Annotated in this window: 96 protein-coding genes and 8 pseudogenes (2 of these 104 only partly in view); 33 read left to right on the top strand and 71 right to left on the bottom strand. The window is 70.3% G+C overall.

All coding sequences use genetic code 11. The features are described from left to right. On the top strand, positions 1-1,653 hold the 3' portion of the coding sequence (locus tag JIX56_RS44525) for an N-acetylmuramoyl-L-alanine amidase (protein WP_257549714.1). Its footprint begins 324 nt before the window's first position; the window shows 1,653 of its 1,977 coding nt (coding positions 325-1,977); its start codon lies beyond the left edge, outside the window; it ends in the stop codon at positions 1,651-1,653. 123 nt (positions 1,654-1,776) lie between these two features. Here the strand turns inward: JIX56_RS44525 and JIX56_RS44520 are convergent, their stop codons facing one another. After that, positions 1,777-2,274, bottom strand: a complete 498-nt coding sequence (locus JIX56_RS44520; RefSeq protein ID WP_257549712.1) for a hypothetical protein — start codon at positions 2,272-2,274, stop codon at positions 1,777-1,779. A 252-nt stretch (positions 2,275-2,526) separates the two neighbouring features. Continuing rightward, entirely contained in the window at positions 2,527-3,168 is a 642-nt protein-coding gene (locus JIX56_RS44515; protein WP_257549711.1) for a CGNR zinc finger domain-containing protein, read from the bottom strand. Between the two features lie 178 nt (positions 3,169-3,346). Here JIX56_RS44515 and JIX56_RS44510 point away from each other — a divergent pair, with 178 nt between their 5' ends. Further along, the gene (locus JIX56_RS44510) at positions 3,347-4,267 is read left to right on the top strand and encodes a transglutaminase-like domain-containing protein (RefSeq protein ID WP_257549709.1); all 921 of its coding nucleotides are present in this window, start codon (positions 3,347-3,349) and stop codon (positions 4,265-4,267) included. 79 nt (positions 4,268-4,346) lie between these two features. On the opposite strand, the gene JIX56_RS44505 is transcribed toward JIX56_RS44510, so the two are convergent. From JIX56_RS44505 to JIX56_RS44485, 5 genes are all read right to left on the bottom strand, one after another. Then, positions 4,347-4,592 carry a DUF397 domain-containing protein gene (locus JIX56_RS44505; RefSeq protein ID WP_257549707.1) on the bottom strand — a complete coding sequence of 82 codons (246 nt, stop codon included), beginning with the start codon at positions 4,590-4,592 and terminating at the stop codon, positions 4,347-4,349. Between the two features lie 82 nt (positions 4,593-4,674). After that, complete coding sequence (locus JIX56_RS44500) at positions 4,675-5,841, bottom strand: thiolase domain-containing protein (RefSeq protein WP_257549705.1); 1,167 nt, start codon at positions 5,839-5,841, stop codon at positions 4,675-4,677. Beyond that, the gene (locus JIX56_RS44495) at positions 5,838-6,887 is read right to left on the bottom strand and encodes a thiolase domain-containing protein (RefSeq protein ID WP_257549703.1); all 1,050 of its coding nucleotides are present in this window, start codon (positions 6,885-6,887) and stop codon (positions 5,838-5,840) included. Before JIX56_RS44495 ends, JIX56_RS44500 begins: the two co-directional genes overlap by 4 nt. Then, a complete protein-coding gene (locus JIX56_RS44490) occupies positions 6,884-7,825 on the bottom strand; it encodes a Zn-ribbon domain-containing OB-fold protein (protein ID WP_257549701.1) in 942 nt (313 codons plus the stop codon). Before JIX56_RS44490 ends, JIX56_RS44495 begins: the two co-directional genes overlap by 4 nt. Positions 7,826-7,941: 116 nt before the next feature. Beyond that, positions 7,942-8,742 (bottom strand): crotonase/enoyl-CoA hydratase family protein, encoded by an 801-nt coding sequence (locus JIX56_RS44485; RefSeq protein WP_257549699.1) that lies wholly within the window; start codon positions 8,740-8,742, stop codon positions 7,942-7,944. Positions 8,743-8,918: 176 nt separating this feature from the next. Between JIX56_RS44485 and JIX56_RS44480 the strand changes: the two genes are divergently transcribed. Then, positions 8,919-10,538, top strand: a complete 1,620-nt coding sequence (locus JIX56_RS44480; protein WP_257549697.1) for an acyl-CoA synthetase — start codon at positions 8,919-8,921, stop codon at positions 10,536-10,538. A 46-nt stretch (positions 10,539-10,584) separates the two neighbouring features. On the opposite strand, the gene JIX56_RS44475 is transcribed toward JIX56_RS44480, so the two are convergent. Further along, positions 10,585-11,424, bottom strand: coding sequence for an alpha/beta fold hydrolase (locus JIX56_RS44475; RefSeq protein ID WP_257549695.1), 840 nt, complete (start codon positions 11,422-11,424; stop codon positions 10,585-10,587). A gap of 62 nt (positions 11,425-11,486) precedes the next feature. After that, positions 11,487-12,986, bottom strand: coding sequence for an acyl-CoA synthetase (locus JIX56_RS44470; RefSeq protein ID WP_257549693.1), 1,500 nt, complete (start codon positions 12,984-12,986; stop codon positions 11,487-11,489). 243 nt (positions 12,987-13,229) lie between these two features. On the opposite strand from JIX56_RS44470, the gene JIX56_RS44465 reads away from it, so the two are divergent. Together JIX56_RS44465 and JIX56_RS44460 are read left to right on the top strand one after the other, a co-directional pair. Continuing rightward, positions 13,230-15,644: a penicillin acylase family protein gene (locus JIX56_RS44465; protein WP_257549691.1), complete on the top strand. Its 2,415-nt coding sequence runs from the start codon at positions 13,230-13,232 to the stop codon at positions 15,642-15,644. A gap of 78 nt (positions 15,645-15,722) precedes the next feature. Next, positions 15,723-16,541: an SAM-dependent methyltransferase gene (locus tag JIX56_RS44460; RefSeq protein ID WP_257549689.1), complete on the top strand. Its 819-nt coding sequence runs from the start codon at positions 15,723-15,725 to the stop codon at positions 16,539-16,541. A gap of 51 nt (positions 16,542-16,592) precedes the next feature. Here the strand turns inward: JIX56_RS44460 and JIX56_RS44455 are convergent, their stop codons facing one another. Both JIX56_RS44455 and JIX56_RS44450 read right to left on the bottom strand, forming a co-directional pair. Beyond that, positions 16,593-18,188: an acyl-CoA synthetase gene (locus JIX56_RS44455; protein WP_306819916.1), complete on the bottom strand. Its 1,596-nt coding sequence runs from the start codon at positions 18,186-18,188 to the stop codon at positions 16,593-16,595. Further along, entirely contained in the window at positions 18,185-19,297 is a 1,113-nt protein-coding gene (locus JIX56_RS44450; protein WP_257549687.1) for an NAD(P)H-dependent flavin oxidoreductase, read from the bottom strand. The genes JIX56_RS44455 and JIX56_RS44450 overlap by 4 nt, the downstream gene beginning before the upstream one ends. 183 nt (positions 19,298-19,480) lie before the next feature. On the opposite strand from JIX56_RS44450, the pseudogene JIX56_RS44445 reads away from it, so the two are divergent. Then, positions 19,481-20,158: pseudogene (locus JIX56_RS44445) on the top strand (serine hydrolase domain-containing protein); the annotation flags it as partial. A 12-nt stretch (positions 20,159-20,170) separates the two neighbouring features. Here JIX56_RS44445 and JIX56_RS44440 read toward each other — a convergent pair. From JIX56_RS44440 to JIX56_RS44425, 4 genes and pseudogenes are all read right to left on the bottom strand, one after another. Then, positions 20,171-21,790 carry a phytoene desaturase family protein gene (locus JIX56_RS44440; protein WP_257549685.1) on the bottom strand — a complete coding sequence of 540 codons (1,620 nt, stop codon included), beginning with the start codon at positions 21,788-21,790 and terminating at the stop codon, positions 20,171-20,173. 253 nt (positions 21,791-22,043) lie between these two features. Next, a complete protein-coding gene (locus tag JIX56_RS44435) occupies positions 22,044-24,332 on the bottom strand; it encodes a serine/threonine-protein kinase (protein ID WP_257549683.1) in 2,289 nt (762 codons plus the stop codon). Between the two features lie 63 nt (positions 24,333-24,395). After that, positions 24,396-25,277, bottom strand: a complete 882-nt coding sequence (locus tag JIX56_RS44430; protein WP_257549681.1) for an oxygenase MpaB family protein — start codon at positions 25,275-25,277, stop codon at positions 24,396-24,398. A 365-nt stretch (positions 25,278-25,642) separates the two neighbouring features. Next, positions 25,643-25,792, bottom strand: a pseudogene (locus tag JIX56_RS44425) (TetR/AcrR family transcriptional regulator); the annotation flags it as partial. A gap of 343 nt (positions 25,793-26,135) precedes the next feature. Here JIX56_RS44425 and JIX56_RS44420 point away from each other — a divergent pair. The 5 genes and pseudogenes from JIX56_RS44420 to JIX56_RS44400 all read left to right on the top strand — a co-directional run. Continuing rightward, positions 26,136-27,650 carry a terminase large subunit domain-containing protein gene (locus JIX56_RS44420; RefSeq protein WP_257549679.1) on the top strand — a complete coding sequence of 505 codons (1,515 nt, stop codon included), beginning with the start codon at positions 26,136-26,138 and terminating at the stop codon, positions 27,648-27,650. 323 nt (positions 27,651-27,973) lie between these two features. Further along, entirely contained in the window at positions 27,974-28,936 is a 963-nt protein-coding gene (locus tag JIX56_RS44415) for an IS481 family transposase (RefSeq protein ID WP_257549677.1), read from the top strand. Between the two features lie 121 nt (positions 28,937-29,057). After that, positions 29,058-29,867 (top strand): alpha/beta fold hydrolase, encoded by an 810-nt coding sequence (locus JIX56_RS44410; RefSeq protein WP_257551476.1) that lies wholly within the window; start codon positions 29,058-29,060, stop codon positions 29,865-29,867. Between the two features lie 33 nt (positions 29,868-29,900). Next, on the top strand, positions 29,901-30,782 hold the full coding sequence (locus JIX56_RS44405) for a helix-turn-helix domain-containing protein (protein WP_257549675.1): 882 nt from the start codon (positions 29,901-29,903) through the stop codon (positions 30,780-30,782). A 310-nt stretch (positions 30,783-31,092) separates the two neighbouring features. After that, a pseudogene (locus tag JIX56_RS44400) lies at positions 31,093-31,191 on the top strand (transposase); the annotation flags it as partial. Here the strand turns inward: JIX56_RS44400 and JIX56_RS44395 are convergent. After that, complete coding sequence (locus tag JIX56_RS44395) at positions 31,176-33,281, bottom strand: SpoIIE family protein phosphatase (protein WP_257549673.1); 2,106 nt, start codon at positions 33,279-33,281, stop codon at positions 31,176-31,178. The pseudogene JIX56_RS44400 and the gene JIX56_RS44395 overlap by 16 nt on opposite strands. 338 nt (positions 33,282-33,619) lie before the next feature. On the opposite strand from JIX56_RS44395, the gene JIX56_RS44390 reads away from it, so the two are divergent. After that, complete coding sequence (locus JIX56_RS44390; protein WP_257549671.1) at positions 33,620-35,245, top strand: RICIN domain-containing protein; 1,626 nt, start codon at positions 33,620-33,622, stop codon at positions 35,243-35,245. Positions 35,246-35,293: 48 nt separating this feature from the next. On the opposite strand, the gene JIX56_RS44385 is transcribed toward JIX56_RS44390, so the two are convergent. From JIX56_RS44385 to JIX56_RS44375, 3 genes are all read right to left on the bottom strand, one after another. Further along, positions 35,294-35,971 (bottom strand): DUF5701 family protein, encoded by a 678-nt coding sequence (locus tag JIX56_RS44385; protein WP_257549669.1) that lies wholly within the window; start codon positions 35,969-35,971, stop codon positions 35,294-35,296. Between the two features lie 437 nt (positions 35,972-36,408). Further along, complete coding sequence (locus JIX56_RS44380) at positions 36,409-37,722, bottom strand: RICIN domain-containing protein (protein WP_257551474.1); 1,314 nt, start codon at positions 37,720-37,722, stop codon at positions 36,409-36,411. A gap of 100 nt (positions 37,723-37,822) precedes the next feature. After that, positions 37,823-39,253 (bottom strand): endo-1,4-beta-xylanase, encoded by a 1,431-nt coding sequence (locus JIX56_RS44375; RefSeq protein WP_257549668.1) that lies wholly within the window; start codon positions 39,251-39,253, stop codon positions 37,823-37,825. 901 nt (positions 39,254-40,154) lie between these two features. On the opposite strand from JIX56_RS44375, the gene JIX56_RS44370 reads away from it, so the two are divergent. Further along, on the top strand, positions 40,155-41,633 hold the full coding sequence (locus tag JIX56_RS44370) for a non-reducing end alpha-L-arabinofuranosidase family hydrolase (protein WP_257549666.1): 1,479 nt from the start codon (positions 40,155-40,157) through the stop codon (positions 41,631-41,633). Positions 41,634-41,789: 156 nt separating this feature from the next. On the opposite strand, the pseudogene JIX56_RS44365 reads toward JIX56_RS44370, so the two are convergent. After that, a pseudogene (locus JIX56_RS44365) lies at positions 41,790-41,903 on the bottom strand (IS5/IS1182 family transposase); the annotation flags it as partial. Here JIX56_RS44365 and JIX56_RS44360 point away from each other — a divergent pair. After that, complete coding sequence (locus tag JIX56_RS44360; RefSeq protein WP_257549664.1) at positions 41,859-42,296, top strand: ABATE domain-containing protein; 438 nt, start codon at positions 41,859-41,861, stop codon at positions 42,294-42,296. The pseudogene JIX56_RS44365 and the gene JIX56_RS44360 overlap by 45 nt on opposite strands. A 16-nt stretch (positions 42,297-42,312) precedes the next feature. Here the strand turns inward: JIX56_RS44360 and JIX56_RS44355 are convergent, their stop codons facing one another. From JIX56_RS44355 to JIX56_RS44340, 4 genes are all read right to left on the bottom strand, one after another. Then, entirely contained in the window at positions 42,313-42,822 is a 510-nt protein-coding gene (locus JIX56_RS44355) for a winged helix-turn-helix transcriptional regulator (RefSeq protein WP_257549662.1), read from the bottom strand. Positions 42,823-43,410: 588 nt separating this feature from the next. Next, positions 43,411-44,277, bottom strand: a complete 867-nt coding sequence (locus JIX56_RS44350) for an alpha/beta fold hydrolase (RefSeq protein WP_257549660.1) — start codon at positions 44,275-44,277, stop codon at positions 43,411-43,413. Positions 44,278-44,697: 420 nt separating this feature from the next. After that, positions 44,698-45,288 carry a TetR/AcrR family transcriptional regulator gene (locus tag JIX56_RS44345; RefSeq protein WP_257549658.1) on the bottom strand — a complete coding sequence of 197 codons (591 nt, stop codon included), beginning with the start codon at positions 45,286-45,288 and terminating at the stop codon, positions 44,698-44,700. Positions 45,289-45,593: 305 nt separating this feature from the next. Next, entirely contained in the window at positions 45,594-46,061 is a 468-nt protein-coding gene (locus tag JIX56_RS44340; RefSeq protein ID WP_257549656.1) for a winged helix-turn-helix transcriptional regulator, read from the bottom strand. Between the two features lie 104 nt (positions 46,062-46,165). Between JIX56_RS44340 and JIX56_RS44335 the strand changes: the two genes are divergently transcribed. After that, positions 46,166-46,666, top strand: a complete 501-nt coding sequence (locus JIX56_RS44335) for a PaaI family thioesterase (protein WP_257549655.1) — start codon at positions 46,166-46,168, stop codon at positions 46,664-46,666. A 184-nt stretch (positions 46,667-46,850) separates the two neighbouring features. Here JIX56_RS44335 and JIX56_RS44330 read toward each other — a convergent pair whose 3' ends face one another. Both JIX56_RS44330 and JIX56_RS44325 read right to left on the bottom strand, forming a co-directional pair. Then, positions 46,851-47,912, bottom strand: coding sequence for an alkene reductase (locus JIX56_RS44330; protein WP_257549654.1), 1,062 nt, complete (start codon positions 47,910-47,912; stop codon positions 46,851-46,853). Between the two features lie 386 nt (positions 47,913-48,298). Next, the gene (locus tag JIX56_RS44325; RefSeq protein ID WP_257549653.1) at positions 48,299-48,610 is read right to left on the bottom strand and encodes a hypothetical protein; all 312 of its coding nucleotides are present in this window, start codon (positions 48,608-48,610) and stop codon (positions 48,299-48,301) included. Positions 48,611-49,423: 813 nt separating this feature from the next. Between JIX56_RS44325 and JIX56_RS44320 the strand changes: the two genes are divergently transcribed. Both JIX56_RS44320 and JIX56_RS44315 read left to right on the top strand, forming a co-directional pair. Beyond that, entirely contained in the window at positions 49,424-50,437 is a 1,014-nt protein-coding gene (locus JIX56_RS44320; RefSeq protein WP_257549652.1) for an NADP-dependent oxidoreductase, read from the top strand. Positions 50,438-50,760: 323 nt separating this feature from the next. Continuing rightward, positions 50,761-52,650, top strand: coding sequence for a propionyl-CoA synthetase (locus tag JIX56_RS44315; RefSeq protein ID WP_257549651.1), 1,890 nt, complete (start codon positions 50,761-50,763; stop codon positions 52,648-52,650). 249 nt (positions 52,651-52,899) lie between these two features. Here JIX56_RS44315 and JIX56_RS44310 read toward each other — a convergent pair whose 3' ends face one another. Both JIX56_RS44310 and JIX56_RS44305 read right to left on the bottom strand, forming a co-directional pair. Beyond that, entirely contained in the window at positions 52,900-53,196 is a 297-nt protein-coding gene (locus JIX56_RS44310; protein WP_257551472.1) for a fibronectin type III-like domain-contianing protein, read from the bottom strand. 129 nt (positions 53,197-53,325) lie between these two features. After that, a pseudogene (locus JIX56_RS44305) lies at positions 53,326-53,745 on the bottom strand (glycoside hydrolase family 3 protein); the annotation flags it as partial. A 26-nt stretch (positions 53,746-53,771) separates the two neighbouring features. On the opposite strand from JIX56_RS44305, the gene JIX56_RS44300 reads away from it, so the two are divergent. Together JIX56_RS44300 and JIX56_RS44295 are read left to right on the top strand one after the other, a co-directional pair. After that, positions 53,772-53,924 (top strand): hypothetical protein, encoded by a 153-nt coding sequence (locus tag JIX56_RS44300; protein WP_257549650.1) that lies wholly within the window; start codon positions 53,772-53,774, stop codon positions 53,922-53,924. A 6-nt stretch (positions 53,925-53,930) separates the two neighbouring features. Then, the gene (locus JIX56_RS44295; RefSeq protein WP_257549648.1) at positions 53,931-54,299 is read left to right on the top strand and encodes a hypothetical protein; all 369 of its coding nucleotides are present in this window, start codon (positions 53,931-53,933) and stop codon (positions 54,297-54,299) included. Positions 54,300-54,738: 439 nt separating this feature from the next. Here JIX56_RS44295 and JIX56_RS44290 read toward each other — a convergent pair whose 3' ends face one another. The 9 genes from JIX56_RS44290 to JIX56_RS44250 all read right to left on the bottom strand — a co-directional run bounded on the left by JIX56_RS44290 (position 54,739) and on the right by JIX56_RS44250 (position 66,012). Next, a complete protein-coding gene (locus JIX56_RS44290) occupies positions 54,739-56,370 on the bottom strand; it encodes a beta-N-acetylhexosaminidase (RefSeq protein WP_257549646.1) in 1,632 nt (543 codons plus the stop codon). A 499-nt stretch (positions 56,371-56,869) separates the two neighbouring features. After that, a complete protein-coding gene (locus JIX56_RS44285; RefSeq protein ID WP_257549645.1) occupies positions 56,870-58,402 on the bottom strand; it encodes an amidohydrolase in 1,533 nt (510 codons plus the stop codon). Further along, positions 58,399-58,914 carry an FMN-binding negative transcriptional regulator gene (locus tag JIX56_RS44280; RefSeq protein WP_257549643.1) on the bottom strand — a complete coding sequence of 172 codons (516 nt, stop codon included), beginning with the start codon at positions 58,912-58,914 and terminating at the stop codon, positions 58,399-58,401. Before JIX56_RS44280 ends, JIX56_RS44285 begins: the two co-directional genes overlap by 4 nt. Positions 58,915-59,088: 174 nt before the next feature. Continuing rightward, positions 59,089-60,084: an ABC transporter ATP-binding protein gene (locus JIX56_RS44275; protein ID WP_257549640.1), complete on the bottom strand. Its 996-nt coding sequence runs from the start codon at positions 60,082-60,084 to the stop codon at positions 59,089-59,091. Further along, entirely contained in the window at positions 60,077-61,108 is a 1,032-nt protein-coding gene (locus JIX56_RS44270; RefSeq protein ID WP_443031996.1) for an ABC transporter ATP-binding protein, read from the bottom strand. The genes JIX56_RS44275 and JIX56_RS44270 overlap by 8 nt, the downstream gene beginning before the upstream one ends. Beyond that, positions 61,105-62,004 (bottom strand): ABC transporter permease, encoded by a 900-nt coding sequence (locus tag JIX56_RS44265; RefSeq protein WP_257549639.1) that lies wholly within the window; start codon positions 62,002-62,004, stop codon positions 61,105-61,107. The genes JIX56_RS44270 and JIX56_RS44265 overlap by 4 nt, the downstream gene beginning before the upstream one ends. After that, entirely contained in the window at positions 61,997-62,920 is a 924-nt protein-coding gene (locus tag JIX56_RS44260) for an ABC transporter permease (RefSeq protein WP_257549637.1), read from the bottom strand. The genes JIX56_RS44265 and JIX56_RS44260 overlap by 8 nt, the downstream gene beginning before the upstream one ends. After that, on the bottom strand, positions 62,917-64,356 hold the full coding sequence (locus tag JIX56_RS44255; protein ID WP_257549635.1) for a M14 family zinc carboxypeptidase: 1,440 nt from the start codon (positions 64,354-64,356) through the stop codon (positions 62,917-62,919). Before JIX56_RS44255 ends, JIX56_RS44260 begins: the two co-directional genes overlap by 4 nt. Before the next feature lie 60 nt (positions 64,357-64,416). Continuing rightward, positions 64,417-66,012, bottom strand: coding sequence for a peptide ABC transporter substrate-binding protein (locus tag JIX56_RS44250; RefSeq protein ID WP_257549633.1), 1,596 nt, complete (start codon positions 66,010-66,012; stop codon positions 64,417-64,419). A gap of 149 nt (positions 66,013-66,161) precedes the next feature. On the opposite strand from JIX56_RS44250, the pseudogene JIX56_RS48240 reads away from it, so the two are divergent. Further along, positions 66,162-66,470 (top strand): annotated as a pseudogene (locus JIX56_RS48240) (GbsR/MarR family transcriptional regulator); the annotation flags it as partial. A 165-nt stretch (positions 66,471-66,635) separates the two neighbouring features. Further along, positions 66,636-67,056 (top strand): annotated as a pseudogene (locus tag JIX56_RS48235) (transposase); the annotation flags it as partial. A 134-nt stretch (positions 67,057-67,190) separates the two neighbouring features. Here the strand turns inward: JIX56_RS48235 and JIX56_RS44240 are convergent. Next, positions 67,191-68,426, bottom strand: a complete 1,236-nt coding sequence (locus JIX56_RS44240) for an IS701 family transposase (protein WP_257551469.1) — start codon at positions 68,424-68,426, stop codon at positions 67,191-67,193. A gap of 546 nt (positions 68,427-68,972) precedes the next feature. Between JIX56_RS44240 and JIX56_RS44235 the strand changes: the two genes are divergently transcribed. The 3 genes from JIX56_RS44235 to JIX56_RS48230 all read left to right on the top strand — a co-directional run bounded on the left by JIX56_RS44235 (position 68,973) and on the right by JIX56_RS48230 (position 70,913). After that, entirely contained in the window at positions 68,973-69,872 is a 900-nt protein-coding gene (locus tag JIX56_RS44235; protein ID WP_257549629.1) for a GNAT family N-acetyltransferase, read from the top strand. Positions 69,873-70,425: 553 nt separating this feature from the next. After that, a complete protein-coding gene (locus JIX56_RS44230) occupies positions 70,426-70,686 on the top strand; it encodes an ABATE domain-containing protein (protein WP_257549627.1) in 261 nt (86 codons plus the stop codon). 20 nt (positions 70,687-70,706) lie between these two features. Then, the gene (locus JIX56_RS48230; protein ID WP_443031995.1) at positions 70,707-70,913 is read left to right on the top strand and encodes a CGNR zinc finger domain-containing protein; all 207 of its coding nucleotides are present in this window, start codon (positions 70,707-70,709) and stop codon (positions 70,911-70,913) included. A gap of 276 nt (positions 70,914-71,189) precedes the next feature. On the opposite strand, the gene JIX56_RS44225 is transcribed toward JIX56_RS48230, so the two are convergent. From JIX56_RS44225 to JIX56_RS44195, 7 genes are all read right to left on the bottom strand, one after another. Beyond that, on the bottom strand, positions 71,190-71,345 hold the full coding sequence (locus JIX56_RS44225) for a hypothetical protein (RefSeq protein WP_257549625.1): 156 nt from the start codon (positions 71,343-71,345) through the stop codon (positions 71,190-71,192). A 10-nt stretch (positions 71,346-71,355) separates the two neighbouring features. Then, positions 71,356-72,552, bottom strand: a complete 1,197-nt coding sequence (locus JIX56_RS44220) for a glycoside hydrolase family 64 protein (RefSeq protein ID WP_443032087.1) — start codon at positions 72,550-72,552, stop codon at positions 71,356-71,358. Between the two features lie 16 nt (positions 72,553-72,568). Continuing rightward, positions 72,569-72,865: a hypothetical protein gene (locus tag JIX56_RS44215; protein ID WP_257549623.1), complete on the bottom strand. Its 297-nt coding sequence runs from the start codon at positions 72,863-72,865 to the stop codon at positions 72,569-72,571. 15 nt (positions 72,866-72,880) lie between these two features. Next, positions 72,881-74,284, bottom strand: coding sequence for a glycoside hydrolase family 76 protein (locus tag JIX56_RS44210; RefSeq protein ID WP_257549622.1), 1,404 nt, complete (start codon positions 74,282-74,284; stop codon positions 72,881-72,883). 258 nt (positions 74,285-74,542) lie between these two features. Further along, complete coding sequence (locus JIX56_RS44205; protein ID WP_257549620.1) at positions 74,543-74,746, bottom strand: hypothetical protein; 204 nt, start codon at positions 74,744-74,746, stop codon at positions 74,543-74,545. Next, on the bottom strand, positions 74,721-76,037 hold the full coding sequence (locus tag JIX56_RS44200) for an ATP-binding cassette domain-containing protein (protein WP_257549618.1): 1,317 nt from the start codon (positions 76,035-76,037) through the stop codon (positions 74,721-74,723). The genes JIX56_RS44205 and JIX56_RS44200 overlap by 26 nt, the downstream gene beginning before the upstream one ends. Positions 76,038-76,408: 371 nt before the next feature. Then, the gene (locus JIX56_RS44195; protein WP_257549616.1) at positions 76,409-77,443 is read right to left on the bottom strand and encodes a LacI family DNA-binding transcriptional regulator; all 1,035 of its coding nucleotides are present in this window, start codon (positions 77,441-77,443) and stop codon (positions 76,409-76,411) included. Positions 77,444-77,624: 181 nt separating this feature from the next. Between JIX56_RS44195 and JIX56_RS44190 the strand changes: the two genes are divergently transcribed. The 4 genes and pseudogenes from JIX56_RS44190 (at position 77,625) to JIX56_RS44175 (ending at position 81,302) form a co-directional block, all read left to right on the top strand. Continuing rightward, positions 77,625-78,407 (top strand): TIM barrel protein, encoded by a 783-nt coding sequence (locus JIX56_RS44190; RefSeq protein WP_257549614.1) that lies wholly within the window; start codon positions 77,625-77,627, stop codon positions 78,405-78,407. A 170-nt stretch (positions 78,408-78,577) separates the two neighbouring features. Beyond that, positions 78,578-79,047, top strand: a pseudogene (locus tag JIX56_RS44185) (substrate-binding domain-containing protein); the annotation flags it as partial. A 198-nt stretch (positions 79,048-79,245) separates the two neighbouring features. Further along, positions 79,246-80,265, top strand: a complete 1,020-nt coding sequence (locus tag JIX56_RS44180) for a Gfo/Idh/MocA family protein (protein WP_257549612.1) — start codon at positions 79,246-79,248, stop codon at positions 80,263-80,265. 74 nt (positions 80,266-80,339) lie between these two features. Continuing rightward, complete coding sequence (locus JIX56_RS44175) at positions 80,340-81,302, top strand: sugar phosphate isomerase/epimerase family protein (protein WP_257549610.1); 963 nt, start codon at positions 80,340-80,342, stop codon at positions 81,300-81,302. A 475-nt stretch (positions 81,303-81,777) separates the two neighbouring features. Here JIX56_RS44175 and JIX56_RS44170 read toward each other — a convergent pair whose 3' ends face one another. Both JIX56_RS44170 and JIX56_RS44165 read right to left on the bottom strand, forming a co-directional pair. Next, on the bottom strand, positions 81,778-82,956 hold the full coding sequence (locus tag JIX56_RS44170; protein ID WP_257549608.1) for an acyl-CoA dehydrogenase family protein: 1,179 nt from the start codon (positions 82,954-82,956) through the stop codon (positions 81,778-81,780). Positions 82,957-83,093: 137 nt separating this feature from the next. Next, complete coding sequence (locus tag JIX56_RS44165; protein WP_257549606.1) at positions 83,094-83,495, bottom strand: ferredoxin; 402 nt, start codon at positions 83,493-83,495, stop codon at positions 83,094-83,096. Between the two features lie 140 nt (positions 83,496-83,635). Here JIX56_RS44165 and JIX56_RS44160 point away from each other — a divergent pair, with 140 nt between their 5' ends. Then, positions 83,636-83,998, top strand: a complete 363-nt coding sequence (locus JIX56_RS44160) for a DUF6479 family protein (RefSeq protein WP_257549604.1) — start codon at positions 83,636-83,638, stop codon at positions 83,996-83,998. 93 nt (positions 83,999-84,091) lie between these two features. Here JIX56_RS44160 and JIX56_RS44155 read toward each other — a convergent pair whose 3' ends face one another. The 6 genes from JIX56_RS44155 to JIX56_RS44130 all read right to left on the bottom strand — a co-directional run bounded on the left by JIX56_RS44155 (position 84,092) and on the right by JIX56_RS44130 (position 91,830). Beyond that, entirely contained in the window at positions 84,092-85,282 is a 1,191-nt protein-coding gene (locus JIX56_RS44155) for a 4-hydroxybenzoate 3-monooxygenase (protein WP_257549602.1), read from the bottom strand. A gap of 188 nt (positions 85,283-85,470) precedes the next feature. Next, positions 85,471-86,661 carry a type III PLP-dependent enzyme gene (locus JIX56_RS44150; protein ID WP_257549600.1) on the bottom strand — a complete coding sequence of 397 codons (1,191 nt, stop codon included), beginning with the start codon at positions 86,659-86,661 and terminating at the stop codon, positions 85,471-85,473. A 32-nt stretch (positions 86,662-86,693) separates the two neighbouring features. Continuing rightward, the gene (locus tag JIX56_RS44145) at positions 86,694-88,421 is read right to left on the bottom strand and encodes an IucA/IucC family protein (RefSeq protein ID WP_257549599.1); all 1,728 of its coding nucleotides are present in this window, start codon (positions 88,419-88,421) and stop codon (positions 86,694-86,696) included. A 151-nt stretch (positions 88,422-88,572) separates the two neighbouring features. After that, positions 88,573-90,300, bottom strand: coding sequence for an IucA/IucC family protein (locus JIX56_RS44140; protein ID WP_257551465.1), 1,728 nt, complete (start codon positions 90,298-90,300; stop codon positions 88,573-88,575). An 83-nt stretch (positions 90,301-90,383) separates the two neighbouring features. Beyond that, positions 90,384-91,583 (bottom strand): ATP-grasp domain-containing protein, encoded by a 1,200-nt coding sequence (locus JIX56_RS44135; protein WP_257549597.1) that lies wholly within the window; start codon positions 91,581-91,583, stop codon positions 90,384-90,386. A gap of 100 nt (positions 91,584-91,683) precedes the next feature. Next, the gene (locus JIX56_RS44130) at positions 91,684-91,830 is read right to left on the bottom strand and encodes a hypothetical protein (protein WP_306819915.1); all 147 of its coding nucleotides are present in this window, start codon (positions 91,828-91,830) and stop codon (positions 91,684-91,686) included. A 274-nt stretch (positions 91,831-92,104) separates the two neighbouring features. On the opposite strand from JIX56_RS44130, the gene JIX56_RS44125 reads away from it, so the two are divergent. Together JIX56_RS44125 and JIX56_RS44120 are read left to right on the top strand one after the other, a co-directional pair. Continuing rightward, complete coding sequence (locus JIX56_RS44125) at positions 92,105-92,995, top strand: (2Fe-2S)-binding protein (RefSeq protein WP_257549595.1); 891 nt, start codon at positions 92,105-92,107, stop codon at positions 92,993-92,995. Positions 92,996-93,237: 242 nt separating this feature from the next. Continuing rightward, positions 93,238-95,343, top strand: a complete 2,106-nt coding sequence (locus JIX56_RS44120; RefSeq protein WP_257549593.1) for a family 43 glycosylhydrolase — start codon at positions 93,238-93,240, stop codon at positions 95,341-95,343. Here the strand turns inward: JIX56_RS44120 and JIX56_RS44115 are convergent. Genes JIX56_RS44115 through JIX56_RS44105 form a run of 3 tightly spaced genes read right to left on the bottom strand, consistent with a single transcriptional unit; the run spans position 95,318 to position 97,032 of the window. Next, on the bottom strand, positions 95,318-96,277 hold the full coding sequence (locus JIX56_RS44115) for an endonuclease/exonuclease/phosphatase family protein (RefSeq protein ID WP_257549591.1): 960 nt from the start codon (positions 96,275-96,277) through the stop codon (positions 95,318-95,320). The genes JIX56_RS44120 and JIX56_RS44115 overlap by 26 nt on opposite strands. Before the next feature lie 41 nt (positions 96,278-96,318). Further along, positions 96,319-96,663 carry a LysR family transcriptional regulator gene (locus JIX56_RS44110; RefSeq protein ID WP_257549589.1) on the bottom strand — a complete coding sequence of 115 codons (345 nt, stop codon included), beginning with the start codon at positions 96,661-96,663 and terminating at the stop codon, positions 96,319-96,321. A 9-nt stretch (positions 96,664-96,672) separates the two neighbouring features. Next, the gene (locus JIX56_RS44105; protein ID WP_257549587.1) at positions 96,673-97,032 is read right to left on the bottom strand and encodes an ArsR/SmtB family transcription factor; all 360 of its coding nucleotides are present in this window, start codon (positions 97,030-97,032) and stop codon (positions 96,673-96,675) included. A 210-nt stretch (positions 97,033-97,242) separates the two neighbouring features. Here JIX56_RS44105 and JIX56_RS44100 point away from each other — a divergent pair, with 210 nt between their 5' ends. Further along, positions 97,243-98,571, top strand: a complete 1,329-nt coding sequence (locus tag JIX56_RS44100) for an MFS transporter (RefSeq protein WP_257549585.1) — start codon at positions 97,243-97,245, stop codon at positions 98,569-98,571. Positions 98,572-98,599: 28 nt separating this feature from the next. Here JIX56_RS44100 and JIX56_RS44095 read toward each other — a convergent pair whose 3' ends face one another. The 13 genes from JIX56_RS44095 to urtA form a co-directional block, all read right to left on the bottom strand. Then, on the bottom strand, positions 98,600-99,574 hold the full coding sequence (locus tag JIX56_RS44095; RefSeq protein ID WP_257549583.1) for a sugar phosphate isomerase/epimerase family protein: 975 nt from the start codon (positions 99,572-99,574) through the stop codon (positions 98,600-98,602). Next, the gene (locus tag JIX56_RS44090; protein WP_257549581.1) at positions 99,571-100,182 is read right to left on the bottom strand and encodes a nucleoside deaminase; all 612 of its coding nucleotides are present in this window, start codon (positions 100,180-100,182) and stop codon (positions 99,571-99,573) included. Before JIX56_RS44090 ends, JIX56_RS44095 begins: the two co-directional genes overlap by 4 nt. 64 nt (positions 100,183-100,246) lie before the next feature. Beyond that, positions 100,247-101,773, bottom strand: a complete 1,527-nt coding sequence (locus JIX56_RS44085; RefSeq protein ID WP_257549579.1) for a GMC oxidoreductase — start codon at positions 101,771-101,773, stop codon at positions 100,247-100,249. A 78-nt stretch (positions 101,774-101,851) separates the two neighbouring features. Next, entirely contained in the window at positions 101,852-102,982 is a 1,131-nt protein-coding gene (locus JIX56_RS44080; RefSeq protein WP_257549578.1) for an ROK family transcriptional regulator, read from the bottom strand. 8 nt (positions 102,983-102,990) lie between these two features. Further along, positions 102,991-104,361, bottom strand: coding sequence for a carboxylesterase family protein (locus tag JIX56_RS44075; protein WP_257549576.1), 1,371 nt, complete (start codon positions 104,359-104,361; stop codon positions 102,991-102,993). A gap of 41 nt (positions 104,362-104,402) precedes the next feature. Beyond that, positions 104,403-105,284, bottom strand: a complete 882-nt coding sequence (locus tag JIX56_RS44070; RefSeq protein ID WP_257549574.1) for a carbohydrate ABC transporter permease — start codon at positions 105,282-105,284, stop codon at positions 104,403-104,405. After that, positions 105,281-106,186, bottom strand: coding sequence for a carbohydrate ABC transporter permease (locus JIX56_RS44065; protein WP_257549573.1), 906 nt, complete (start codon positions 106,184-106,186; stop codon positions 105,281-105,283). The genes JIX56_RS44070 and JIX56_RS44065 overlap by 4 nt, the downstream gene beginning before the upstream one ends. A 7-nt stretch (positions 106,187-106,193) precedes the next feature. Next, on the bottom strand, positions 106,194-107,495 hold the full coding sequence (locus tag JIX56_RS44060; RefSeq protein WP_257549572.1) for an extracellular solute-binding protein: 1,302 nt from the start codon (positions 107,493-107,495) through the stop codon (positions 106,194-106,196). 249 nt (positions 107,496-107,744) lie between these two features. Beyond that, positions 107,745-108,437, bottom strand: coding sequence for an urea ABC transporter ATP-binding subunit UrtE (gene urtE / locus JIX56_RS44055; protein ID WP_257549571.1), 693 nt, complete (start codon positions 108,435-108,437; stop codon positions 107,745-107,747). A 5-nt stretch (positions 108,438-108,442) separates the two neighbouring features. Next, positions 108,443-109,234, bottom strand: a complete 792-nt coding sequence (gene urtD / locus JIX56_RS44050) for an urea ABC transporter ATP-binding protein UrtD (RefSeq protein WP_257549570.1) — start codon at positions 109,232-109,234, stop codon at positions 108,443-108,445. Continuing rightward, positions 109,231-110,397: an urea ABC transporter permease subunit UrtC gene (gene urtC, locus JIX56_RS44045; RefSeq protein ID WP_257549569.1), complete on the bottom strand. Its 1,167-nt coding sequence runs from the start codon at positions 110,395-110,397 to the stop codon at positions 109,231-109,233. The genes urtD and urtC overlap by 4 nt, the downstream gene beginning before the upstream one ends. Next, positions 110,394-111,278, bottom strand: a complete 885-nt coding sequence (gene urtB / locus JIX56_RS44040) for an urea ABC transporter permease subunit UrtB (protein ID WP_257549568.1) — start codon at positions 111,276-111,278, stop codon at positions 110,394-110,396. The genes urtC and urtB overlap by 4 nt, the downstream gene beginning before the upstream one ends. 172 nt (positions 111,279-111,450) lie before the next feature. Continuing rightward, positions 111,451-112,701 (bottom strand): urea ABC transporter substrate-binding protein, encoded by a 1,251-nt coding sequence (gene urtA / locus JIX56_RS44035; RefSeq protein WP_257549567.1) that lies wholly within the window; start codon positions 112,699-112,701, stop codon positions 111,451-111,453. A 200-nt stretch (positions 112,702-112,901) separates the two neighbouring features. On the opposite strand from urtA, the gene JIX56_RS44030 reads away from it, so the two are divergent. Next, positions 112,902-113,393, top strand: a complete 492-nt coding sequence (locus tag JIX56_RS44030; RefSeq protein ID WP_257549566.1) for a MarR family winged helix-turn-helix transcriptional regulator — start codon at positions 112,902-112,904, stop codon at positions 113,391-113,393. On the opposite strand, the gene JIX56_RS44025 is transcribed toward JIX56_RS44030, so the two are convergent. Continuing rightward, positions 113,350-114,468: a substrate-binding domain-containing protein gene (locus tag JIX56_RS44025; protein ID WP_257549565.1), complete on the bottom strand. Its 1,119-nt coding sequence runs from the start codon at positions 114,466-114,468 to the stop codon at positions 113,350-113,352. The two genes, JIX56_RS44030 and JIX56_RS44025, sit on opposite strands and share 44 nt — an antisense overlap. 161 nt (positions 114,469-114,629) lie before the next feature. After that, on the bottom strand, positions 114,630-115,100 hold the 3' portion of the coding sequence (locus JIX56_RS44020; RefSeq protein WP_443031993.1) for a DUF1775 domain-containing protein. Its footprint extends 300 nt past the window's final position; the window shows 471 of its 771 coding nt (coding positions 301-771); the start codon falls outside the window, past its right edge; it ends in the stop codon at positions 114,630-114,632.

The following is a 115,100-nucleotide window of genomic DNA, read 5'->3' as shown; positions in this document are numbered from 1 at the left end:
CACAGCGAGGGCACGGAGGACGCGCGCGGCGACGACTCCCGGGCACCGCTGGTGTCCGAGGCGGATCTGCCCCCGGCCTCCGAACTACCGCCGAGGCTGCGGACGTTGACGAAGGCGGCCGAGCTGACCGGTCTGCCCGCGGAGGCGCTGCGCACGGACGCCGACGCCAATGTGGCGGGTGGGGCCGCGCTGCTCGCCGCCGCGCAGCGGGAGCTCGGCGCGGAGCCGAGTGCCGATCCGGCGGACTGGTACGGGGCGGTGGCACGCTTCTCGGGTGCTGAGGACCGGGCGACGGCGGCGGCGTACGCGAACGAGGTGTTCGCGGTGATCCGCGACGGCGCCGGGCGCGTCACGGACGCCGGTCAGCGGGTGGCGCTCGCCGCCGAGCCCGGCCTGCGCCCCGGCACCGGGCAGTTGTCCCGGGCCGGGCTCCGCGCGGCAGCCGTGGACGGCACGGAGTGTCCGAAGACGGTGTCCTGCGAGTGGATCCCGGCGCCGTACGAGGAGTTCGGCGACAACGACTACGGCAACCACGACCTGGCCGACCGGCCGACGTCGCAGAGCATCCGGTACATCGTCGTGCACGACACCGAGGCCACCTGGGACACCACGCTGAAGCTGGTCCAGGACCCGACCTATGTGTCGTGGCACTATTCGCTGCGCTCCACGGACGGGCACATCGCCCAGCACGTCAAGAACAAGGACGTGGGCTGGCACGCCGGCAACTGGTACGTCAACGCCAAGTCGATCGGTCTGGAGCACGAGGGGTTCCTGGCCTCGCCGGACGCCTGGTACACGGAGGCGATGTACCGCACGTCGGCGCGGCTGGTGAAGTACCTCGCCGACAAGTACCGGATCCCGCTGGACCGCCGGCACATCCTGGGCCACGACACCGTGCCCGGCCCGACGACGGCGACGATCCCGGGAATGCACACCGATCCGGGCCCGTACTGGGACTGGCGGCACTACTTCGAACTGCTGGGCAAGCCGTTCGGTCCGACGTCCGGCGCCAACAGCGCCCTGGTGACCATTCTCCCGGACTACTCCGACAACCGGCCCGAGTTCACCGGCTGCGTGAGCGGGGGCGAGCCCTGCCCGGTGCACGGCTCCAGCGCCGTACGCCTCTACAGCGAGCCCGATGTGACCTCGCCCCTGATCAAGGACATCGGCCTGCGGCCGGGCGGCGGCGACTCGACGATCGATGTGAACGACCTCGGTTCGCGGGTCTCCACCGGCCAGCAGTACGCGGTCGCCGGACGGCAGGGCGACTGGACGGCGATCTGGTATCTGGGGCAGAAGGCCTGGTTCCGGAACCCGCAGGGGCAGCCGACGGCGGTCGGCGCGACCGGTCTGGTCGTCACGCCCAGGCAGGGCCTGGCCGAGATCCCGGTGTACGGCCGCGCCTACCCGGAGCGGGAGGCGTACCCGGCGGGCGTGCCCGTCCAGGCGGTGTCCCCGCTGCCGTACAAGCTCCTCAAGGGCCAGAAGTACGCCGCCGGGGACCGGGGGCCGGGCGAGTACTACTACGCCGTCGGCTTCGACACGAGCGGACACAAGGTCGTGGTCGGAGAGGACCTGTACTACGAGATCCAGTTCGGTCACCGGGTGGCGTTCGTGCGGGCGGCGGATGTGCGGGTGCTGCCGGCCGCGTGAGGACGAGGCCGTCTGATGACGAGATCTCCTGAGGTCGGGGCCTTCTGAGGTCGGGGCGTTCTGAGGGCACGAAGAAGGGCCGGGTGTGAGCCCGGCCCTTCTCTCTTGGTCCCCTGTGTGCTCTCAGCCCTGCTGGAACAGCTCCGCCGGGAGTGGCTTGAGCAGGGCGTACAGGTCGTCGGTGATGGGGCGGTCCCAGGCGGCGATGGTCACCAGGACGTTGTCGCTGCGGTCGAACTGGACGCAGGAGATCCGGGACTCGGAGAGCTTGAGGCGGCGGACGATCAGCAGGTTGTCGCCCTGCATCACCGGCATGTCCTCGGAGCCGACGACCGTGATGTCCTCCTCGTTCTCCAGCGCGACCAGCAGCTGGGCCACCTCGAAGGGGATCTCGCCGTCGGCGATCTCGCGCGCCGGGGAGCCCTCCGGGAGGTTGCCGATGATCATCGCGGGGCCGCGGCCGCCGTAGAGGTCGTAGCGCAGGAAGACGCCCTGGCAGCTGCCGTCGGGGGCGGGCAGCAGGCCGGCGCCGAGATTGCCCGGCCAGTCGCCCGGGTCCATGGCCAGTACGTCGAAGTCGGGACCGGCAGGGGTGGCGCTGCGGCGGCGGAGGAAGGACATGCCGCCATGGTACGTGCCCGGAGGTGCTCGGTGGCGGGTGGGCGAGACTATTGCGGGGGCCGATCCGGGGTCCGGTGCGGTCATCCGTTCGGAGGCTGTTCGCCCAGCGCCGGGCCGGTCCGGCAGGGCCCGTGGGTCGCCCTGCCGCTGCTGGTGGTGAGCGGGGTTCCGCGCGGCCGTTCCGGGCTCGCGCCGCCTTCTGCGGGCATCACGGCGTATGCCCGGCGCGGGTCGGCGGGGCCGGTTCGGCGGTTACCGACCGGCCTGCCGGGCTGACGGTCGCGTGGACGGCTGGCCGGCGGTCTTCTTGTGCCGCTCGTGGTGGCGGGCGACGCGGGCGCGGTTGCCGCAGGACGGCTTGCACCACTCCTGGCGCGGGTGCTCCTTGAGGAAGTAGCGCACGCATCGTGGCGCGTGGCAGGCGCGCAGTCGCTGCCGCTCGGGGCTCGTGAGGAAGGCGAGGGCGGCGCGGGCGAGCGCGGCGGTGAGCGGGTCGTCGCCGGTGGCGGGCTCGTGGCGTACGACGGGTTCGGCGCCGGGGCTCCAGGAGAGCACCGGGACGGTCGGGGTCAGGGCGGCGGCGGCGTTGAGGCGCGCCAGCGCCTCGGGGACGGACGGCAGCCGGGCGGCGTCCGCCGGGCTGGGCTCGCCGGGGCTGACGGCGCGGGCGAACAGGGCCCGGACAGCGGAACGGAGATCGCGTACGGCGGTGAGCGCGGCCTCGTCGGCGGTGAAGCCGGGGGCGGTCGGCAGGGCGTCCGCGTGTGCCCGGACCCAGGTGGTGAGGCCAGTGGGTTCGGTCAGGTCATCGGCGACACCGCCGCTGCCGTCGTGGCGGACGGTCAGGGCCAGGTCCAGGGCGAGCCGCGCGTCCGCGCTGATCGAGTACTCCATGAGGCTAATGATAGGCGAGCAGTCATCCATTAAATCGAGCCGGGCGGAATTCGAGAGGGAAATTCCGAGCAGTCGGGCCCCTGCGGGAATTCTGGACAATTGCGGGGGAATTTTGGCACGGTGAGGCGAAGCGGCCCGCAAATCGAACGTGTGGCCGATTCATTCTGGGGGTTCAGTCATGCCACCCGCACACCTCGCACCGGACGTCGCCGCCTTCTACGCCACGCAGAGCGCGTTCACCGACCCGGGCGATCTCGCTCCGCGCTACACCGACCTGCCACGTGATCCGGCTCAACTCGCCCGTGTGGCACGGGATCTGATGATCCATCGGGGCGAGGGTGAGACATTCCGCTACGCCACCCCACAGGACCGGCTGCACAACGACGCCGAGACGCGCTACCTCGACGACATCCTGCGGATCGTCGTCGGGCGAAACGACGCGCCGCTGTCACGGCGCCGGGAGCCCGAGGACCGTTTCGTCGGCGTGTGCCGCGACTTCTCGCTGCTGCACTGCTCGCTCCTGCGCCACATCGGCGTGCCCGCCCGGCTGCGGTCGGGCTTCGCCACCTATTTCGGCGACAACGGATTCCACTGCGACCACGTGGTCACCGAGTACTGGGACCCGGCACGCGGCTGGCTGTTCGCCGACGCTCAGCTGACGGAACCGTTGATCGTCGACACCTGGAAGATCGACTTCGATCCGATGGACGTGCCGCGCGACCGTTTCCTCGTCGCGGGCAAGGCGTGGCAGGCCATCCGGGCCGGTGAGGCGGACCCCGGGACGTTCGGCCTCCACCCGCCGCAGGAGGGGCCGCTGAACGGCGAGTGGTTCGTGGCGGGCAACGTCCGGCTCGACCTCGCGGACCTGAACAAGGTCGAGACGCTCCTGTGGGACATCTGGGGGACGGAGACCGAGGCCGGCCAGGAACTCGTGGACCCGGTCCGCGAGCTGTACGACGAGGTCGCGCCGGTGGCGGGTGACGAGGTGAACTTCGCCGCGGCGCGCGCGTTGTTCACGGGCCACGAGGGACTGCGGACACCGAGGACCGTCCTGTCGCTGGCGCCGTACAACGGTCCACGCGAGGTCACCCTCCGCTGACTGGCCGGCCCCCGAGCACTTCTCCTCTCCCTGTCGGTGGGCGGCCCCGGCCGCCCACCGACTGAAACCGTGCGGCCGCTCAGGTCAGGTCGAACTCGCCCTCGCGAGCCCCCGATACGAAGGCGCCCCACTCGGCGGGGGTGAAGATCAGCGAGGGGCTCTCGGGGCTGCCGCTGTTGCGCATGGCGATGAAACCCTCGACAAAGGCGATCTGGACATCTCCCCGCCCCTGGCTGCTGGACCGCCAGTCCGCCTTGCTGAGGTCCAGTTCCGCCGGCTTGTGCCAGCCGTCGAGCGATCGCTGCTCCATGGTGCTCTCGGCCACGTCCGTGCTCCTCCCGGTTCGTCGTCCGCCCGCCAGACTAGCGATCGACCACCACCGCCGACAGGCCACGTGAGGGGGAGGTTCAGGAGGTGGGCGGCTGGGCGCCGACGAGCCACATCGAGAAGAACTGCGATCCGCCGCCGTAGGCGTGCCCGAGCACCCGGCGGGCGCCCTCCACCTGGTGTTCTCCCGCCAGCCCCCGCACCTGGAGCGCCGCCTCCGCGAAACGGATCATGCCGGAGGCGCCGATGGGATTGGTGGACAGCACCCCGCCGGACATATCGACCGGAAGATCCCCGTCCAGCTCGGTGACGCCGGACTCGGTGAGCTTCCAGCCCTCTCCCTCGTCGGCGAAACCGAGGTTCTCCAGCCACATCGGCTCGTACCAGGAGAACGGCACGTACATCTCCACCGCGTCGATCTCCCGGCGCGGGTCCGCGATGCCCGCCTGCCGGTACACGTCGGCCGCGCAGTCCCGCCCCGCACGCGGCGACACGCTGTCCTTGCCCGCGAACAGCGTCGGCTCGCTGCGCATCGCGCCCCCGTGCATCCAGGCGGCGGGGCGGGGCGCCCGGGCGGCCCCCACACGGTCGGTGAGGACCATCGCGACGGCTCCGTCGGAGGACGGGCAGGTCTCCGAGTAGCGGATCGGGTCCCACAGCATGGGCGAGGCCTGGACCTTCTCCAGCGTGATGTCGTGCTCGTGGAGGTGCGCGTAGGGGTTCTTGAGCGCGTTGCGGCGGTTCTTGTACGCCACCAGGGACCCTACGGTGTCGGGGGCGCCGCTGCGCCGCATGTACGCCCGCACGTGCGGGGCGAAGAAGCCGCCGGCGCCGGCCAGCAGCGGCTGCTGGAACGGGATCGGCAGGGACAGGCCCCACATGGCGTTCGACTCGGACTGCTTCTCGAAGGCGAGCGTCAGTACGGTCCCGTGGACGCGTGCGGCGACCAGACTCGCGGCGACCAGCGCGGTCGATCCGCCCACCGAGCCCGCCGTGTGCACCCGCATCATCGGCTTGCCGACCGCGCCGAGCGCGTCGGCGAGATACAGCTCGGGCATCATGACGCCCTCGAAGAAGTCGGGCGCCTTGCCGATGACGACGGCCTCGATGTCCGCCCACGTCAACTCGGCGTCGTCGAGGGCCCGTCGGGCGGCTTCACGCACCAGCCCGGCGATGGACACATCCCGGCGCGCCGCCACATGCTTGGTCTGGCCGACCCCTACGACGGCCACGGGCTCCTTGCTCATCGCGGATCCCCTTCGAGTACGGCGACCAGGTTCTGTTGCAGACAGGGGCCGGAAGTGGCGTGCGCCAGCGCCCGGTCGGACTCCCCCCGGTGGATACGGGCGGCGGCCTCACCGATCCGGATGAGCCCGGCGGCCATGACCGGGTGGGCGGCCGGGGCCCCGCCCGACGGGTTGACGCGCACGCTGTCGTCGAGCTCCAGCACCTCGCGCAGGATGACCTCCTGGGAGCTGAAAGGGGCGTGCAACTCGACGGTGTCCACGGGCCGTTCGAAGGCTCCGGCCCGCTCGGCGGCGAGGCGGGTGGACGGCGAGTCGGTCAGATCGCGTACGCCGATGCCGTGGGCCTCGATGCGGTGGTCGATCCCCCGGATCCAGGCGGGCCGCTCGCACAGGTCCCGGGCCCGCTCCCCCGCCGCGAGGACCACGGCGGCGGCCCCGTCGCCGATGGGCGGACAGTCCCCGGTGCGCAGGGGCCGTACGAGGTACTCCCCCTGCGGCACGGAACCCCTCAGCTGGGCATGGGAGTTGGTGGCGGCCTCCGTGCGGCTGCGCGCCCCGATCGCCGCCAGCGCCGGCTCGTCCGTGGCGCCCGCGTCGATGAGCGCCTGGGCCTGGAGGGCGGCGAGGGCGACGGAGTCGGGCCAGAGCGGCGCCACGTAGTACGGGTCGAGCTGACGGGTCAGCACGTCACGCACGGACCCGGGCGAGGACTTGCCGTACGCGTAGACGAGCGCGGTGTCCGCGTCCCCCGTCTGAAGCTTCACCCAGGCCTCGTACAGGGCCCACGCCCCGTCCATTTCGACGTGCGACTCGGAGATCGGCGGCCAGGCGCCCACGCCGTCGAGGGCGAGGGTGAAGGAGAAGGCGCGGCCGGCGAGGTAGTCGCTGGAGCCGGAGCAGGTGAAGCCGATGTCGGACGTCTTCAGCCCCGTCCGCTCCAGGACCTGGTGCAGCACCGGCATGAGCATCTCCACCTCGGAGAACTCGTCGGTGGTGCGCCGGTGGTCGGTCTGGGCGAAGGCGACGACGGCGATCTCCCGGTTCACAGCAGCTCCTTGAACGTGTCGTACTCGGCGTCCGGCTCGCCGGTGGGCCGGTAGTGATCGGGATAGCGAGCGCCTTCCGTCCACACGGGTTCGACGCGCAGGCCGATCCGCACCTGGTCGTAGGGGATGCCCGCGATACGGCCGTGCAGGGCGAGGTCGGCGCCGTCGAGGGCGATGTGGGCGTATACGTAAGGCACCTCTATGTCGAGATTCTTCGCCTTGATGTTGACGATGCAGAACGTGGTCACCGTGCCGCCCGGCCCGACCTCCACCTGCTCGGCCGTGGCCACCCCGCAGGTGGGGCAGGCGCCCCTCGGCGGTACGTACACCTTGCGGCAGGACGGGCAGCGCTCGCCCACGTTGCGGCGCTCGGCGAGGGCATTGATGTAGCCGGTCTGGGCGCGGCCGGGCGAGTAGGTGTAGTCGAGGCGGGCGGGGGCGACGATCCCGGTGACGGGGTCGGCGAACTCGCCGCTGTGGCCCGCCGGTTCCACCGGATCGCCGTCGTACGGCTCGAAGCAGGCGATGTCCGTAATGGCGCCGGAGCGTTCCTCGGCCCAGCGGACGCGGACGCGCATACCGGTGCGTACGGCGTCGGGGCCGGGCGCGTCGAGGGCGTGGAGCAGAGCCGTGTCGGCGCCGTCGAGGCGTACCAGAACCCAGGCGAAGGGGGCGCCCAGCGGCTGGCCGCGGCGCGGCTCGTGGTTCCAGGCCCAGGTGGTGACGGTGCCGGTGGGGGCGACCTCGACCAGGTCGCGGATCTCCTCGGCGGTGACGGGGTCGTACTCGACGGGCGGCACAAGGACCCGCCCGTCACCGGCACGCACACCGAGAACGACACGTTCGCGCAGCCCGGTGAGGAAGGCGCTCTGGACGGGACCGAGGGAGCGGGTGAAGGGAAACTCAACGGTGAGGGGTGCTTTGAGGATTGTGGACATCGGAGCTCGACTCCTTCAGAAGAGGGGCACAGGCGCGCCCCTCAAGGGGCGCGGGGAACTGCGCGACCAGCCACGAACCACCCGCAGCCGAAACACGACCGCCCCCAGCGAAACGCCTACGCCCGCTTGTAAACAGGGGCCCGCTTCTCGGCGAAGGCACGAGCCCCCTCCTTCGCGTCATCCGTGTCGAAGATCGGCCACCCCCGCTTCAGCTCGGCGGCCAGCCCCTCCGCTTCGGTCATCTCGGCCGTCTCGTACACGGACGCCTTCACCGCCTCCACGGCCAGCGGCCCACACGCGTTGATCTGCTCGGCGATCTCCAGGGCCTTGGCCAGGGCCGTGCCGTCGGGCACGACGTGCCCGATCAGCCCCACACCGGCGGCCTCGCGCGCGGTGTACGACCGCCCGGTGAGCAGCATCTCCAACGCGTGAGTGCGTGGAATCTGGCGCTGGAGGCGGACCGTGGATCCGCCGATCGGGAAGAGACCACGCCGCACCTCGAAAAGGCCGAACGTCGCCGACTCCCCCGCGACCCGGATGTCGGTGCCCTGGAGGATCTCAGTTCCCCCGGCCACGCAGTGGCCCTCAACCGCGGCGATCACCGGTTTGCGCGGCCGGTGGTGGCGGAGCATCGCCTTCCAGTGCAGATCGGGGTCGGCCTTGAGCCGGTCCCGGTACTGCTGCCCTTCCATGCCCTTGCCCGCGAGGGCCTTGAGGTCCATCCCGGCGCAGAAGGCACCGCCCGCTCCCGTGATGACGATCGAGCGGACCTCGTCGTCCTGGTCGGCCTCGACCCAGCCGTCGTAGAGGCCGACGAGCATCGGCAGCGAGAGCGCGTTCTTGGCCTCGGGCCTGTTGAGCGTGAGCACCAGTGTGGCGTCTTCGCGCCGCACGGTCAGGTGTTCCGTACCACCCATCGCGGTCCTCTCTCTCCGTCCCGCCTTCGGAACGAGAACAGGTTGCAGGAGGCGCCGAAGCACTTCAAGGGTTTTCTGACAGGTAGTCAGATTTATTGTGCGCGGACCCTTCACAGTTGTGCCGCCCTTTGCTCTGATGACCGGCAGCCGGTGGGAGCGAGGTCAGGAGGAGCGCGGTGGAGTACAACCTTGCCGACCTGTTCGAGTCGGTCGTCGACGTGGTCCCCGACCGGGCGGCGCTCGCGTACCTGGACATCCCGGGGACGGGTGCGGAGCGTCGGCTGACCTACGCGGAGCTGGACGCGGCGGCGAACCGCATCGGACACCATCTGCTCGACAGTGGGATAGAACCTGGTGAGCACGTGGGGCTGCACCTCTACAACGGCGTCGAGTACCTGCAGACCGCCCTCGGGTGTCTCAAGGCGCGGATCGTGCCGGTCAATGTCAACTACCGCTATGTGGAAGAGGAGTTGGTCTACCTCTACCGGGACGCGGATCTGGTGGGTCTGGTCTTCGACGCGGAGTTCACCGGGCGGGTGGCGAAGGCGCGGCCGCGAACGGAGAAGCTGCGGCATCTGGTGCGGGTGGGGACCCCCGCGCCGGACGCGCCCGCGCTCGAGGTCGTCGAGTTCGCCGAGGCGGAGGCTTCCGCGTCCGCCGGGCGCGGTTTCCCCGCGCGCTCGGGTGACGACCAGTTCATCATCTACACCGGCGGTACGACGGGCATGCCCAAGGGAGTGATGTGGCGTCAGGAGGACCTCTTCTTCTCGGGGTTGGGCGGCGGTGCGCCGACCGGGGAGCCGGTGAAGGCGCCGGAGGAGCTGGCCGAGCGGGTCGCGGCCGGCGGTGACGGGATCACGTTCTTCCCGACCGCCCCGCTGATGCACGGCACGTCCACGCTCACGGCGTTCATCGGGTTCAACTTCGGCCAACGGGTCGTGATCCACCGCAAGTTCGTGCCGGAGGAGGCTCTGCGGACGATCGAGAAGGAGAAGGTCACCAGTGTGTCGCTGGTCGGCGACGCGATGCTGCGGCCGCTCATCGACGCGCTGAACGGCCCGATGAAGGGCACGGACTGCTCGTCCCTGTTCAGCGTGTCGTCCTCCGGCGCGATCATGTCGGAGACGGTCCGGCGGCAGTTCCAGGCGTTGGTGCCGAACGCGATGCTGCTGAACAACTTCGGCTCGTCGGAGTCCGGCTTCAACGGCACGGCGACGGAGGGCTCGGGCGCGGGCGACGGTTTCCGTATCCGCGTCCACTCCCGTACGCAGGTCGTGGATCCGGCGACGTACGAGCCCGTCCCTGTTGGTGTGCCGGGCCGGGTCGCCCAGCGCGGCCATGTCCCCCTCGGCTACTACAACGACCCGAAGAAGACCGCCGAGACCTTCTTCGAGCGGGACGGCGAGCGCTGGGTGCTCCTCGGCGACATGGCGACCGTCGACGAGGAGGGCGTCGTCACGGTCCTCGGCCGGGGTTCGCAGTGCATCAACACCGGCGGCGAGAAGGTGTACCCGGAGGAGGTCGAGCAGGCCCTCAAGGCCCACCCCGACGTGTACGACGCGCTGGTCGCCGGGGTGCCGGACGCCCGCTGGGGCAACCATGTCGCGGCCGTGGTGCAACTGCGCGCGGGCGCGGACCGGCCGTCCCTGGAGGACATCCAGACCCACTGCCGTACCCGCCTGGCCGGCTACAAGATCCCCCGCCGGCTGGTGCTCACCGACACCATCCAGCGCTCCCCCAGCGGCAAGGCGGACTACCGGTGGGCACGGTCGGTGGCCGCGGCCGCGGACGCGTGAGCCCGACCGGGCCCGCGGACGCGTGAGCCCTCACGGGAAAGCCTCGTCAGTGCCCGTCGAGGAAGGCCGTGACACGTCGTACGAACCACTCCGGGTCGTCGAGCCACGGGAAGTGGCCGCCGCCGGGCTGGACCGTGAACCGCGCGTCGGGGAAGAGGCCGGCCGTGCGGCGGGCGAGGGCGGGGGTCGGGCCGCTGTCGAGTTCGGCCGCGTAAACCAGGACCGGGGCGGACAGTTCGGCGAGTGCGGCCCGGGTGGCGGGCGGGTCGTAGGCGCCGGCGGAGCCGTAGACGGCGGCTGCCTCGTCGTTGGTCTGCTGTTCCTCGGCGGCCATGTGGGCGCGGGTGGTGTCGTCCCAGCGGCCGTAGAAGAAGGGCATCATGTCGTCGTCGAAGGGGCCCTGACCGGTCCACGCCGCCTCGAAGGCCGGGTACGCCTCGGCGAACCACGGTTCGTCCTTCCGGAGGCGGGCGGCGGCGAGGCGGTCCTCCACAGTCACCGGCAGGCCCACCGCCCAGGGGGTGGCGGCGATCAGCGCCAGGCGGGACACCCGCTCGGGGTGGCGGGCCGCGTAGAGCATGGCGAGGTTGCCGCCGGCCGAGTGGGCGAGCAGGTCCAGGCGCTCCATCCCCAGGTGGGCGCGGAGTGCCTCCACGTCGTCGACCTGCCGGTCGCAGCGGTACGTCGACGGGTCGGCCGGCACCGCGGAGTCACCCGTGCCGCGCAGGTCCAGCAGGACCAGGCGGCGGTGGGCGGTGAGCCCGCCCAGGTCGCCCAGGTAGGCGGAGGCGCGCATGGCTCCGCCGGGGAGGACGATCAGCGGGGCGCCCTCGCCGCGCAGGTGGTAGGCGAGTTCGGTTCCGTCGGGGGCGGTGAAGGTCGGCATGACGTCGATCCTCTGATCGGGCGTCGTCCGGCGCAACGCGATTCGCTCCGGCGAGGACAGGGTCAGGCCTGCGCGAAACGGTCCCGCAGCTCCCGCTTGAGGATCTTTCCGCTCGCGTTGCGCGGCAGCTCGTCCACGAAGAGAACCTTCTTCGGCGCCTTGAAGTGGGGGAGCTTCTCGCAGGCGTGGGCGATGAGTTCGTCCTCCGTGGCTTCTCCCCGGCGTACGACGACTGCCGTGACGGCCTCGATCCAGTGGTCGTCGGGCAGGCCGATCACCGCGACCTCGGCGACCTGGTCGTGGGTGTAGAGCGCGTCCTCGACCTGGCGTGAGGCGATGAGGACGCCTCCGGAGTTGATGACGTCCTTCACCCGGTCGACGACGGTGAAGAACCCGTCGGCGTCGCGCACGGCGAGGTCCCCGGAGTGGAACCAGCCGTCGCGGAAGGCCTCGGCGGTCTCCTCCGGCTTCTCCCAGTAGCCCTCGCAGAGTTGCGGTGACTGGTAGACGATCTCGCCGGGAGTGCCGTCGGGCACATCCTTGCCCTCCTCGTCGACGACCCTGGCCTCGACGAACATGACGGGGCGTCCGCAGGAGTCCATGCGGCCCTTGTGCTCGTACGGGCCGAGGACCATGGACAGGGGGCCGATCTCGCTCTGCCCGAAGCAGTTGTGGAAGGCCAGCTTGGGCAGGCGCTCCTTGAGCCGTTCGAGGACGGGCACCGGCATGATCGACGCCCCGTAGTAGGCCTTGCGGAGGCCGCTGAGGTCGCGGGTCTCGAAGTCGGGGCGGCCCGCGAGGGCGATCCACACCGTGGGCGGGGCGAAGAGGCTGTCGGCGCGGCCCTCCTCCACGAGGTCGAGGATCCGGTCGCCGTCGGGTGCGTCGAGGATGGTGTTCGTGGCGCCGACCGCGAGGTACGGCACCAGGAAGACGTGCATCTGCGCGGAGTGGTAGAGCGGCAGGGAGTGCACGGGCAGGTCGCCCGCCTGGAGGTCGAGGGCGGTGATCGCGCTGAGGTATGCGTGGACCAGGGCGCGGTGCGTCATCATCGCGCCCTTGGGCAGCGCGGTGGTGCCGGAGGTGTAGAGGAGCTGGGCGAGGTCCTCGGCGCGGGGTTCCTCACCGTCGTACGGCTCCGTGTCGGCGAGTCGCGCGAGGAGTGAGTCGTCGGCGTCCCGCAGCGGCAGGGTGCGGGTGCCTTCGGGGAGGTTCCCGGCGAGGTCCGGGTCGGTCAGGACGAGGGTGCTGCCGGACTGGTCGAGGAGGTACGACAGGTCGTCGCCGGTGAGGTTCTGGTTGACCGGTACGTGGACCAGGCCGGCGCGGGCGGCGGCCAGGAAGGCGATCAGGTAGGCGTCCGAGTTGTGGCCGTAGGCGGCGACCCGGTCGCCCGGCCGGAGTCCGGTGTCGCGCAGGGCTCGGGCGGCGCGGGAGACGGCGTCGTCCAGCTCGGCGTAGGTCCAGGACCGTTCGCCGTAGTGGATCGCGACGCGGGCGGGGGTCCGCCGGGCGCTGCGCCGCAACGTTCCGTCGACCGTCACGCTGCGACCAGCCGTCATGATTCCTGCTCCTTCGTCCACGGTTCTGACGCGATCCTCGGTCCGTCGCGCGAGCGAGGTCAAGCACACCACCCATATGGCCGGAATCGGGCACGCATGGCGTGAAGTGGCTCAACTTCGGCCCCTGGGGCGCGAGTCAATCAGAGGGAAGATCGATCACATGTATCGATCACACGTATGGATTACGCACATACGCACAGACATGCTCAACCGTCCCTTCCCTCAATGACGTTGGGAGGCTCCATGCGCACCCGTCTGAGACAGCTCGTGGTCTCGGCCGTGGCCCTGTTCACCGCCTCGGCCGTACTGCCGTCGGCCACCGCCGCCGATGGTGACCGGGCCAGTGGGCAACGCCCGTCCCACGGTGGTCTGTCCGCCGTGATCCGCTACACCGAGTACGGCATTCCGCACATCGTCGCGAAGGACCACGCAGGTATCGGCTTCGGCGAGGGCTGGGCGCAGGCCGCCGACCAGGTCTGTGTCCTCGCCGACGGCTTCGTGACGCTGCGCGGCGAACGCTCCCGCTGGTTCGGCGCCGACGGCACCACCGACGGTTCGCTCTCCGGAGGACGCAGCAACCTCAGCAGCGACCTGTACTTCCGTGGCGTCCGAGAGACCCGCACCGTGGAGAAGGCGCTCACCCAGCCCGCTCCCGAGGGCCCGAGCCGCGAGGTCCGGGACATGATGCGCGGCTGGGCGGCGGGCTACAACGCCTGGCTGAAGCAGAACGAGATCACCGACCCCGCCTGCGAGGGCGCCTCCTGGGTCCAGCCGGTCACCGAAGTCGATGTGGCCGCCCGTGGCCTCGCCATCGCCGGGATCTCCGGTGAGGGTCGCCTCGTGGACGCGATCACGACCGCGCAGCCGCCGGCCGGGGCGGTCACCGGCTCCGGTTCTCCCGCCTCGCGCGCGCCCAGTGCGAAGGCCGTCGCCGGAGCGGCGGACGACGTGTGGGGCACCGGAGACATGGGCTCGAACGCGGTCGCCTTCCGCGGCGACACCACGGCGAACGGGCGAGGTCTGCTGCTCGGCAACCCGCACTACCCGTGGCAGGGCGGGCGCCGCTTCTGGCAGTCGCAGCAGACGATCCCCGGCGAACTCAACGTCTCCGGGGGCTCCCTGCTCGGCATGCCCACGATCTCCATCGGCTTCAACGCCGACGTGGCGTGGAGCCACACCGTCTCCACCGGCATCCCGGCCAACTTCCACGAACTGACCCTGGATCCGGCCGACCCGACGACGTACCTGGTGGACGGCGAGCCGGAGAGGATGACGAAGCGGACCGTGACCGTCGCGGTCAAGGACGGCGCCCCGGTGACCCGCACCCAGTGGTGGACCCGCTACGGCCCGGTCGTCAACGCGATCAACTCACAGACCCCGCTGCCGTGGACCTCCACGACGGCGTACGCCCTCAACGATCCCAACGCCGCGAACCTGCGCTTCCCCGACACCTCCCTCGGCTTCGGCAAGGCGCGGAGCACGGACGACGTCCTCGGCTCCCTCGCCAAGCATCAGGGGCTTCCCTGGGTGAACACCGTCGCCGCCGACCGCGCGGGGCACACCCTCTTCACCCAGTCGCAGGTGCTGCCCCGTATCACCGACGACCTGGTGGAGCGCTGCTCGACGGCGTTCGGCAGGACCACGTACCCGGTGTCGGGGGTCGCGGTCCTCGACGGCTCGCGCGGCGACTGCGCCCTCGGCCGTGACGAGGACGCCGTGCAGTCGGGGATCTTCGGCCCCTCCCGGATGCCGACGCTTCGGAACACCCCGTATGTGGAGAACTCGAACGACTCCGCGTGGCTGGCCAACGCCGATCGGCCGATCACCGGCTACGAGCGGATCTTCGGCCCGGTCGGCACCCAGGCCGGGCTGCGTACCCGGGGCGCGATCGAGGACGTGGCGGCGATGGCCGAGAAGGGCGGTCTGACCGTACGGGACCTGCAGCGGCAACAGCTCGCGAACCGCGTGCCGGCCGGTGATCTCGCGGCTGCGGACGTGGCGAAGGCGTGTGCCGCGCTGCCCGGCGGCACGGCGACGGGCAGCGACGGCAAGGCCGTCGACGTCTCCGAGGCCTGCGGGGTGATCGAGGCCTGGGACCGCACCATGGACACCGGCAGCCGGGGTGCGCTCCTGTTCGACCGGTTCTGGCGGAAGCTGCCGGCCTCGCCCCAGCTGTGGAAGGTGCCGTTCTCGGCGGCCGACCCGGTCCGTACACCCCGCACGTTCAACCCGGACGTACCCGGCTTCGCCACGGCCCTCGCCGACACGGTGACGGAACTGCGGGCCGCGGGCATCCCGCTGGACGCGAAGCTCGGCGACCACCAGTTCGTGGTCCGCGGCGGCGAGCGCATTCCGATACCGGGCGGCGCGGGGCGACTCGGGGTGTGGAACGTGATCGAGCCGACGTGGAACGCGACGAGCGGCGGCTACAAGGAGGTGCCGTTCGGCTCCAGCCACATCCAGGCGGTCGGCTGGGACGGCGGCCGCTGCCCGGTGGCCCGCACTCTGCTGACGTACTCGCAGTCCTCCAACCCGAACTCGCCGCACCATCTCGACCAGACGCGGCTGTTCTCGGCGGAGAAGTGGGTGACATCGCGGTTCTGTGAGAAGGACATCCTGTCCTCGCCGAAACTGAAGGTGGTCCGCGTCGGCGAGTGAGCGAAGGGGGTGGTGCCGTCCCGCTCGGGGCGGCACCATGCCCTTGGCATAACCCGTTCCTCATGAGGAGGCCGCCCGGTGGCGCAGGACTCGTTACGTCCGGAGACGGATGCGATCGCCAAGATCGACACCACGGTGCCGCACTCGGCCCGTATCTGGAACTACTGGCTGGGCGGCAAGGACAACTACCCGGTCGACCACGCGGCGGGCGACGCCTTCCGCGCCGTGTTCCCCGGTATCACCGATCTCGCCCGCGACTCTCGGGCCTTCCTCGGCCGGGCGGTGACCTACCTCGCGGGTGAAGCGGGGGTACGCCAGTTCCTCGACATCGGTACCGGTCTGCCGACGGCGGACAACACGCACGAGATCGCGCAGCGGGTGGCCCCGGACGCGCGGGTCGTCTACGTGGACAACGACCCGCTGGTCCTGACCCATGCGCGGGCGCTGCTCACCAGCACCGCCCAGGGGGCGACCGACTACATCGACGCCGATCTGCACGACCCCGAGGCCGTGCTGCGCGAGGCGGCCAGGACGCTGGACCTCTCCCAGCCGGTCGCGCTGACGCTGATGCAGGTCAGCGGGCACATCGCCGACTACACCGAGGCGCGTGCCATCGTCGGCACCCTGATGGCCGCCCTGCCGCCCGGGAGCTGGTTCGCGTTCAACGACAGCGTCGACACGAACGAGGCGAACGCCGAGGCCACGCGTCTCTACAACGAGAGCGGCGCGGTCCCCTACCACCTGCGCGGCCCGGCCGAACTCGCCGGTTTCTTCGAGGGCTTGGAGCTGTTGGCGCCGGGAGTGGTGCCGCTGAACGACTGGCGGCCGGACCCGGCGGCGTCCGGCGGCGGCTCCGGCGAGGTGATCGCGGTGGGCGGAGTCGCGCGCAAGCCATGACGCTCGCGCGCGACGGAGACCCGTAGGCCACGTGTGCGTGCGACGGCATCCTCAGAGGGTCTTCTCCCGGCCCTCCCAGTACGGCTCCCGCAACCGCCGTTTGTAGAGCTTGCCGTTCGGGTCGCGGGGCATCGCCTCGGTGAAGTCGACGCTCTTCGGGCGCTTGTACCCGGCGAGTTGTCGGGCGCAGTGGGCGAGGATCTCCTCGGCGAGCACCGGCCCCGGCGTGAACCCGGGGGCGGGTTCGACGACGGCCTTGACCTGCTCGCCCCAGTCGTCGTGCGGGATGCCGAAGGCGGCGGCGTCGGCGACGGCGGGGTGGGTGAGGAGGGCGGCCTCGATCTCGGCGGGGTAGATGTTGACCCCGCCGGAGATGATGAGGTCGATCTTGCGGTCGCGGAGGAAGAGATAGCCGTCCTCGTCGATGAGGCCGAGGTCGCCGACGGTGAAGAAGTCGCCGATGCGGTTCTTCCGCGTCTTGCCCTCGTCCTTGTGGTAGGAGAAGCCGCCGGTGCTCATCTTCATGTAGACGGTGCCGAGTTCGCCGGATGGCAGCCGGTTCCCGTCGTCGTCGAAGACCGCGAGTTCACTGATGGGCCAGGCCTTGCCGACGGTGCCGGGCTTCTTCAGCCAGTCCTCGGCGGTGGCGAAGGCGCCGCCGCCCTCGCTGGCCGCGTAGTACTCCTCGACGCATTCGCCCCACCACTCGATCATGGCCCGTTTCACATGGTCCGGGCAGGGCGCGGCCCCGTGGATGGCGTGCCGCATGGACGACACGTCGTAGCGGGCGCGCACCTCCTCGGGGAGGGCGAGGAGCCGGTGGAACTGGGTGGGGACCATATGGGTGTGGGTGCAGTCGTGGGCGTCGATGACGCGGAGCATCTCCTCGGGCGTCCACTTGTCCATGAGGACGAGGCGGTGCCCGATGTGCAGGGACGCGCCCGCGAACTGCAGGACGGCCGTGTGGTAGAGCGGTGAGCACACCAGGTGCACGTTGTCGTCGAACGGCCTGATGCCGAAGATGCCGAGGAAGCCGCCGAGGTAGGACTCCTCGGGGAGCTTGCCGGGCAGCGGTCGGCGGATGCCCCGGGGGCGGCCGGTGGTGCCCGAGGTGTAGTTCATGACCCAGCCCAGGGTGCGGTCCGCGGGCGCCGACTCGGGCTGTCCGTCGAGGAGTTCGGCGTACGGGCGGAAGCCCGCGACCGTACCGACCGCGTACCGGTGGCTCTCGGGGAGCTTCGCCTCGTCGGCGGCGTTGCGTGCGGCGTCGGTGAAGCGTTCGTGGGCGATGAGCACCTTGGCGCCGGAGTCGGAGACGATCCAGGCGATCTCGGGGCCCACGAGGTGGTGGTTGACGGGGACGAGGTAGAAACCGGCCTGGGTGGCGGCGAGGTAGGCGGTGAAGAACTCGACGCCGTTGGGCAGGACGACCGCGAAGGCGTCACCGCGTTCGAGTCCGGCCGCGCGCAGGCCGTGCACCAGCCGGTTGGCCGCGGCGTGCAGGCGCCCGGCGGTCCATTCCGCCCCGTCCGGAGCGATGAGCACCGTGCGGTCGGGGTCGGCGGTGGCCTGGGCCCAGAAGCCCTGGGGGGCTTGGCCTTGGGGGGCTTGACCTTGGGGGGCTTGACCTCGGCGGGCTTGGCTCACGGTCCCTCGCTCCTTCCGGCGATCCGGTTGAGGTGGTCCACGGCCTTCTCGAAGCCGCGGGTCAGGTCGTCGAAGACGGCCTGGACGCTGCGTTCGCTGTTCATCCGGCCGACGATCTGCCCGACCGGAGTGCCGAGCAGCGGCTCCACCTCGTACTTCTGGATCCGCGAGACCGCCTCGGCGACGAGCAGGCCCTGCAGCGGCATGGGGAGGGCGCCGGGGCCGGCCGGGTCGTCCCACGCGTCGGTCCACTCGGTACGGAGCTGGCGTGCGGGTTTGCCGGTGAGGGCGCGGGAGCGGACGGTGTCGCCGGAGCCTGCGGCGAGCAGCTTCTCGATCAGCCGAGGTGAGGGCAGTTCGGCCTCGGTGGTGGTCAGCCAGAGCGAACCGAGCCAGACGCCCTGGGCACCGAGCGCGAGGGCGGCGGCCACCTGCTGTCCGCTGCCGATGCCGCCGGCGGCGAGGACGGGCAACGGGGCGACGGCGTCGACGACTTCGGGCGTGAGCACCATGGAGGCGATCTCGCCGGTGTGCCCGCCGGCCTCGTAGCCCTGGGCGACGACGATGTCGATGCCCGCGTCGGCGTGCTTGCGGGCGTGCCGGGCGCTGCCGGCGAGCGCGGCGACGAGGACGTCCTGTTCGTGGGCGCGGTCGATGACGTCGGCCGGTGGCGAGCCGAGCGCGTTGGCGAGCAGCTTGATCGGGTAGTCGAAGGCGACGTCCAGCTGGTTGCGGGCGACCTGTTCCATCCAGCCGGTGATGCGCCAGCCGGAGGCCTCCCCCTCGGCGAGCTCGGGCACGCCGTACTTGGCCAGGGTCTCCTGCACGAACTGGCGGTGCCCCTCCGGGATCATCGCCTCGACGTCGGCCTCCGTCACGCCCTCGACCTTCTTGGCCGGCATGACGACGTCCAGGCCGTACGGCTTGCCGTCGACGTGGGCCTCGATCCAGTCGAGGTCGCGCTTGAGGTCGTCGGGGGCCGTGTAGCGGACCGCGCCGAGCACCCCGAAACCGCCGGCCCGGCTGATGGCCGCGGCGACGGCGGGGAACGGCGTGAAGCCGAAGACGGCGTACTGGACTCCGAGTTTGTTGCTCAGCTCCGTCTGCATGGTGCGCAGAATGCCTCAGTCCTCCGGACGAGGGAAGGGATTTTCTGATGCTCCGTCAGATTTCGTTGAGGTCGATCGCCCAACGGGGAGGGCTGATCGGCTGGTTGGCGGCTGCGGGTTTCATGTGGCTGGTCGCGCGGTTCCCCGCGCCCCTGGGTAGCGGATGCTTGACTTGGGTCACCAGTGGCACGAGGTGGAGGTGTCTCCGTGACCGAAGGTGCGAAGGATTCCCCGGCCGGGATGAGTCGTCGGCAGCTTGGCAGACGGGTGTTGGCGGTCGGTGGCGGTCTTGCCGTCCTGCCCTTCCCCAGCGGGCCGGCCGCCGCGTCCTCCACCGGCGGTGACCACCCGACCCTCCGGCGCGGTTCCCCCGAGCGGGCCGGGCTCATCCCCGAACACCTCGACCGCCTCGTCGCCGATGCCGAGGCGTTTCTCGGGCCCTCACCCGAGCACCCGTGGTACGCGGGGGCCGTGCTGCTTGCCGGGCGGGGTGGGACGGTCGCGTTGCATCGGCCGATCGGGATGGCGGTGCGGTACTCGGCGTATGACGAGGAGACGGACACGGGGGTGGAGTTCCCGGCGGGTCAGCGGATTCCGATGGCCGAGGACACCGTCTTCGATCTCGCCTCGGTGTCGAAGCTGTTCACGTCGATCCTCGCGGTGCAGCAGATCGAGCGGGGTGCGCTGGAGCTGGAGGGGAAGGTCGCCTCGTATCTGCCGGAGTTCGGCGCGGCGGGCAAGCAGGACATCACCGTGCGCCAACTCCTCACGCACACCTCGGGGTTCCGTGCCTGGATCCCGCTCTACAAGGAGCCCACGTACGAGGGGAAGCTCGCGCTCATCTGGAACGAGGCGCCGCTGAAGGGGCACTGACTACGACAGCGCGCCGATCCCGTACTCCTCCAGGACCGCCATCGCCGCGTTGTGCCCGGGGACTCCGCTCACCCCGCCGCCGCGCACCGCGCCCGCGCCGCAGAGGAGGACGTTGGCGTGGCGGGTCTCGACGCCCCAACGGCCGACGCCTTCCTGGGCGTGCGGCCAGGCCAGGTCGCCGTGGAAGATGTTGCCGCCGGGGAGGCCGAGGTCGCGTTCGAGGTCGAGGGGGGTCCTGGCCTCGATGCAGGGGCGGCCGTCGGCGTCGATGGCCAGGCAGTCGGCGAGAGGCTCGGCGAGGTGGGTGTCCAGCTGGGCGAGGGTCGACTTGAGGAGTTCCTCGCGTACGGCGTCGTTGTCGGCCTCGAACAGCCGCGCGGGCGTGTGCAGGCCGAACAGGGTGAGCGTCTGGTAGCCCTGGTCGACCAGGTCCGGGCCGAGGATGGTCGGGTCGGTGAGGGAGTGGCAGTAGATCTCGGAGGGCGGCGCCTCGGGCAGCGCGCCGGACGCGGCCTGTGCGTAGGCGGCGGCCAGTTGGCCGTATCCCTCGGCGATGTGGAAGGTCCCGGAGAAGGCCTCGCGTGGGTCGACGGACTCGTCGCGGAGCCTCGGGAGCCGCTTGAGCAGCATGTTCACCTTGAGCTGCGCGCCCTCGGCGGGGTCGGGCGGGTCGTCGCCGGTCAGGGCGGCCAGTTCCCGCGGTGAGGCGTTCACGAGTACGTGCCGTGCGGCGACGGTGCCTTCCGTGTCGGCCGTCCGGTAGGTGATCTCGGCGGAGCGTCCGTCCGTCGCGATCCGCCGTGCCTCGTGCCCCGTGGCGATCACGGCGCCGGCCGCGCGCGCGGCCGTGGCCAGTGCGTCGGTGAGGGCTCCCATGCCGCCGACGGGCACGTCCCAGGCGCCCGTGCCACCGCCGATCACGTGGTAGAGGAAGCAGCGGTTCTGGCGGAGGGAGGGGTCGTGGGCGTCCGCGAAGGTACCGATGAGCGCGTCGGTGAGGACGACACCTCGGACGAGGTCGTCGGTGAACGTCGACTCGACGGCCGCGCCGATCGGTTCCTCGAAGAGGATCCGCCACGCCTCCTCGTCGTCGATCCGGTGGCGCAGTTCGTCCCGGGTGGGCAGGGGCTCGATGAGCGTCGGGAACACCCGTTCGGCGACACGGCCCGTCATCCCGTAGAAGCGCTGCCAGGCCTCGTACTCGCGGCCCGAACCGGTCAGCCGTGCGAACGCTTCACGGGTACGGCGTTCGCCGCCGCCGACGAGGAGTCCGGTGGGCTGACCGTCGCGTTCGACCGGTGTGTACGAGGAGATCGTGCGGCCACGGACACGGAAGTCGAGGTCGAGATCCCGCACGACCTTCTTCGGCAGCAGGCTGACCAGGTAGGAGTACCGGGACAGCCGGGCGTCGACCCCGGTGAAGGGCCGGGTGGACACGGCGGCGCCGCCGGTGTGGTCCAGCCGTTCCAGCACGAGCACGGAGCGCCCGGCGCGGGCGAGGTAGGCGGCGGCGACCAGGCCGTTGTGGCCGCCGCCGACGATCACGGCGTCGTACGAGTCGCGCGGTCGGGGGCGGGTCGGGCGTCCGGGCTGTGTGGCGGGTGCGGGGGTGGCAGGCATGGCTCTTCGTAACACGCGATGATCGAGGTCGGCCAGGGGTGTGTGTCAGGTGGATCAACGCGGCCGGGCGGCGCGGCCGGGGCTCGGCATCTCCAGCCGGCCGGCCTCGGGGAGCGCCGTCCGTCAGGCGCCGAGCGTCGGTCGACCGAGGTCGGCCGCCTGCCGCCTGCTGTCGGCCGCTCGCGCCGATCGCCGGCCGCCGGTCACCTGCCGTCGGCCGCCGGTCGCCCGCGCGGGATTGCCGATCGTCGGCTCAGTGGCCGCCGGTCGCCCGCTGTTGCCGTAACGCCGCCACTCTGCGGTAGAGCTCCACCGCCTCCTGGCCGCGGCCGAGCTGTTCCAGGCAGTGTGCCTCGTCGTTGCGGCTGGCCAGGGCGTCCGGGTGGTCGGCGCCGAGGACGCGTTCGCGGGCGTCGGCCACGAGGCGGTACTCGGTGAGGGCGTCGGCCCAGCGGCCGAGCCAGCCGAGGCCGACGGCGACCTCGCGGCGGCTGACGAGGGTGTCGGGGTGGTCCGGGCCGAGGACGCGCTCGCGCAGGGCGCACACGTCGCGGGACTCGGCGAGGGCCTCCTCCCAGCGGCTGAGCCGGCCCAGGTTGACGCCGAGGCCGTGGCGGGCGCGGAGGGTCTCGGTGTGGGCGGGGCCACAGACGCGGGTGCGGTCCTCGACCAGGGCCCGGTAGAGGGTCAGCGCGTCGGTGGAGCGGCCGAGCCGGCCGAGGCTGATGCCGACCTCGTAGCGGGCGGCGAGGGTGTCGGGGTGGTCGGGGCCGAGGGCCTGCGCGCGGGACTCCGCTACCTCCTGGTATGTCTGCAGCGCCTCCGGCCAGCGGCCCAACTGGCCCAGGGCGTACGCGACTTCGTAGCGCGTGACGAGGGTGTCGGGGTGGTTCGCGCCGAGCACGCGCGCCCGGGCCTCGGCGACTTCGCTCGCCATGCGGTACGAGTCCTCCAGGCGGCCGAGCCTGCTGAGGTTGAAGGCGAGGTTGTGGCGGCAGCGCAGGGTGTCGGGATGCTCGGGTCCCGCGATGCGTTCGCGGGCGGCGAGGACCGACATGTACGCCTGGTGGGCCTCGAAGTGGCGGCCCAACTGACCGAGCACGTAGGCCATTTCCTGCCGGGCGGCGAGGGTGTCGGCGTGCTCGGTGCCGAGCAGGTGCTCTCGGACGCGGGCGACGTGGGCGAATTCGCGCAGCGCGTCGGCGGGGCGGCCGGTGCGGCTGAGGGTGAAGCCGACCTCGTAGCGGCTGGCCAGGGTGTCGGGGTGGTCGGGTCCGAGGGCGTGCTCGCGTTCGGCGGCGACCGCGCGGTGCACCTCGCCGGCCTCCGTCCAGCGGCCGAGCCGGCCCAGGCTCAGGCCCGCGTTGTGCCGCCCGGCGAGGGTCGTGAGCAACTCCGGTGACGGGGTGGGCCGTTCGGGACGTACGGGTTCCTCGACACGGCCGGCCGCGGGGCGGGCGATCCACTCCCCGGTGAGCCCGGCGGAGGCGTCCGGCGGGGTGAGGCCCAGTCCGGTTCCGGTGGCCTTGTGGCCGGTGGTCATGCCACGGGTCCAGGAGGGCAGCCGGGGTTCGCGCGAGGGTGGCTGCTCGGGGCGTGTCCGGGGCCTGGGCGCACTGGGAGCGGCTTGGGGTGCCACGGGGGGAGAGACGACGGTCGGCACATGGATGGGGGCCGGTGTCGGGGCGGTGGTCCTCCGCCCTTCGCCGATCCTGCGGCCCAACTCGCGGGCGTCGTGCGGTCGTTCGGCGGGTTCCTTGGCCAGCAGGTCCAGGATGATCCGGTCGAGGTACTCGGGCACCTCGTCGCGGTGACTGCGCGGCGGTCGGGGCGCGGTGTCGCGGTGGCCCATGAGGACCGCCCAGGCGTCGTCGAGGTCGAACGGCGGTACGCCGGTGGCGATCTCGTAGAGCACGCAGCCGAACGAGTACAGGTCGCTGCGCTGGTCGACCTGGTCGCCGCTGATCTGTTCCGGCGACATGTAGTGCGGGGTGCCCATCGCGATGCCGGTGCCGGTGAGCCGGGAGGTGAAGGTGACGTCGCGGCCGAGGCGCGCTATGCCGAAGTCGCAGATCTTCACCGTGCCGTCGGTGAGCAGCATGATGTTCGCGGGCTTCAGGTCGCGGTGCACGATGCCCTGCTGATGGGTGTAGGCGAGGGCGGCGGCCACCTGCTCGGCGATCTCGACGACGGCGGGGACGGGCAGCGGATGGTGTTTGTTGTCCTCCAGGAGTTGGCTGAGGTTGCGGCCCTCCAATAACTCCATGACGAGGAACAGCACCCCGTCGGACTCGCCGAAGTCGTGCACGACGGTCACCCCCCGGTGCTGGAGGCCTGCCGCGACGCGCGCCTCCCGCCGGAAGCGTTCCCGCAGGACTCGGGTGAAGGACTGGTCGGGCTGGGTGTTGATGGGCTTCAGGCACTTGACCGCGACCTGCCGGCCCAGCGACTCGTCTCTCGCGCGCCAGACCTCGCCCATCCCCCCGCGCCCGATCAGATCGAGCAGCCGGTACCGGCCCTGGATCAGCCTGGTGTCCGCCATCGCCAACGATCGCCCCCGTATCCGTACGGACCCGCCCTCCCCTGGCCCGTCCAGTATGGCGACCTATCTGCCGACTTTGTACGGTGCCGGGCGGGAGCCGGGGCCGAGCCGTGACATGGCGCGCAGGATGTGTTTGGGCGGGAGTTGCCAGCGCAGACGTGCGGGAACACAGCGCAGGAGGGTGCCGGTGAGCCGTAGGCGGCGGGTGACCACGGCCGGTGCGGGGCCCGGTCTGCCGTACAACTCGTGGGCGTACGGCGGCAAGGAGGCGTACGCCAGGTTCGCCACGCGCCGCCACAGTGCCTCGCGTGCCGGTACGAGCAACGGGTGGGTGGGCGGCCGGCGCAGGAAGTCGTCCACCTCCCGTGCCTCGGGCCCGGCGGACAGCTCGGGCCGCACCTTCTCGAAGTACGCTGCCAACTCCGCCTGATCTCCTGGCACGTCGGCCGGGTCGAGGCCCACGAGGCGGGCGCTGACCCGGTGTTCGCCGACGTAACGGTCGGCGGCGGTCTCGGTGAGCGGGTAGCCGGAGCGGCGCAGGACATGCAGATAGGAGTCGATCTCGGCGCAGTGCACCCACAGCAGCAGTTCGGGTTCGTCGACGCCGTACCGCTCCCCCGTGTCCGGGTCGACCGCCGAGAGCATGCGGTGGATCCTGCGGACGCGGGCGCCCGCCTTCTCGGCGGCCTCCGTGGTGCCGTACGTCGTCGTGCCCACGAAGTTCGCCGTCCGCATCAGCCGGCCCCAGGCGTCCTTGCGGAAGTCGGAGTTCTGCATGACGCCGCGCACCGCTCGTGGGTGCAGGGCCTGGAGGTAGAGCGCGCGGATCCCGGCGATCCACATCATGGGGTCGCCATGGGCCTGCCACGTCACGGAGGCCGGTCCGAACAGGCCGGGGTCGCCTATGACGGGGTCGCCTATGACGGGGTCACTGGGGGCATCCACACCGCCAGTGTGACCAGGATCGTCAGTTGGCACCAGCCAACGTGCCTGACCTGCACTGATGCCAGGGATACGCCGTCGTCGCGGCGGCTAAGGCAGAGGGCGATGAACACACGAGCGAGCTGGTCCGAGCCGGCTGGATGAGACTGTGGGAAATCGTGCATCTATCGCTGGGTGCCGACGTCCACGAGACCACACGTTTCTTCGCCTGCAGCCTGCTCGGCAACACTCTTACGGCCATCGGGCTTTCCTCCGATGGCCGGGAAGCAGGGGCGTGAAGCCGTGGGCGCTGCCCGGCTGCCGGAGACGGGCATCAACCCGGAAGAGCGCTTCGGTCGCCGGGCCTGCTCGAAGACGGCGGTGCGACAGCGCATGCCTGCCGCATCGAGCAGGGCGGCCACAGTGGGTGCGATGAGCCCGGTCAGGTTGTCGGCGCCGCCGATCCCCGGGCGGGCACTGGCGCCGTCGAAGACCAGGGTCGACTGCCGGGCGAGCAGGTCGGGATCGCTCGCCCCACCGTTCGGCCTCGGCACGGTCCTCGGCCGCCGAGCAGCGCCAGGCCCGGAAAGAGGCAGCCCGCCGCCACGCCAAGCTCGCGCAAGCATTTCTCGGCAAGGCCGTCGCCCGCCTGCAGACCCTCGACCCGCGTGAGCTGACCCCCTCCGATCTGCTGCGGTACTTCGCCACCGCCGCCGAAATCGAACGCCGAGCCGTCGGCGACGACCTCGTTGGCCTGGAACACGCGGCCACCGACGGCAGCGGCGTGGTGGACGCGGAGGCCCTTACCGACGAGGAGCGCAAGGCCCGCATGCAGCAACTGCGCCGAGAGCTGGAGCGCCGCATCGGTCAGGAGGAGGCGACGTGACCGACAGCGGCTGGGCCCTGCGGCGCCGGATTGAGGCACTGCCCGACCCGTCCGCCATGACCCTCGACCAGATGCGCGCCGAAGTCGCGGCCTTGGCAGCCGCGGACGAGAAGTCCCGACGCCGCTGGGCCTGCCCTCGCCCCGACTGTGACGGCCTGGCGCACGAGGGATGGCGCCACAACCACGCCCGCGCGAACCAGCGGCCCCCGGACTGGCTGTGGACGACCTGGCTGCTGCTGACCGGACGCGGATGGGGCAAGACCCGCACCGCCGCCGAGCAGGTACGCCAGTGGGCAACCGAGCCCGGCCAGATGATCGCCGTCGTCGCCAAGAACGCCACGCTCGTGCGCGACATCTGCTTCGAGTCCCCGAAGTCCGGGCTACGCTCCGTCATCCCAGAAAGCGAGGTCCGCCGATACACGTCCTCCCTCGGTGAGACCGCGCTCCGGCTGCGCAACGGCACGATCATCCGCGGCTTCGGCGCGGAGACCCCCGACAACCTGCGCGGCTGGGCCTTCGACAAGACCTGGCTCGACGAATACGCAGCCTGGCCCCGCCAGACCGCACAGGATGTCTACGACATGCTGTGGTTCTGCCTCCGCGAGGCCGGCCAACCGCAGATGATCATCTCCACCACGCCCAAGCCCCTCCCGCACATCAAGCGCCTGGTCCTGCGCGGACGGGAGCAGGAACAGCAGTGGAGCGAGGCCGAGACCACTGGCGACGAAGCGGCCGAGCGCCCGAAGATCGTCATGGTGCGCGGCCACATGGACGACAACGCCGCGAACCTCTCCGACACTGCTCGCGCCGAGCTCGAAGCCGAGTACGCCGGCACCCGCCTCGGCCGCCAGGAACTGTCTGGCGAACTCCTCGAAGACGTCGAAGGCGCCCTGTGGCAGGGCTGGATGCTCGAAGTCGAAGGCTTCCGCCTCGACCGCCAGCACATACCCGACCTCAACCGGATCGTTGTTGCCGTCGCCCCCGCCACCAAGAGCCACGAGAACGCTGCCCTGACCGCCTTCACCGTCGCGGGCCGCGGCATCCCGCCCGCCACGACGTACGGGGACAACCGGCCCCGCGGCTACGTCCTGCACGCCGAGCAGAAGCGCCACACCCCGACCGCAGCGATGCGACGCGCCGCCGCGCTCTACCACCAGTACGAAGCCGACTGCGTGGTCATCGAGGCGAACAACGGAGGCGACTACCTGCCAGCTCTGCTCGAGCAGGTAGACCCGACCGTTCCGTGGCACATCGTGCACGCAACCCGGGGAAAGCGCGCCCGTGCCGCCCCGGTGGCGCAGCTGTACGAGCAGACACGCATCAACCACGTTGGCCGTGCTCGTGTGTTCGCGGAGCTGGAGGAGCAGATGACCACGTTCGTGGGCATGGGCGAAGCCGAGGACTCCCCGGACCTGCTTGACTCCCTGGTCTGGGCACTGTGGGACCTGTTCCTGGAGCACCAAACACACGTCGGTCGAGGGGACGACCAGCGTCTCAGCGGGCGACGGTGAAGGCCGGCAAACCGCACAAAGGCTTCGACCAGGACGACTCCCGCATCGACTTCGACCGCTTGTAGGTCACGGGCCCGCAGGGCCAGGTCGGGACGGTAGCCCGGTCCGTGCCGATGGAGGTGCTCCAGCAACATTGATGGTGCTCTCCACTCCGGAGCGGACCGCGTAGTCGGCAAAGTTGATCACGACATCACACAGGCCCTAGACGTGGTCCCGGGACGTTGGTGACAGGCGACACGCCTTGAGCGGTCCTTGAACGAGGCGAGGGCCTCTGGGTTCGGTGTGGATTGCGACATCTACAACCGACAGCCAGGAGGCCCTCGTTGTTCCACCGTAATGCCCCGCTGACTCCGACCGACAGGCTGCGTCTGGCCCGGTGTGTCGTCGACGACGGATGGCCGCTGCGGCGGGCCGCGGAACGTTTCCAGGTCAGCCACACCACCGCCGCCCGCTGGGCAGACCGCTACCGCCAGCTGGGAGCCGCCGGGATGCAGGACCGCTCCAGCCGCCCGCACCACCAGCCACGCCGCGCCACGGCCGCCATCGAGGAGCAGGTCGTGCGCCTGCGCCGCGAACACCGCATCGGACCGGTGCGGCTGGCCGCCCGCTGCAACATCGCCGCCTCCACCGCCCACCGCATCCTGCGCCGTCACGGCCTGCCCGCACTGGCCGCAACCGACCGGACCACCGGCGAACCCGTGCGCCGCTACGAACGCTCCCAGCCAGGCGAACTGATCCACATCGACGTCAAGAAGCTCGGCCGCATCCCCGACGGCGGAGGCCACAAGGTCCTCGGCCGGGCAGCCGGCCGGGCCGAGCAGGACCGCCGCAACGGCACTGGATACGCCTACCTGCACACCGCCCTGGACGACCACTCCCGCCTGGCCTACACCGAGGACCTGCCCGACGAGAAGGCCGCCACCTGCGCGGCCTTCCTGCAACGAGCAGCCGCCTGGTTCGCCGCCCGAGGCGTGAGGGTCGAGCGGGTGCTGACCGACAACGCCTGGGCCTACACCAAGAACACCTGGCGTGACACCTGCCGCGACCTGGACATCAGCCCGCGCTGGACACGTCCCTGGCGGCCCCAGACCAACGGCAAGGTCGAACGCTTCCATCGCACCCTGCTCGACGAATGGGCCTACCACCGGCCCTACACCTCAGACGCCGAACGACAGGCCGCATTCCCCGACTGGCTGGACTGGTACAACTACCATCGGCCCCACACCGGAATCGGCAGCCAACCCCCAGCCAGCCGCGTCACCAACCTGTCCGGACAGCACACCTAGGGCGTGTTTTAGAACTGGGGTCCGTGCCTCGCCTGGTGCCGTGATGACCGAATGCAGTCGTCAACTCCACGACGACATTTGTACAAGACCGATGGTCGACACCCCACGCATCATCACTCGCATGAATGAGTACGACGTTGAGCACGTACATGGAATACATGTGGTCCACGATGGCCCTCGACAGGCGCTACCGCTGCTGCTCATCCACGGATCGGGCGCCTCGGGCGGCTCCTGGAGCCCGATGGTCCCGGCACTCGCCGGTCATCATCACGTCCTCCGGGTCGATCTCCCGGGCTGCGGCCAGTCACCGCCCGCGGCGTCCTACGACGTGCCCGAGCAGGCGGTCCAGGTAGCGGCGCACCTGGACCTCCTCGGCCTCGGTCCCGTCACTGTGGTCGGACACTCCAGTGGCGGCTATGTGGCCACCGCGCTTGCCGAACAGCGCCCCGACCTGGTGAGGTCGATCGCGTTGATCAGCACCGGCCCAAGCTCCGACGCGCTCCTCCCGCAGCCGCTCGTCCTTCGCGTCCTGCTGGGCCCGCCGTTCGGGCCTCTCCTGTGGTCGAGGCGTTCAGACGCGATGATCCGCAAGGGGATCGGGGCGACGGCTGCTCGTCCAGTGGATGTCCCGGACGACGTTGTCGCCGAGATGCGGGGCACCACGTACCGCACGTTCAGGACGGTGCTGCGCCGGAACACGGAGTACATCGCCGAGCGGAGTGTGCCCGAGCGTCTCGCCGCCCTCGACGTGCCCGTACTGGCGCTTTTCGGCGCTGCCGACCCCCGTTGGGAGCCGTCGTCGGTGCACCAGTACGACGCGGTGCCGAACGCGCGGGTCGAACAATTGCCCGGGGTCGGGCACCTGCCTATGCTCGAAGCGCCCGAGGCGACCAGCAAGCTGCTCCTCGATTTTGCGGCAACAGACCGCTGACATCCCGCCCTTGATGAGGTCTAGGCTGGTCATATGCTGTCGACAGGGGCACCACTCGACTGGTCGCTTGTGGACATCGCCGTCCCCCGCTCGTCAGATCGGCTGCCGGGGGTCAGCATGGCCGGGTTCCGCCACCGTGCCCCGGCATCCGTGGACATTGCGATGGTCGCGCATCCCTCCGTCACCTTGTTCATCGACCTGAGCGAGGGCGAAGGCCTCGTCCACCGAACCCATGGCCGGGATGTCCACGGCAGTGTCGTCGTCGGGCTCCTCCCCGGCGAGCTCCGGGCAGGCGGCCGGGTGGGCGAGTGCCTCCAAATCCGGCTGGATCCGGCCGCAGCGGCTGCAGTGCTCGGCACGGCGACCGAGCTCACCGGGGCCGTGGTATCCCTCGAGGATGTCTGGGGCCGTGACGCCGGACGAACCGAGGACAGGCTGCGCGCCGCCGCGTCATGGGGCGAACGGTTCACGATTGCGGCGGACCTCCTCGGCCGACGGCTGGGCAGCCGACCAACAGTCGCCCCAGAGATCGCCTTCGCCTGGCGGCAGATGCGCACCAGCCGGGGGCGGGCGCGGGTTGACGGCCTTGCGGACGAGGTCGGCTGGAGCCGGAAGCGTCTGTCGGCTCGCTTCCGGGCTCAGCTCGGTATCACGCCCAAACGCGCCGCCCGACTGATGCGGTTCGACCACGCTGCCCGCCTTCTCGCGGCGGGTCACGCCGCCGCCGGCGTCGCCGCTGAGAGTGGCTACGTCGACCAGTCCCACCTTCACCGCGAGGTCAAGTCGTTCGCCGGGCTTACTCCCATGGCGGTGGCCGTCGCGCCGTGGCTCGCGATTGACGACGTTGCGTGGCCGGCTTCATCGCCGACGCGGAGCCCTGTGACGGGTGGCGGACACATCCCTGACCTTGGTTGAACAGCCTGTCTCCAACAATCCGCCTCCCGCTCGCCGGGGCAGCTTCAGCGACCTACCGCGTGGGGACCGCTGCTTTCGTGGCGTAACACAACGGCCAGTGGCCGTGGTGCCTCCACCAGGTACTTTCGCCGGCGCGCCGGGCCTCTCAGCGATCGCGGGCATGGAACCAACCAACTGGGGTCCGTGCCTCGCCTGGTGCCGCGATGATCTCGGTGTGGGGCGAGGGGATCTTTCAGATGACCAGTGGGCGGTGCTGGGGCCGTAGTTACCGGTCGCGGTGTTGGGCAGGCCGACGGTTGATCGGCGGCGGTTGATCGACGGGATCCGTTGGCGCGCGCGAACTGGCGCTCCGTGGCGGGATTTGCCACCCGAGTACGGTCCGTGGCAGACGGTCTATGGCCTCTTCCGTTGGCCCGGATCCCGGCGGCCTGGACTGCTCCCGTGCCGGGCGAGGAGCAGCGCCACATCGTCCTCAGGCTCATGGTCCAGGGCGCCGAGGAGCATGTCACACGTCTCCTCCAGGGGGAGGCGGGTGCCGTCCAGCAGGCGGAGCAGGCGCTGCAGTCCTGCTTCGACGGGTGTTGTGCGGCTTTCCACCAGGCCGTCCGTGAACAACGCGAGCACTGCCCCTTCGGCGAGTTCCCGCTCCTCGACGGTGAACGGCACGCCGCCCACTCCCAGTGGCACTCCGCCGGCGGTGTCGAGGAGTTCGGCTTTTCCGTCCGGGTCGACCAGGGCCGGCGGCAGGTGGCCCGCGCGGGAGAGTTCGCATCGGCCGTGCCGGGGGTCGCAGACGACGTAGAGGCAGGTGGCCAGCATGTCGGAGTCACCGAGGGACGTGGCGAGGCCGTCGAGGTGGTGCAGCAGCTCGGCCGGAGGCAGGTCGAGCCGGGCCAGGGCGCGAGTGGCCGTGCGGAGCTGGCCCATGATCGCCGCGGCGTGCACGCCCTTCCCCATCACGTCGCCGACGACGAGTCCGACTTTGTCGTCCTTGAGCGGGAGCACATCGAACCAGTCCCCACCCACCTCGCTGACGGCGGGCAGATAGCGGGAGGCGACCTCGATGCCGCCGTGATGCGGTGGCGGCTTCTGGGACAGCAGGCTGCGCTGGAGGGTGAGAGCGATGTCGCGTTCGCGCTCGTACAGCCGCGCGTTGTCGATGCAGATGGCGGCGCGCGCGGCCAGCTCGGTGGCGAGGGTGAGGTCCTGGTCGTCGAACGGCCGGGGGCTGACCGTGCGGCACAGGCTGAGCGTGCCCAGTACCTCGCCCCGGGCCACCAGGGGAGCGGCCAGATAGGAGTGGACACCGGCGTGCCGCAGCGTCTCGGCTACTGAGTCGTCCCTGGCGATACGCCGTATCGCCGTGTCGTCCACGTTTTTCAGCAGGATCGGCCGTGCCTCGCGTACGCACTGGGTGACAATCCGCGACGAGCTGTACAGGGCAGGCTCCCCGACCGGGTCCGTGGCCTCGATCGCATCGGTGGGATGGCTTGCTTTGAGGGCGAGCGCCCAAAAGTCGAGGGAACGGTCCGCCCGTGGTGCTGCCGTGCCGCCAGGGTTGACCACCGAGTCGAGTACGTCGACGGCCGCGAGGTCGGCGAGCTCGGGAACGGCCACATCCACGAGTTCATGTGCCGTCCGGCGCAGGTCGAGCGTGGTGCCGATACGGACGCCGGCGTCAGCGATCACCGCCAGGCGCTCGCGTGCCTTCGCGATCTCGGCCGCTGCCCGCTGCCGCTCGGAGATGTCGAGGATCGCCATCGCCAGGCCCAGCACACGCCCATTGGCGTCCTCGATCCGGTGGTACGACTCCGAGTACGCGTGCTCTTCGCTGTCGGCGGCCGTCCGGCCGACCGTCTGCTGATCCAGCAGTGGCTCACCGGTCCGGAGGACCTGGCGCATTCGCGACTCGATGGCCTCCACGTCGAGAGCCGGCAGCACCTCGCGGACGCGCCGGCCCAGGACCGCTTCCGCGGGGACACCGTTGATGCGTTCCAGTGACGGATTGACACGCATCCACCGCAGGTCCGTGTCGAAGACCGCGATGCCCACCGGCGACTGGCTGACCAGGATGTGGGACAGGGCCAGGTCCCGCTCCACGTTCTCCACGGTCTCGGCGTCGGTGCCCAGACCGAGGGCATGGACGTCGCCACGGGCATCGCGCAGCTGCATGGTGCGGAACTCCACCCGGCGCGAGGAGCCGTCCTTGTGCCGCAGCGGGAAGATCCCCGCCCAGCGCGCGCCCGTGCGCACGCGGTCGAACAGTTCGTGTGCCCGTGACCGGTTCTCCGGGGCCACCAGCAGTGCACCCGCGTCCTGGCCCAGCGCTTCCGCGGCGGAGAACCCGAGCAATGACTCGGCTTCGGGACTCCAGAGCACGATTCGGCCATCGCTCCCCAGGACGAGGGCCGCCACTCGCAGCACATCCAGCAGCCCACCCGGCGCGGCAGTAACGTGGTCCTGCCCGCCGCTCCCCGTCCGGGTCTTTTGCTCACGCATACCGGAGTTCCATTTCTTGCGTCAGCACACGGGTGCGCTCTGGCCCCCTCGCCACCGCCGGGCTCATGTCAGTCATACCTCTACCGACCGAACACCGCACGCCCTGACCGCAAGGGCAGCGAGGTGAACGGGCACGCCATCGGTGAACGGGCACGCCGTCGGTGAACGGGCACGCCGTCGCCACACCTGCTGCGTCGCCCTCGGCCATGTCTGCTTACAGCGCTTGAACCGCCCCTGTCCGGCCCATTGACTTTCCGTGAGTCCTGTCATTACCGTCTCGCAGAATTTCGAACAACGTTCGATATTTCGAACATATCGAACCACCGCATGAGTGCCCAATGAAGTTCGCCAAGGGAACGGGCTTCGCCGAGCTCGACCGGATCACCGCGAACCCGTACTTCAACTACGAGGCGATCCCCGCCGAGCAGAAGCGCGACGACGCCAACTGCTGCCACTGGAACGGCCCGAGCTGGCCCTACCAGACCAGCCAGATCCTGACCGGCCTCGCCAACCTGCTCCAGGACTACCCCGCGCAGAACTTCGTCACCAAGGCCGACTACCAGACGATGCTGGCCCAGTTCGCCGACCTCCAGCACAAGGACGGCAAGCCCTACGTCGCCGAGGCCGCCAACGGTGACACCGGCGAGTGGATCTACGACGGGTTCAACTTCAGCGAGCACTACAACCACTCCAGCTTCAACGACCTGGTGCTCACCGGTCTGCTGGGCATCAAGCCGCAGGCGGGCAACACACTGGTACTGAAGCCGCTGATCCCGTCCGGCTGGGACTACTTCGCGGTGGAGAACGTGCCCTACCACGGGCACACCCTCTCGATCCGCTGGGACCGGGACGGCTCGCACTACGGCAAGGGCAGCGGCCTGCAGGTCTTCCAGGACGGCCAGCGCATCCACCAGTCCTCGACCGCCGGCAACACCACCGTGAACGTGGCCGCCCCCGTCACCCCGGCGCAGCCCGCGCGGATGATGAACGTGGCGGCCAACCCGCTCACCGCCGAGCAGGACTGGCTGGGCCGCGCCATCACCCAGCCCTACCCGAAGGCCTTCGCCTCCTACACCAACACCGTCTCCAACGGCCCGCACTGCCACAGCGGCCAGACCTGCAAGCCGACCACCTTCGACGCCCCGCTGCGGGCGACGGACGGCTGGATCCGCTACGACAAGATCCCCGACGACCGGTGGACCAACTCCGGCTCACCCAACGCCACCGACCACCTCGGCGTCGACTTCGGCGCGCCGCGCAAGATCAACGAGGTGAAGTTCTACACCTACGACGACGGCGCGAACATCCGCGTCCCGGCGAGCTACACCGTCCAGTACCTCAAGGACGGCGCGTGGGTGAACGTCCCGAGCCAGACGAAGAGCCCTGCGGCGCCGGTCGCCAACAACCCCAACGAGGTCACCTTCCAGACGATCACGACCTCGCAGTTCCGGGTCGTCTTCACCCCGCAGGCGGGCAAGTTCGTCGGCGTCACCGAACTGGAGTCCTGGTACCCGGAGACACCACGGGTGAAGATCACCAACAAGAACAGCAACCTGGAGCTCGGTGTCGCCGGCTCCTCGATCGCCCCCGGAGGCGCCGTACAGCAGCAGACCGCCGACAGCACCGCCAACCACTGGTGGAAGATCGCCCCGGCCGAGAACGGCTACTACAAGATCTTCAACACCCACAGCGGGCGGGTGCTCGGCATCAGTGGCGCCTCCACGACCGCCGGTGCGACGGCGTTGCAGTGGGGTGACACGCTCACGGCCGACCATCTGTGGTCGGTGGTGGACGCCGGGGGCGGCTACGCCAAGCTCGTCAACAAGAACAGCGGGCTGGTGCTGGGCATCGACGGAATGTCCAAGTCGTCCGGGGCACAGGCCCTGCAATGGGACGACAACGGCACCGCCGACCATCTGTGGAGCATCGTCGCGGAGGACGGGTCCACACCGTTCACTTCGTGACCTGACGTCAGCCGCGGCCCCTGGAGGTCGCGGCTGACCCCAACGTCATTAGAGGTCCTGTCCCCTGCGGCCCGTCGCGGAGGCGAAGCCCAGCCATGTGTGCCGGTTGCCCCACCAGCACCAGCCGACCTTGGGTGCGTCGCGGCGCTCGCGGCCGTCCCGCCCGGTGCCGTTGCTGATCCAGATCGCCGGCGTGCGCGCGTCCAGAGTGCCGCTTGCCTTGCGTAGCCGGGAGCCGATGGTCATGAAGCAGTGGTTGCGCTCGAGGACCGCCGGCTGCTGAAGCACCCAGTGAATGCCCTCGGTGAGCAACAGCGGAGCGCGATCCTCCTTGGTGAGGGCCGGCAATGCCTCCTCCGGACTCCAGTTGGCCATGTGGTCACCGCGGTCAAGGCCGGTGACGAGGTAGAGCCGGGCATCAGGCAACTGAATGGCGCAGGGGGCGAAGCGGTCGACGTCGGGCATGTCGGTGACCACGAAACCCGGCTTGCCGTCCCGGCGGAGCAGCGGCGCGAGGGCTGAGGCAGGGACAAGATCCGGGTGAACCGCGAGCAGAGCGCCGTCGTCACCCGCGAGTGCCGCAGCGGCCTCGGCGAAGGCACGAACCTCACCGGCGGGCAGTCCGGCAAGCTCGTGCACGCCCAGCTCGATCAGTCGCTCGGCCTGCGTGCTCAGAGCCGGAAGTGCGGGGAGAACTGTGGGGGTGGCGGGTGTGGTTTCGGGCACGATACTCCCAGGGATAGCGACGAGAACGGGCTCGTCGGCAACGAGGCGGCCCACCGAAACGTTCCCACCGCTACCGTCTCCGCCCCATCCCGTGATCACGACCCCGCACGCGCTCCCGAGACCAAGATCCGGAGCAGTCCCGGGTCATCAACCCACCATCCGTCGCAGTGAGGCGTTGCCGCTGGTCAAAGGCGCGCAAGGCGTATACAGCCGGGCTCCGCCACTGGCGCCGCCAGCCTGGCCGAGCTGGGCCCGCCCCTGCGCGTACATGTATGGACCCCGCCCCTCGTCAAGGACGACTGGTGGTGCGGGCCTAACGGCGGTTAACGCCGGCGTGGGAGCTCTCCTGAGAAGGCCTCTCCCGTCCTTCAATCCGGGATGGACGTCGACGGAGTGGAGCCAGGATCATCCTGGCTCCACTCCGCGGTGCCGGCATGTCACTGGAACTGTGCGAAGAACCTCCAGATCTCTGCTTTGGTCCAGGTGGCGACGCCGCTTTCGCCGGAGGAGCCGTCGACCGGACCGGGTATGTGGCCTCCGTCGAACGCGGCCCATTGGACCGGGTATCCGGCACGGCAGCCGGAGTAGGTGGTGGTGATGTGCGTTCGGCTGCCCGGCGCGGGCTCGCGCGGGCTCTGGGGGGTGCAGCCGTTGTTGCGGACGAATGTGTCGCGCAGGGACCGTCCTTGCCCGATGTTGAGGACGGAGTCGCTGATGCCGTGGATCCCGAAGTAGGCGATGGGCTGGTTGCCGCCGCTGCACCCGCTGATCTGAGCGCCGGAGATGACCGCGACGGCCCTGAAGACGTTCGCCCGGCTGCACGCGAGTGCGTAGCTCATACCGCCGCCCCAGCTGAATCCCGTGGCGAAGCGCTGGGCCGGGTTGACACAGAGGCCGCCCTCGATCCGCCGGATCATGTCGTCGACGAAGGTGATGTCCTCACCGCCCGAATTGGCCCAGCCGTTGCCGAGGCCCTGGGGGGCGACGAGGATCGCGCCGTTGTTCGACTGTTCCTGCTGGCCGTAGTAGGACCAGGCGCTCCCGCTCGTGCCGCCCGAGGCGACATCGCCGGCGGTTCCGCCCCGCCAGTGGAACGCGAAGATCAGCCGGTAACGGTGGCTGTTGTCGTAGTTGGCGGGAACCCTGAGGATGAAGCTGCGGCTCTTGCCACCGCTCTGAATCGTGTGCGTACCGCTCGCCAGAGTCGGAGCGCTGCCGCATCCGCCGCCGCCACCGCCACCGCCACCGGACGACAGCTTGATCATCTGCCATTGCTGGTTGGCGCCGCCCCAGTCGGAGTACTGGACGACGTTGCCGCCGTCGGCGGTGGAGGCGCCCTGCACCTCCACCGCCTTGCTGCTGGTGCGGTTGACCAGCCGGACGTGGCCCGCGTCCGAGTCGGCCAGGCGGAACTGCTGGTTGGCCCCGTTGTGGTCGGCCCACTGCTGGATCGCGGCACCGTCTGCGGTCGAGGCGCCGGCCACGTCGAGAACCTTGCCCGAATGCCGGGCCTTGAGGCGGTAGAAGCCGCCGCCAGAGTCAACGAACTGCCACTGCTGGTTGGCTCCGTCGCTGCGCGTCCACTGGCTGACCCGCGCGCCGTCGGCGGTGGACGTGCCAGAGACGTCCAGCGCCTTGCCGCTGTTGCGATTGACCAGGACGTACCAGGCATTGGTGTCCACCGTCGCCGCCTCGGCGGGCGCCGGATTCACCGCGGCGAGCATGCCGATCGCGAGGGTCGCCGCCACCACGGCTGCGACCCGGGACCACCAGCGATGTCTTCCTGGAGGGGCGGGGGAAGCCGCACCGTAGGTCTTCATCGATCCACCCTTTCGTCTGTGGCAGGTCCCATCAGGTGCGGGTCCAGCGTTGGTTGCTGCCGTTCGAGCAGGAATAGAGCTGGATCAGGGTGCCGTTGGCGGTGCCGCTTGCGACGGCGTCGAGGCAGAGGCCGGACTGGACGCCGACGATGGATCCGTCGGAGTTGAGGCGCCATTTCTGGTTGTCGCCGCCCCAGCAGCTGTAGATCTGGACTTTGGTGCCGTTACCGGTGCCGGCGGCGTCCAGGCACTTGTTGCCGTAGACCCTGAGCTCGCCGGCGGCGGTGTACGTCCACTGCTGGTTGGTGCCGTTGTTGCAGTCCCACAGCTGGAGCTGGGTGCCGTCGGTGGTACTGGTGTTGGGCACGTCCAGGCAGCGGCCCGAACCGACGCCCTTGATCGGTCCGGAATCCGCAGGGGGCGTAGTGGAGCCGCCGTTGAGTGCGTTGAGGACGGCGGTGTAGGCGGGCTTTTTGCTGCCGTTGCCGTTGAACAGCAGCGGCGTGTCCCCCGGTCGCCAGGAGTCGGTGTCGCGCACTCCCCAGACGGTGATGCCGAGGCAGCGCGGGACGGCCAGGCAGTCGTTGGTCACGTGGGCGTAGGTCGTGGCCGGGGCGCCCTGGATGTCGAGTTCGGTGATGGCCACGTCGACGCCGAGGGCGGCGAAGTTCTGCAGGGTGGTGCGGAAGTTGCTGTTGTAGGGGCTGCCGCTGTTGAAGTGCGACTGGAAGCCGACGCAGTCGATCGGCACGCCGCGCTGCTTGAAGTCTCGGACCATGCGGTACATGGCCTGGGTCTTGGCCCAGGTCCAGTTCTCGACGTTGTAGTCGTTGTAGCAGAGCTTGGCGGCCGGGTCGGCGGCGCGCGCGGTGCGGAAGGCGACCTCGATCCAGTCGTTGCCGGTGCGTTGCAGGTTGGAGTCGCGCCGGGCTCCCGAATTGCCGTCCTCGAAGGCCTCGTTTACGACGTCCCACTGGACGATCTTGCCCTTGTAGTGGGCCATCACGCCGTTGATGTGGCCGATCATCGCCTGGCGCAGGTTGCTGCCGTTGAGGCTCTGCATCCAGGCGGGCTGCTGGGAGTGCCAGGCCAGGGTGTGGCCGCGCACCTGCTTGCCGTTCTGCACCGCCCAGTTGTAGACGCGGTCACCGGCGGTGAAGTTGAACTGGCCCCGCTGCGGTTCGGTGGCGTCGATCTTCATCTCGTTCTCGGCCGTCACCGAGTTGAACTCACGGCCCGCGATCGTCGTGTACGCCGAGTCGCCCAGCCTGCCCGAGGCGATGGCGGTGCCGAAGTAGCGGCCGCTCTGCGCCGCCGCGGCGCCGAGCGTGCTCTCGGCGGCGTGTGCGGTCACCGGCGCGACCAGCGCGGCGACCGTACCGAGGACGCCCACGACCAGCGCCAACAGCAGACCGCGGATCTTCCGGCGGATAACGGATCTGGGAAGGGCATACGAGCCCATGGCTGTGCCTCCAAGGTAGAAATCACGGAAGGACTGAAGCGCGGGGGAATGCGTCGTCCGCTCCCACTCGGCAGACGGACGGGGCGGGCCGGAACCCGGGCAGCACGGAATTACCGGACACCGCCGTCGTGGGACCGGGACGGTCTCAACCGGCACGGACGCCACCCGGCCGGCCGTCGGGTGACGTACGGCGGGCGGCGGCGGTGTTTCGACACAGGCATGGGGGCACTCCAACGCGGCTCGGCCGGGGAACCGCCACGCGGCGTCGCGTACCTCTCCAACTGCGCGAAGAGCCAGGATGCGCTGGTGCGAAGCTCACCGGAACGTGACGGGGTGGCGCAGGTGCTCTGGTGCGCGGATCTGTCGTTGCAGCTGTGCGTGGATATGCCGTGCAGCACGGATTACTCAGGGCCGACGTGGTTCGGTATCTCGAACTACGGTCAGGCTCTCAGACAGGGAAGATTGAAGTATTGACGATGGATCGTCAATGCTCTCCGCAGAAGAAGTTTCGGTTCCTCATTCGAAACATTCGGAAATCCCGGCGAACCGGCGGCGAAACCCCGGCGCCACCATCGGCGGATGCCGCAGGCCGGGGCCGCGACGAGTGTGCGGACGCTGCTTGCTCCGCTTCTCTCCTCCGAGCGGACGCCTTTGACTGGCGAGCCGTATCCGCAAACTCCGGAGTTGTTCCGGTCGGCGCGACAGCTTGTCAGCCCAAGGGGAGACGCTGTTTGTGGACAGATCGGCGACAGCTATTGACCAGAGAGCCCCGCATTCCTAGCTTGTGGCGTCGAAGCATCGGGGAATTCTTCGAAACATTTCGAGGTTCCCTCCGCCCGGCACATCCGCTCTGCGGTTCATCGGGGTCACCTCACCCCCGTCCCCCAAAGGAGGCCCTCTGATGTGGTTTCGCCACCCGTCCCCGGTCCGTCCAAGACGCTTACTCGCCGTCCTCGCGCCCTTGCTGCTCGTGGCTACCTTCCTCGGCGCCCAGCCCGCCGCCGCGGCGACCGTAGACCCCAACGCCTCGTATGTGCTGGTCAACCGCAACAGCGGCAAGGCCCTGGACGTCTACAACCTGGCGACCAATGACGGCGCCCGCATCACCCAGTGGACCAGGAACGACCAGAACCAGCAGCTGTGGCAGTTCGTCGACTCCGGCGGCGGTTACTACCGCATCAAGTCCCGCCACTCCGGCAAGGTGCTGAACGTCCACAACGGGTCCACCGCCAACGGCGGCGCGATCGTCCAGTGGACCGACCTGAACAGCACCAACCAGCAGTGGCGGCTGGCCGACAGCTCGGACGGCTACGTGAGGTTCATCGCGCGCCACAGCAACAAGGCCCTCGAAGTACAAGGCGGCTCCACCGCCGACAATGCGAACATCGTCCAGTACGACGACTGGGGTGGCACCAACCAGCAGTGGCAGCTCGTCAAGGTCGGCGGCGGCAACCCCGGCACGTGCGATCTTCCGTCGACATACCGCTGGACATCGACGGGCGCGCTGGCGCAGCCCAAGGCTGGGTGGGCCTCGCTCAAGGACTTCACCGTCGCCCCCTACAACGGCAGGCATCTCGTCTATGCGACGACGCACGGCGCCGCGGGAACGGGAGCGGGCTGGGGTTCGATGAACTTCGGTCTGTTCACCAACTGGCCGGAGATGGCCTCGGCCAGCCAGAACACGATGTCGGCCTCCACCGTCGCGCCCACGCTCTTCTACTTCGCGCCGAAGAACATCTGGGTGCTCGCCTACCAGTGGGGCGGTGGGAGCGCCTTCTCCTACCGGACGTCGAGCGACCCCACCAACCCCAATGGCTGGTCAGCACAGCAGGTGCTCTTCTCCGGAAGTATCACCGGCTCCGGCACCGGCCCCATCGACCAGACGCTCATCGCTGACGGCCAGAACATGTACCTGTTCTTCGCCGGTGACAACGGCAAGATCTACCGGGCCAGCATGCCGATCGGGAACTTCCCGAGCAGTTTCGGCTCGACCTACACCACGATCATGAGCGATACGGCGGACAACCTGTTCGAAGCCCCGCAGGTCTACAAGCTCCAGGGCCAGAACCGCTACCTCATGATCGTCGAGGCGAGGGGCTCGCAGGGCCGCTACTTCCGCTCGTTCACGGCAACCAGCCTGAACGGCTCATGGACACCCCAGGCCGCGACCGAGAGCAACCCCTTCGCCGGCAAGGCCAACAGCGGCGCCACCTGGACCAACGACATCAGCCATGGCGAACTGATCCGCACCAGCGCCGATCAGACCTTCACCGTCGATCCCTGCAACCTGCAGTTCCTCTACCAGGGACGCAACCCCAACTCCGGCGGCGAGTACGGCCACTGGCCCTACCGGCCGGGTCTGCTGACACGACAGCGCTGACGGCGTGACACGAGTCCGGCTCCGGTAGGGAGCCGGCGGGGCGGGCTCGGCGGAAGGCCGAGCCCGCCCGGGTCACGTGTGACCGGGATCGCTAGTTGGCACTGGGCAAGGTTCGTGACCTGCGCTGATGCCAACTAGGTTCTACCCTGAGCTGCTTCAGCGGTGCCGCTCCAAGGTGAGTACGGCTTTGGCGATTGACCTCATGCGGTTCGGGCTGCAGCGGGCGTGACGGAAGATCCGCCAGGACTTGAGGCGGGCGACGCCACGCTCGGGTCTGCCTGGACTTCGCCAGCACCCTCCGAAGCTGGTGGAGAGCCACTCCAGAGGAGACACTCTGGACCGGACGACCTGATCGGCTGGCTCCCGGAGACCCGTCTGCTCGCACCGGGGACCGTGGCCCCCGCCACGGCAGCCGTTCTCATGTCCGCCCGACGGCTGCGCGAGACGGTGGACCGGGCCGTACTGGCGGTCACCGACAGCCGACTGCCCACATCCGGCGACGTGAGGATGCTCAACCGATCGGCAGCGGCGGCCCCCAGACCCGCCCTGCAACTCGGCATCACCGAGGACCGCCTGCACCACGGCCCCCGCTGCGGAAACCGCACCGAGGTCCGCCTCCATCAGGCGCGTACACGACAGAGCGGCCGTATTACGGAAAGCTGACGAAGGAGTCTTCAGCTCACTCGGACGCCCTCAGGCGAAAGGCTGGGCCGGGGACGCTCTCGATGTCCTTCGCTTGCACCGGGTGGCCTCGTTCGCAGCGAATCTGGACGTCGACGTGCGCGCCGCACTCGCGGTGTCGCGCCAATACCGCCGGCCCCTCGGGGTCGGCGCGGTAACGGTCACCCCACTGGAGCAGCCCCATCACGGCCGGCACCAGATCCATGCCCTTAGGGGTGATCACATACTTCGGCCGACTCCGTGAACCGGGCTCCTTGTACGTCTCGGTCGCCAGGATCCCTTCCTCCACCAGCATCCGAAGCCGCGTCGCCAGAAGGTTACGAGGACAGCCCAGGACACGTTCGAAGTCACCGAACCGGGACGAGCCGTACCACACCTCACGCAGGATCAGGATCGTCCACTTCTCGCCCACGATCTCAAGAGTCCGCGCGATCGAGCAGTTGGACGTGTCCCGGTCGAGTCGGGGGTTCGTGCCGGTGTCTTGAAGAACTTCGCTCAACGCATCCATGGAAGCGATTCTAACCGGGTTTGAGTTTACTTTTAGATACCCAGCCATCGATGCCGCGATCGGTCACCCGACCTGGCCGCGCCGAGAAGCGCCCAGACCGTCCCGCAGAGTCTTTCATCGGGTCGATGTTCACCATGCAGGCGCACACCGAGGGTGCGACGGCCATCGTGGAAGAGAGCGCCGTCCGTCTGGCGCCTGCGGATCCACAGTCCGCTCGCGGCAAGGCCATCGGGCTCTTCACCATGCGTATGGGGACGCTACGACTGTCCCGCGCCCTCGCGACCACAAGTTCGCCGACGAGGTCCTCGAGCAGGGAATCGAGAACGCCCACGCGTTCATGCACTGACGGGAACGACCGAGCCGCAACAGTGTGGTGATCGACCTCCGCCGGGCGATGCGCGAGGGCATTGAGCCGAGCCCGAACGCGATGGCCGTTCCGCGCGTCCGAGCATGGACACTCGCGGCCACTCGCGGACTCGTGATGCGGCCTCTCCTTCCTCGACCAATGACCGGTTGACGGGCGTCGGCCACCGGGCCGGAGAGGCCTCCGACGTCCCCAGCGCACGTGCCGCCCGCCCCTGACACCCACTACCGCTCGAGGAAGTCGAGGGCTTCCGCCACGAACTGCTCGTGGAACTGGAAGATGCCTCCGTGGCCGGCGTCTGGATAGACGACCACGTCGGCGTTCGGCAGTCGCCGGGCCAGTTCGAACGAGTTCTTCGTCGGCACCATCCTGTCGTTGTCGCCGTTCGCGACGAGCACGGGCTGGTGGATGACGGAGAGGTCCTGGGGCTGTGCGAGCCCCCAGCGGTGGATGGCCTTGAGCTGGGCGAAGTAGGACGTGAGGGAGATCGCCTTGTCGCGGTCATGGGTGCGCTCCTTGAGACGGGCCAGGAACTGCTTTCCGGCTCGGCGCCCGTTCACGGTGCGGGTGAAGAAGAGGAACTGCTTCGGGTCCTGGAGCGTGAACAGAGCCCGGACGGTGTCGAGATGGGACAGTCGGCTCACGTTCTTGATGCCCTCACCGCCCGCGGGGCCGGTGCCCGTGAGGATCAGCTTGCGGACGAGCTGCGGTTCGTCCTGCGCGACCACCTGGGCGATCATGCCGCCCATCGAGAAGCCGTGAATGTCGACCTGCTCCAGCCCGAGTCCCCGGATGAAGGTGACGGCATCCTTCGCCATCTCCTTGATGGTCTTTGGCGTCGAGCCGCTGGTAGCGCCGACGCCTCTGTTGTCGAAGGTGATGACGCGATGCCTGGCGGCGATGCCGTCGACGACCCGGGGGTCCCAGTTGTCGAGGACCGCCGCAAGGTGGGTGATGAAGACCACCGGAACACCGGTCTTCGGGCCGAGGTCGCGGTAGGAGAAGGTCACTCCCCCGGCGGTGAGGGTGCGGGTGGGTGCCTCCTTGTACGACGTCACCACGTCGCCTCGTACTCCTTGTGCGTCGTTCACGGCCGTGCCCTTCTGCATGGGGGTTTGCGGACTGCGGCTGCAGTCAGTTCGGTCGACGGCAGAAGGTCCGTAGGAGTCGGAACCCTGTTCGCTCGAGTCCTTCAGCATCACGCCGACCATTGAATTATGACCATACTTTAATGCGCTTGGCAAGAGCTGCGTCGCACACCACCAGGGCGAGGCCCCGCCAGCGAATCGGTTCCCGCCGGAAGTGCGGCGGCACGGTCGGCGCGGTCGGCACGGTCAGGCAGTGAAGAAGTCGGCCACCTGCTGGGCGAAGGGCTTGGCGTACCGGAAGAGGAAGGCGTGGCCGGCGTCGGCGTAGAGCGCACGGGTGGGCGCTCTACGTCAACGGCCTCTGCGCCAACGGCATCGGCTGTTGCCCCCGAGAGCCACAGCCTGGGCCAGGGATGTGGTGCGTCAGACGCGCTGCCCGGCGTCCAGCAGGGCGAGGGCGTTGCTTATCCCCTGTTCGAGGAGCTCATGGGCGAGTCGAGTGTCGGTCAAGGCGCGGGAAAGCTGCAGTGTCCCGGCCATCAGCCCGAGGAGGCTGAGCGCCTTCACGCGTGCGGAGGACGGGGCCTCGGGCGCCATGCGGGCGGCAATGCCGTCGATGAGGACCAGCACGCCGTCGGTGTACGCCTGCCGGGTTGTGTCGGTGCAGCGCCCGATCTCGTCGAGCAGAGCGGCGTTGGGGCAGCCGTCACCAAGGGTGTCGCGGTGCTGGGGCGACAGGTACCCCCGCACAATCTGCTCGAGTCCGGCACGGCCGGGCGCAGCCCGCGCGACGACATTCTCGGCCTGCGCCTTCAACTGCTCGGCGATTGCCGTGGTGACGAGGTCGTCCTTGGATTCGAAGTGAGCGTAGAAGGCCCCATTGGTCAGCCCCGCGTCCTTCATGAGCGTCGAGACCCCCGAGCCGTCGATACCGTCTCGCTTGAACCGGCGGCCCGCCGTCTCGATGATCCGCCGCCTCGTCTCCAACTTGTGCTCTTTTCCGTACCGCACCACAGCACACGCTCCCTCGCCGACCGGAAGGACTGGTTACCCTTCACCGACTTCCCAGTCTATGATATTGCGAACGTAATCCAAAGATACGACAGCGACGACGGTCGGCCCCCTCGTCGCCCGTTGATCTCTGTGGCAAGGACGACGGGGAGCTTCGGGGAAGCCGTCGACCTGCTCGTGTGCGCCGAGATCCGACGCGTGCGCCTGCGGAGCAGGCGATGGCTCCTGGTGCCACCAGGGGCGGCGGAGTGAACGGCATTCGGCTGATGTGTCACCGCTGTCTGACCCACGACCGCGAAGGCGATGGCTCACGACCGGAGGCGGGCGCCTGTTCTCAGCCGGGCGGTGACGTCCCTGGGGGTGAGGGTGGAGTGTTCGGTGGAGCACTCGACGACGACGCGGACGGGAGCGTCACAGTCGGTGTGCCGGACGTCCAGCACGGGGCCTTCGGGGCCGAGGGCGTATGCCTCGCCCCACTGACTCAGCGCCATCAGGACGGGCCACAGGTCCCAGCCCTTGCGGGTCAGGCGGTACTCGTTGCGGGAGCGGCTGCCCGGCTCCTGGTAGGGGACGGTCTTGAGGATGCCGGCCGAGGTCAGCTTGCGGAGGCGGTCGCTGAGGACAGCCTCGGACAGGCCGATGTGGCGGTGGAAGTCGTCGAAGCGGCGGACGCCGTTGACGGCGTCACGCAGGATCAGCAGCGTCCACTTCTCCCCGATCACGTCGAGCGTGCGCTGGACGGGGCAGTTCTCCGTGCTCGCCTCAAGCCACTCCATCCCGCCATCGTACGGGCCTGACTTCGCCATTGACAGTCAGGTGAACAGGAGCCTAGCTTCACTTGAAAAAGTCAGCGGGAAGTCAGAGCGAAGGGCGCCGGACCGTGGGACGAACGCGTACGTATCACTGGGAAGATCCCGCGATCCTGGCGGAGGCCGCCGGGCGCATGGCCGGCATCGACTTCCTGCGCGAGCTGCAGGCGGGGCGAATGCCGGGGCCGCCGATCAACTACACCGTCGACTTCACCCTGGATGAGGTGGAACCCGGCAGGGCGGTCTTCTCTCTGACACCGGGAGAGGAGCACTACAACCCGATCGGCAGCGTGCACGGCGGCATCTTCGCCACCTTGCTCGACTCGGCGGCGGGCTGCGCCGTCCAGTCCACCCTCCCGCAGGGCATGGCGTACACCTCGCTCGATCTGACCGTGAAGTTCTTGCGACGGATCACCGTGGACACGGGCCCGGTGCGCGCCATCGGCACGGTCGTCAACAAGGGCCGCCAAACCGCTCTCGCCCAGGCGCAGTTGGTCGATACGAAGGACCGACTGCTCGCCCACGCCACCAGCAGCTGCATGCTCTTCCCGGTGCCCGCCCCTCAGGTGTGACTCCGCAGGCAGAGCCCTCGGTCGGTGGGTCAGCCGAGACAACAGGAAGTGCATCGATGTTCCGCACTCCGCTCGGCGGCGGCCCGCTGCCCCCTGGGCGACTCGTCGATGGTGAGGCTGGTGTGTGTCGCAGCCATGCCCGGGCGCCCGAGGGGACGTTTCCCTCGGGCGCCGGGTGCTCTGCTCAGGCGGTGTGGAGGGGGTAGTCGGTGTAGCCGGCCGCGCCGCCGCCGTAGAAGGTGTTGGGGTCTGGGGTGTTGAGGGGGGCGTTGGCGCGTACGCGCTCGACGAGGTCGGGGTTGGCGAGAGCCATCGAACCCACGGTGATGACGTCCGCGAGGCCGTCTTCGATGTCCTTGGCTCGGGTGGGGATGTCGGTGCCGGCCCGGTTGAGGAGCAGTGTGGTCGGCCACAACTTGCGGAAGGTGTGCAGGAGTTCATCGTCGCCGCCGTGGGCGATGTGCAGGTAGGCGAGGTTGAGCGGGGCGAGAGCACGCACGAGGGCGGGGTACAGCTCGTGGGTGTCGCTCTCGGCTATGTCGTTGAAGGGGTTGCCGGGGGAGATGCGGATGCCGGTGCGGCCGGCGCCGATCTCGTCGGCCACGGCGGTGGCGACCTCGACGGCGAAGCGGACGCGGTTGTCGAGGGAGCCGCCGTAGCGGTCGGTGCGCTGGTTGGTGTTGTCGGACAGGAACTGGTGTACCAGGTAGCCGTTGGCGCCGTGGATCTCGACGCCGTCGGCGCCTGCCGCGACGGCGGCCGCTGCGGCGCGGCGGAAGTCGTCGACCGTGGTGGCGACTTCCTCGGTGGACAGTTCGCGCGGTACCGGAATCTCCTGGAGGCCGGCCGGGGTGAACATGGCGCCGTCCGGCTGGACCGCGGAGGGGGCCACCGGCTGCCGGTGGTGGGGGGTGTTGTCGGGGTGGGACATACGGCCGGCGTGCATGAGCTGGATGACGAGGCGCCCGTCGGCCTTGTGTACGGCGTCGGTGACCTTACGCCACCCGGCGATGTGCTCCTCGGAGTAGATGCCGGGGGTGAGCAGGTAGCCCTGTCCGTCGGCGGAGGGCTGGGTGCCCTCGGTGATGATGAGGGCGTGCGAGGCGCGCTGGGCGTAGTACTCGGCGTTCAGCTCGGTCGGCACGCCGCCCGGGGTGGACCGGCTCCGCGTCAGGGGGGCCATGGCCAGCCGGTGCGGCAGGGCGATCTCCCCGGTGACGATCGGGTTCCACAGGGCATTCAGCATGGTGATTCCTCAAATCAAGGGAAGGGCGGGAGAGGGCTGGGGGTGGTGGCGGATGCCGCGAGTACCGCGTACGCGGTGGCCAGCCGGATGGGCCGGTGACCTTCCACCATGGAAGGCAGATTGCGTGGGGAGGCAGTCGACGGTGCGGAGGAGCCTCCAGAGCGCATGACCGCCGCCATTGCAGTGCCGAGCCCGGCTGTTTGACCGGGCGAGGGGAGGAAGCCGAGCGCGTCGGCCCTCTCCCGTGCCGGAGGACGCATCGGCCGCGTGAAGCACCGGCCGTACCGTCGTCAGGAATGGGACTCCCGCACCGGAGTCGGAGCGACGGTCCGTCGCGGGAGCGTCAGCGGCCAGCGGCAGCGGTCAGCGGCGGGAGCGATCGGCGGTCAGCCGCGGTAGCGGTCGGCCGGGACCCGCTGCGACAGATTCGGAACGAGCGCCTGACGTGCCTTCTCGAACGACTCCCAGTCGCTGACCTGGGGCAGGGACGGGATGGTGACGGGCTCCCCGGCGTCGAGGCCGGCGAGCGCCGCGTCTACGGCGTCGTCCACACTCATGATCGACTCGTCGGGAAGCGCCTCGAGGTCGACGCCGGAGCCGTCCCAGAGTTCCGTGCGGACAGCGCCTGGCAGCACGGCCTGCACGGTGATGGGGCTCTCGGCGAGTTCCTGCTGCAGGGCCTGGGTGAACGTCAGCACGTAGAGTCACGTGGTCAAGGGGCGTTCGGGCCCGTCGCAAGGGCGGGTCTCCATGCGTCCGCACCCATTTTGCGGAGCCCCGCCGCTGCCGCCGTCCTGGCGTCGGAGCGACGACTGTGCGAGGCGATCGGCCGGGCCGTACTCGCGGCCGCCGACGGCCGGCTGCCCGCATCCAGCGGCCTCACAACACTCAACCGAGCAGCCGAGATCCTCCGGCCCACCCTGCACATGACCAGCACGGACGAACGCCTGGGGCCTGCTGCCCCACGAGCATCGCCACCGATCCCGCAGCCGCGCCGGCACTGACCGCCCAGGACGCCGTCGATCTGCCCCTGTCCAGCGAGATCCGGCGCTTACCCGTCTGCGGCGCGGACATGTACGCCCTGCGCTTCCCGGACCGCTCCCCCACCCACAACCGCCCCCGGCGCCCCACGTCCCGCTGCGGCAATCGCACCAAGGTCCGCCTCCCCCAGGCCCGGGCCAGACGACGCGTTCGAGGTCGCCGAAGCGGGACGAGCCGTACCGGACTTCGCAGGATCAGGATCGTCCACTTCTCACCCACGACCTCGAGGGTCCGGGCACGAGCAGCCCGACATGTCCCGGTCGCGACGGGGGTCCATGCCGGCGTCCTGAAGAGCGTGGGGCCTCGTGTCCATGGGTGATCCCCACCTGCCTGAGTTTACTTTTCCATACTCAGGGAGTAGCGTCTTGGCCAGCACATCAACCCGGCCGCACGCGAGAAACGGGCGCGCAGGGCGACCTGCGCGAAGAATCACATCAACCACCGGAAAACCCACTGGAAAGGCGGCCGGCGTGAAGGCATTCGTCGTCGAGAAGTACGGCAAGGACGGCGCGCGCGCCGCAGAGGTACCCGAGCCCACCGTCGGGGACCGCGACGTCCTGGTCAGAGTGAGCGCCGCCAGTATCAACCCGCTGGACAAAATGGTCCGCAACGGGGAGTTCAAGCAGCTCCTGAAGTACAAGCGTCCGTTCGTGCTCGGCCACGACGTGGCCGGCGTCGTGACGCGGGTCGGCTCCGCCGTACACGGCCTCGAAGTCGGCGACGAGGTCTACGCCCGTCCACGCGACCTGCGGATCGGCAGCTTCGCGGAGTTCATCGCGATCGACATGGACGATGTCGCCCCCAAACCGGCCTCCCTCACCCTCCACGAGGCAGCCGCAGTGCCGCTGGTGGCCCTGGCCGCCTGGCAGATTCTCGTCGACCGTGCCCACGTGAAGCCGGGACACAAGGTGCTCATCCACGCCGGTGCCGGCGGCCTCGGCTCGACAGTCATCCAACTCGCCAAGCACCTGGGCGCCACAGTGGCGACGACCACGAACACCGACACCGAGAAGCTGGTCAGGAGCCTCGGCGCCGACATCGTCGTCGACTACACCAAGGAAGACTTCTCCAAAGTGCTGTCCGGCTACGACCTGGTGCTGGACTCCCTGGGCGGAGCGAACCTCGAGAAGTCGCTGACCGTGCTGAAGCCCGGCGGCCTGGCCATCAGCGTCGTCGGCCCGCCGGACGCCGGCTTCGCCAAGCAGCTCGGCGCCCCCTCCTTCCTGGGCCTGGTCATGAACACCCTCAGCCGCAAGATCCGCAAGCAGGCGAAGGCGCTCGGCGTGCGCTACCAGTTCTTCTTCATGCAGGCCAACGGCTCCCAGCTGCGCAAACTCGGCGCCCTCTACGACAGCGGGAAGCTCCGCCCGATCATCGACAGCACCTTCCCGTTCGACCAGACGCTCGAGGCGATGGCGCACGTCGAGCAAGGCCGCACCAAGGCCGGCAAGGTCGTGGTCTCCATGGGGCCCGACCACGACTGAGACCGGACCGGCCACAGACCCTCCGTCCAGCGCAGTCACCGGAGGGGCGACGACCCGGCGGCGATCCAACGGCGCCTACGGTCGCGTAGAGCCGCCGCTGTAGGCGTCTCGGCGCGCCTTCCGCTCCCGCTTCCGTGACAACCTCGTTGGCGGGGCCCACGTTCCCGTCCCGCCGAAGCGCGCCCCTCCTGCGCGACCGGTCCCTTGCGCGAGGCGATGTCCTGCATCCTGCTCGACCATGCCGGCCGGCATACGGTACTTGTGTCGGACACCGCTCCGCCCGCAGTCCACCACCGTCCCTCGATGCCACAAAGGAGTGCGCGATGGGAACATACGAGGATGCCTTCCGCGCCAGCACCGAAGACCCGGAAGGTTTCTGGCTGAAGGCGGCAGAGGGCATCGACTGGGATGTCGCTCCACGACACGCCCTGGACTCCTCGGGCGCGCCCTTCTACCGCTGGTTTCCCGAGGGACGGCTCAACGTCTGTTTCAACGCGGTCGACCGGCATGTCGAAGCCGGCCGCGGCGACCAGGCCGCGCTCGTCTACGACTCGCCCGTGACCGACACCCGGCGCACCTACACCTACGCGCAGCTGAGGGACGAGGTGGCGGCCTTCGCCGGAGCCCTCGCTCAGCTCGGCGTGGGGCACGGCGACCGCGTGGTGATCTACATGCCGATGGTTCCCGAGGCCGCCGTCGCGATGCTGGCCTGCGCGCGCATCGGCGCGGTCCACTCGGTCGTCTTCGGCGGGTTCGCCCCGCACGAACTCGCCCTCCGCATCGACGACGCCGCCCCCAAAGTGGTCGTCTCCGCCTCCTGCGGCATCGAGGGCAAGCGCGTCATCGCCTACAAGCCCCTGCTCGACCGGGCCATCGAACTCGCCGTCCACAAGCCGGAAAAGCGCGTGATCCTGCAACGCCCGCAGGCGCCGTCCGCGCTGGGGCCGGACGATCTCGACTGGGCCGACCTGGTCGCTACCGCGCCGCCGGCCGACTGCGTTCCCGTCGCCGCCACCGATCCGCTCTACATCCTCTGCACGTCGGGAACGACCGGAAAGCCCAAGGGAGTCGTGCGTGACTGCGGCGGCTACGCGGTCGCCCTGCACTGGTCGATGGGAGCCGTCTACGACGTGGGCCCGGGCGAGACGATGTTCACCGGCTCCGACATCGGCTGGGTCGTCGGGCACTCCTACATCGTCTACGCACCCCTGCTGGCCGGCGCCACGACGGTCCTGTACGAGGGCAAGCCGGTCGGCACCCCGGACGCGGGCCAGTTCTGGCGCATCGCCGCCACATACCGGGCCAAGACCATGTTCACGGCGCCCACCGCCTTCCGGGCCATCAGGAAGGAGGACCCGAAGGGGGCGCTCACCGCCGACTACGACCTCTCCCACCTGCGCTACCTCTTCCTCGCCGGCGAGCGCCTCGACCCCGAGACCTATCACTGGGCGAGCGCCCTGCTGGGCGTCCCGGTGATCGACCACTGGTGGCAGACCGAGACCGGCTGGCCCATCGTCGCCAACCCCGTGGGCATCCAAGCGGCTCCCCTCAAGCCCGGCTCCCCGACCCGCCCGCTGCCGGGCTGGGACGTCCGCGTGCTCGACGCTTCGGGCGAGCCGACGCCCGCGGGCGTCGACGGCGCGATCGTCGTGAAGCTCCCCCTGCCGCCCGGCGCACTCCCCACGCTCTGGAACGACGACGACCGCTACATCGCCTCCTACCTCTCCGCCTACGACGGCTACTACCTCACCGGCGACAGCGGCCACATCGACGACGACGGCTACGTCTTCGTCATGGGCCGCACCGACGACGTCATCAACGTCGCCGGCCACCGACTGTCCACCGGCAGCATGGAAGAGGCCCTGGCCGCCCACCCCGACGTCGCCGAATGCGCCGTCATCGGCGTCGCCGACCAACTCAAGGGACAGATCCCACGCGGCTTCGTCGTCCTGAAAGCAGGCAGCAACCGCGAACCGAGCGAGGTCGAGGCCGAACTCGTCCAACTCGTACGCGAGCGCATCGGCGCCGTCGCCTCCCTCAAGGACGTCACGGTCGTCACCGCCCTGCCCAAGACCCGCTCCGGAAAGATCCTCCGCAAGACCATGCGCGGCATCGCCGACGGCCACGACGAACCCATCCCCTCCACCGTGGACGACCCCAGCGTCATCGAGACCCTGCGCCCGGTTCTCCGCCGCGCCGGGCATACCCCATGAGTAGGTGACTTCCGCCCGGCCACCGGTGGGCGAGCGCGTCCACCGGACTCCGCGCGACACGGCCGGGGCGGGGGCGGTGACGACCGCGCCGATGGCGCGCATCCGGACCTCTGCCGTGCGCAGGCCGAACCGGCGAGCGCGTCCGGATCGTACGGCTTACCGGCAGATGAGCTCCCATGGTTGTGATGGAAAGGGCGCTGCCGCGTCCTGTCAGGTTGGTTGCGGCAGCGCCCCGTCTCAACGGGGCAGTCAGTCCACCGCCGGCACTGTGATCTCGGTTGTCAGGGGGGTCTTTTCCCACGAGCGGCCGATCTCGAGGCGGTATGTGCCTGGCTCGACGGCCCAGGCGTGGCGTGCGGTGTCCCAGTGCCGGAAGACAGCGGCGGGAAGGGTCACCTCGACGCTGGTCTCCTCTCCGGGCCGGGCCTCGGCGGTGGCGAAGCCCGCCAGCCATCGGGAGGGGCGGGGAACTGAGCTGTGCGGAGCGGAGGCGTAGACCTGGACGACTTCCCGGCCCGCCCTCGTGCCGGTGTTGTGCAGCCGCACGGTCAGAGTGACCTCGCCGTCGGGGGCGACGGACGCCGGCGCCTGGGCCTTGAGGTACTGCCAGGTGGTGTAGCCGAGGCCGTGGCCGAAGGGGTAGAGGGGCCTGCGGCCGTCGCGCTGATAGGACCGGTAGCCGATGGACAGGCCTTCTTCGTAGACCAGGACCCCATCCACCGGTGTGGTCGGCGGCAGGTGCTCGGCCGTGGCCGGCCAGCTCATGGGCAGGCGGCCGCCGGGCTCGGTGCGGCCGAGCAGTACATCCGCCAGGGCGTGGCCGAACTCCTGGCCGGGGAACCAGGTCAGCAGCACGGCGGGTACCTCGTCGGCCCACGGCACCAGCACGGGCGCACCGCTGTTGACGACGACCACGGTGCGCGGGTTGACGGCGGCGACGCGGCGGACGAGCTCGTCCTGGCGGCCCGGCAGGGCAAGGGAGGCGCGGTCGAAGCCCTCGCTCTCCACCTCGGCGGTGGTGCCGACCACGACCACGGCGACATCCGCCTGGCGGGCGAGCGCCACCGCCCGTTCCAGCTCTTCGTCCTCCGGCGGGGCCGGGGCTGGAGGAGGAACTCCAGATGGGTGATTGCCACGTCGAAGGACAGCCCGCCGCCGGAGCGCAGGTCGTGGTACAGCACGAGATCGACCTGCTGGCCTGCCTCGAGTACCAGGGGCGCGGCATGCTGCGGTGGGCAGGAGGTCGCCTCGGCGGGGTCCGCTCCGGGCCGTAGTGCGAGTTGTTCGTCGAAGACCGGCCGGTCGTCCACGGTGAGCCGGAACCGGCCCACCCCGCCGGCGCCGACGAGGTACTCGCCCGTCGTGGCGGCGCGCAGACGGGCGTGGACCTCGAGGGTGGCGATCTGGTCGGTGGGCAGGTCGCTCATCCGCGGGCCGAGCCAGGTGAACTTGCCGGTGCGGCGGTACTCACTTCCCAGCAGATTCCCGTCTGCGGCCCGGAAGCGGACCTCCACACCGTCCGAGTCGCCGCCCGGTACGCGCGTCAGTCCCGGGACGGCCGGGGTAAGCCGGGTCAGCGTACGAACCCCCGGCGCGTACTCGACCTGGACGGTGTCGCCGAGCGCGGCGCGAAGGCCATCGAGTGGTGAGACGACGTACGGCGGGAAGACGGTGGCGCTGCCGCCGCCCAGCGTGCGGCCGGCAGCCGCATTGGGGCCGGCCGAGCACCGCGACACGGCCTCGGAGTTCAGGACGCTGCGGCGGCCTGGAGCATCTACCAGCGGGCCGAAGCACACGGCGTCGGCCAGAGCGTCGACTGGCCGCGCAGCACCGGAGGTGCGGAATGAGCGTCAATGGCCCCCTGGTGAGTCCGTTCGTCCTCAAGAACCTGCCTCTGTGCAACCGCAATCATCTCCCGCGTCGACCACGCCACCGGCCTGCCCCGGTCCGACGGCACGGGGCCGATGCGCGGACCGCTTGTCCTGCGCCGGCCCGACGATCAGAGGCCCCCTACGAGGCCGCACGCGCCTGCGTGGGCAGATGTCCCACACGTAACTATGGCTCGTCCGGATGCAAACGGTATCTGGCTCATCGCACCGGCGGGGGGCCCTCCTTCGGTCGGCCCCGGACGCCGGGTCGCTGCTGCCAGGGCCGGGGGCCGGACGGCGGGCGGTATTCGACGCCGAGTGCGTCGAGCCGGGCGTAGTGTGCGGCGGCCATCCGCCGATCGAAGTCGGCGAAGTCGCGCTCGAAGGACGGAGGAAGAGGGCGCCAGGCGACCTCGGCGAAGGCCGACAAGCGAGGAAAGACCATGTAGTCCACGGCCCGGGCCGAGTCCATCGTCTCGGTCCAGACGTTGGCCTGGACACCGATGACATGGGCGGCTTCTGTCCTGCTCAGGGAGTCGGGCACCGGTTCGAAGCGGTAAACGTCCTCCAAGGTACGCACATGGGCGATGGGAATGGGCTCGCCGGGGCCGCCGGCCTGCCGCCAGTCGAGGTAGACATGCTCCTGCGGGCACATCACGACGTCGTGGCCCGCGCGGGCGGCGGCGATGCCGCCCGCGTACCCCTGCCAGGACGACACCACCGCGCCCGGTGCCACGCCGCCCTCCAGGATTTCGTCCCAGCCGACAAGCCTTCGACCCCGGTCGGCCAGCCAGCGGTCGAAGTGGTGGATGAACCAGCTCTGCATCCCAGCCTCGTCCGTCAGGCCCAGTTCACGGATGCGCCGTTGGACGGTGGGGCTGGCCCGCCACTGCTCCTTGGCACACTCGTCACCGCCGATGTGGACGAACTCGGACGGGAAAATGTCCAGGACCTCGGTCAGGACGTTCTCGTAGAACGCCAGCGTGGCCTCGGAGACGTTCAGCACGTCGAGGCTGATGCCCCAGTCTTCCCACGGCGTCAGCGCGGTGGTGTCGACGACATCGGTGTTGCCCAGTTCCGGGTAGGCGGCGATGGCTGCCTGCGAGTGGCCCGGGATGTCGATCTCGGGTACTACGGTGATGTGCCGCTCGCCGGCGTAGGCAACGATTTCACGCAGGTCGTCCTGGGTGTAGTAGCCGCCGTGCGGGCGCTCGTCCCACAGCGGGCTGTCCTCGAGCCCGATCCGGCTACGGGCGCGCCATGACCCCACCTCGGTGAGCCGGGGATATCGGTCGATCTCGATCCGCCAGCCCTGGTCGTCCGTCAGGTGCAGGTGGAGCACATTCAGTTTGTGGGCAGCGAGCAGGTCGACATATCGCAGAACCCCGTCTTTTGGCATGAAGTGCCGGGCGACGTCCAGCATCATGCCGCGCCACGCGAAGCGCGGGGCGTCCGCGATCCTCACCGGTGGCACTGTCCAGGGCCCGTCACGCAGCGGGGCACGCCGGAAGGCATCCGGGCCGAGCAGTTGCCGCAAAGTCTGGGCACCCCAGAAGACCCCGGCCGGGCCACCGCCCTCGATCAGCACGCCGGAGGCATCCGCGACCAGTTCGTACGCCTCGGGGCCGAGCGCCACGAGCCGCTCGGTGACCTGAAGAGTGACGGCCTTCTTTGTTCCGGGCGTCGCGGGCTCCAGCGGCAAGCCCGTTGCGGTGCCGAGCACGGAGCGCAGCCAGCGGGCGGACGTGCCGCTCGCCGCGTCAGCCGCTACCTGGGTGCCGAAGCCGAAGACGAAGGGGCCGCCATCCACCGAGCCGGAACGGATTTCGCGGGGTGCGGGAACGAGATCCATGCAGAGCCGACCTTTCGGATGGAGACCAGGGCAACAGTAGACGCGGGCCGGAAGATGCGAGAAGCCTGCCCAGCTTCGTACCCGGCCGGCCAGGCAGGAGTCGAGTGGACGCTGCCGTGAATCGAGAACTCATGAACCGCGGAGTCCCGTACCCCCGGGACCGCTCGAACGCGGCCCGAGCCAGGTACATCGAAGTGATGCGCCGTCACCTTGCACCTTCTGGGAGGGCGTCAAGGCCGACGGCGGCCTCGCCTACGGCGGTTCGTTCATGAGCCTGGCCCACGGCTGGTCCACCGCGCCCACCTCCACCCTCGCCTTCGACGTACTCGGCACCGCACCGGAGTCGGCCGCCGGCGCGTACCGCTTCGTCCCGCACCCCGGCGACGTGACCAGCGCCGAGGCCGCATCACCTCGGCCCGGCCGGCTATGCCACGGCCTGCTCGGACGAGGCCGGGACGTGCGCCTTCAGCGGACAGCAGACCGTCAGGGGGGGGCTACGTCACCTCCTGGGGGTGCCAGGGCCGTGGGTCCAGGTACCGGCGAGCATGGTCGCGTGCACCGGCATCTCGCGCAGTGTCCGGGCGTCCGCGGTGAGCGGGTCGGTGTCGGTGATCACCAGGTCCGCCCGGTCGCCGACCCGGATCAGCCGCCGCTGCCGGGACGAGCCGGCGAGGGCGTCCGCCATCGGTATCCGCTGCTCCGGGTGCCATGGCGGGCGCTCGTCGCCGGTCCGGGTCACGGCGGACGCCATGGTCAGCCAGGGGTCGAGCGGCGCGACGGGAGCGTCGGAGCCCAGCTCCAGGACGGCTCCGGCGGCGAGCAGGTCGGCGAAGGCGTAGGCCCGGTGGGTCCGGCCCGCCCAGTGCCGGTCGGCGACATCCCGGTCGTCCACCGCGTGGGTGGGCTGGACGCTCACGGTGACGCCCAGTTCGGCGAAGCGCGGGATGTCCTCGGGGGCGAGCAGCTGGCCGTGCTCGATCCGGCCGTGGCAGCGCACCGCCTCGAAGGCGTCGAGGGCCATCTCGTTGGCGCGGTCCCCGATCGCGTGGACGGCGGGTTCGATCCCGTGGGAGGAGGCGCGGCGCAGCAGGGACACCAGCTCGTGCGGGGGAATCATCTCCAGTCCGTGGGAGCCGGGCTCACCGGGGACCGCGGCCGGGTACGCCTCGTGACACAGCGCGGTGCGGGTGTTGAGCGAGCCGTCGACGAGCAGCTTGAACGGTCCGACCTCCAGGAGCCCGCCGGGTGTGTCCAGGGTCTGGCCGGTGCGGAGCCCTCGGCCGATCGCCGCCTCCAGCTGCGGGGACCAGATGGAGGCGGCCACCCGGAGCGGCACCGCGGCGTCGTTCATGCGGCGGGTCCAGTCCGCGATGTTGTCGGCGAACTCGAAGTCGACGATGCCGGTGATGCCCCGCGCGGCGGCTTCGGCACAGGCGTCCCGCACCCATGCGTCCGTCAACTCCACCGAGGCGGTGGGGAGTTTGCGCATGGCCTGCATGCACTCGTCCTCGCGGAGCAGCCCGGTGGGGTGATCGCCGCGCTCCACCAGGGCCAGTCCGGCCGAGTTGAGCCAGGCGCAGTGCAGATCCATGCTGATCAGCAGGGCGGGGCGGTCAGGGACAAGGGAGTCCAGCAGGTCCTTGTGGGGCGCGTCCGGCCACAGTCCGTCGCGGAAGCCGTGGCCGATCACGGGCTCACCGGCAGGCAGGGCGGCGGCCCGCCCGCCGACCGCGTCCGCGGCCTCCCGCGCCGAACGGGCGCCGGACACGTCGAGCCGACGCCGCAGACCCGCCCACTGGACCATGTGGACATGCGAGTCCCACAGCCCCGGCAGCAGGGTGCGGCCGTCGAGGTCGACGCTCTGCCCGTCGGCGCGCGGGGATTCGCCCGCCGCCCAGACGGCCTTGACGCGGCCGGACCCGATACGGACATCGCTCAGCGGTCCGCCTGCCCCGAGGTGGACCCGGCGCAGGGTGAGCGGCTCGGCGTCGGCCGTCCGGGTGCCGGACGCTGCGCTGGTCGTGGTGGTCACGGCTTCCTCCGGATGTCGCGCATGGCGCGGGCGAGTTCGGGACCGGCGTACGGCCGGCCGGTTTCGAGGGCCTCGGCAAGGCGGAGGACGACTTCCTCGCGTTCGTCCTGGCTGAGCTTCGCCTTGGCCGTCACCGTAGTGGCGGGCAACCGGAATCCGGTGACGGCGACGGCGACGGCGATGCGGTGGGCGTAGGCCTCCACCCGGGCCAGCCGCCACGGTTGGGGAAAGCGGTCCTCGAAGTGGTCGACGGTGGCGGAGAGTACGTCGTAGGTGTCCGCCGGGCCGAGGACTTCGGGGCGGCCGTGGACATGCAGGACGGTGAAGTTCCAGGTCGGGACGTGGGGCGTCTCCTCGTACCACGTCGGCGAGATGTAGCCGTGCGGCCCCTGGAGCACGACGACCACCTCGTGGGAGCCGAGTTCGTGCTTCCTGGCGTCGGCCCTGGCGAGGTGGCCGAGGAAGGCGGGGACCGCGTCCGCGGTGTCCTGCGGCGAGTCCTCCACCAGCACCGGGAGGGGGAGACGACCAGTCCGTGGCCGGCTGTATGACTGATCAGGGTTGCCCAGGGGTGGGCCCGTGCGAGGCCTCGGATCCACCCGGGGTCCTCCACCCGGAAGATCTCCTGCTCCAGCATGTGCGCTGTTCCGTCCTGTCAGTTCTCGTCAGGGTCTCGTCAGGTGTCGTCAGTGTTCGGGGAAGTGGCAGGAGACCTGTCGCGGAACGTCGGTCGTCGGTGCGGCCGGCTCCGGCCGCTGCCCGGCGCAGATCTCCTGGCTCTTCCAGCAGCGCGTGTGGAAGGCGCATCCGGCGGGCGGGCGGGTCGGGCTGGGAGGGTCGCCCTGGAGCACGATGCGGCCGGTGGCGCCCCGACGGCGCGGGTCCGGATCGGGTACGGCCGACAGCAGCGCCCGGGTGTAGGGGTGGGCTGGGCGGGAGTAGACGGTGTCGCGGTCGCCGTACTCGACGATCCGCCCCAGATACATGACGGCGACCTCGTCGGCGACCTGCCGGACCACCGCCAGGTCGTGCGCGATGAAGACGTAACTGAGTCCGAACTCCCGCTGCAGCTCCTTGAGGAGGTTGATGACCTGTGCCTGCACGGACACGTCGAGCGCCGACACCGGCTCGTCGCAGACCAGGATCTTCGGGCGCAGCGCGAGCGCCCGGGCGATGCCGAGGCGCTGGCGCTGCCCGCCGGAGAACTGGTGCGGGTGGCGGTGTGCGTGCCCCGGGTCGAGCCCGACCATCTCCAGGAGCTCGCGGGCCCGGGTCGCGCGGTCCTGCCGCGGCATCAGGTCGCGGTGGATGTCCAGGGGTTCACGGACGATCTCCAGCGCCGTCATCCGGGGATCGAGCGAGGTGTACGGGTCCTGCATGACCAGCTGGATGTCACGTCTGCGGCGGCGCAGTTCGGCCGACGACAGCCCGAGCAGGTCACGGCCCTCGACCCGTACGGTGCCGGCCGTCGGGCGGTCCAGGGCCATCAGGAGGCGGGCGAGGGTCGACTTGCCGCAGCCGGACTCCCCGACGAGACCGAGGGTCGAGCCCCGTTTCAGGGTCAGGTCGACGCCGTCGACGGCCTTGACCGTGGCCCGGCGCCGGCCCCCGAAGGGCAGAGCGCCGACCTTGAAATGCTTGACCAGGCCGCGGGCTTCCAGCAGCGGAGGGTCGTCAGGCACCGGAGACCTCCAGCGGATAGTGGCAGGCGACGAGCCGTGCGGGTGGGGCCGGGAGCAGGGCGGGCGGTTCCGTCGCGCAGCGGCCTTGGGCGTCGGAGCAGCGGACGTGGAACGGGCAGCCAGAGGGCAGCAGCCCGGGGCCGGGCGGGCTGCCCGGGACGGGGGTGAGGTCGGTGATGTCACCGTCGAGGCGGGGTACGGCGGCGAGCAGCCCTCGGGTGTAGGGGTGGGCGGGGCGGTCGTAGAGCTCCTCGACCGGTGCCTGCTCCAGGATGCGCCCGGCGTACATGATGGCGACCCGGTCGGCGGTGCCCGCGGCGAGGCCCAGGTCGTGGGTGATCAGCAGCAGCGCGGAGCCGGTCTCCTCGCGGAGTTCGGCGAGCAGTTCCATGATCTGCGCCTGCACGGTGACGTCCAGGGCGGTCGTGGGTTCGTCGGCGATGAGGACGTCGGGGCTGAGAGCCACCGCCATCGCGATCATGATCCGCTGGCGCATGCCGCCGGAGAACTGGTGCGGATAGTCGCGGCAGCGGCGGGCCGGGTCGGGGATGCGGACCCGGGCCATCAGCTCGACCGCCCGGGCGTGGGCCTGGCGGCGGCCGACGTGCTCGTGGGCTCGTATCGTCTCGGCGATCTGGTAGCCCACGGTGAGGGTGGGATTGAGGGCGGACAGGGCGTCCTGGAAGATCACGGCGATGTTCTTGCCGCGCTGGGCCCTGAGCCGGTCGGGTGGCAGCGTCAGCAGGTCCGTGCCCAGGTGGCGGGCGCTGCCGCCGACGCGGGCGGTGGTGGCCGGGAGCAGCCCCATGACGGCCATCGCGGAGATGCTCTTGCCGGACCCGGACTCGCCGATGAGCGCGAGCGTCTCCTCCTTGTGGAGGGTGAACGAGACTCCGTGGACGACTCGTTGGGAGGCCTGCCCGCCTCGGGACAGCAGGTCGACGGTCAGGTCCTCGACGTCGAGGAGCGGTACGGCGTCCGGTCGCGGGGCCGGTTCGGGGGTGTGCGCGTCCATGGTGGTCACCGGCCTCTCGGGTCCAGGGCGTCACGCACGGTGTCGCCGAAGGTGATGAGTACGAAGACGGTGAAGGAGAGGAACAGTCCGGGGAAGATCAGTAGGTGCGGGTGGGTCTGGAAGGAGTTCTGGGCTCCGGCCAGCTGAAGTCCCCAGGAGATGGAGGGCGGTTGCAGCCCGACTCCGAGGAAGGTCAGTGCGGACTCGGCGACGATCACGCCGCCGACGGTGATGGTGGCGAGGACGAGGACCGGCGTGAGGGCGTTGGGCAGGACATGCCTGACGGTGATGTGCCACTGGCTCGCGCCGAGGCCGCGGGCCATCACCACGTAGTCGGCCTCGCGCACCGAGCGGACCGACGCCCTCACCACCCGGGTCATGGTCGGCCAGCCGAACAGCGCCAGGACCCCGGCCACCGTCGGGACATCGCGGGTGGTGACGCTGTTGAGGACGACGATCGCGCCGAGCAGGAACGGGAAGCCGAGGAAGACATCGGTGACCCGGGCGATCACGCTGTCCACGACGCGCCCGGCCATCCCGGCCAGGCAGCCCAGGACCAGCGCGACGGCCAGGCCGCAGCCGGTGGCGAGCAGGCCGACGCCGAGTGAGGCACCGGCCCCGTGGATGACGTTGGCGTACAGGTCGCAGCCCTGGACGTCGTATCCGAAGGGGTGGCCCGCGGTCGGTCCAGCGGCGCTGTGGCCGAGGTCGCAGACGGTCGGGTCCCCGTGGCCGAACCAGCCCGCGAAGAGCTCTGGCGCCGCGGCCACGAGGAGCAGCAGGAGGACGCCGCCGCCGGTGAGGAGGAAGACCGGCCTGCGGCGGAGCGTGTCCCATCCCGCGCCGGAAGCGGTGTCGAAGGCCGGTCCTGAAGCGGAGACCGGTGTGATCACGGTGTCAGTCATGGCGGATCCTCGGGTCGAGGAGGCTGTTGAGGAGGTCGACCAGGACGCTCGCGGCCAGGAAGATCAGGATCAGGGCGGTCGACACGCCCACCACTGTCGGCCCGGCGTGGGCGCGGATGGCCTGGAAGAGCAGCTGGCCGATGCCGGGGAGGTTGAAGACGCCCTCGATGATCACGGTGCCGCCGAGCAGGTAGCCGAGGTCGATGGCGAGGTAGGTGACGGCCGGGACGAGGGAGTTGCGCAGGACGTGGATCCCGACCACCCGGCGCCGGCTGAGTCCCTTGGCGACGGCGGTGCGGGCGTAGTCGGCCCGCAGGTTCTCGATCACCTCGGCCCTGACCAGCCGGGACACCGACGCGAGACCGAAGGCCGCGACGCACAGGGCCGGCAGCAGATAGCCGGTCGGCCAGCCGTCGGCGTTGCCGGCGACCGGGAACAGTCCCAGCTTCACACCGAGGACGACCTGTGCGGTGTACGCGAGGACGAACACCGGCACCGAGGTGGCCCCGATGGTGAAGGCGAGGACCGTGCGGTCCGTCCAGGTGCCCCGGCGCAGCCCGGCGAGCACGCCGAGCCCGATACCTACGACCGCCTCGATCCCCCAGGCGGTGAGGGCCAGCTTCAGGGTGACCGGCCAGCGGTCGGCCATCTGCTCGGCGACGGAACGCCCGCTGAAGTCGGTGCCGAGGTCGCCGTGCAGCAGTCCGGCCAGGTAGTGGCCGTACTGGGACAGCAACGGCTCGTCGAGGTGGTGCTGTTCGCGCAGCGCCCGCTCCACGCTGGGAGCCAGCGGCCGGTCGCCCGCGAGCGCGGCGATGGGGTCGCCGGGCAGGACGTACGTCATCGCGTAGATGACCAGGCTGATGCCGAAGAAGACGACCAGCGCCTCCAGGAGCCGGCGTATCAGGTACCTCATCCGGGGTCTCCCGTGCTGTCACGGGCGGCGCGGGCGTGGTCCGCGGCGGCCAGCAGCGCCCCGTACTGGATCCCGGCCAGCGTCGAGATCGGGATCGGGTCGCCCGTGGCCGGTTCGGCCTCGCGCTCCCAGGTCTCGTACGTCTCCAGCAACTCCCGGTGGCACCGCCGTACTTCGGGGGTGGCGGTGCCCGCGACCACTTCCGCGTTCAGGGCGCGCAGCAGCATGCCCCCGAAGCGGACGCGGAGGCTGTGCGCACCGGCCTCGCAGTCGAAGCGTTCGGACACCGTCGCGGCCCGGTCCGGGAGCCCGTCGGCACGAGCCGATTCCATCGTGGCGAGTTCGGCCAGCGAGGGGACGAAGTCGCGGACCGCCCGCAGGAAGGGGGAGGGGATCGTCAGGTGCGGGTGCGCCGCGTCGAGGATGCCGCCCAGGAACGTCCCGGCCTCTCCGAGCGCCCACGCCCGGCCCCTGACCACGTCGGCGTACCGCACCTCGGTGGGTGTGTTGTCGTCGGCGTCCGGGTGGCTCCAGTGCGGGACTTCGGTGACGAAGTAGAAGGTGCCGTAGCGCTCGGCGTACGCGGCGCTCGACGAGCCCGCGATCTTGGCGGCGGCGTCGACGCCGAGCCCTTCGAGGTAGTCGTACGCGTCCTTCATGTCGATGCAGCCGTAGACCGCCGGGGCGTAGACCGGGGCGTGCGCGGCCTCGGGCTCGCCGGTCGCCAGCGGCATGCCGAGGGAGGCCGGGATCTCGGCCAGGACCGCGTACAGCTCGGGAGCCGGGCGGTTCATGTAGTAATAGACGCCGCCCGCCTCGCAGTTGTGCAGGGTGGTCAGAAAGCGCGGCCGGGTGGCGTCCAACAGGCGCATCAGCGCCAGGGTTTCGGGCAGTACGCGGTCGAACCACGCCTTCTTGTAGGCGAACGGGAAGGTCCACTCGACCTGTTCGTCGCCGGCGGGCCGGTAGAAGTGGCGTCCATAGTTCCGCTTGTCGGCCGGGGTGGCGAACCAACCCTCGTTGAGCCGGGCCCCGTCCGGATCGATGCAGGGCACGATGTGCCAGGCGCCGCCGAAGTGCGCACGCAGGGCCGGGCCTTCGCACAGGGCGGTGGCCAGGTGCAGGGCGGCCACCGCGCCGACGGGCTCGTTGGGGTGCACCCCGCCGACGACGACGTATCCACCGCCCTCGTCGCTCCCGAGGCTCGCGGGGCCGTCGCCCACCGTGAAGCAGTACAGGGGTTCGCCGAGGGTGGAGGTGCCGATCCGGCTCTCGGTCACCAGGCCGGGATGAGCTTCGGTCAACTCCCTGAAGGACACGAGGAGTTCGTCGACGGCCGGGTAGGCGTGCGTCTCGGGGACGGTCGCCGCGTGCCGTACCCAGTCTCCGGGGGACGGCACGGCGGGGGCGGACTGCTCGGATGTCGTGGCTGTCATGCGGGTGCGGATCTCCGGAGTGTGGGGGCGAGAGGGTACGGACGTGCGGGTGCAGGGCGGTCAGCCGACGACGGAGACCGAGCTGAGGTCGACGTCGGCCGGTCCCACGGTCACCCCGGTGACTTGGTCGGTGCTGGCGTAGATGTAGCTGCCGTAGAAGAGCGGGATCACCGGGAAGTCCTGGAGGATCCGCTTCTGGGCGTCGTTGTAGAGCCGCTGCGCCGAGGCGGCGTCGGTCGCGCTGTCGGCCTGCTGGAGCAGTGTGTCGACGTCGCCCTCGCTGTAGTGGCTGCACACCTGGCAGCCGCCGGCCTCGGTGAAGATGCCGCGCAGGGTTGCCTGCATGCTGGGGTAGAGGGCGCCCCAGTGCCCGTGGTTGAGCCCGGTGATCTTGTTGGCGAACGCCTTCTCGCTGAACTCCGCCCAGTCGGCGGTGGGCTCGGCCTTGACGTCGGCGATGTCCAGGTTCTGCCTGATCTGGTTGGCGACAGCCTTGTAGAGCTCGTCGAGGCCGAGCCCTCCCGGGTAGGTGATCGTCAGCTCCCCGGACCAGCCACCCGCCTGAGCGAGCAGCTCCTTGGCGGCGGCCGGGTCGTACGCGCAGGCGTCGCAGACGTCGGTCTCGGCGCCGACCTCCGAGGGCGGGGTGAGGGAGGTGGCCGGGGTGTAGAGGCCGCCGTAGATGGCCTTGTTGACGGCGGCCCGGTCGATGGCCATGGACAGCGCCTTGCGCAGCCGGACGTCCTCGAACCGCTTTCCGTACAGGGGCAGGCCCATGAACTCCAGCGACGGGGCCTCGTAGGTGTGCAGCCGGTCTCCGAAGTCGGCCTTGGCCTGGCCGTACTTGCTGACCGGAACACCGATGACATCGGTGTTGCCCGCCAGCGCGTCGGTGTAGGCGGTGTTGAGGTCGGTGTAGCTCTTGAAGGTGATGGCGGAGGACTTCGGCTTGGCTCCCTGGTACGCCGTGTAGGCGGTGACGGTGGTGCCCTTGTCGGCCGTCCAGGCGGCGGACATCTTGAAGGGGCCGTTGCCGATCGGCTTCTTGTCGTAGGCGTCGGGGTCCGTGAACGCCGCCTTCGGCATCGGGTAGAAGCCGGTCTGGTTGGGGGTGAGCTGCAGCGGGAACTGGCTGTCCGGGCTGGAGAGGGTGACCTTCAGCGTCGTGGCGTCGACGACCTTCACACCGGAGAGGGTCTTGGTCTTCGGTGTGCCCTTGGCCGGATTGAGCGCCGCGTAACCCTCTATCCCGGCGAACTGGCCATTGGCCGCCCAGGCGTTGGGGCCGTAGGCGGTCGCGTTCCAGGCGTCGGCGTAGCTCTGGGCGGTCACCGCCTCCCCGTTGTGGAACTTCCAGCCCGAACGGAGCTTGATGGTCCAGTGCCGGGCGTCGGTGGAGGTCACCGACTCCGCCTGGACGTAACTGACCTCGCCCTTCTGGTCGACCTTGACCAGGGGGGCGAAGAGGACGCGGAGTTCGTCCCAGCCGACGGTGCTGCGGCCCGGAGTGAGATGGTCGGGCTCCCCGACGGCGACCGAGAATCCGGCCTTCGCCGCATCGCCGCCGCCCTGGGTGCCGCCGGAGCAGCCGGCGAGGGCGAGGACGAGGGCCAGCGATAGGCTCGCCGGGGCTGTGAACATGGGTGATCTGGGCACGACGACTCCATGGGAGAGCAGGGCGCGCCACGGTCCGGCCCGGGAAAGGGGGGCTGGGCGGCCAGGTGTTCACCGGGGGCGCGTAACCGGGATACTGGTCGTCACTGAGATGCCATGTCAATGCAAAGCTGCGAAACCTTTAGCATGAGATGAAAGTTTACGTGGAGGAATCAATGTCCGGCGACGCTCCGGCCAGCACCGCACGCGGCACCCACGGCACCACCGCGCCTCACGAGAGCGGAGACGGCTGGAGCCGGGAGGCGTTCGTCGAGGAGATCGGGCTGGTATGGGAAGCGGCAGGCAGCAGCCGGATGGACGGCCGCATCATCGCCTACCTGCTCATCACAGATGTCCCCTACGTCTCCTCGGCGGAACTGGCCCGTGCCCTCCAGGTCAGCGCCGGCTCCGTCTCACTGGCGACCCGCCGTCTGGTCGATGCGGGGTTCATCAGGCGGCACGCCGTACCGGGCGAGCGCAGCCACTACTTCCGCGTCGACGACGACGTGTGGGGCAGCTTCCTGGCCGGTGAGCGCCGCTATCTGGACCGGCAGGAACAGCTCGCCGCGCAGGCCATCGCGCTGCTCGGCCCGGAGGAGGAAGCGCCCCGGCGCCGCCTGATCAACATGCGCGACTACATGCGCTGGGTCCGCAACAGCCACCACGACCTGCTGGCGCAGTGGCGGAACTACCGGTCCCGGGGCGCCGACGAGGCGACGGACCAGGCCGCGGGGCCCAGGGATGCGGACGGCACGGCAGCCGGGGAGGAGCCGGCGGCGCCGAAGCCGGCGGACGACGAGGAGACGCGCAACCGGCTCTCCGTCACACTGAGCCCGGTACTGGCACGGCATCTCGTGCCGGACGCCCTGTGGGCCGCCGCCGAACCCCTGCTGCCCTCGGGTGCCGCGAACGAACGAGCGGCATTCACCGCCGTCGTCTACGTCCTCACCTCCGGCTGCGGCTGGCAGCAGCTCCCCGCCCAGTTCGGGATCTCGCACTCCACCGCGCACCGGCGCTTCACGGCATGGAGCAAGGCCGACCTCTGGCAGCGCTGGCTCGACGCCCTGACCGAGGCGCCCGGCGATGCCACGGACATCGCGTGGTGCTCAGCCATCGTCCAGGCGGCCGCGAGCCGTCAGCCCGGTGGCGCGGGCTAGTACTCCAGCTGTAGATCGTGATCTTCATGTCTGGGCGGCTTGTCGCTGGTAGTGGCTGGCCTGGGATCGGGCCTGGTGGCGGCGTCGCCAGTGGGACCAGTCGAGTCGGTGAGTCGCGCCGTGGACGAGCCGGACGACGAGCGCGATGAACAGGCGCTGGATCTCGTTGCACGTGAGCTGTATCAGCCCCTCCGGCTCCGGGTGACGCGCGTGTTCGTCGGCTCGGACGACGGCGAGGAAGGCATGGGCGAGCATCGCGAGGGTGACCCAGCGGTGCCAGGACGCCCAGCGCCGGACCTGGTGTTTGTCCAGTCCGGTCAGGCCCTTGCCGGACTGGAAGGTCTCCTCGACGGTCCATCGGCGTCCGGCGACCCGTACCAGGGTGGACAGCGGCACCTGGGTGGCTGAGTAGCAGCGGTAGAAGGCGAGTTCGCCGGTGCGCCGGTTGCGGCGGACGAGCAGCTGGTGGTGGCCGGGGCGGTCGTCGGCGAGGTCGGCCAGGGCCCAGTCGTAGAGGCGGTGCCCCTTGGCTCCGGCTCCGGCGGAGAGTTTCTGCCAGGCCCTCTTCGGCAGCTTCTTGACCAGGGCATCGGCGCGGAACGTGCCTGCCCGGGTGGTGATCTGGTGGTCACAGGCGACGGCGAGTACATAGCCGACCTGCCGTTGTTCCAGCGCGGTTCGCACGTGCGGGTTGCCTCCGTAGACCTCATCACCGGCTACCCAGGACGCGCAGACGCCGGCGTCCAGTGCGCGGCCGATCATGCGGGCGGCGAGGGCGGGTTTCGTGGCGAAGGCGACGCTGTAGGGGATTCCGGCGGCCCGGCAGCGGGCGGTGTCCTCGGTCCAGGAGCGCGGGAGATACAGCTCCCGGTCGATGGCTGCGTGTCCGAGTGGGGTGGAGTACGCGAGGTAGACGGCGACCTGGCTGTTCTCGATGCGTCCGGCGGTGCCGGTGTACTGGCGCTGCACGCCCACCGTGTGCGAGCCCTTCTTCAGGTCGCCGGTCTCATCCACGACCAGCACCGCATCCTCGTGATGCAGGTGCTCGACGACGAACCCGCGGATGTCATCACGTACCGCGTCCGCGTCCCACCTGGCCCTCGACAGCAGGTGCTGCAGACCGTACGGGGTCGCGTCCCCGGCATGCTCGGCAAGCGTCCAGCAGTTCTTGCGCGGCAGGTCCGACAGCAACCCGAGCACGAACGCCCCTGCCCGGCGCCGTGGTTCCACCCGCGCGAACCGTCCCGCAATACGGCCCATCAGGACCTCGAACGCTTCCTGCCAGCGGGCAGGATCTATGCTGTGACCTGCGGCCACCGACTGATCTTCTGTCTTCACACACCGATGATCACCGGTGGCCTCATTGTCACTGGCCCGCACCGGGGCACGATGTGGTTCGACGCCCGGGCCACCTGCGTCCAGGTCCTGCCACTGAACCTGGACGGCCGAGTTGTGTCGTTCGCGGACTGGCTCGGCCGGAGGTCCATGGATCTGCTGGGCTGGTGAACGCTGGCGAAGTCCCGCTGGGTCGTGCATGGTCCGGGGAATCCGGTTCATGGCATGGCGCTCGAACTCAACCGCCACGGGAACACTTGACCACATCAATCGCGGGTCAGGGTGTAAGGAAATCCGTGGACGGGCCCGCGGTAGATCACTTAGTGTGTGGCTCCACGCCCTGAGATGGATGGAAGGAGGCGAGTGCCGTGCGGTTCACACCTTTCCAGCGCTCCCTCTTTCCGCTGTCCCGGCGTGGTTCGTGAGTTCTGACCGGGAGCGCTCCAAGCAGCCTGTATCCCGGAGGAATCCATGACCGACGCGGTCATCCGCGCGCTCTCCGCGAGCGACGCTCATCTCTTCGACGCACTCCCCGACCCCCTGGGCGCCCGTGAAGGCCATCGGCGTACCCAGTTCCGCCCCGACTGGAAGCGCGTCGCCCTGCGCGACGGCGAGGTCGTCGCACGCGGCGCGTGGTGGGGCGGCCCCGACGACTCGGAGCCTGTAAACATCAACTGGTTCGACGTGGCCGAGGGCGAGGAGGAGGCCGGGGCCGAACTCCTGCGCTCCGCTCCCTGGCAGGTCGAACTCGAGATCAACCTGCCCGGCGGCTGGCGGGAAAAGACCGACCTGCGCGCCGCCGCCGAGGCGCGCTTCGCCGCCGCACGAGCCGCAGGGTACGAACTCCTGGTGGAACGCTTCCTGTACCGCTGGACCCCGCAGCGAGGTCTGCCCGAGCGGCCCGGACGCCTGCGCTTCAGCGCCGAACCCGACGACACCGTGTTCTTCGACGCGTTGCGCCGCATCCACTCCGTCACCCTGGACGCCCACGCGCTCAGGGCCGTCGAGGAGGGCGGCCTCGACCAGGCCGCCCAGGAGGAACTCGACTTCTTCCACTGGTGCCCCTCCCCACGGGAGTGGTGGCAGATCGCGCACACGTCGGAGGGCGACCTAGCCGGCATCCACATCCCAGCCCACAACCCCTCCGGCCCGACCATCGGCTTCATCGGAGTCGTCCCAGAACAGCGCGGTCGCGGCTACGCCTACGACCTCCTCGCGGAGTGCACCCACCTCCTCGTCGAGCAGGGCGCGGAGTTCGTCAGCGGAGCGACGGACCAGGGCAACTTCCCCATGGCCGCGAACTTTGCCAAGGCTGGCTTCCCCGTCATCAGTGAACGCATCAACTTCCACCCGGCGGGCCAAGCGGCCTAGCGAGGAGTAGCACGCGCTGAGGGGTCCGGTCAGAGGGCAGGTCCGGACCCCTTGTCAGCGACATGCGGGATCCGCGCTGTGGCCAGCGGCCACCATCTCGTCGTCAGTCCACGTACCTCACGGTGATCAACGATGGACGCACCCGTTTCTCGGACCAGCCCCACCAGCAAGATCACGATCTACAGCTGGAGTACTAGGGGGTGTTTTGAAAGTCCAGTGCGGTGCCCGCGGTGTTCGGTGCGTGCCCTCGGCGTGCCGGACGAAGGCCCTCGATGGGGGTCCCCCCGCTCGAGCGAAGCCGAGAGTGGGGGAGGAGCTACTTGGGTCTTTGGCCGGTGCGGCGAGGGTGCGTGCCGGGCGCCGTGGGCGCTGTGCGGGGCTGGGCTGGCATACGCCCCGTCGACAGGGGCCATGCGCGATGAGGCCAGCCTGGCGGCACCGTGTTTTCGTCCGGGAACCAGTTCTGTTACTGCGACAGCACGTCCACGAGGACGCCACGGCAGGCGGGCACGGCGCCCGTCACGTACCGGAAGGCACGACAGCCACCGACCGCATGGCGCCGACGCCACGGGAGCATCTGCTGCACCCGTCCGACCTGGCCCGCTGGTTCGTGACCGTCGGCCTCAGCAGCGTGCCGCTGCCGGCTGACGAGCAGTCCCTGCGGGACGCCCGCGACCTGCGGGAAGCGATCTACCGGGCAGCACGCTCCGTGGCCGAGGAAGAACGCCCGCAGGCCGCCGACCGCGACCTGATCAACACCTGGGCCGGGCGCGACGACAGCGTTCGGGTACTCGGTGACACCGGCGCCACCTGACATTTTCCCGAGCGTCACCGGTGCGGTCGGCTCTGGCCGTGGTGGCCACCGACGCGGTGGACACTCTCGGTGGCGCCCATGACGGAACGGTTCGCGTGTGCGCCGGAACGGGCTGTGTCGCAGTCTTCGTCGACACCAGCCGCGGACGGTCCCGCCGCTGGTGCTCGATGAGCACCTGCGGCAACCGCGCCAAGAAGGAGGCCATCCGCAGCCGGTCAGGTCAATGAGACGTCATCCGCGAGGTGCCAGTTCCAGTTGCAACGTTCGCAGGCCACCTGGAACCCGAGGCGGAGCCTGCTGTGCAGGGACGAGTTGTGGGTCTCGGCACCGGTTCCGCACCACTCTCGGCACCGGTCTCGGCGATGAGTAGGCGACAGCCCGGTTCCTGTGCCGGCCGGGCGCGGGCGGCCGGCAGGGCGCTCCGGCCGCCGCGCTGGCGCGCGTGGGGCAGCACCGCGCCGCCGAACGTGCCACTTGCCGGCCTCCACGCATGATCTTGACCGTCACGTGGCCACGGCTGCCCCTTCATTGGCGGCGACCGCCCTCGCCAGCAGTTCCGGATCGGCCAGCGTGGCGGGGTGGCGCAGCATGTAGGAGACGTTGTTGAGCGCGCGCGTGACGTCCCCGTCGAGGACGGTGGCCGCCGCGATCTGGTCCATGGCCCACCGCTCAGTTTAAGGGGTCGAGGGTGATGTACGCCTGCTGCGGATCGCCGTCGTGCACGAGCGACTCGTGGTTGCCCACGTCGTCGAACGCGAAGGCGTACGCCTTGCCGTCGGCCATCTGCGCGTGGATCTTGCGGGCGTAGTGGTTCGTGACGACGTCCGCGTAGAAGCCGGAGCTGCTGGGGTCGGGCTGGTTGGGGTTCGTCAGGAGCGTCGAGCGGTTGAAGCCTGCGCACAGGGTGCGGGAGATCGGGCCGCGTACCAGGTCGTTCGGGGCGTCCAGACGCTTGTAGCAGCCGAAGATGCTGTCGGCGTCCGGCTTCTGGAAGGTGGTGACGACGGCGCCGGAGGTGGTGGTGAAGGTCATGACGTTGCCGGAGACCCGCCCGTAGTACTTGGTGTTCGGCTGATCGCCGAAGGGCGTGACCGTCAGGGTCGAAGTGCTGTACTTCTGCCACACGCGGTTGATGTAGTCGTCCATCACGCTCGCCGGCATCGCGCCCGCCGCGATGCCGTGCCCGGGTGCCAGGGCCCGTAGAACCGTGCCGTCGGAACGGGTCTGGATGAGGTTCGCCCAGCCGCCCGGCTGGCCGCGCAGCGCATTGAAGAAGCCGTTGTAGCCGCCGGGCTTCAGGTGGCCGGTGTTCTTCACAGTGCCGTTGGCGGCCTTCACGCCGACCGCGTACGGCGCGGAGAACATGTCGACCTGGGTGCTGTTGATCCACAGGCCGGAGTCGTTGAGGGTGTACTCGGTCCAGTTGAACAGGATGTTCCTGTTGGGGTCGGACGGGTTCTGCACCGCGGGCTGCACGAGGCCGCCGGTGGTCAGCTTGAAGACGAGCTTCTGGCCGTAGGAGAAGTAGACGCGGCCGGAGAACTTCGGCATCCGGAGCGTCATGGTCTGGCCGTTGGCCGGTCCGGCGATCGACGCGTCGGGCGCGTCGGTCGGCGGGTTGCCGCCGGCGGGCCATGCGTGGAACGTGCCGTTCGCGTCGGCCCAGCCCTGCTGGCCGGTGGTGAGCAGGGTGCCGATGTTGTAGACGTAGACCTGGTCACCGCGCCCCGAGTTGTTGCTGATCGTCAGGGGGATGGTGGTGGGCACGGCGGCCTGTGCCTGGCTGCCGGTACCCGTCCAGGTGATACCCAGACCGATGGCCAGGGCTGCCAGCACGGCGGCCAGCGTCCTTCGCGTCACAGAGATGGACACATCGTTCTCCTTATTTGGTCCTTGGTCCTTGGTCCTTGGAGCAGGGCTGTGGGAGAGCGGGGAGGAGGACGGACCGGCGGCGTGACCGGACGAGTGAGCGAGTGGTCAGCCGATGGCGACGCCCAAGGTCGTTGAAGGCACCGTGGCCGCCCTCGCCCTGCCAGGCGTAGACGGTGGCGGCGTCGGTCGTGTTGTCCCCGAGGACGTACTCGGCGTTGCCGCACACCGACACCGCGCCACCGGAGCTGAGCAGGACCTGGTCGGCTCGTCCGTCACCGTCAAAGTCCGCCCACCGGACAGGCGGCACGGGCGGCTGGTGGGGTCAGGAGGCGGCGTTCATCAGATCGAGGGCACTCTGCTGGCGGGCGGCGTCGGTCTTGTCCAGGGGGCCGTACCAGCGCAGGCCGTACTGGTCGAGCGCGTTGCGGTCGGACGCGTAGGCCTGTGCGGCCTGCTTCCTGAGGTACGCCGTGTAGGGGCGGTCGGGCAGGACCACGTTGAGCTTCGCCAGGCCGCGTACGTCGGCGCCCTTGAAAGAGGGCCCGTCGGCACCGCAGTCACCGCTCTCGCAGGGGTCCTTGAGGATGCCCGCCGAGGTGTTGAGCCTGCTGGAGGTGGTGTTGGCGTCGGCGATCCGACGGGCGGCGGTGAGTACGGAGGAGTCGCCCGTGGCCTTGTACAGCTCGGTCAGACCGCCGACCAGCTGGCCCTGGTTGTACGACCAGACCGTGGCGTTGCCGTTCTTGCAGGTGCTCAGGCTGATGCCGTCGCCCACCGTCCGGTCGGAGTTGATCATGCCGGTGCCCTGGAACCAGGTCCAGTCCGCCTTCGCGCGCTGAAGGTACGTCGTGTCGCCAGGGATGCGGTTGTGCAGGGCGGCGTTGAGCTCGATGTAGAGGGAGTTGGGGATGGCGTTCTTCACCGTTTTCGCGGTGCTCCACCACACCCCGCCGCCGCAGGTGTTGTCCCAGTAGGAGGCCATGTAGTCCGCGTCGGCCCGGGCCGTGGCCAGGTAGCGGGGGTCGCCGGTCAGGTCGTAGGCCGCGATCCAGGTCAGGCCCCACCATCCGGTGTCGTCGATGTAGTCATTGCGGAACTGCCCCGCATGGGCGTTGACCTGCAGGTCGTAGGTGCGGCCGATGGCGTAGGTGTAGCTCCGCATGCCGGTCACCCGGGCGTTGTCGATGACGGCGTGCAGCGCGTTGGCGGAGTTCCACCAGCCGGTGGTGTCGAACAGGCCGGTGCCGTAGTCGTAGAACTGCATCTGCGCGGTGGCCGCCGCGGTGCGCCGGTCGGCGGCGTTCCAGGTGGAGCGGGCCCAGGGCGTGCAGACGATGTCGGTGCGGTCGGCGGCCTTGCCGCAGGCGCGCAGGGCGCCGACGCCGTGGTTCGCCCAGTCGTCGACGTTGTACATCATGGTCCGCCAGCCGCTCTGGCCCGCCGGGATCGTGGTGGCGCCGATCCTGCTGCCCGAGGACCAGGTGCGACCGCCGTCGAACGACCGGTCCATCCACACCTCGTCCCCGGGGCTGCCGTTGCCTATGGACGCCCAGCCCATGGCATCGGCGTCATCGAAGTGCAGCACGAACGTGCGCGAGAAGAGCGTGGCAGTGACGGGTTTGCGGTCCTGGCTGCTGAGGGCCGGGTCCCGCGCGTCGCAGTACTTGTTGCACACCGTCGCCGCCGCGGCCGCGGAAGCGGTCGGAGCGACCTGGACGACTGACATCGTTGTCAGGAGACTCAGCAGAAGTGCGGCGAACAATGATCGCTTGGGGCGCATGGAGGAACTCCCGAGGCTTGCCGAACACTACGGTGGGGGCACGGGGGCTGGTCCTGGAAAGCGTGTGCGCAGACGCTAACCGGAAGCGGTGTACACGTCAATGGTCTGGACCTGATGGCGCACCCCCGCGACATCACCGGACAGTCGAGTCGGCCGGGCGCGGCGACGCCGCATGGGGCTTGGACCCGGCGGCGAACGGTGTGCTCAGCCGGTGCCGCTGCGGCGGCGCGCGAGCGCACCCGCCGTGGTGAGCAGGGCGAGCAGGACACCGGTGAACCACGTCATCGCGGTCGTCACGGCGGTGTAGCGGGTGGCGATGCCGAGGCCGATCGCGGGCAGGGCGAGGCCCAGGTAGGAGACGAGGAAGAGCCCGGCGAGGGCTTCACCGCGTTTGGCCGGCGTGGCCATGGCGACGACGGTGCCGACCGCGGACTTGAACAGCACTCCGGCGCCGCTGCCGGCCACGATGCCGGCCACCAGGAACACGGGGAGGCTGGCGGTCTGCATGCCGATGGCGAGGGCGACCATCCCGGCGGCCTGGGAGAACAGGCCGAGGTTCCTGCGTACCTCGGAATCGAGCCGGCTGGTGAGCGTCTGCGCCGCCGCGGCGGCTGGAGGAGGCGACGAGGACCGCGCAGCCGGCGGCAGCGGTGCGGCGGACCACCGTGTAGATGTCGGCGCGGGACATCACGTCCACGCCCTGGGTGGGCTCGTCGAGGAGCAGCAGCTGGGGGTCGCGGCGCAGCCAGCGGCCCAGTACGGCCTTCTGCTGGTCACCGCCGGACAGGGTGCTGAACGCCGCCTCGACGGAAGGTGCCTTCACGCCGTAACGGCTCACGAGGTCCTGGCTGTCGCGGCGTTCGGCCCCGAGGTCCAGGCGCCACCGCCGCCAGTAGTGGCCGAGCACCGACATCGAGAGGTTGGCCCGCAGCGGGAGGTCCGCGAACGCGGCATCGGCGCCCCGGTCCTCGGGGACGTAGGCGACTCGGGCGCGCATCGCGTCGCCGGGGCCGGTGAAGGACACCTGGTTGCCGTCGAGTTCGATGGTGCCGCCGGTCGGCCGGTGGTCGCCGAAGAGGGTGCGCAGCAGCGAGGTGCGGCCGGAGCCGAGCAGGCCCGCGACGCCGACGATCTCACCTGCGCCGACCTCGAGGTCAACACCACTGAGCGGGCCGCCGGTCAGGTCGGTGACGGTGAGCAGCGGGCGGGGCCGGCTCTTGCTCACGGTCGGACGCACGGCCTCGTCCGGTGCGCGTCCGGCGATGAGCTCCACCAGTTGTGACTCCGTGGGGCGGTGGTCCACGAGGGTGCCGGCGACCCGGCCGTCCCGCAGGACGGTGTAGTCGTCGGTGACGGCGATGACCTCGCTGAGGCGGTGGCTGACGAGGATCACCGTCTGCCCCTGGTCGGCACGCCGGCGTACGGACTCCAGAAGGAAGCTCGCCTCGTGCTCGGGCAGACTCGCCGTGGGTTCGTCGAGGACCAGGACGAGGTCGTCCCGGTCTGTCTCCTGCAGTGCCCGTGCGATGGCGACCATGGTGCGGGCGGCAGGCCGCAGGGTGCCGAGAAGGGCGCGGGGGTCGGCGTCGATCTCGAACCGCTCCAGCAGTGCGGCGACCCGGTCGTGCAGCGCCCTCCAGCTGATCCGGGCGCCCGCCCGGGTGGGCCAGCCGGAGACGAGCGCGATGTTCTCCGCCACGGTGAGGTCGTCGAAGCTGTGCGCGCGACTGCGCGAGCTGGAGCTTGCAGCGGTGGCCGACCTGGGGTTCGTCGGTCTGGACGAGGGGGCCGAGGAACAGCCGGCGGTCATCACGGGGGTTCAAGGCGAGCGGCGGCAAGCGCCTGTCGTCACCGAAGAAGGTCGTGAACCGGCTAGTCAGCAGCCTGCGGGCGCCGGTCGACCACGGCTTCACCGGTGATCTCCCCGCAATGATCACCGTGATGAGCTGCGCGAGCACCCCAACGGCTCATCACACCAAAACCGTTGGCCTGTACGAATCACGATGAAACTTCCTCATGGGGTCACGGTGGAACTTCGACCAGAACGAGTCGGGACTGGAGCAGCGCGGGTCAGGAGCGGCAAGGTGCCCTGGTGGTGCTTCGTATGACGAGGTGTGGTGTGACGACGACTTCTCGTTCGTCGTCCGCCGCCCCGCCCTCCAGCCGGGCGACGACCCGGCTCACGGCCCGGCGCGCCAGTTGGCGGGCTTCTTGCCCGATCGTGGTGAGTTGGACGTGGGCGAGGCGGGCGAGGTGGCTGTCGTCGAAGCCGACGACCGAGATCTCGTCGGGCACCGGGATCTGTGCGCGCAGGAAGGTGTCGAGGACGCCGATGGCGCAGTGGTCGTTGAAGGCGAGGACGGCGGTGGGGCGGGAGGAGTCGGTGAGGAGTGTCCGGGCGGCTGCGGCGCCGTGGTCCTCGGTCAGCCCGCCCTGCACGAGGCGGACGCGGTCGGTGAGGCCGTGGTGCTTCATGGCCGACTTGTAGCCGCGGCGCCGGTCGGCCGCGCCCGGCGCCCTGCCCCCGTCGATGTGGACGATGTCGCGGTGGCCCAGTGCCACGAGGTGGTCGACCGCCTGGCGGGCGCCCTCGTCGTCGTCCGCGCGGACGACGTCGACGCCGTCGGCGAGCGGACGCAGCCGGCGGGCCACGGAGACGACGGGAAGCTGCGCCGCGAGTTCTGCCAGCCGGGCCGCCGGGGCATGGGGGCTGAGCAGGATCAGCGCCTCGCAGCGGTCGGCGAGCAGCATCTCCACCGCCTCCTGTTCGCTGCGGCTCGCGGCGACGGCGCTGAGCGCGATCTGATAGCCGGCCGCCCCCGCCGCGGCGTAGAGCGCCTCAACCATGTCGGCGTGAAAGGGCTGTCGCAGGTCGAACTGCACTCCCACCAGGTGCGAGCGGCTGCTGCGCAGGAGGCGGGCCCTGCTGTCCGGCCGGTAGCCGATCTCCTGCGCGGCCCGCAGTACCCGCTCGCGACTTGCCGCGCTGGGCCCCTTGGCAGCGCGCATGACCATGGAGGCAAGCGGCACGGAGACACCTGCCCGCGCCGCGAGGTCGCTGAGCGTCGGCCGCTTTCCGTCCGGGACGGCAGAGCGCGATGGCACCGTCGGCCTTCCTGATCGAGGGTCTTCTCCGAGGTGATCGTAGACCGGGCCAAGCAGGACACGCACTGGTCAACGTTGTTACAACGTTATAAATCAAATGTCCGCACAAACCCTTGACAGGCTGCTCCGCGCCTGGCGTACTGCTGCTGTTCTCTTAGAACGTTATAAGTCTGGAGCTGCGATGTACACGTTGGCGGTCTGTGCCGAGATGGTCTACCGCGACCTGCCGATCGAGGAGCGGGCCCGGCGCATCCACGAGGCCGGCTTCCAGGTGGAGATCTGGGACTGGACCCGGCACGACCTGAACGCACTGGCCCAGACCCCCGCCGAGTTCTCCTCGATGACCGGCTACGTTCGCGGCACTTTGACCGACCCGGACGGCGCAGCCGAACTCCTGCGCACAGCCGAGGAGTCGATCAAGGCCGCCGAGCATCTTGGCTGCCCCCGGCTCAACCTGCACGGCACCGGCCTGGACGGCGATGGCCTGCCCGTGGTGCCGGTGACCGACGAGGCCACCGGCGACATGTGGATCACCGCCCACCGCACGCTCACCCGCCTGGCCGAACTGGGCGAAAGCGCGGGCGTCACCTTCACCTTGGAGAACCTCAACACCGCCGTCGACCACCCCGGCGTCCCGTTCGCGCGGGCCGCCGACACCTACGCCCTGGTCGCGGCAGTCGATCGGCCCGGTCTGCGGATGAATCTGGACCTGTACCACGCCCAGATCGGCGAGGGAAACCTCATCGAACTGATCCGCCGCGCGCATGGCGCGGGGCTGATCGGAGAGATCCAGGTCGCCGACGTGCCCGGCCGCTGCGAACCCGGCACCGGAGAGATCAATTATCCGGCCGTCGCCTACGCCCTCACCGACCTCGGCTACGACGGCACGGTCGCCCTGGAGGCATGGCCCTCCGGCGACAGTCACACCGCAATGGAGCGGTTCCGCGCCGCGTTCACCCTCTGATCCCACCCCGAGTCGCACAGCAGGCCGCCCAACAGCTCCCCGCCCGACCCGCAACGGGATGTGTTGCGTCCCACCGGTGGATCACCCCTTCCCGCAAGTCAGCACAGTGAGGTGCCGAAACGAACCGCTCGCTCCCCTCCCGCTCCCGCAGATTCACCGTCTTGGTGGCCATGGCCGCCAGTACAGTCCTGGCACTCGCCGGCTGCTCCAGCAGCTCGGGCGGCAAGAAGTCGGAGGAGAGCGCCGGTGGCGTCTCTGCCGGCAAGGCCACCACGCCCGCATGACCATCGCGATGATCACCCACGCGGTCCCCGGTGACACGTTCTGGGACACCATCCGCAAGGGCGCCCAGGCCGCGGCCGCCAAGGACAACATCAAGCTGGTCTACTCCTCCGACCCGAACGGGGGCAACCAGGCCAATCTGGTGCAGAACGCGATCGACCAGAAGGTCGACGGCATCGCCGTCACCCTCGCCAAGCCCGATGCCATGAAGGAAACGGTGGCCAAGGCAGTGCGGGCCGGTATACCCGTGGTCGGCTTCAACTCCGGTGTGGACGACTGGCAGAAGCAGGGCCTGCTCGAGTACTTCGGCCAGGACGAGACCGTCGCGGGCGCGGCGGTCGGCAATGAACAACGGCAACTACAGCGGCGGTGGCGTGGCGCCCGTGCTGACCGGCCCGGCCTTCGTCGACAAGTCCAACGTCACAACCGTCGCCACGTTCGCGGCCAAGGGAACACGGTGACGCGTACGACCCAGGTCACGGCCGGACCCGTGTGGGTTCGGCCGGCCCTCTGCTGACCGTCACCGCCATCGCCCACCCTCAAGTCAAGGAACCACATGACCTACCGCACCTCCCTTGGAGTCGCCGTGATCGGCGCCGGCCGCATGGGAGCCGATCACGTACGCCGGATCAGCGAGGTGACCAGCGGCGCCCATGTGGCCGCCGTCGTCGACGTCGACATCGATCGCGCCAAGACGGTCGCCGCCGACGTCGAAGGATGCGCGGCCTACGGCGACGTCGCCGAAGCGATGGCCTCACCCGACGTCGACGCGGTGCTGCTCGCCTCCCCGGGCATCGCCCACGAGGCGGCACTGCTCACCGCGTTCGAGTACGACCTGCCCGTCCTGTGCGAGAAGCCCCTCACCCCCGACGCCGCCTCCGCCCTGCGCGTGCTGGAGGCCGAGCAGCGGCTCGGGCACCGCCGGGTGCAGGTGGGCTTCATGCGCCGTTACGACCACGAGTACATCAAGCTCAAAGCGCTGCTGGACAGCGGGGAACTGGGCCGGCCGCTGATGCTGCACAACCGGCACCGCAACCCGTCCTGTCCGCCGGACTTCACCAGCGCCATGCTCATCAACGACTCCGTGACCCACGAGATGGACATCACCCGCTGGCTGCTCGGCCAGGAGATCACCGCCGTCACCGTGCTGCGGCCGCGGCCCTCCGGCAACGCGCCCGAAGGGCTGGCCGATCCGCAGTTCGTCGTCTTCGAAACCGACGGCGGCGCCCTGGTCGACGTCGAGATCTACGTCAACGCCCGCTACGGCTACCAGGTCCAGGCCGAGGCGGTGTGCGAGCACGGCACCGCCCGCATCGGCGACCGGCACGACATGCTCGTCAGCACCGGCGGGCGCTGGGGCGGCACTGTCGCCCCCGGCTTCGTCGAGCGGTTCGAGGAAGCGTACGACCGCGAGGTCCAGGCATGGATCGACGCCACCCGGCGCGGCGAGGTCACCGGCCCCAGTGCCTGGGACGGCTACGCCGTGGCCGCGGTCTGCGAGGCGGGCATCCGCGCCCAGACCGAAGGCCGCCGCGTCGAGGTGGAACTCGCCGACCGCCCAGCCCTCTACATCTGACCCCCACCGCCGGCACACCGAACCAGCGGGGAACGACCGCTCCCCGCCCTGCCACACCGCAGACGGGACGCATCATGAAGATCGGTCTGAACACCGACAGCGTCGGGCACCTCACGCTCGACGAGACCCTGAACCTGGCCGCCGAACTCGGCCTGGACCACGTGGAGTTCGCCACCGGCGCCTGGTCCACCGCCCCGCACATCGACATCGACCGGCTTCTCGACAGCGACGGCGCGCGCCGCGAACTGCTGGCCAAGCTCGCCGACCGAGGGCTCACGATCAGCGCCCTCACCTGCTCGGGCAACCCCCTGCACCCCGGGCCCAGCGGCCGCGAGCACGACCAGGTCGCGCGCAGGACGATCGCTCTCGCCCCGCTCCTCGGCGTCGACCGCGTGGTGATGATGTCCGGGCTGCCGGGCGGGCCGGGCGACGCCAACCCCAACTGGATCACGGTCTCCTGGCCGCCGGAGACCACACAGATCCTCGACTGGCAATGGACCGAGGTCGTACTCCCGTACTGGCGAGACCTCGTCGCCCACTCCCGTGACCGGGGCGTACCCAAGCTCGCTCTGGAGATGCACGCCCACCAGGCGGTCTACAACGTCCCCACCCTCCTGCGCCTGCGCGAGGAGGTCGGGCCCGTGGTCGGAGCCAACTTCGACCCCAGCCACCTGATGTGGATGGGCGCCGACCCGCTCGCCGCCATCGAGACCCTGGGCGAGGCGATCTACCACGTACACGCCAAGGACACCCGGCTGGAACCCTCCCGCCAGGCCCTGACCAGCAGGCTGGAGACGCTGCCGGTCATGGCCGCCAAGGAACGCTCCTGGAACTACGTCACCCTCGGCTACGGCCACGACGACGCGTTCTGGCGCGCTTTCTGCCTCGCCCTGCGCCGAGCCGGCTACGACGACGTCCTGAGCATCGAGCACGAGGACGTTCTTGTGGCCCCCGTCGAGGGCGTCACCAAAACCGTCGACCTCCTAGGTCGCGTCGCCCTGCGCGAACCCAGCTCCTACAAGCCCCAGGAGATCTGAGCCGTCCGAAGCCGCACGGACACGAGTTCCGCGCTGCTGGGCCCACCAGCCCGAGGCCGACCGCGCCCAGCGTGATGCCCTTGAACACACTCGCCGCCGGCGAGGCCGTGACCCAATTCCTGCTCGCATCCGCCGGCCTGCACGAGAACGACAACGATCTGGGATCAGTCATCCACCGCCCTCGAGTCCGCGAACGGCATCTCCAAGATCCCCGCCAGAACGGCGGCTGCCGATGGTGTACGCCCACGGGCAACCTCGGACGCGGCGCCAGCGGAGAACTCTCAGCCTGGCAGGCGGTAAGTTCTCGATCTTGAGTTGGAGCCGCCATCGCCGCGAAGTCGCAGTCGACGGCGTTCCAGTGCTCGCGGCGAAGTGCCAACTGCCGCATCACGGCTCGGCCGTCATCCTGATCCCACAGAATCACGGTGCCAACCATCCTCGGTATGTGACAACTAAGGTCTGTGGTCACAGGAGGCTAACGCCGTACCCGGGGCATCCCCAGACCGATCCACGAGATGATCTCGCGCTGGATCTCGTTGTTGCCGCCGCCGAAGGTGAAGATGACGGCCGAGCGGTAGCCGCGTTCGAGTTCGCCGTGCAGGACCGCGCCGGTGGAGCCCTCCTTGAGGGCGCCGGCGGTGGCGACGATCTCCATGAGCCAGGCGTAGGCGTCGCGGCGGGCCTCGGAGCCGTAGACCTTGACGGCGGAGGCGTCCTGCGGGGTGAGGGTGCCCTCCTGGAGGGCGCTGACCATGCGCCAGTTGAGGAGTTTGAGGGCGTCGAGTTTCGTGTGGGTCTGGGCGAGGCGGCGGCGTACCCAGGGGAGGTCGATGACGCGGCGGCCGTCGGCGAGTTTTGTCTCCATGGCCCAGCGCTGGACGTTGTGCAGGGAGCGGATGGCCATGGTGCCGTGGGCGGCGAGGGTGACGCGCTCGTGGTTGAGCTGGTTGGTGATCAGGCGCCAGCCCTTGTTCTCCTCGCCGACGCGGCGGGAGACGGGGACGCGGATGTTCTCGTAGTAGCTGGCGGTGGTGTCGTGCGAGGCGAGGGTGTTGATGAGGGTGCAGGAGTAGCCGGGGTCCGTGGTCGGGACGAGGAGCATGGTGATGCCCTTGTGGGGCGGGGCGTCGGGGTCGGTGCGGACCGCTAGCCACACCCAGTCGGCCGTGTCGCCGTTGGTCGTCCAGATCTTCTGCCCGTTGACGACGTAATCGTCGCCGTCCCTGACCGCGCGGGTCTTCAGTGAGGCCAGGTCCGTGCCGGCGTCGGGCTCGCTGTAGCCGATGGCGAAGTCGATCTCGCCGGAGAGGACGCGGGGCAGGAAGTACGACTTCTGCTCCTCGGTGCCGAACTGCATGATCGTCGGGCCGACGGTGTTGAGCGCCATCAGCGGCAGCGGGACCCCGGCCTGGGCGGCCTCGTCGAAGAAGATGAACTGTTCGATGGCGGTCAGGCCGCGTCCGCCGTACTCCTTCGGCCAGCCCACGCCGAGCCAGCCGTCGGTGCCGAGGCGGCGGATGGTCTCGCGGTAGAAGCGCTTCTGTGCCGCCGGGTCGGCGTGCCGGGTGTAGGCGCCCTCCGGTACCAACTCGGCGAAGTAGGCGCGCAGTTCGGTGCGCAGCCGCTGCTGCTCGGGCGTGTATTCGAGGTGCACGGCGCCTCCAGGCTCCCCAAGGCCGACCTGACGGCGCACACGCTAGAACGTGTTCCAGTAATTGGGAACACGTGGGAGCGGTGCGGTCCGGCCGATTCCCCCGGAGATCCCGCCCCTCCTCCCGCGAGACCGGGGGTTCAGCCGAGGGTGGCGAGGAAGTCCGTGCAGGCCTGGGCGCACTCACGGCAGGCCTTGGCGCCGTCCTCCGCGCCGGGGTGCTCGTCGAAGACGTGCGCGCATTCGAGGCAGACGGTTCGGCACCACTCCACCTGCACGCGGATACCGGCCTCGTCGAGGCCGGGCTGCTCGGAGAGCACCCTGCAGGTGGCGTCGCACACCTCCGCGCACATGATGCCCTTGCGTCGCATCTTTTCCTGGTCTTCGGGCCCGTCCGGATCGGCGAGGCTCGCCCGCAGCGCACAGGCACGCGCACACTCCGTGCACGCCTGCGCACAGGCGAAGCGGTCCTCGAGGAACCGGACGAGTTCCTGGTGGGATGTCGTTGTCGAGGTCACAACGGGCGGGTAGCCGGAGGCCATGCGGCCAAACACGGTGGGCAGCATCCGCGCCGCACACGGTGCACCGGGTTCCGTTTCCGAGGGCGGGACACAGGGCACCCGGGCACAAGCTGTTCGAAGCGGGCCGGTTCACTCGACCTTTTAGGGGGTATTCATCCCTTATGAACATGGAATGGACTGATATAGCCGCAGAACGAAGCGTACTGGGCGGTATCGCACCGTTCCTGGCAGGCGTCGTCGTGGTGGCCATGCTGATCGGCGCCATCTGGCTGGGCGCTCGCGTACGGGCACGTGAGCCGCGCCGGCCGCGCCCCGAGGAGCAGCCCCGCATGCCGGACGGCGGCCCTGTCCGTGAGGAGCGGGTGAACCGCGAGCCGGACGAGATCCCCAAGAGCGACTACCGGCTGACACCGTACGAGGTGCACGGAAACATGGGCTCCCGCCCGAGCGAGGAGAAGAAGCGGCCGCGCTGGAGCAAGGGCAGCAGCGGCTCCTTCGGGAGCGGCGGCCTCGGCGCCCACTGACATCGACCACACGGCTACGGGCCCACCCCTTTTTCGGGGGTGGGCCCGTCAGTCATGTCCGTGCGCGCCAGTGCGGTCATGTGGTGTGACCGGCTAGGACGCGGTGTCCAGCGGCAGCCCCGTGTAGTTCTCCGCCAGCTCGGCCGCCGCGTGCCGTGAGGTGGCGACGCGGTCGAGCTGGGAGAGCTGGAGCCTGGTCTCGAACGGGGACTGGGCCGGGTCGACGTGCAGCGTCGTGGTCATGAAGTAGGAGAAGTGCTCGGCCCGCCACACCCGGCGCAGACAGGTGTCGGAGTACGTGTCGAGCAGTTCGGACGAGCCTGTCTCCCTGAGCCGCGCGAAGGCACGGGCCAGCACGATGACATCGGTGGCGGCCAGGTTGAGCCCCTTGGCGCCGGTGGGCGGCACGATGTGGGCGGCGTCACCGGCCAGGAAGACCCGGCCGTGACGCATCGGCTCGGTGACATGGCTACGCATCGGCAGGACGGCCTTGGAGGTGACGGGCCCGCGCTTGAGCCGCCACCCCGGGTTCGCGGTGAGGGCGAAGCGGGCGTCCAGCTCGTCCCAGACCTGCTCGTCGGACCAGTCGGCGGGGTCGGTGCCGTTCGGGACCTGGAGGTAGAGACGGCTCACGGACAGCGACCGCATGCTCGCCAGTGCGAAGCCGCGCTCGGAGTGGGCGTAGATCAGCTCGTCGTAGACGGGCGGGGCGTCGGCGAGGATGCCCAGCCAGGAGTAGGGGTACGTCCGCTCGTACGTCGTCCGCACCCCGTCCGGGACAGCGTTGCGTGCGACGCCGTGGAAGCCGTCGCAGCCGACCACGTAGTCGCAGGTCAGAGTCTGTTCGCGACCCTCGTGGGTGTAGCGGATGAGCGGGCGGTCGGTGTCGGCGCCCTCGACCGCGTGCACCTCGGCCTCGAACAGCAGGGGTCCGCCGTCGGTGAGCTGGAGGGCGATGAGGTCCTTGACGACCTCGGTCTGGGCGTAGACCCACACCCGGCGCCCGCCGGTCAGCTCGGGGAAGTCGACGCGGTGGGCGCGGCCGTCGAAGCGCAGCTCGATGCCGTCGTGGGGCATGCCCTCGGCATCCAGTCGCGCCCCCGCGCCGGCGGCGCGCAGCACGTCGACGGTGGCCTGCTCCAGGATTCCGGCACGCTGGCGCTGTTCGACATATGTGCGGTCCTTGCGTTCCAGAACCACACTGTCGATTCCCGCGTTGTGCAGCAGACGGGCCAGCAGCAGTCCCGCCGGGCCGCCGCCGATGATGCCGACGGTGGTGTGCATTGAGTACTCCTCGTCGTTGAGGACGAGCCGCGTCCCGTCCCCCGGGCGCCGACCTTGTTCGTCTGGTGAAATTCACTTCACTGCATTGTGGACATGAGTCTGCGCCCGGTCCGCCCGCCTGTCAACGGTCACACTCCCCCAGAGGGTCGGGCGGGCGAGCGGGTTCCGCCACGGAGCTCTCGACAGGATCAGCCCAGGAAATGGAAGCCGGGGCGCGGATGCATCAGGAAGTCGTGGTGCGAGATGTTCCACGCGTACGCGCCCGCGAGGGAGAACGCCACCCGGTCCCCCGCCCGCAGCCCGGGCGCGTGGGCGTTACGGGCGAGGAGGTCCTTCGGTGTGCACAGCTGCCCCGTGAGACTGACGTACTCCCCCACGGCCGCCGGGCGCGGCCACGGGTGCGGCCATTCCTCGACCGGCAGCACCGCGCACGGCTGGTCGTGCCCCTTGGTCGCCGGGGTGCGGAGATGGTGAGTGCCGCCGCGGACCACGGCGAACTCCTCGCCGTGGCTGTGCTTCACGTCCAGCACCTCGGTGACGTACCAGCCGCAGTACGCGGTCAGTGCCCGGCCCGGTTCGATACGAAGCGTCAGTTCCGGGTGGGCATCGGCGAGTCGAGTGAGACCTTCGCCGTATGTTTTCCAGTCGAAGCGGCTCTCGGGGTGCGCGTAGTCGACGGCCATGCCGCCGCCGACGTTCACCTCGGAGAGGGTGACGCCGAGTCCCGTCGCCCAGTCCACGATCGCGCGGGCTACGGAGAGTTGCGCGGGTGCGTCGAGTCCGCTCGCCAAGTGGGCGTGGATGCCGCGCAGTCCGAGGTGCGGGTAGGTGCCGTCCGTGAGAGGGCGCAGGACGTTCGGTGCCTGTGAGGGGTCCAGACCGAAGGGGGTGGGGCGGCCGCCCATGGTGAGCGAGCTGCCCGCCAGTGAGCCGTCGGCCACCGCGAGGTTGAAGCGGAGGAGCACCCCCACGCGTGTGTCCGGCGCCGTCTGGCGTGCCAGTTCGGCGAGCATGCGCAGGTCGTGCTCGCTCTCCACATGGAAGCGTTCGACGCCCTGTCGCAGGGCGGCGCGGATCTCGTCCGGGGTCTTGCCGGGGCCGCCGAAGGCCAGCGGACGGCCCGGGACGGCCTCGGCGACATGGGCGAGTTCGCCACCGGAGGACACCTCGTAGCCGTCGACGTACGGGCCGACCGCGGCGAGGATCTCCGGCTCGGGGTTGGCCTTGGCGGCGTAGTACAGCTCGACGCGTTCGGGGAGCGCGGCGCGCACCTGTGCCGCGTGTGCGCGCAGGGCGGCCAAGTCGTAGACGTACGCGGGGAGTTCGGTGGGCGGCAGGGACAGGACGCGGTCACGTACGGCGGGGGTGGGGAGGCTCATCGGGCGTTCCTGACTGATCGGGCGCTCCTGTCTCATCGGGTGCTCCAGCGGAGGACGTCCTCGGCGAGGGGGGAGGGCAGCCGGACGTAGCCGGCCTCGCGGTCGGCCTTGCGCTCCCAGCGGGTGAGCAGGTTGGTCTTGGCGGGCAGGGGCACCCCGGCGAGCAGGGCGGAGAGGCGGGGCGGGCAGCCCTCCTCGTCCGCGTAGGCGCGGATGGTCGCGCGGACCGCCGCCCACAGGTCGGCCTCGGTCTCGGGGTGCAGGTCGGCGAGGGCGGCGAGCAGCTCGGCGACGTGGTTGACGAGCAGGCAGTACACGACGCGGTCCCAGCCACGCCGGGCGTCGTACGACATCGGGCCGGCGACCTCGGGCGGCAGGGCGGCGAGGGTGTCGGCGTGGTGGTCGGGGACGAGCTTGGTGCCCTCCAGATCGCGGAAGAGGACCTGGGCGGGCATGCCGTCGGTGTCGACGCAGACGAGGACGTTCTGGAGGTGGGGTTCCAGGACGAGGCCGTGGTCGAAGTAGGCGGAGAGCACGGGCGGGACGAGGAGGCGGAGGTAGGCCCGCCACCAGTCCAGGGCGGCCGCGGGGCCCGCGCCGTCGAGGAGGCGGGAGATGTGGGCGGCGCTGGTCGGGTACTCGTCGGCGACGGCGGCCGCGAGCAGCGGGGTCGTGCCGGGCAGCAGTCGCCGGGACAGGCCCTCGCGGACGATCACGCCGAAGCCTTCGAGGAGGGCGCGGTCAGGGGTGCCGTCGGGGCCGGGGACGGCGAGGCTGCGGTAGGCCGGTTCGCGGAGCATGGCGCTGCCGGGGAAGCGGGTCGAGAGGTCGGTGAAGGCCGGGGCGAGGACGCGGGTGAGGGCGACGGCGCCTGAGAGTTCGTAACTGGCGTTCTTTCGCAAGCAGTTGGTGATACGGACGTTGAGGCTGAACTTCAGGAAGGAGTCGCCGTCGAAGAGGGTGCGGACGGAGGCGGTGGCCGCGTACTCGCGTCCGCCGGGGCCGAGGTCGAGGATGTCACCGCGGCCGAGGGCCTCGCGCAGCAACCGGTGTTCGCGCAGCATCTCGTACTGCCAGGGGTGGGCGGGCAGCAGCCGGTAGCCCTCGGGGACGTCGCCGCGTTCCCGGTCGAGCACGGCGGTGGCGCCCGCCTCGGCGCTCTCCTCGGCGATCAGGTGGTCGCGGACGGCGAGGTGGCGCAGCGGGAAGGAGGCGCCGGCCTCGGGGGCGTACGACCGCCAGGCGTCCGCGTCGCCCGTGCGGGCCTTCGGGGTGGGGTGGAAACGGTGGCCGAAGAGCAGGGACCGCTCGGAGGCGAGGTAGTCCGGGAGCCCGTGCGGGGCCGTGTCGTGAGTGGCGAGCGCGGTGGTCTCGCGGGTGGCGAGCGCGGTGGCGAGGGTGCGGTGGCTGGAGTCGATCTGGTGCAGGAACTCGTCGTTGCGGACGCCGGTGCGCAGGGCCAGCTCGTCGTGTGTGTATTCGGCGAGACGGCGCCAGTCGAGCTCCGTCCAGCCGGTGCCGGACTGCTCCTGGACGGGGCCGGTGAAGCGGTGGGCGCCCAGCAGGGACGTACGGCGGACGGCGACGCGGAGCAGGAGGCCGCGGCGGGGCAGGCGCAGCAGCAGGTGACCGTCGATGACGGCGGTCTGGTGTTCGGGGCCGGACACCTCGCGCAGCAGGCAGTTGAGGAGGGTGTGGGCCACCGCGTCGTCCGCGGTGGGGAGGTGGGTGGTACCGAGCGAGTCGGTGAGCGGGGGCATTCGGTGGCTCCAGCGGGTACGCGGATGTGGGGGCAGGAGGGTCGCGAAGACGGTGAGGGCGGCTACGCCGCCGCCTGTCAGCACCGGCGCGGCGGGGCCGAACCGGGCGCGGCCCCGAACGCGGGGTGCGATATCGCGAGCGCCTCGGCGGTCATGCCGAACCACCGACCAGGAGCAGGTAGTTGGGCCCTGTGGTGTAGTGCTTGTTGATGTCGGCGGCGCCCGACCGCTCCTTGCTGAGCAGGGTTCCGGCGGTCACCATCGCCTTCACCGGCAGCTCGGGCGCGTTCAGCACGCGGGCGCGCAGTACGGCTGCCGCGTCGCCGCCGAGCCGGTCGACGGCCTCGACGAGCCGGTCCCGTACGAGGCTCAGCAGCTCCGGCAGTGGGGCGCGGGCGTGGCGGGCGAGGCCGAACGCGTAGGCGCCTGCGCAGAGGTGGAGGGTGATGGTGGTGAAGACGTCGGCCACGGCGCGGTCGTCGGTGGTGAAAGTGCGGGCGTCGTCGAAGCCCCAGCTGCCAGCGTTTTCGCCGAACCTGGCGGCCAGCCGGGCCCCGTTGATGCGCGGTCCGTCGTTGTCCTTCAGCAGGAGGCGCAGGTCGCCCGGCTCGGGGCCGAACACCAGGGAGACGTTCTGCTGGTGCGACTCCAGGGCGATGCCGTATCCGAAGAGCGTGGTCTGCCAGTCGAACAGCAGGGTGAGCACGGCGTCCAGCAGGGCGGTCACATCACCGTGGTGGAAGCGGTCGGCGAGGTGGTCGACGACCAGTCCACCGCCGGGTGCCTCGGCGAGCAGGGCGGCCATGGGGACGACGACCGAGTCGTCGAGGTCCGTCGGGTGGCGGCGGCACAGCACGGCGAGCAGTTCGTGCCCGGCGTGTGCGTACACCGTCTCGTCGGCGTGCAGCACGCGGTCCTGGAAGCGGGGCTCGCGGTCGAGCACCGCCGCCAGCAGCCGCTGTCCGGCGGCGCCGTCGACGAGGGTGCCGGGCTTGATGGAGCGCTTGTTGCGCAGGCCCAGTGTGGCGGTGGCCAGGGGCAGTTTGAGGTGCAGGGAGGGGGCGGCGGCGGGCGCGACCGTACGCATGGACAGCGTGGGCACGACGTCGAGGTACACCCGGTCGGCGAGTACGGCCCGGTCCGCGAGTCCCGCCTCGCGCAGTGCCGCGTCGAGGGGCGCGCCGACGGTCAACGGGTGGACGGGCAGGACGACATGGGTGCGGTCGAGGTCCGCGAGACCGAGCCCGGAAGGGGTGGGCCAGCCGTCCGGGAGTTCCCCGGCGACGGTGACCGACTCCCGGGGCAGTGCCAGCCAGTGAAGCGCGAAGCTCGGGTGGAACTCCGGTGCGAAGCCGCGTAGTTGGTCCTCGTCCAGGCCGGAGCGGCCGCGCGCCGTCGGGTAGACCGGGTGGTCCAGACGCGCGGCCAGGGTCTCGTACGCCAGGCCGCCGCGCAGGCCCGTCCACTCGGTCAGGTCGGGGCCGTAGAGCTCGGTGAGACCGTCGGCCACTTCCTGCCCTGTCGCCTCGTGCAGCCGCATCGTCGCGAGCGTCTGGCGGCACTCCTCGGCGAAGGCGTCGAAGCCGTCGCGGTCGACGGGCTCCGCGAGGGCGCGCAGTGCGGCGAGGACGGTGTCGGAGGTGGTGAGGGGCGTGCCGTCCGACTCCCGTACGAGGAGGGGCAGTCGGGCGGCGTACGCATGCTGGAATCCGTCCTCGGTGACGGGCAGCAGCAGGGCGTCGCCGCCGTCGACGGGCAGGCGGAGCCAGGGGCCGTCCGAGTGGCGGACGAGGGTGCCGCGAGTGCGCAGGCCTACGACGTCCTCGCGGAGCAGGGCGCTGAGCACACGTGTGAGCAGCTGCGATGCGGGGTCGGCCATGGGGGCGGAGGCGGCCGTGGCGGCGTTCACGGAAGCGGGAGCGACGACGGGGGTGTTGCCGGCGGTCACGGCGGTCACGGCGGTCACGGCTGGATCTCCCAGCGCTGTGCGGCGAGGAAGTCCGCCACCGCCCGGTCGACGGTCTCCTGGCTGGTGCCGGTGGCACGGAGGACGCCGAGGTAGTCGCGGTTGGTCCAGTACAGCTCGTGCCGTTCGCCGATCTGACGAAGCGGACGGTACGTCAGGTGGACGCCGTCGACGGTGAGTTCGGTCGCGGCGGGGGCGGCGACGAGAGTGCCTGCCCGTTCGGCGCAGGGGTACTCCACACGGGCCGCGCCGTCGCGCCGGATGTCCAGGTCGGTGGGCAGCGGCTCGCCGAGGTGGGTGCGGAGGATGTGGTCGAAGAGCGGGAGGCCGAGGAGCCGGGCGAGCAGCAGGTCGCACTGGTCGCCGATGGCACGGTAGTTGACCTCGATGACGCGGGCCCGGCCGTCGTGCACGACGAACTCGGTGTGGCAGGCGCCGAACCCGACGCCCAGCGCGTCGAGTTGGGCGAGGATCTGGGCGACGACCGGCTCGGGGTGGGCCGGGACGAAGCGCAGCCGCTCCTCGATGAAATACGGCGGCGGGGACAGCTCGGTGTGGAAGCCGCCCAGGACGTGCCGGACGCGGCCGTCGCCGAGGGTCTCCAGGGTGTACAGCTCACCCGGCAGATACTCCTCGACGACGAGGGTGACACCCGGGCGGCGGGTCAGGATCTCCTTGCCGCGGGCCATGAGGTCCCCGGCGGTGTCGACCAGGACGACGTCCTCGCTGGCGACGCCTTCGCGGGGCTTGATGACACAGGGGTACGGGGCGTCGACGACGAGGCGGCCGGTGAGGTGGGCCGGATCGGTGATCTCGGCGGACCAGACGGTGTCGACGCCGACGGTGGCCAGATGGCGGCGCATCTCACCCTTGTCCTTGCTGCGCAGGGTGGCCCGCCAGTCCTTGCCGGGGAGGCCGAAGTACTGGGCTGCGAGGGCGGCCTGGGTCTGGAGGTGGTCGCTGTTGGTGAAGACGGCGTCGGCCCGGTGGTGGGTGGAGATCCGGGTGACGACGGCGCGGTAGTCGCGTACGTCGCACTCCAGGATCTCGGTCTCGGGATACTCCGGATACGCGGTGCGATGGGCATCGGGCTGGTCGGTGAGGACGGTGACGTCCAGGCCGAGCCGGGCGGCGGCGGGCAGGAAGCCCTCGGTGACGGAGTCGGTGGGGTTCAGTGCGAGCAGGTACAGGCGCATGGGGTGGGTTGCATAACTTCCGCTAGCGGGTGGGGAGTCGGCGGGGCGGGCCCGTCCCATGGTGGGGGGCGGCCCCCGACAGGGCCTGGAACAGCGGAAGTCACGGCTTCGGCGGCTCGGCGCCGGTGGCCCTCACCACGTCGGTGAGCGTCTCCTCGGCCGCCTGGACACCGATGCCGGACCTCCAGGTCTCGTCCGGGACCTCGAAGACCTTGTCGCCGGCCGAGGGCGCCCACCGAGTCGTCACCCGGTACGCGTACGGCCGGGCGGCGGTTGGTGACCAGCGCGGCGCGTTCGGTCGCAGTCACGAAACGTGAGCTTAGGTCAGGCATGTTTTAGCTTTCAACGGCCCTGGGTTCACCGCGATCCACGCCACCCTTGATCAATTCGTAAGCAACCTTGCTGGTCAACCGTGCACACGACTACTTCACACCCCGTCTGGTCATCAGCGCGCGATCTTGCAGTTAAGGTAAGCCTTACCTCCCCCACTCGCCAAACCTCTTCACGCTATGGAGTTACCGATGACCGTGGCCCACCTGGAGTCCGCCCAGGCCGACACCGCCACGCATGTCCCGGACCTCCTCTCCGCCGCCTACCGCCGTCTGGACGCGGTGTGCGAGGCGCTGTCCGTACGCGTCGCGGAACCCTGCGGCCCAGTCACCCGGCAGCAGACGACCAGCACCGCCCCGGCACGCCAAGTCGGCTTTGGCACAGTCGGCTTGATGGAGGGTCAGGAGAGCGTGGAGGCTTTCGTCGATGCGGAGGCCGCTCGCATCCAGGACCGCTTCGACCACACCGCGCCCCGGCATGTCGCCGCCTCCCGCGCCCTGCACGACTACGCCTGGTCGGTCGGCCTGCTGATGAGCGGCGTCTGGTACCTGGAGCGCCGCGTGCCCCGCATCGCACCGTCCGGCATACGGGTCGACCTCGCGACGGGCGCGTACGAGATCAGCCCCGGCACCGACCTCGTCTGTCTGCCGGACGACCCGTCGACGGCCCTGGCCGGCACCCGGGCCGTCGCCGACGAGGAGGGGCTGCGCGCCGAGTTGAGGGCCGCCGTCGCGGACCACATGGGCCCGGTGCTGGACGCGATCGGCCCGTACGTCCGCCGGGGCTCGCGCGCGCTGTGGGGCCTGGTCTCCGACGACCTCGTCTCCGGCCTCTGGTACCTGGGCCGCATGCTGGGCGACGAGGCCGCCGGTGTCCGGGCCGCCTCCGAGGTCCTCCCCACCGCCCGCGCGCCCTTTCCCGGCGGCGCCGACTTCCGTTCCCTCCGCACGAGCGACGGCCGCGAACACGCGACCCGCACGCGGATGGGCTGCTGCCTCTACTACACGATCCGCCCGGCCGAGGCCTGCTCCACGTGCCCGCGCACGTGCGACGCGGAGCGGCTGCGGCGACTGGAGGGCTGACGCCGCAGAAGTGGTGTCGCCGGTGAACGCCGTGCCCGGGTCGGGGGCGTGGAGGGAGGTCGCTCCCGGGGTGTGACCAGCTCACCCCGGGGCGACCGCGACCTGCGTGAAGGCAGTGCCGCCGAAACTTTCGATGCGGCCCCGGCACCGCGTGGCGATTGACGCCACTCGTCGCAGATAGCAACACTCTTCGACGAGTTTCCAACAGGAAGCGTCAAAAGCTCGCAGCCCTGGAGGTCGGCTTGCAGGAGTACGCCGGTTACGTCTTCGTCTACTTCACCGGCGAGGGCAGCCCGGACGGCGAGCGGATCAGGTTCGCGCTCAGCCGGGGCAACGACCCCCTGCGCTGGCGCGAACTCAACGGCGGTGCGCCGGTGCTCACTTCGGACCTCGGCACCCGAGGGCTGCGCGATCCGTTCGTCGTCCGCGCCCCGGAGGGCGACAGGTTCCACCTGATCGCCACCGACCTGAGAATGCACGGCGAGCAGGACGGCGACTGGGAGCAGGTGCAGCGCACCGGCAGCACCTCGCTCATGGTCTGGGAGAGCACCGACCTGGTCCACTGGACCGACCACCGGTTGGTGCGCGTCGCCCCGGACACGGCCGGCAACGTCTGGGCGCCCGAGGCCTGCTACGACCCCGGTCTCGGCGCGTATGTCGTCTTCTGGGCCTCCAAGCTGTACGCCGAGGACGACCCGGACCACACCGCCGACACCCACAACAGGATGCTGTACGCGACCACCCGCGACTTCCGCGTCTTCAGCGAGCCCCGGCTCTGGAACGACCCCGGCCACTCGGTCATCGACTCGACCGTCGTCCGGCACGACGACACCTACTACCGCTTCACCAAGGACGAACGAGCCAACTCCCCCGCCGCACGCGGCGGCAAGTTCATCACCGTGGAGAAGTCGGCCGGGCTGTGCGACACCTCGTACGACTTCGTGGCCGACCGGATCGGGCAGGGGGCGATCGAGCAGGGTGAGGGGCCGATCGTCTTCAGGTCGAACACGGACGACGACAAGTGGTACCTCTTCATCGACGAGTTCAGCGGACGCGGCTACGTGCCCTTCGAGACCACCGATCTCGACTCCGGCAAGTGGACACCGTGCGAGGCCTTCGCGCTGCCGCCCGGTGCCCGGCACGGTTCGGTGCTGCCGGTGACACGGGCCGAGTACGACCGGCTCCTCGCCGCGTACGCGCCGAAGGCGTCCGTCGTCGACGCCACGGTCCCTGAAGGCCTCAAGGCGTACGCGATCGTCGACGACGCCGCCTCGAAGGTCGTCCTGCCTCTGCATCCGGGCACCGAACTCGACGGACTCGCCCCGGAGTTCGACCTGTCGACGGACGCCCGGATCGACCCGCCCTCCGGCACCCCGCGCGGCTTTCGCACCCCGCGGCCTTACACGGTCACCACGCCCGACGGGACCAGCCGCACCTGGACGGTCGAGGCCGTGCACATGCGCAGCCCGCTGCTGCCGGGGCTGCACGCCGACCCCAACATCCAGGAGTTCCAAGGCCGTTACTACATCTATCCGACGACGGACGGCTTCGAGGGCTGGGGCGGGACGCGGTTCAGGGTGTACTCCTCCGACGACCTGGTCACCTGGGAGGACCACGGGGTCGTCCTCGACCTGGAGTCCGATGTGAGCTGGGCGGACCGCTACGCCTGGGCGCCGGCCGCCGGGGAGCGGGACGGGTCGTACTACTTCTACTTCTGCGCGAACCAGCAGATCGGTGTGGCGGTCGCGGACAGTCCGACCGGGCCCTTCCGGGACGCGCTGGACCGGCCGCTCATCGGGCGCGACGACTACGAGGGCCAGATGATCGACCCGGCCGTCTTCAAGGACGACGACGGCACGGCCTATCTCTACTGGGGCAACTGCGAGGCGTACGGCGTGCCCCTGAACGAGGACATGGTCTCGTTCGACCCGGCGCGGGTACGGCAGTTCACCCCGGACGGCTTCCGCGAGGGCGCCTTCGTCATCAAGCGGCGGGGCCTCTACTACTTCATGTGGTCGGAGGACGACACCCGCAGCGAGGACTACCGCGTCGCCTACGCCACCGGCCCCTCCCCGCTCGGCCCGTGGACCAAGCAGGGAGTCATCCTGCGGAAGCGTTCCGAGTACGGGATCCTCGCCACCGGCCATCACACCGTGGTGAACGTCCCGGGCACCGACGACTGGTTCATCTGCTACCACCGGTTCGCGATTCCGGGCCCCGGCACTCCGCGCGGGGACGGCATGCGCCGCGAATCCACCCTGGACCGGTTGGTGTTCGCGGCGGACGGCTCGATCGAGGAGGTCGTACCGACGCTGGAGTCCATCAGGCCGGTGGTCGCCCCAGGATGATCCGGGCGGCGACCGGCAGATGGTCGCTGCCGGTGGCGGGCAGGGTACGGATGTGGGCGACGGTCGCCGAGCGGGCCATGACCTGGTCGATCCGGGCCAGTGGAAAGCCTGCGGGGAAGCTGAGGGCGAAGCCCCGCTCCGCCACGGTCATCCGTGAGGTCAACGGGTCCAGCCCACGGTCGTCCACGGTGCCGTTGAGGTCACCCAGCAGGATCACCGGGTTCCGTTTCTCGGCGGCGACGGCCCTGCCGAGCAGGTCGGCACTCTCGTCACGCCGCTGGGATGCCAGACCACCCGCCCCGACGCGGACCGAGGGCAAGTGCGCGACGTACGCCGCGATCTCGCCGTGCGGCGTGTGGACCACGGCCCGGAGCCCGCGGCTCCACTCCTCCGCGATCCCCCGGGGTTTGATGTCCACCAGCCGGGCCTCGGTGAGCGGGTGCTTCGACCAGAGTCCGACGGTGCCCCGGACCGCGTGATACGGGTAGTCCGGGGCGAGGGTCTTCTCGTAGCCCGGCAGCGCCTCGGGCACCAGTTCCTCCAGCGCGATGAGATCGGGCTCGGCGTCCGCGAGGACACGGGCCGTACCCACCGGGTCGGTGTTCTCGTCGCTGACGTTGTGCTGCACCACGACCAGGTCGCGGGCACCGGGCTTCGCCCCGGGCAGGAGGAGCCCGCCGAAGAGGTGCGTCCAGGCCGCCACCGGCACCAGCACGGCGATCAGCGCGGTGGCCGAACGGCGCAGCAGCCCCAGGCCGAGCAGGACCACGACCACCAGGCCGAGCCAGGGCAGGAACGCTTCCAGCAAACTGCCCAGGCGACCAGGCGAGTTGGGAACCGCCCGGTGGAACACCAGCAGCCCGGCCGTCAGCACCGCCGGCACGGCGACCGTCCGCCCCCGCGCCGGCAACCGGACCGGCAGCACCGAACTCACGGTCGGGACATTGGCTTCCGGATCGCTCCGGCGATGCGGGGTCACGGTCGCCGTCTCTCCGGCTGGACGATCAGGGGCTCGTCGGCGAGTTCGGTGAGGGAGACGGCGGCGCGGCCGGCCAGGGTGTGGCCGGGCGACAGGATCGCGTACGGCTTGCTCGACCGGACCGTCGTGCAGGCGAGGCCCGCCTCGGCCCCGGTCTCGTGGACGCCCTTGGCCCGCCGCCGGACCAGCAACTGCACTCCGAGCCGGCGCTCCAGGTCGGTGATGGCGGTGGAGATGCCCGTCTGGGAGGGGTGGCACCGCACGGCGGCCGCGCTCATCGAGCCCGTGTTCGCCACAGCCATGAAGCACTCCGGTCGTCCGAGCGAGAAGTCTGCGGTCATGGGCCGTCCTCAGTCGTGCGGTGCCTGCCCGCTGACCCGGTGGTCCGCGTGGCTCAGTGCCTCCACGACCAGGCGTCGCAGATGGCCGTCACTGAGGCTGTAGTAGATGTGGCGGCCGTTCCTGCGGGTCTCGACGAGCCCGGCGAGTCGCAGCTTGGCGAGATGCTGGCTGACCGCCGTCCGGGACGCCTCACAGCGCTCGGCCAGTGAGCCGACGTCCGACTCGCCCTGCGCGAGCAGCCACAGCAGATGCAGCCGGGTGACGTCCGAGAGCATCGCGAAGACCCCGGTCGCCTCGGCGAGCCGCGCGCTGTCGGGGGCACGCAGATGCGCACCGGATGCAGGTGACACGGCATGGCGTTCAGGCATGAGTCCAGCGTAGGCGCTCCGCTGGGACCGAGGTGGGCCGTCGGTCGGCTGCGGCATCGTCGAGGCCGGTCGCGCCCACGCGGCGGAGCCGCATATGTCACAGCCCCGCGCCCCTTCGGGGGCGCCCCAAGCCTTCATGTGCGCAGATGCGCACATGAAGGTACACTCGGCGGTACGGACCGGAACGCCATGACGAAGGGAGCCGTTCGTATGCTCGCCGTCCTGCGCCACCGCACCTATCGGCATCTCTTCGCCGCCCAGGTCATCGCCCTGGTCGGCACGGGACTCGCGACGGTCGCCCTCGGTCTGCTGGCGTACGACCTCGCGGGCGCCGACGCCGGTTCCGTCCTCGGTACCGCCCTCGCGATCAAGATGGTGGCGTACGTGGTGGTCGCCCCGGCCGTGGGCGCGGTCGCCGACCGGCTGCCCCGCCGCGCGCTCATGGTGACGGCGGACCTGGTGCGCGCCGGCGTCGCCGTGTTCCTGCCGTTCGTCGGTGAGGTCTGGCAGGTGTACGTCCTGATCTTCCTCCTCCAGTCCGCCTCGGCGGCGTTCACCCCGACGTTCCAGGCCGTCATCCCCGATGTGCTGCCCGAGGAGCGCGCGTACACGCGGGCGTTGTCGATGTCGCGGCTCGCGTACGACCTGGAGAGCCTCTTCTCCCCCGCGCTCGCGGCCGCGCTGCTGTCCGTGATCACCTACCAGTGGCTGTTCACCGGCACCGTGCTCGGCTTCCTCGCGTCGGCCGCGCTGGTCGTGTCGGCCGTGCTGCCCGGGCGGGTCGCCTCTGCGGAGGCCCCGGGCCGTGCCCGCGCCCGCACGGGCATCCGTTCCTTCCTCGCCGTGCCCCGGCTGCGGGCCCTGCTCGCCCTGAACCTGGCGGTCGCGGCGGCCGGTGCGATGGTGACGGTCAACTCCGTGGTCTACGTCCGTGATGTCCTGGGTCTGTCGGAGGGTGCCGTGCCGCTGGCGCTCGGTGCCTACGGGGCCGGGTCGATGGTCGTGGCCCTGGTCCTGCCCCGGGTCCTGGACAGGGTGCCGGACCGGGCGGTGATGCTGCCGGGTGCCCTGCTGCTGGCCGTCGTCTTCGCCGGGCTGGGGGTCGTCACGGCCGCGTCGGGCGGGAGTTGGCGGCTGCCCGCGCTGCTCGTCGTCTGGGCCGCGTTCGGTGCCGCGTGCTCGGCGGTGCTGACCCCGACCGGGCGGCTCGTGCGCCGTTCGGTGCCGCCCGGGGAGCGTACGGCCGCGTTCGCCGCCCAGTTCTCCCTCTCGCACGGGTGCTGGCTGCTGACGTATCCCCTGGCCGGCTGGCTCGGGGCGGCCGCCGGGCTCAACTGGGCCGTCCTCGCCCTGGGTTCGATCGCGCTGGGCGCGGCACTGCTGGCCGTACACCTGTGGCCGTCACGCCCGGCGCCGCACCCCCACGTGCACGCGGATCTCCCCCTCGGCCATCCTCACCTGGCAGGCGCCCTGCGCGTGCCGACGGGCTGGCGGCACAGCCACGGCCCGCTCATGGACGGTCCGCACGCGCGGTCGTAGGCGAAGCCCTTCGCGGCGGCGTGGGCGATCACGTCAGGACCCGCTTCGCCACCGCCGTTCCCGCCCGGAGCGCGGCGACCGGATCGGCCGCCTCGTCCAGTTCGATGAGCACGGTGCCGGCGCCGGGGGTGCGGGACATCGCCTGGGCCCAGCCCCGCCAGTCCACGATGCCCGTGCCGAGTTCGGTCATGTAGGGCTGTTGCCGGGCGTAGACCGTGTCGTCGATGGTGAGTTCGACGTCGATCGGTCCGACCGCGTCCTTCCAGTGCGCGAGCGCGATGCGCGGGGAGTGACGGCGCGCGACGCCGACGGGGTCTCCTCCGCCGAGGGCGATGTGGCACGAGTCGGGGCACAGCCAGACGTAGCGCGGGTCGGTCAGCGTCATGAAGAGGTCGATGTCGCGCTCGTACCAGAGCGTGCTGTTGGACTCCGTGTGGAGGGCGAGCTTCACACCGTGACGGGCGACGGCCTCCCCGACCACGTGGGCGATGTCGGCCATGCGGGTCATGTAGGCGGCGTCGACGAAGAAGGGCGGCCGGGTGCCGAACGTCGTGCGCATGGGCAGTCCGGTGACGAGGAGTTCGGCTCCCGCGTCGGCGAGGAAGGCGGCGCGGCGCTCGGCGTCGGCGACGATGGCGGGCAGGTCGTCGCCCTGCCGCCAGTCGGGGGACTCGCTGTCGGCGACGAAGGCACTCACGACGGACAGACCGCGGGCAGTCAGTTCGCGGCGGAACGTCCGGGCGTCGCCGAAGGCACGCAGGACCGAGGCGATGTCGCCGGGCGCGAAGGTCAGCTCGATGCCGGTGACAGCCGTCTCGGCCAGCGCGTCCATCACCCGCTCCCAGAACCGGTCGGGGTTCTTCAGGGCCCAGTCGCGAAAGGCGTCGGCCGAGTCGAGCCCCCAGAAACCCGGGTGGTAGAAGGTGATGATGTCGGTCGCGAAACGCGGTCCGGAGGATTCGGACGTGTCGGCGGGGTCGGCGGGGTCGTGCGGCCGTATCATTCGGCGCCGCCACGGGCGTTGTAGACGACGATGTCGTCGGCGGAGTCGATGGCCTCCCGGTAGTCACGGAACACGGCGAGCGCCTCGTCCCGGAGCACGTCCTTCACGACCTTGATGCCACGGGCCTCGAACTGCTCGGCCCAGTCCTCGCCGAGGGGGCCCTCGTCGAACGTGGTGATCTCCTCCAGTTCCGGGCCCTCGCCGGCGACCACGAGGCCGCGTACCCCGGACCACATGGCCGCGCCGTAGCACTGGACACACGGGCGCCAGTTCACGACGAGTTCGTGGGTCGGCATGCCCTTGCCGCCGAGATCCCAGTCGCCGGCCGCCTGCTGGGCCAGGCCGAGCGCGACGACCTCGGCGTGTGCGCTGGAGACGCCGGTGGCGAGTACGACGTTCACGCCGACGGAGACGATGCGGCCGCTGTCCTGCTCGGCGACGACCGCCGCGAACGGGCCGCCGTCGCCCTCCCGCCAGTTGCGGTCGGCGAGTCGGTGCACGAGGCGCATGCGGTCCTCGCGGTCGGCGATGACGGCGGGCACGTCGGCCAGCGCGTCGTCGATCCAGGCCGGCAGTGATACGCGGTATTCCTTCGCGATCTCGATCATCGTCGGGATTCCTCTCGGTGGGCTCGGCGGTCGCGGCGGGCTGGGGGCTGGGGGCTGGGTGGGCTCAGCGGGTGGCGAGGGCAGTGTTGCGCGCGGCCACGGCTCTGGCCGCCCGCACGGCGGTCACCGCACCCGTCAGGGTGACGTTGGCGGCCATCGCGGTGGGGATCACTCCGTTGCCGGCCAGGTACAGGTTGTCGAAGCCCCACACCCGGCCGTCCGGATCGCACACGCTGCTGCCGTCGTCGGTGGCGCCGGACCGGACGGTGCCGGTCTGGTGCAGTGACGAGCCGGGCGGGAGCAGGGCCCGTTCGGTCGCGGGGTCGAACGGGCCGAACTCCTCGGCGATCGACCGGACCTCGTCGAGTGCCCGCCGGATCAGCGCCCGGTCGGCGTCGGAGTAGCCGAACTCCACGCGGATCCGCGGCATTCCGGCGAGGTCGGTCTCGGTCTCCGAGAACACGAGCCGGTTCTCGGGGCGCGATTCGACGGGGGCGTACAGCGACAGGCCCACGGAGTGCGCGAGGGGGCGGCCTTCGTCATCGACGTACGTGCGGTTCATGATCTGGCCGTGGAACGGCTGCGCCGCCCCGTTCGACGGCAGCCAGAGCGAGTCCGTGCAGAACTCGCCCGGACGCGTCAGCGGGAGCGCGTCGAGGTCGAGGCGGTACCGGTCGAGGTCGAGCAGCACCCGGGCGGTGACGAACGCGTGCTCGTTGAGGTGGCGGCCGAGCGCCGGGGGGCGGATGCCCGAGGCGAACAGCAGTTGCGGGGTGCGCAGCGCGTCGGCGCACACGATCACGGCGTCCGCGAGGAGTTCCGTCGCGGCTCCGTCGGCGACGCGGCGCAGCCGGGCGCCCGCGATCCGGTCTCCGCAGACGACGAGGGAGGTCGCGAGGGTGCCGGTGAGCAGCGTGAAGGCCGGGTCGCCGCCGGTCGCGATCGGGGGGAATATCGTTCCCGGGGCGGTGCGGGGCAGGGAGCCCGATGGTGTCGCGGTGACGGCCATGGGCATCGGCTGAGGCTGTCGCCCGGCCGGTCCGGCGGCGTCGTAGCGGCGGTGCAGTACGTCGAGCACGATCCGGCCGACCTCGGTCGGGCCGATCGCGGCGGGCGTGACCGCGAGCACCCGGCGCGCGGTGTCGAGGTCCGTCGCCCAGCGGGCCGGGTCGCCGAAGTCGAAGACCTCGTCTCCGGCGGGCCACGGGGTCGCGGCGGTCCAGTGCACGCCCATGCCGCCCGCGTTCCACGCGAGGGCGGTCGCGGGCATCGTCTCTGCGTCGTGGCCGAGGGCGAGTGCGTGGACCATGCCGGGCGGGACGCCGGTGAGGCTGTCCGCCACCTCGCGCACCACCTCGGCGCCCGTGTACATGCCTTGTATGCCGGTGGCGACCTGTTCGTTGTAGCGCGCCCAGAGAGCCGGGTCGTCCAGGTCGTGCAGATGCAGGCCGGGGGCCTCACCGATGGCCGTGCCGCCGTCGAGCATCGTGATGCGCAGCTCCGGGTCGGTGTCCCGCAGCAGTCGGGCCACGACGGATCCCATGATGCCGCTGCCCACGATGAGGACGTCGGTGCGGGGGAGGTCGGTCACAGAGAGACTCCATGTCTTGTGCCATGGGGGGATGTGGGGGCGCTCGGTCGGGGGTCGGGGCGGGGGTTCCGGTCGTGGTCACGGACTGGGGACGAGAGGGCCGAACAGTTCGGTGTCCATGCGGTCGAGGGCCAGCTTGACGGCGCCGACCAGGGCCGCGTCGCGGCCCAGGCGAGTGGCCCGCAGCTCCGCCTCGGGGGCGCGGGCGTCGAGCATCGCCTCCCGCACCCGGGGCAGGAGCAGGTCGGCCGCGTCCTCCAGGCCGCCGCCGAGCACGATGAGGGAGGGGGCGACCGTCCACGACAGGAAGGTGAGGATCGACGCGATGTTCTCCACGAACGCGTCGACCTCCGCGAGGGCGGCCGGCTCGCCCGCCCGGGCGGCCTCGCAGCGGGCGAGGGCGACGGCCCGCTCTGCCGGTTCCGGTGAGCTCAGCCAGGCCACCGGGTGGTTCTCGACCGAGGCCGTCGGTATCGACCTGGCCTCGACGATCTCGCCCGCCGCGCCGTCGAGACCTCGGTGCACGGCGCCTCGTATGAGGATGCCGAGACCGGTGCGGTTGCCGAGGATCGCCCAGACGACGTTGTCGTGGTCGTCGGCCACGCCCCGCCAACGTTCCGCGAGAGCTCCGAGGTTGGTGTCGTTGTCCGCGAACCAGGGCATCGGGATACGCCGGTTGAGCTCGTCGGGCAGGTGCACGCCTTCCCAGTGCGTCGTGTGCACCAGGCGCCGTACGACTCCCTCGTCGTCGATCGCGCCGCCGCTCGCGACCGCACCGGCGCGCAGCCGGTCCGCCGATCCACCCGCGTCGTCGAGCGCCTGGAGGACCAGTGCCGCCGCGTCGTCGAGGGTGACCTGCGGATCCTGGTAGGCGCGCAGTGGCCCGTGCGCCCGGCCGAGGATGCGGCCGCGTACGTCGGCCACAACGGCCGTCGCGTCGGAGGTGGTGATGTACACGGACGCCAACAGGGCGTGTTCGGCGCGCAGTTCGTAGCGTCGGGCGGGGCGCCCGGCTGAGCCGCTGACCGGCACCCGGTCCAGCTCCGCCACCCAGCCGGCCTCGACGAGCGAGTCCAGGATGAGTTCGATCGTGCGGCGGGACAGGCCGGCCTGCTCGGCGAGCGCGGTCAGCGTCGTCGGCCCGGCGGACACCGCCAGGGCGCGCAGGATGACCGAGGTGTTGACGCGTCGGACGGCACTCTGGTTCATCCCTGACATCAGCACGCCCCCGCCGCCTCGGACGCCGACCCAGACCTCGGCCCCGCCCCTGGCCCGGACCCCGACCGTACGACGGGATCGAACACGCCCGTGGTGTCGGCGACGAGCGCCGCGCCGGGCCGGCCGTACTCGCGCGCCGGATCACCGAGGGCGCCGGTCGCTCTCGCCCAGCCCGGTTCCCGGCCGTGGACGAACGCGGCCAGGTCGGCGTGCATCGAAGTGGCCAGTTCCCGGGGCGGGTTGGGGCCGAGCACCCGGGCGACTCCCGGTGCGTCGAGTACGTCGAAGAAGTACGGGAGGTCGACGCAGTGCGCGGCTCCGCCGAGCACCGGCGAGGGCCACTCGAAGGAGTACAGCCAGGTGCCGGCGCGGGCGGCGCGACGGGCGGCCGCGGCGCGCGGACACGCGGCGCGGAACAGGGTGTCCGTGCGGCGGGTTCCTCCCCGGCGGCCGTCCCCGGAGGAATCGGCGCCGCTGTCGAACTCGTCCCCCGTCGCCCCGAGCAGCAGGGGGACGTCGTGCCCGTGCGCGGCGAGTCCGTCGGCGACCGGTACGGGCAGGATGTCGTCGCCGACGAACGGGGCGAGTACGGGCCTGTCGTCGCCCCGCTCGTCCCGCAGGTCGAGCACGGCCCGCTGGAGCTCCTCCACGGAGGGCCCGCCGAATCCGGCGCGGGTCGCGGGAACGTCGAGTCCGTGCGCGAGTCGGTCGAGGAAGTCAGGTACGGCGCGCGCTTCGAAGAACCCTCCGGACAGGCTGACCGCGCGATGGAAGCGGCCGTCGCGGGCGGGCGAGGAGAGCAGCGCGAGCACCGCCGCTCCCCCGGCCGACTGGCCGGCGACGGTGACCCGGTCCGGGTCTCCGCCGAAGGCGGCGATGTTGTCGCGCACCCAGTCGAGGGCGAGCAGCAGGTCCCGCAGCGCGAGGTTGGTGGGGACGTCGTCCAGTACGGCGAAGCCGTCGACGCCGAGACGGTAGCCGACGGTGACGCGGACGACGCCGTCGCGGGCGAAGGCGCGCCCGTCGTACCAGGGGCTGGCCGGGCTCCCCGCGAGGAAGCCGCCGCCGTGGATCCACACCAGGACCGGGAAGGGCCCGCGGTCGTCGTCCGCGGCCGGGGCGACGATGCCGAGGTTCAGCACGTCGTCGCCGGGAACCGACGGTTCCGGCACGGTGGTCGTGGCGAACAGGGGCACGCGCTGGGAGGTGGGGCCGTGCCGGGACGCGTCGTACGGCTGCCGGAACCGGCCGCGTGGGACCGGTGCGGCGAACCGCCGTGCGCCCGTGGGGGGTTGGGCGAAGGGAATGCCGAGGAAGCGCCGGGTCCGGCCGTCACGCCGGCCGACGATCGTGCCCGCGGAAGCGTGCACGGTGTCCGGCTCTCCGGGTGCGTGAAGGGACATCATCTCGGTCACCGCATTCCCGTTCCGGAGATGCCCTGCACGAAGTAGCGCTGCAGGAACAGGAAGAGCAGCAGTACCGGCAGCATCACGACGATCGCCCCGGCGAGCAGCAGGCCGTAGTCCGTGACGTGGGCGGCCGCCTGGCTGGTGGCGGCGAGGCCCACCGGCAGCGTGTAGGTGGACATGCTCTGGGCGACGATGAGCGGCCAGATGAAGTGGTTCCACGAGGCGAGGAACGACATGATCGTGATCGTCGCGACGGCGGGGCCCGCCAGCGGAAGAAAGATCCGGAAGAAGATCCGGAACTCGCCCGCGCCGTCGATCCGGGCCGCTTCGAGGAGTTCGTCGGGGATCGACGCCGCGTACTGCCGCATGATGAAGACGGACATCGGCATGGCCACGCTGGGCAGGGCGATACCGGCCAGGGTGTCCGCCAGGCCGAGGTCGACGGTGATCACGAACTGGGTGACGAACACCGCGGTGAACGGCACCATCATCGCCGCCATGACCGCGCCGAACGCGAGCCTCTTGCCCGCGAAGTCGAGTTTGGCGAGCGCGTACCCGGCGGCCGACGCCGCGACGATGTTGCCCGCCACCACGATGGCCGCGACCACAAGGCTGTTGACCATGAACTGGCCGAAACCCTCCGTTCTGAACAGCCGGAGGAAGTTGTCGAAGGTGACGTGCTGCGGGAGCCAGGCGCCGGGGTCGGAGCGGATCTCGTCGAGGCCGCGCAGCGAGCCGCTGACCACCCAGAAGAACGGGAGCGTCGTGAGCAGCGCGCACAGCACCAGCGCGGCGTACAGCAGCGGCCGGGCGACGGACCGGCGGGGCACGGCGATCCGGTTCGTGGCTGTTTCGGCGTTCCGCAAGGCGGCGACGGCGGTCATACGCGGGACCTCAGCAGTCGGAACTGGACAAGACTCACCAGGGCCACCAGGACGAGCATCACGAAGGACGCGGCCGAGGACATCCCGAACTCGCCGGCCCCGAACTGGTGGTAGGTGTACAGCGCGACGGACTCGGTGGTGCCGAGCGGGCCGCCGTCCGTGAGCAGGTACGGCTCGTCGAAGGCCTGGAGGTAGAAGACGGTCAGCAGCACCGACACCATCAGGGTGGTCGGCAGCAGCAGCGGCAGGGTGATGTGCCTCAACTGCCGCCACCGGCCCGCCCCGTCGAGCGCGGCGGCCTCGTACACGTCGTCAGGAACGGCCTGCAGCCCGGCGAGGAACAGCACCATCGCGGTGCCGAAGTTGCGCCACACGCCGAGCAGGATGACCACGGGCATGGCGAGGTTCGGGTCGTCCAGCCAGTTCGGTCCGGCGAGGCCGACGGCACCGAGCGCCTTGTTGACGGTGCCGTCGGCGTAGAAGGCGTACTGCCAGATCAGGGCGACCGCCACCACGTTGGTGACGACCGGCGCGAAGAAGAGCGTCCGGAAGGTGCCGCGCAGCCGGCGAATGCCGGAGTTCAGCACGACGGCCAGCGCGAAGCCGATCACCATGGTCAGCGGCACGCCGACGGCCACGAACAGGGCGGTGTTCAGGATGTCGCGCAGGAAGCTCTCGTCCTCCATCAGCCGGACGAAGTTGTCCAGGCCGGTGAAGTCGACCGCGAGCGGGTGCCTGAGGTCCGTGCCCCGCAGGTCGGTGAGGCTGAAGCCGAGCGCGGCGACGGTGGGGACGGCCGTGTAGAGCAGGAACACGATCGCGAACGGCGTGAGGAACAGCCAGGCGACGGCCGTATGACGGGTGCGCCGCCGGGTGCCCGCGACAGGCGTGGTGGTGGTCATGGGCGGCTCACTTCGCCCCCGTGCCGAGGCTTTCGGCGTACGACTGGATGTTCGCGGCGGCCTTCTCGGCGCTCGCCGTGCCCTTGACCACGGCTTCCGTCTCCTTGCCGATCCGGGTCGCGACCTGCTGCCAGGTGCTGACCTGCGGAAAGGTCCGGGTGTTCTTCAGCTGGGTGAGGAAGGCGTCGAGCAGCGGCTGGCCCTTGACGGCGGGGTCGTCCCAGGCGGAGATGACCGCGGGCAGTGAGCTGTACGCCTGGTACTGAGCGACCTGGGTGCTCGGCTGCGACAGGTACCGGACGAGCTTCCACGACGCGTCCGCGTCGCCGCTGCCCGCGAGGACGCCCCAGCTGCCGCCGGCGGAGAAGGAGACGCTGCCCGAGGACCCGGCCGGCAGGGGTGCGGTCGCTACGTGGGACGCCGTCCAGCCGTCCTTCTTCGCGGCGGTGTCGAGCTGCCCGATCACCCACGGGCCGGTGATCATCGTGGCGGTCTTGCCGCTCACGAAGTACGGCTGCGCGTCGAGGAAGGTGGGCGTGGCGGTGTCGGCGGCGCCCGAGGTGAAGAACGACGCGTTGTACTTCAGCGCGTCGACCATCGCCGGCGTGTCGAGTGTCCATGTCCCGTCGGAGGAGAGCAGCGAGCCGCCGGCCTGCCAGGCGTACATCGCGACGTCCTGGCCGTTGAAGATGTCCCACCCGTTGTCGGCACCCAGGCCGCGCTTGGCACCGGCGCCCTGGAGGGCCTTGAAGAACGGCACCATCTCGTCCCAGGTGGCCGGCGCCTCGACACCTGCCTTCTTCGCCAGGTCGGCGCGGTAGACGAGGGCGTACGTGTAGGCGTACCAGGGCACGGTGTAGGCCACGTCATCGACGACGCCCGCGTCCCACAGGCTCTTGAAGAAGCCGTCCGGGTCGACGAGGCCGTCCGGTACGGCCCGGAGGATCGACGGGTCGAGGAACTGCGCCTGCGACTCGGGGAAGAACTGGGCGACATCGGGCCCCTTGCCCGCCGCGATCGCCGCCTGGAGCTTGGTGTAGTACTCGGCGTTCGGGATCAGGGTGACCTTCACGTCGAGGTCGGGGTTGGCGGTCCTGAAGGGCTTGACGACCTTGTCGAGCACGTCGGCATCGCCCTGGGCGGCCCATACGGTGAGGGATCCGGTGGCCGGGGAGTCGTCGATCGGCTGGGCGCTCGCGGTCGCGGCGGTGTCGTCACCGCCGCGACCACAGGCCGCCAGGGGAAGAGCGCAACTGACAGCCATGGCCGCGGTCAGCCGTAGGGCACCGCGTCGGGAGAGGTTGGGCACGCGGGAGCTCCTGTCTCATGGAGGCGCTGAGCCAGTGATGGGTTTTCCGGGGAAAGTCGCGTTATTGAGCCCGTGAAGCCCTGGGGGCCGATCGGGACTGTGCGACTGGTGTAGACGCTATGGACGATGTGTTTCGGCCAAGTGGCGCCCCTCGCCCCGAATAATTTCGGAACTTGTAGCGAAATCCCCGGTCCGGGCACACCCGGGGGGCGAGCGCACAGGCGCCCGCCCCCCAGGTGTGCCCGGACCTCAGACGCTGAGCGCCGCCCGTACGGTCTGCTCGGCCCCCGTACCGCCCTCGCCCGACGAGGTGACCCGTCCCGCTTCGAGGACGTAGTACCGCTCGGCCGCTCGCATGGCGAAGCCCACGTGCTGTTCGACGAGGAGGACGGAGAGGCCGCCGCGGCGGGTCAGGGCGAGGATCTTCTCCTCGATCTCGGCGACGACGGAGGGCTGGATGCCCTCGGTCGGCTCGTCGAGGAGGAGGAGCCTGGGCCGGGTGATCAGGGCGCGCGCGATGGCGAGTTGCTGGCGCTGGCCGCCGGAGAGGAGACCGGCGCGGCGGCCGGACAGCTCCCGCAGGACAGGGAAGAGGTCCAGGGCATCGGCGACGGCCTCCTTGCCGTCCGCGCGGCCGTCGGCGACGAGTTGCAGGTTCTCGGCGGTGGTGAGGTGCGGGAAGGACTGCTGCCCTTGGGGGACGTACGCCATGCCCCTGGCCACCCGCTGGTGCGGGGCGAGGTGCGTGATGTCCTCGCCGTTCAGCAGGACGGTTCCGCTCTTCGGCTTGAGCAGGCCCATCGCGGCGCGCAGGAGGGTGCTCTTGCCGGCGCCGTTGTGGCCGAGGACGGCTCCGACGCCGTCCTTCGGGACGGAGACGGTCACGCCGTGCAGCACGGTCGTGCGGTCGTATCCGGCCTGGACGGAGTTGATCTCCAGCATGGGCGTCACGCCTCCTCGGCGACGGGGACGGGAGCGGCGACCGGTTCGGCTGCGGGCTCGGGCTCGGACGCGCGGCCGAGGTAGACCTCCTGGACCTTGGCGTCGGCCTGGACCTCGGTGACGGAACCCTCGCTGAGGACCTTGCCGGCGTGCAGGACGGTGACGCTGCGGGCGAAGGAGCGCATGAAGTCCATGTCGTGCTCGATGACGACGACGGTGTGGTCCTCGCCGACGCGTTGCAACAGCTCGCCGGTGGCCTCGCGCTCGTCGTGGCTCATACCGGCGACGGGCTCGTCGAGCAGCAGCAGCTTCACGTCCTGGACGAGCAGCATGCCGATCTCCAGCCACTGCTTCTGCCCGTGCGCGAGCACACCCGCCGGACGGTCGCGCAGATCGGTCAGGCCGGTGGTCTCCAGTGCCTTGGTCACCGCCTCCGGCACTCCCTTGCGGCGGCGGAGCATCGTCAGCGGGCCGCGTCCGGCGCCCGCCGCGATGTCGAGGTTCTGCAGGACGGTCAGCTCCTCGAAGACCGTGGCCGTCTGGAACGTACGGCCGATGCCCAGACGGGCGATCCGGTGCACCGGCTTGCCGATGAGCTCCTCGCCGGCGAAGCGGACCGATCCGGTGGACTTCACCAGTCCGGTGACCGCGTCGACGAGCGTGGTCTTTCCGGCGCCGTTCGGGCCGATGAGGAAGCGCAGGTCGCCGGGGCGGATGTCGAGGTCCACGCCGTCGACGGCCTTGAAGCCGTCGAACGTCACCCGCAGGTCGCGGACCGTCAGTCCCTCGCCGCTCATGCCGTTCCTCCTGTCGGGGTCGGGGTCGGAGTCGGGGTGGGTGTCGGCGTCGTGGTCCCGGCCGTGGGGGTTCGGCGTTTGCGCACCACGCTCGCCAGGGAAGCGAGGCCCCCGGGCAGGAAGCCGACCGCCAGGACGAACAGCAGGCCCTGGAGGTACGTCCACGCGGCGGGGAAGGCGTCGGAGAGGGTGCTCTGCGCCCAGGCCACGGCGATCGCGCCGAGGACGGCACCCACCAGGGAGGCCCGGCCGCCCACCGCGGCCCCGATGACGAAGCCGATGGACGGGACGATGCCGATGAGGGCCGGCGAGATGATGCCGACCGCGGGGACGAAGAGGGCGCCCGCGAGGCCCGCCATGCCGGCCGCCACGACGTACGCGACGAGCTTGACGTTGGCCGGGTCGTAGCCGAGGAAGCGCACGCGCTCCTCGGAGTCCCGTACGGCGACGAGGAGTTCGCCGTAGCGGCTGACGAACAGCTGGCGGGCGATGGCCATCAGCAGCAGGAGCACCGCGGCGATGACGAAGTACACCATCCGCTGGTTGACCGGGTCGTTGAGGTCGTAGCCGAAGAAACCCTGCATGTCGGTGAGGCCGTTGGTGCCGCCGGTGGTGGCCTGCTGGCCGACGAGCCAGATGGCGAGGGCGGCGGCCAGTGCCTGGCTGAGGATCGCGAAGTACGCGCCCTTCACCCGGCGGCGGAAGACGAAGAAGCCGAGCAGCGCGGCGACCGCCATGGGCAACAGGACGGTCATGGCGAGGGCGAAGAGCGGGTTGGCGAAGGGCTGCCACCACCAGGGCAGGGTGTCGCCGGTGCCGTACAGCTGCATGAAGTCGGGCAGCGTCTGGCCCGTGGCGGCCGCGTCGGCGAGCTTGAGGTGCATGGCCATGGCGTAGCCGCCGAGGCCGAAGAAGACGCCCTGGCCGAGGACGAGCAGTCCGCCGCGGCCCCAGGCGAGGCTCACGCCGACCGCGACGATCGCGTAACACAGGTATTTGGCGAGGAGGTTGAGCCGGAAGTCGGAGAGGGCGAGCGGGGCGACGCCGATGAGGAGGACCGCGCCGAGGAGGAAGGCGCCGGGGACGCGGAAGCGTGCCAGGAGGGATGCCGACGGCTCTGCCACGGGGGCCGTCTTCGCCGAAGGGGTCGTTGTCGTCGTCATGCCAGGCTCCGGGTGCGCAGCGTGTACAGGCCCTGGGGTCGCCACTGCAGGAAGGCGACGATCGCCACGAGCACGATGACCTTGGCGACGCTGACCGTCGTCGAGTACTCCAGGACCGACTGCAGGACGCCGAGCGCGAAGGCGGTGATGACGCTGCCCTTGAGCTGGGCGACGCCGCCGACGACCACGACCAGGAAGGCGTCGACGATGTAGTTGGTGCCCATCGTCGGGCCGATCGGGCCGACCAGGGTGAGCGCGACACCGGCCACGCCCGCGAGGCCCGAGCCGATGAAGAACGTCGTACGGTCCACGCGTTCGGTGGCGATGCCGGACACCTCGGCGAGGTCCCGGTTCTGTACGACGGCCCGGATGCGGCGGCCGAGCGGGGTCAGCTTCAGGATCAGCGTGAGGCCGAGGACGCACAGCAGGGCGAGGCCCAGGATGAACAGCCGGTTGTTGGCGAAGGTGATGCCGCCGACCGAGATGTTGCCGGTGAGCAGGTCCGGGGCGCGGGTCTGGACGTTCGGGGCACCGAAGATGTCACGGGCCAGCTGCTGGAGCATCAGGGAGACGCCCCAGGTGACCAGCAGGGTGTCCAGCGGCCGGGTGTACAGGCGCCGGATGAGCAGCCATTCGAGCAACGCGCCCATGGCGCCCGCGACGAGGAAGGCCAGCGGCAGGGCGACGAGCAGGGAGACGCCGGCGCCGCTGATCGACTTCTGCAGCACATACGTCGTGTAGGCGCCGGCCATGATGAACTCGCCGTGCGCCATGTTGATCACGCCCATCTGACCGAACGTCAGGGTCAGGCCGAGCGCGATCAGCAGGAGGACGGCACCGATACTGATGCCGGTGAAGGACTGGTTGAGGACGACCGTCATGGAGCGGCTCCGGGTCGGGGGGAGGGGTTGTTCGGCGGGTGCGGGTCCGGTGGGGCTTCTCGCGCAGTTCCCCGCGCCCCTGAAAGACACGGCCCTGCGGGCCGAAAAGCACGGGGCGCAGCCCCTGCTTTTCAGGGGCGCGGGGAACTGCGCGACCCACTCACCGTCAGACTCAGGACAGCCCGGCAGCCCAGTCGTACCCCTTCAAATACGGGTCCGGCTCGATCGGCTTGCCGGAGTTCCAGACCTCCTCGATCAGGCCGTCCGAGCCGACCTTGCCGATGCGGGCGGTCTTGTAGACGTGCTGCGTGGCGCCGTCGACGGTGACCTTGCCCTCGGGGGCGTCGAGTTCGATGCCGTCGGAGGCCTTCTTCACCTTCGCCACGTCGAAGGAGCCGGCCTTCTCGACCATCTCCTTCCAGAGGTAGACGGAGATGTACGCGGCCTCCATCGGGTCACTGGTCGGCTTGTCCTTGCCGTAGGCGGCCTGGTAGGCCGCCACGAACTTCGTGTTCGCCGCGCCGGAGGTGGTCTGGTAGTAGTTCCACGCGGTCAACTGGCCTTCCAGGTACTGGGTGCCGATGCTCTTGACCTCCTCCTCGGCGATCGACACCGAAAGCACCGGCAGGCTCTTCGCGGTGAGCCCTGCGGACTTGTACTCCTTGAAGAAGGCCACGTTGCTGTCGCCGTTGAGGGTGTTGAACACGGCGTCCGCGCCCGCGTCCTTGACCTTGTTGACGATGGTGCTGAACTCGGTGGAGCCGAGCGGCGCGTAGTCCTCGCCGACCACCGTCATGCCCTGGGCCTCCGCGTACGCCCTGATGATCTTGTTGGCGGTGCGCGGGAAGACGTAGTCGCTGCCCACCAGGTAGAGCCGCGTCAGGCCCTGCTTCTTGAGGTAGTCGAGGGCGGGGACGATCTGCTGGTTGGTGGTGGCGCCCATGTAGAAGATGTAGGGGGACTGCTCCAGGCCCTCGTACTGCACGGGGTAGAAGAGGAGCGACTTGTAGCGCTCGAAGACCGGCTTGACGGCCTTGCGGCTGGCGGAGGTCCAGCAGCCGAAGGTGGCGACCACCTTGTCGTCAGTGATCAGGGCCTCCGCCTTCTCGGCGAAGGTCGGCCAGTCGGAGGCGCCGTCCTGGCTGATGGGCTTCAGTTTCTTGCCCAGGACGCCACCGGCGGCGTTGATCTCCTTCACCGCGAGCAGCAGCGCGTTGTGGACCGTGACCTCGCTGATGGCCATGGTGCCCGAGAGCGAGTTGAGCAGACCGACTTTGACGGTGTCGCCGGAGGTGTCCGCCTGGGCGCCGGAGGATGACGTGGCGGTGCCGGTCTTGGCGCCGCACGCGCTGAGGACGGCGGTCGCGCCGAGCGCGGACGCGCCTGCGAGGAGACCGCGTCTATTGATGCTGAGCCCGGACATGCAATACCTCCTGGGTCGCTGAAGTGCGACCACAGCCTGCGAGGAAACTGTTTCCCTTGCGTTTCGTGGCAATTGAAGAACAGTTTCCTGAGGAAGTATTTTTTGAGGTCGCGAAGGATTCGTTAGTTTCCACAGAAAGGATGTGCTCCTGGTTTACGATGTCAGGAGCGCAGCGGTCGAAGGCGAGTTGAGGAGTGGCGATGGCGAGACGGCCCGAGGAACTGCTCCAACTGCTGACCCGTGCCGAGCGCCTGTCCATGCGCCGAGTCCAGTCCGTGCTCGACGAGTTCGACTGCTCCGTCGAGGCGTGGCGGGTCCTCGACCTGCTCTCCGACGGACAGGGCCACAACATGACGGCCCTCGCCGAGCATGCCTTCCTGCCGGCACCGAGCCTGACCAAGCTGATCGACCAACTCGTCGACCAGAACCTGGTGTTCCGCCGCGTCGATCCCACCGACCGGCGCCGTGTCCTCGCCCACCTGACTCCGAGGGGGATGGAGCGCCGGCAGCTGTTGGCCCGTGAAGTACGGGCGGACTGGGCCGAGTTGGGGCCGCTGCACTCCGAGGAGGACGGCAAGCGGCTGGAACTGCTGCTGGACCGGCTGGCCCGGACCCTGGAGGGCGGGACCACCGACGGCCAGGGCAGGGTCAGCGCAGGTCGTGCGGAGCGCGCAGCTGGGCGAGGACGTTGAAGTCGTACCCGTCCGCCCGCGCCAGGTAGATGCGCTGGCGCACATGCCGTCCGTCCAGGCCCAGCAGACCGCGCGGCCCCTCGTAGGAGACGCTGTCGGCGGCCGCCCCGATCGCGGCGACGTCCAGGGCGCGCGCCCGTTCGACGAGCGCGGCGAGGAGCAGGACGCCCTCGTAGCAGGACTCGCCGAGACTGCCGGGGGTCGGTGCCTCCAGGCCGAAGCGGCCGGCGTACTGGCCGTGGAAGTCCATGGTGTTCTGGTCGGCGAGCGAGGCGAAGAACCCGGCCGTGCTGTAGAGGTCGAGGGTGGCTTCCGCGCCACTGCCCAGCAGCATGTTCTCGTCCATCAGCGTGCTCAGCCGCAGCGACCGCTGGTCGAGCCCCCAGGCGGCGAAGGCCCGGTTGAAGCGGACCGCGTCACTGCCGACCAGGAGCATCAGGACCCCGTCGGCGTCGGCCCGCTCGATGCGTCGCAGTACCCCCGAGAAGTCGTCGGTGCCGAGCGGCAGATACGCCTCACCACAGACGCGGCCCCGGGACTCACGCGCGTACCCGCGGGCGGCGCGGGCGGTGTGCCGGGGCCACACGTAGTTGTTGCCGACGACGAACCAACGGCGCACCCCGCGAGACTCGGCGAGCAGACGCATCGCGGGCAGCAGCTGCCAGGAAGGCGTCTCGCTGGTCATGAAGACGCCCTCGGTGCGCTCCCCGCCCTCGTACAGGGCCGTGTAGACGTACGGCACCCGGTGCGCGACACGCGGGGCCACCGCCTGCCGCACCGAGGAGATGTGCCAGCCGGTGACGCCCTGCACCGCGCCCGAGGCGACCAGGGCCTCGACGTCCTCCGCGACGCGCCACGGCTCGGCCCCGCCGTCGACCTCGATCAGCCGCAGCTCCTTGCCCAGCACTCCCCCGGCCTTGTTGACCTCCTCGGCGGCCAGCCGCGCGCAGGCCCCGCAGGTGGGTCCGAAGATTCCGGCGGGGCCCTGCATCGGGTACACGAGGGCCACGTTCAGGGTCGAGTCGTCGGCCGTGAACCACTCGGGTGTGTGGAGAGGGAGTGGTGGCCGGGTCATGCGCTCATGATGGCGTGATCGCTGTCGGCGCCCCAGGTGGAGCCACGGATCGAGACCGATTCGTATGCCGAGCCTCGGCGGGACGGCCGGGTTCGTCATGGCGCTGCGGTAGAGCTCCGTCAGCTTTCGGTCAGGTCAGGTGCTTCCGGCCGAGGCGTCGGTCAGGCGGTCCCGCCCCGGCGGCTCCTGAACCACCACACTCCCGCGCCGAGTACGAGGACGCCCGCGCCGATGCCGAGGGGCACGGCGAGGGACATGCCGTCGTCGTCCTTGGTGCCGTCCGCCGCGGGCTTCGCGGACGGGGTCGGTGTGCCGGTGGCCGGGGCGGTCGAGGGGGCGGCCGTCGTGGGCTCCTCCGAAGGGCTGGGGCTCACGGGTTGGGCGCCGGGGGCGGCGGCCTTCAGGTCCAGGCGGGGCGCCGGGTGACCGTGGCCGTGGCCGTCCCCGCCCTCCTCGCCGTCGAGCTCGATCCAGCGGTCCACCTTGCCGTCGCTGTAGGACTGCAGCGTCTTGAAGACCAGGGACTTCGCGTCGGGCAGCTGTCGTACGGTGACGGCGTATTCGGCGTCCTCCCCCACCGGGAGCTTCTCACCGGAGACCGTCCAGCCCCGGCTGGTGGGGGCGAACTTCCA

Origin of the sequence: Streptomyces sp. CA-210063 (assembly GCF_024612015.1) — a bacterium.
Classification (GTDB): domain Bacteria; phylum Actinomycetota; class Actinomycetes; order Streptomycetales; family Streptomycetaceae; genus Streptomyces.
The sequence above is the reverse complement of the archived record's forward strand: the minus strand, read 5'-3'. Positions and strand labels throughout refer to the sequence as shown.

Bases quoted from the DNA above. Each gene is read 5' to 3' on its own strand.
- JIX56_RS44520 (WP_257549712.1), bottom strand. From the start codon at position 2,274: ATGTCCTTCCTCCGCCGCCGCAGCGCCACCCCTGCCGGTCCCGACTTC.
- JIX56_RS44515 (WP_257549711.1), bottom strand. From the start codon at position 3,168: ATGGAGTACTCGATCAGCGCGGACGCGCGGCTCGCCCTGGACCTGGCC.
- JIX56_RS44510 (WP_257549709.1), top strand. From the start codon at position 3,347: ATGCCACCCGCACACCTCGCACCGGACGTCGCCGCCTTCTACGCCACG.
- JIX56_RS44500 (WP_257549705.1), bottom strand. From the start codon at position 5,841: ATGAGCAAGGAGCCCGTGGCCGTCGTAGGGGTCGGCCAGACCAAGCAT.
- JIX56_RS44490 (WP_257549701.1), bottom strand. From the start codon at position 7,825: ATGTCCACAATCCTCAAAGCACCCCTCACCGTTGAGTTTCCCTTCACC.
- JIX56_RS44485 (WP_257549699.1), bottom strand. From the start codon at position 8,742: ATGGGTGGTACGGAACACCTGACCGTGCGGCGCGAAGACGCCACACTG.
- JIX56_RS44475 (WP_257549695.1), bottom strand. From the start codon at position 11,424: ATGCCGACCTTCACCGCCCCCGACGGAACCGAACTCGCCTACCACCTG.
- JIX56_RS44470 (WP_257549693.1), bottom strand. From the start codon at position 12,986: ATGACGGCTGGTCGCAGCGTGACGGTCGACGGAACGTTGCGGCGCAGC.
- JIX56_RS44465 (WP_257549691.1), top strand. From the start codon at position 13,230: ATGCGCACCCGTCTGAGACAGCTCGTGGTCTCGGCCGTGGCCCTGTTC.
- JIX56_RS44450 (WP_257549687.1), bottom strand. From the start codon at position 19,297: ATGCAGACGGAGCTGAGCAACAAACTCGGAGTCCAGTACGCCGTCTTC.
- JIX56_RS44440 (WP_257549685.1), bottom strand. From the start codon at position 21,790: ATGCCTGCCACCCCCGCACCCGCCACACAGCCCGGACGCCCGACCCGC.
- JIX56_RS44435 (WP_257549683.1), bottom strand. From the start codon at position 24,332: ATGGCGGACACCAGGCTGATCCAGGGCCGGTACCGGCTGCTCGATCTG.
- JIX56_RS44410 (WP_257551476.1), top strand. From the start codon at position 29,058: ATGAATGAGTACGACGTTGAGCACGTACATGGAATACATGTGGTCCAC.
- JIX56_RS44405 (WP_257549675.1), top strand. From the start codon at position 29,901: ATGCTGTCGACAGGGGCACCACTCGACTGGTCGCTTGTGGACATCGCC.
- JIX56_RS44395 (WP_257549673.1), bottom strand. From the start codon at position 33,281: ATGCGTGAGCAAAAGACCCGGACGGGGAGCGGCGGGCAGGACCACGTT.
- JIX56_RS44390 (WP_257549671.1), top strand. From the start codon at position 33,620: ATGAAGTTCGCCAAGGGAACGGGCTTCGCCGAGCTCGACCGGATCACC.
- JIX56_RS44375 (WP_257549668.1), bottom strand. From the start codon at position 39,253: ATGGGCTCGTATGCCCTTCCCAGATCCGTTATCCGCCGGAAGATCCGC.
- JIX56_RS44370 (WP_257549666.1), top strand. From the start codon at position 40,155: ATGTGGTTTCGCCACCCGTCCCCGGTCCGTCCAAGACGCTTACTCGCC.
- JIX56_RS44355 (WP_257549662.1), bottom strand. From the start codon at position 42,822: ATGGATGCGTTGAGCGAAGTTCTTCAAGACACCGGCACGAACCCCCGA.
- JIX56_RS44340 (WP_257549656.1), bottom strand. From the start codon at position 46,061: ATGGAGTGGCTTGAGGCGAGCACGGAGAACTGCCCCGTCCAGCGCACG.
- JIX56_RS44330 (WP_257549654.1), bottom strand. From the start codon at position 47,912: ATGCTGAATGCCCTGTGGAACCCGATCGTCACCGGGGAGATCGCCCTG.
- JIX56_RS44315 (WP_257549651.1), top strand. From the start codon at position 50,761: ATGGGAACATACGAGGATGCCTTCCGCGCCAGCACCGAAGACCCGGAA.
- JIX56_RS44300 (WP_257549650.1), top strand. From the start codon at position 53,772: ATGGGTGATTGCCACGTCGAAGGACAGCCCGCCGCCGGAGCGCAGGTC.
- JIX56_RS44290 (WP_257549646.1), bottom strand. From the start codon at position 56,370: ATGGATCTCGTTCCCGCACCCCGCGAAATCCGTTCCGGCTCGGTGGAT.
- JIX56_RS44265 (WP_257549639.1), bottom strand. From the start codon at position 62,004: ATGACTGACACCGTGATCACACCGGTCTCCGCTTCAGGACCGGCCTTC.
- JIX56_RS44260 (WP_257549637.1), bottom strand. From the start codon at position 62,920: ATGAGGTACCTGATACGCCGGCTCCTGGAGGCGCTGGTCGTCTTCTTC.
- JIX56_RS44255 (WP_257549635.1), bottom strand. From the start codon at position 64,356: ATGACAGCCACGACATCCGAGCAGTCCGCCCCCGCCGTGCCGTCCCCC.
- JIX56_RS44240 (WP_257551469.1), bottom strand. From the start codon at position 68,426: ATGGGCCGTATTGCGGGACGGTTCGCGCGGGTGGAACCACGGCGCCGG.
- JIX56_RS44235 (WP_257549629.1), top strand. From the start codon at position 68,973: ATGACCGACGCGGTCATCCGCGCGCTCTCCGCGAGCGACGCTCATCTC.
- JIX56_RS44230 (WP_257549627.1), top strand. From the start codon at position 70,426: ATGGCGCCGACGCCACGGGAGCATCTGCTGCACCCGTCCGACCTGGCC.
- JIX56_RS44225 (WP_257549625.1), bottom strand. From the start codon at position 71,345: ATGGACCAGATCGCGGCGGCCACCGTCCTCGACGGGGACGTCACGCGC.
- JIX56_RS44210 (WP_257549622.1), bottom strand. From the start codon at position 74,284: ATGTCAGTCGTCCAGGTCGCTCCGACCGCTTCCGCGGCCGCGGCGGCG.
- JIX56_RS44205 (WP_257549620.1), bottom strand. From the start codon at position 74,746: ATGGCCACGCCGGCCAAACGCGGTGAAGCCCTCGCCGGGCTCTTCCTC.
- JIX56_RS44190 (WP_257549614.1), top strand. From the start codon at position 77,625: ATGTACACGTTGGCGGTCTGTGCCGAGATGGTCTACCGCGACCTGCCG.
- JIX56_RS44180 (WP_257549612.1), top strand. From the start codon at position 79,246: ATGACCTACCGCACCTCCCTTGGAGTCGCCGTGATCGGCGCCGGCCGC.
- JIX56_RS44175 (WP_257549610.1), top strand. From the start codon at position 80,340: ATGAAGATCGGTCTGAACACCGACAGCGTCGGGCACCTCACGCTCGAC.
- JIX56_RS44165 (WP_257549606.1), bottom strand. From the start codon at position 83,495: ATGGCCTCCGGCTACCCGCCCGTTGTGACCTCGACAACGACATCCCAC.
- JIX56_RS44160 (WP_257549604.1), top strand. From the start codon at position 83,636: ATGAACATGGAATGGACTGATATAGCCGCAGAACGAAGCGTACTGGGC.
- JIX56_RS44155 (WP_257549602.1), bottom strand. From the start codon at position 85,282: ATGCACACCACCGTCGGCATCATCGGCGGCGGCCCGGCGGGACTGCTG.
- JIX56_RS44150 (WP_257549600.1), bottom strand. From the start codon at position 86,661: ATGAGCCTCCCCACCCCCGCCGTACGTGACCGCGTCCTGTCCCTGCCG.
- JIX56_RS44145 (WP_257549599.1), bottom strand. From the start codon at position 88,421: ATGCCCCCGCTCACCGACTCGCTCGGTACCACCCACCTCCCCACCGCG.
- JIX56_RS44140 (WP_257551465.1), bottom strand. From the start codon at position 90,300: ATGGCCGACCCCGCATCGCAGCTGCTCACACGTGTGCTCAGCGCCCTG.
- JIX56_RS44135 (WP_257549597.1), bottom strand. From the start codon at position 91,583: ATGCGCCTGTACCTGCTCGCACTGAACCCCACCGACTCCGTCACCGAG.
- JIX56_RS44125 (WP_257549595.1), top strand. From the start codon at position 92,105: ATGACCGTGGCCCACCTGGAGTCCGCCCAGGCCGACACCGCCACGCAT.
- JIX56_RS44110 (WP_257549589.1), bottom strand. From the start codon at position 96,663: ATGACCGCAGACTTCTCGCTCGGACGACCGGAGTGCTTCATGGCTGTG.
- JIX56_RS44105 (WP_257549587.1), bottom strand. From the start codon at position 97,032: ATGCCTGAACGCCATGCCGTGTCACCTGCATCCGGTGCGCATCTGCGT.
- JIX56_RS44100 (WP_257549585.1), top strand. From the start codon at position 97,243: ATGCTCGCCGTCCTGCGCCACCGCACCTATCGGCATCTCTTCGCCGCC.
- JIX56_RS44095 (WP_257549583.1), bottom strand. From the start codon at position 99,574: ATGATACGGCCGCACGACCCCGCCGACCCCGCCGACACGTCCGAATCC.
- JIX56_RS44090 (WP_257549581.1), bottom strand. From the start codon at position 100,182: ATGATCGAGATCGCGAAGGAATACCGCGTATCACTGCCGGCCTGGATC.
- JIX56_RS44080 (WP_257549578.1), bottom strand. From the start codon at position 102,982: ATGAACCAGAGTGCCGTCCGACGCGTCAACACCTCGGTCATCCTGCGC.
- JIX56_RS44070 (WP_257549574.1), bottom strand. From the start codon at position 105,284: ATGACCGCCGTCGCCGCCTTGCGGAACGCCGAAACAGCCACGAACCGG.
- JIX56_RS44065 (WP_257549573.1), bottom strand. From the start codon at position 106,186: ATGACCACCACCACGCCTGTCGCGGGCACCCGGCGGCGCACCCGTCAT.
- urtE (WP_257549571.1), bottom strand. From the start codon at position 108,437: ATGCTGGAGATCAACTCCGTCCAGGCCGGATACGACCGCACGACCGTG.
- urtD (WP_257549570.1), bottom strand. From the start codon at position 109,234: ATGAGCGGCGAGGGACTGACGGTCCGCGACCTGCGGGTGACGTTCGAC.
- urtC (WP_257549569.1), bottom strand. From the start codon at position 110,397: ATGACGACGACAACGACCCCTTCGGCGAAGACGGCCCCCGTGGCAGAG.
- urtB (WP_257549568.1), bottom strand. From the start codon at position 111,278: ATGACGGTCGTCCTCAACCAGTCCTTCACCGGCATCAGTATCGGTGCC.
- urtA (WP_257549567.1), bottom strand. From the start codon at position 112,701: ATGTCCGGGCTCAGCATCAATAGACGCGGTCTCCTCGCAGGCGCGTCC.
- JIX56_RS44030 (WP_257549566.1), top strand. From the start codon at position 112,902: ATGGCGAGACGGCCCGAGGAACTGCTCCAACTGCTGACCCGTGCCGAG.
- JIX56_RS44025 (WP_257549565.1), bottom strand. From the start codon at position 114,468: ATGACCCGGCCACCACTCCCTCTCCACACACCCGAGTGGTTCACGGCC.